Raw genomic sequence first — 112,501 nt, 5'->3', positions numbered from 1 at the left:
CGAGACCTGCTCATACGTCCCGGTATCGACGAGCAGATAGGCGGCGCGCAGTCGGGCTGCATCGCGCAGCGCTGCCGGCACCGACGTATCCTTGGCGATCGCGGTAAACGCGTTGACCGCACCCTGTGCGTCCGTCTCGGCAAGAAGCGAGGCGGAGCGCATGCGGGCGAGCACCGGGTAGGAGCCGAAGCCATCCTTTTCCAGCGCGGTCAGCGCGGCAAGCGCCTCTTCGTTCTTGCCTTCACGGGCAAGCGTGAGCGCCGCGAGGAAGCTGTCTCCGGCGGCGGAAGCCTCGCTGTCGCGCCAGTATTCGTAGCTCACCTTGCCGATTGTGCCGAGAACGACCAGCACGGCGATGCCGATGAAGATACGGCCGAAACGCAGCCAGACCAGACGCATCCGGTCGGACCGGAGTTCGTCGTTGACCTCGCGGATAAAGCTGTCGTCCTGATTTACCATTCCCTGCCCGGCTCTTGCTGACGATTGGAGTTTGCGCCTTCTACTCCATTTTGGCCGCGTTGTAAGGGGGCAGGCGCGAAAAGCCCGGGATCAGGCGAGGATCAGCCCTGGGATCAGGGCAGCGGCGCCACGCCGATCAACCACTCGTGAAGCCAGAAGACGATGGCCCCATAGAGCGCGAGGCCGACGACGACCGAAATCAGGTCGTATTTCGCCGAGACGAAAACCGGCAGTTTTGTCTCACCGGCGGCGATGCGCTTCTTCAGCGTGATGCGCAGAATGACTGCCCAGGCAAGGATCGTCACGAACAGCAACACCGAATAGCTCTCGCCATTCGCCAGAAGATGCGCCAGCGCCCAGATCTTGATCGCGACGAGGATGGGGAACTTCATCTTCGTGCGTATATGGCCGGCCGGCAGGAAGCCGGCGACGAGACAGATCGACGCGATCAACATCAGCGTCAGCGCGATATGCGCCATGAAGGTCGGCGGGAAATAAAGCATCGTGCCGCCGTTTTCGCGCGCATTGACAAAGCCGTAGGCGATGAGCGCGAGGCTTACCAACGACAGCACGCCGTGCAGCGCCATCCAGCCCGGCTTGCCGAGTGCTGTGATGCCCGCATTGCGAAGGCCGGGCGCAAAGGGCCGCAGCAGGTGGGTGACGATGAAGAGAACGAGACCGGCGATGAGCAACGTCATGAAAAAGCCCCTTGAAGAAAAGTCGGCCCCTGGCCGTTCTCTCTGGAATAGCCTTCGCGAGATGACAATTCCAGCCCGATCAAAGGATTGCCGCATTCGGAACCGATGACAGACCCTTAGCAAATTGTCGCGGGTGCCCATCTTGTCTCAACTATCGTCTCGAATCGTCCTCCCCCTCCTCGCCGCCGGGCTCGTCTCGGGCACGGCGCTTGCCAAGGACGACGTGATCGAAACGCCGAAGCGCAAGCAGCTCGTCATCGTTTCCTTCGACGGTGCGCACGATAACCTGCTCTGGGAGAAGAGCCGCGCCATGGCCAAGCGCACCGGCGCGCACTTCACCTATTTCCTCTCCTGCACCTTCCTGTTCCCCAAGGACGAACGCGCCAACTACCAGGCGCCACACGAAAAACGCGGCCGTTCCAATGTCGGCTTTTCGCCGGACAAGGAGGACACGATCCTGCGTCTCGGCGAAATCTGGCTGGCGAAACTGGAAGGCCACGATATCGGCAGCCACGCCTGCGGCCATTTCGACGGCGGCAAGTGGAGTGCTGCGGACTGGAAAGCCGAGTTCACCTTCTTCCACGAGGCGCTGAAGAACGGCTGGCAGAATGCCGGCGTCGGCGAGCGCGAACCCGCCGACTGGCAGCGCTTCGTCGCGGAAGACATCAAGGGATTTCGCGCGCCTTACCTTTCCGCCGGCAGCGGACTGGTGAAGGCGCTGGAGGACAACGGCTTCACCTACGACGCCAGCCTCGTCTCGAAGGGACCGGCAATGCCGGTCGCCAGCGGCAAGCTCGCCCGCTTCGCGCTCCCCCTCGTTCCGGAAGGCGCATCACAACGCCCCGTCATCGCCATGGACTACAATCTCTATGTTCGCCATTCCAAGGCCAAGGAGGCCCCGGAGAAAAGCGCCACCTTCGAGGAAAGCACGCTGAAAGCCTATCGCGACGCCTTCGCCAGACAATATGACGGCGAACGCATCCCCCTCCAGCTCGGCTTCCACTTCGTCGAAATGAACGCCGGCGCCTACTGGCGCGCGCTTGACCGGTTCCTCACGGAGACCTGCGGGCAGAAGGACGTCGCCTGCGTCAGCTATGCCGAGGCGATGGGCATTCTCGCAAAAGAAAAGAGGGCGACTGGCGCCGCCCTCTGATGTCTCGTTTGGCAGTCGGCTGATCAGGCCGGCCGGCCCTCTTCTTCCATCTGAGTTTCCAGATAGCGTTGGTCGATCTCCGGCAAGGGCTCGCCCTCGATCGCCGCTTCGAAGGCCTTCAGACGTTTGTGGATCGACAGAAGTTCGACAATCGTCGACCAGTAGCTGACGAGATACTGGAAGGAATTGCTGACCTCGCCGAAGGCGGTGGCAATCTGCTGCCAGACACCCATCGTGATACGGCCTGCCGCAACGGTGGGAATAAGAATGAAGGTCAGCAACATCGCGTCCAGCTGGTTGTAGGTGAAGCGAGCGGCGTTGAAATAGCAGTAGTGCCAGTACATCCTGAAGTAGTTGCGCCGCACATTCACAAAGAGTTCGCGCACGGTCACGGGATCGGCGCGATCCGCGTGGTCCTCACCATAGACGAGCTCTTTTCGATAAGCCGCTTCCACCCGCTGGTTGCGGAACTGGAGCCCGGGAAGCTTGATGCCCGCGAATGCCAGCAACGCGGTGCCAAACAGCGACCAGCCGATGGCCAACCAGAACAAAGAATGCGGAATCGCGCCGAGGATCGGCACGTCGCCGACATATTCCGACATTTGGAAAAGCAACGGCAGAAAGACGACGAGCGTCATGATCGAATTGATAAAGACGACGCCCAGTCCTTCAAGGATGTTGGCAAAGCGCATCGTATCTTCCTGCACACGCTGCGAGGCACCCTCGATGTGACGCAGTTTCGGCCAGAGCGACATGTAGTAGTCGTTCATGGCCGTTCGCCAACGGAAGACATAGTGGTTCGTAAAGAATGCGGTGACAACGTTGACCACAACAAAAACGATACCAATTTCAAGGAAGTACCATTGCAGGCCCCAAAGCTGCCCCGCAGTGACGCTCTTGTCGCCTGAAAGACCTTTTTGGAACATGTCGAAGAATGGACCACGCCAGTTGTTGAGCGCCACCTGCAACTGCACGGCAAAATAGGCAATGAAAACGATGAAAGCGCTGCCCCAGATAGACCAGTTGGTCCAGGGATGGTCACGCGCGATGATTTTCCAGGCGAAGCCGAAAACCAGCACGAAAATGAAGAAGTAGAGATAGAACCAGAGATTGTCCGGAGAGAGGAAGAAGGCAAGCCCGAGCGGGGCTTTCTCCCCCGGGGCAAGCGGCGGCAATCCGATCGCGGCGCCAATTTGCGGTCCGACCGTATACCAGACGGCGATACAGATCGCTGTCCAGATAGCGGCGGAGGTGAAAAACAGCTTTGGCTGCGGGAAGAAGGAGTGGAACAAGGTGCGAAACTCTCGTTTGCATGGGGCAGCCGTGCTGCCGGTTCGCGCTGAAACTAAAGGAGTTTGCGCAGCGCAACAATCGCCGCAACCTTGTATTACCGAGATTTAATGGAAAGCGCGCCGCCCGCGACGGTGATGGCTGCGGCAAGCAGAAGGATGCCCGCGGCCGCGAGGCTCGGCAGCACATAGCTTCCCGTACGTGCCGCCAGGAAGCCTGCGCCGAGCGGCCCGAGGATCTGCCCCACACCGAAGGCCGCCGTCATCAGCGCCAGCACCTGCCGCGGGCTCTCGCTCGCCAGAACCCGCCCAAGCTGGAGGCCATAGGCGGTGATGACGATGAAGGTAAGGCCCAGCAGCGCGCCGCCGATCAGTGCAGAGGCCGGGAAGGGTAGCGTGACGGTGACGGCGACGCCCACCATCTCGACGAGGATCGCCGCGAGATAGGCCACCGCCACGCCGTAACGCCGCACGACCGGCTTCCACGCGACGAGGGAAATCGCCGCCGAGGCGCCGGTGACGAGCCAGATTAAACATTCGAGCAACGGGCTCTCCGCCCCCTCCCGCGCAATGGCGACGATGAAGGTGGCGGTCACGACATAGCCGATGCCGAAGAGACCGTAGCTCAGTGTCAGCGCGACGAGCGGCCGGGTCCAGACAATGGGCAGCTCGCGCAACCCCGAGGCACCGCCTTCGGGTCGCGGCAGCAGAACCATGACGGCGGCAAGACCGATGGCGCCGAGCGCGGCCCCGGCAAGCCAGTCCGCGCGCCAGGCGGCGATGGCCGGGAACTGGACGAGCGACAGCAGGTAGACGAGAACGGCCGACACCGCGATGCCCAGGCCGACGCCGGAAAAATGCGCCATCTGCACGCGCGCATCCTGATGCCGGAGCCCGATCGAAAGCACGATGCCGGAGGTGAAAATCATGGCAAAGGCACTGGCAAGCCCCGCGAGGAACCGCACGACGGAGAGTGCCGCAACGTCGGAAATCAGAGCCATCACGAGAAGCAGCAGCACCGTCGAAACCAGCGCACCGATCGCCAGTCGCCGCTCCAGACCCGCCGCCCAGCCATAGGCGGCCAGAACCGCGCCGAGCAGGTAGCCCGCAAAATTCGCCGCCGCGATGATGCCGGCGTCTGCAGCGTTGAGCCCGAGGCCGGCCATCATGCCGGGCAGCACCGGCGTATAGAAGAAGCGGCCGAGCCCCATAGCCACGGCCATGGCGATAGCACCGGCGATGGCCGCCCGGACGGGCTCGCGCGACAGGGCGGGAATGCGTTGCATCATGCCGCGACCATCGCACTGCAACATAGCTCCGACAAACAAGATTAATTGATCGTCGGATCAGCGCCGGTGAAGGTTCATCCGGGCAGTGTCACCACGAGCGGTCCGTTCCGTGTCGCCACGACCGTGTGCTCGAACTGCACCGTCGGTGCGCGCGGATCGCTGTAGAGCGTCCACTCGTCATTTTTGCCGCTTTCCGCCCAGTTGGCGCCGAGCGACAGGAACGGCTCGACGGTGAAGACGAGGCCGTCCGTCATGCGGCGCTTTTCCTGCGGGTCCGGCCAGGTGGCGATTTCCGTCGGCTCCTCGTGCAGAGAGCGACCGACGCCATGGCTCGCGAGGTTGGCGATCAGCGTGTAACGGTTCTTGCGCGCGAATTCACCGATGGCATTGCCGACCTGCGCCAGCGGCTTGCCGGCCTTGACCTCCTTGAGGCCGACCCAGAGCGCCCGCTTGCCATCCCGGCACAGCCGCTCCACCGCCGGCGTCGAGCGCCCGACGGTGAAGGACGCGCCGGTATCGGCGAAATAGCCGTCGAGTTCGGCGGAAACGTCGATATTAACGAGATCGCCGTCCTTGATCACCCGGTCGCCCGGAATGCCGTGCGCCACCTCCTCGTTGACGCTGATGCAGGTCGCACCCGGAAAGGCGTAGCAGCTTTCCGGCGCCGAACGTGCACCCGCCTCCTCCAGCATTCGCCGGCCGATCAGGTCCAGTTCGGCCGTGGTCATGCCCGGCCGGATGGAGGTCGACATGTGCTGGAGCACATTGGCGCAGATCCGGCCGATCGCCTTCAGGCCGTTGAGGTCATCGTCATTCTCGAGGGTCATCGCATCTCTCTTTCGCGGGCGTGTCTATCACGCCCGCGCGCTGCTGTCAGGCGGAAGCAACCACTGCGTCCTTCTGTTCCGCCGCCAGCATTTCGCGCACCAGGGGCGCAACCTTGGTGCCGTAAAGCTCGATGCCGCGCAGGATCTGGTCATGCGGCATCAACCCGATCGCCATCTGCAGCAGGAAGCGATCGTTGCGGAAAATCCGCTGATGGTCGACGATCTTCTTCGCCACCGTCTCCGGATCGCCGAGGAAGAGATGGCCGGTCGGACCGATCGACTGGTCGAACTGCGCCCGGCTCGTCGGCCCCCAGCCGCGCTCGCGGCCGATGCGGTTCATCACCTCGGCCTGCGGCCCGTAGAAGGCGTCTGCCGCCGCCTGCGTGCTGTCCGCAATGAAGCCGTGCACGTTGATGCTGGTCTTCAATTTTGCCTCGTCCTGCCCCGCCCGGCGTGCCGCCTCGCGGTAGAGATCGAACAACGGTGCATAGCGCGACGGCGTGCCGCCGATGATGGCAAGCGCCAGCGGCAGGCCATAGGCGCCCGCGCGCGCCACCGATTGCGGCGTGCCGCCAACGGCAATCCAGATCGGCAGCCTGCCATGCGCCGGGCGCGGATAGACGCCAAGCCCTGCCAGCGGCGGCCGCATCACGCCGGTCCACGAGACCTTCTCGCTCTCGTTCAGCGCAAGCAGCAGATCGAGTTTTTCCTCGAAAAGCTGGTCGTAATCATCGAGCGCATAGCCGAAGAGCGGGAAGGATTCGATGAACGAGCCCCGCCCCGCCATGATCTCGGCCCGGCCACCGGAAATGAGATCGACGGTGGAATATTGCTGGAAGACCCGCACCGGATCGTCCGACGACAGCACCGTCACCGCACTCGTGAGCCGGATGTTTTTCGTGCGCGCCGCGGCAGCCGCCAGCACCACGGCCGGCGCCGAGGCGGCATAGTCCGCTCGGTGATGTTCACCAAGCCCGAAGACATCGAGCCCGACCTGATCGGCAAGTTCGATCTCTTCGAGGAGGTTTTTCAGCCGTCGCTCCCCTTCCCGCCCCTTGTCGGCGGCATTGGGATCGACATCGGCAAATGTATAGAGGCCAAGTTCCATGGGATGTTCCAGAAGAGAGAGATTTTCCCAGAGATATGGCCGGCAGTGGCAGGTTGAAAGGGCAGATCGGGAAACAGTGTGTTTACAGGGCGATCGCGGCCGAACGAAAACGGAGCGGTTTTCCGCCCCGCTCGTCACCTCAAAGCTTGGAGGCAACCTCTTCGAGCTGGCCTGCCACCTGGCCCCAGCCCTCGTGGAACCCCATCTTCTCGTGCGCCTCGCAATCCTCGACAGTCCAGTGGCGGGCGATCGCGGTGTAGCGGGTCTTTCCGTTGCCGAGATCATCGAAGAGGATTTCGGCGCTGAAGAAGGCCTTTTCGGTCGGCTTCCAGTCCGGGCCGAAGGCATCCGTCGTGATGATGCGCCGATCCTTCTCCACCTTCAGGAACACACCCGTGCTGTCCATGTGGAAACCGTCCGGGCCGGTCATGACGGTGCGGAACTTGCCGCCGTCACGCGGCTCCATTTCGACAAGGGCAATCGCGTACGGCTTCGGCATGAACCACTCCTTCAGGATTTCCGGCGTCGTCCAGGCCTTGAAGAGCTGGGCGGGCGTGGCGTTCAGCACGCGGGTCAGCACCAGTTCGCGGTTGTTGGTGGGCTTGATTTCGGCGGTGTCGGTCATGTCTGTCTCCTCGGTGGAATATGATTGGTCGGTTCGTATCAAGGACGCCCGGCAAGCGGCCAACCCGACATCGAAAGCCGATTATTTTTCGGCGGCAGCCATCTCGCGCTGCACGCTGTCGAGATGCTGGCGGATATGCGCCGCTTCCGCCGAGGTTGTGGCAAGCGCGATGGCGCGGTCGAAGGCCTCGTGGGCCTCGCGGTAGCGGCCAAGCTGTTTCAGCAGGCCGCCGCGCAGGCCGTGAAAATAGAAGTAGCCGTTGAGTTTGTCCGCCAGCGGCTCGATGAGCGCCAGCGCCGCCTCCGGCCCTTCGCGTTTCGAAACTGCAACGGCCCGATTGAGCCGCACCACCGGCGACGGCTGAAGGCGCTCCAGCGTCTGGTAGAGCAGGTCGATCTGCAGCCAGTCCGTCTCCGCCGCCGTCGCGGCGCGCGCATGCAGGGCTGCGATCGCCGCCTGTATCTGGAAGGCGCCGGGCTTGCGATGCCGGATCGCCTTGTCGATCAGCACCAGCGCCTCGTCGATCAGCCCGCGATCCCAGAGCGCACGGTCCTGGTCCTCCAAGAGAACGATCTGGCCGTCCTTGTCGAAGCGGGCGTCAAGCCGCGAATGCTGGATGAGGATGAGCGCCGTCAGCCCCATGATCTCCGGCTCGGAGGGAAAGAGTTTTAGCAGCAATCGGCAAAGCCGGATCGCCTCCGCACAGAAGGGCGCATCCGCCCTCTCCGGCACGCCGGCCGAATAGCCTTCGTTGAAGACGAGATAGATCATCGCCGCGACGATGCCGAGCCGTTCGGCGCGCGCCACGGCATCCGGCGTCTCGAAGGGAATGCCGGCGGCTGCCACCTTCCCCTTCGCCCGGGTGATGCGCTGCTCCATCGCCGCTTCCGAAACGAGGAACGCCTTGGCGATCTGCTTGACTGTAAGGCCGGAAACGATGCGCAACGCCAGTGCAATCTGCTGTGTGGCCGGCAGGTCCGGATGGCAGCAGACGAACAGCAACCGCAAGATATCATCTCGGTAATGCGCGCCGTCCAGCCGGTCGGCGAGATCGCTTTCCGTATCCTCCAGATCGGACAGCACCTCCTCGGGCGGAAGCGGCTGGTGTTTGGCGCGCTTCCTCACCTGGTCGATGCCGCTGTTGCGGCCGACGAAGATCAGCCATGCTGCCGGATCGCGCGGCGGGCCCTTGTCGGGCCAGGTCTTCAGCGCACGAAGGCAGGCCTCCTGAAAGGCCTCCTCCGCGAGGTCGAGGTTGCGGAAGTAGCGCAGAAGCGCCCCCATGGCCTGCGGCCGAGCCGAAGTCAGTGCCAGATCGATCCAGGCAAGCTCTGTCATGTTATCGGTACCCCCGGATTGAAGAACTGCAGCGGCCGGATTTCATAAGTCCCATTGGCCGGATTGGCGGCGGAAAGTTCGCGGGCGAAGGTGATCGCCTCCTCCAGCGTTTCCGCCTGCAGGACGAAGAAGCCGAGGAACTGTTCCTTGGTTTCGGCAAAGGGCCCGTCCATGACGATATCGTCCGTGGCACCCTTGCGCACGGTCACGGCCGCCGTCGTCGGCATCAGCCGCGCCACGGGACCCAGCTTGCCAGCCTCGGCATATTTCTGGTTGACCGCGCCGAGATCGGCCATGACCTTGTCGTCCAGCTCCTTAGACCAGGCGCTGACTTCACTTTCGCTATCGTAACAAAGAACGGCATACAGCATGGGGAACTCCCGTTGGTTGAAAGACGTAGGAGTAGCGTCTCAGCCGACAGGGTGCACCGGAATATTTTTGATGATCGGCAGAAACAGCCGGCAGCGCCGGCCATCAGCCCGGCTTGTCTCAGTCTGCGCGACGGAGCAGGAAATATCTTAATTCCGGAATGTTAGGAAAGGTCGAAACGGAGGCCCCTCCCATGACGATGGACAGCGAGCGCGCAAGGCTCATCGAGGCGTTCCGCGCGTGGAAATCCGAGATATTCGCTCTCACCCGGGAGATCGTCGCGCAACGCGCCTTTTCGAACGGCAAGGACGAGCTTGCAGCAATCCTGAAAGATCTGCCCGTCAGAAATTTCGATCCGGTTCTCGACCTTCGCATCAGCGACGAGGCAGGCGAGATCCCGCGGACAACCAATGCAGCCTTTCGCCACGCCGGCTACCAGCCGGGAATGCCCGAGACCTTCACCGGTCTTGGCTTTGACCTCTCCGCGCACGAGCGCGCCGTCGATGCGGCGGGGCGTTTCCACCAGGGTGTCGAGGTCAGCCTCTACAACCGTGGGGTCTATGATTTCCTGGCGAAGACCGATGCCGAGATCGCGGATGAGTGCAACGCGGTCGGTAGCGCATGGCAGGGCGCGTTCGATACAATCGAATCCGCCCCGATCGACGGCATGCACGACGTGCTGGCACTGGCGGCGACAATCCCGCGCGGCGACCACTACCATTATGGCTTTGTGACCGAGGTTACGCCGACAGGCACAAGCACAGCCGCCCACGAACCGCTGGCCTATGCGGAGGTGGTTTTCAACGCGCTGATCGCCGTCGAGTTTCACCGCTTCATGCGCGACTGCCTGGCGAACCTCGACCTGCCGCACAGCATGGTCGTGATCGTCGCGGAACACGACCTTATCTACGTGCCGCACACCCATTATCGCTTGCCAGGATCGGCAGCACGCGAACGCTCACCGACGCCGCCATCGATCCGGCAGGTCGCCTCCAACCCGGGAAAAACCGCTGTCTTCGGGCGTCGCCCCCAAAGACCATGACGGTGGCTGCCGGCGCGGATCAGAGCTTGAACACGTCGTCACGCCAGAAGACGATAACGTAGCCGCCAGCCGGTTCGGCCTTGCGAGCCCATCGATGCAATTGCGCGTGATACGGCTCGCTTCGCCAGATGTCGGGGTGGTCAGGATCGACAAGCACTGTAATCTGCGGCCCCTGCCGGTAGATCATCATATGCGAGCGGGATGGCGCCCATGCCTCGTCTAGCGCCTCATCGGTCATCCACAGACAGAGGAAATCCCGGCAGACCGAAGGCCGATCCGCATAGATCGAGCAGCCCTTGTCCGCGATGCAATGCCGACACCAGACATTCGCGGGCTTCTCGAAAAGATCAATGTCCGGCAGCCGGCAACAGAGCGTGCAGGTGCCGCAGGATCGGCCGGGGACGATGGTCGGAGATGGGTACATGCCCCAACCGATAGCACCTGAAAGCGACGCACTGAAGAGCGGTCAACTACTTGAGGCAACAGCCACAAATTGACTCTTGCCGAAGTAGAAAACTTCTCGTAGGAGATTGCACGCATTTGGGGAAATCGGGGATCATCGTGAGAAAAATCATTACGTCGGCACTGTGCTTGGCGGTGCTTGCCCTGTCGGGCTGCGACACGACAAAAATCGCGACCGTTGGCATCCGAACGGATGCGAATGGCAAACATGCGAGCACCTATATCGTAAAGTCCTCTGGGCATGATGAAGCGGACCAAGCAGCCGTCTATGCAGCGTCAATGAACTTCAGAAGGCAGGTTAAAAAGCCGCGCAAGAATCATCGCTACGTCATGCCGGTCCATGTCCACCATGTGCCCGAGCCCATGATGAAAAACGACGAGAAGACCAAGTAGGAAAGTCGTTCAATTGTCGGTGCAGATGGCATTGGGGGCGCTCATTGCAACGGCAGAGAATACTTGAGTTCCCCTACTCCGCGCTCAACGTCCGCCGCACCGCGTCCTTCCAACCCCTGATCTTCACCGCTCGTGTCTTCTCGTCCATCTTCGGCTCAAAACGCGTATCGCGTGCCCAGGATTTAGCGAAACCCTTGCGGTTCGGCCAGACACCGGCGCGCTGGCCGGCAAGCCAGGCGGCACCGAGCGCCGTCGTCTCCAGGATGGTCGGGCGGTCGACGGGGGCGTCGAGAATGTCGGCGAGGCGCTGCATGGTCCAGTCGGAGGCGACCATGCCACCGTCGACGCGCAGCACCGTTTCCTTGCCGTTGGCTTTCCAGTCCTTGTGCATGGCGTCCAGCAGGTCGCGCGTCTGGTAGCAGACGGCCTCAAGGGCTGCGCGGGCGAATTCCGCCGGTCCTGTGTTGCGCGTCATGCCGTAGATGGCGGCACGGGCGTCCGGGTCCCAGTGCGGCGCGCCCAACCCGGTGAAGGCGGGCACGAGGTAGACGTTCTGCGTCGGGTCGGCTTGCGCCGCGAGGTCACCGGTGTCGGGTGCGGCCTTGATGACCTTCAGCCCGTCGCGCAGCCATTGTACGGCCGCACCCGCGATGAAGATCGAGCCTTCCAGCGCATAGGTCGTCTCGCCGTCGAGGCGGTAGGCAATGGTAGTGAGCAGCCGGTTTTTCGAACGCACCATGTCCGGACCGGTGTTGAGCAGCGCAAAGCAGCCAGTGCCGTAGGTGGATTTCATCATGCCCGGCTCGAAGCAGGCCTGGCCGATGGTCGCGGCCTGCTGGTCGCCGGCAACGCCGAGGATCGGGATTTCCGCGCCGAACAGCGCCTTCTCCGTCACGCCGAAGTCGGCCGCGCAGTCCAGCACTTCGGGCAGCATGGCCTTCGGCACGCGCAGGATGTCCAACAATTCGTTGTCCCAGTCGTTCGCCGCGATGTTGTACATCAGCGTGCGGCTGGCATTGGTGGCGTCGGTGACATGCGACTTGCCGCCCGTCAGCCGCCAGATCAGGAACGTGTCGATCGTGCCGAAGCAGAGGTCGCCCTTGGCACCCCGTGCACGCGCGCCCTTCACGTTGGAGAGCATCCAGGACAGTTTCGTGCCGGAAAAATAAGGGTCGAGCAGCAGGCCGGTCTTCTTGGTGAAGGTCTTTTCGAGATCCTGCTTCTTCAGCTTCTCGCAATAGGAGGCCGTGCGGCGGTCCTGCCAGACGATGGCATTGTGGATCGGCTTGCCGCTTTCGCGCTCCCAGACGACGACCGTCTCGCGCTGGTTGGTGATACCGATGGCGGAAATATCCGACGCCTTGAGATCGGCCTTCTTCAGCGCGGCCTTGACCGCCCAGACGACGCTGTCCCAGATTTCCTCCGGATCATGCTCGACCCAGCCGGATTGCGGAAAGTGCTGCGTGAATTCCTTCTGGCCGGAACCGACGACCTTCTGGTTGCCGTCGAAGACGATCGCCCGGCTCGATGTCGTGCCTTGATCGATCGCGAGAACATATCCGCCCATGCTTTCCTCCCAGCTGAAGGCCGCTCCCAGGCCCTTCGGAATCTTCAATACGACATCAAAACGAATGTCAAAGGAAAATAAAACGCAAGCCGCGCTCTGCCCTCACCGCCACTCTACCGCGCGGAAAACGCAATTGTCATCGCTCGAGTTTTAGGCGTAGGCTACCGCAAAGCAGCATATCGGAGATGAAAAACATGAAGAGTGTCGTCGTAACCGGTTCCACCAGCGGCATCGGCCTCGCCATCGCCACGGCCTTTGCGGAAGGCAACGCCAATGTCGTCATCAACGGTTTTGGCCCGGCGGACGAGATCGAGGCGACCCGCACCAAGCTCGACAGCCTCGGCAAGGGCCGCGTCATCTATCATCCGGCCGACATGACCAAGCCGCACGAGATCGCCGACCTCATCCAGACGGCAGTGGAAGAGTTCGACGGCGTCGACATCCTCGTCAACAATGCCGGCATCCAGCATGTCGAAAAGATCGAGGACTTTCCGGTCGAGAAGTGGGACCAGATCATTGCGATCAATCTGTCCAGCTCGTTCCACACCATCCGCGCCGCCATTCCGCACATGAAGCGCAAGGGCTGGGGGCGCATCATCAATGTCGCCTCTGCCCACGGCCTCGTCGCCTCACCGTTCAAATCCGCCTATGTGGCGGCCAAGCACGGCATTCTGGGACTGACGAAAACGGTCGCGCTGGAAATCGCCGAAGACCACATCACAGCCAATGCCATCTGCCCCGGCTATGTGCTGACACCGCTCGTCGAAAAGCAGATCCCCGACACGGCCAAGGCGCGCGGCATCAGCGAAGCGCAGGTGAAGTCCGACGTCATGCTGAAATTCCAGCCGACCAAGGAGTTCGTCGGTGTCGACGAGGTGGCGGCCATCGCCCTGTTCCTCGCCAGCGATGCGGCAAAATCGATCAACGGCACCCACATCTCCGTCGATGGCGGCTGGACCGCTCAATAGAGGATGACCGAACACCGTCTTCCGCGCCTTCAACGGGTCGACGGGTCCGGCCTTCAAGGCCTCCGGGGCCTGTCTAGTTCCAATCACTTGCTGATGGACCCGGACGGCTCGCGGCCCAAAAAGAAGAGCAAAAATGAACTTTCTGCAGGATAGTCTCGAGGGCTTTCTCGCCCGGGAACACCGTGTCGTCATCGTCGATGTTACCGCCGTCAAAGGCTCCGCGCCGCGCGACGAAGGCACGTTCATGCTGGTGGGGCCGACCGAAATCCACGGCACGATCGGCGGCGGGCAGCTTGAATATGTAGCAATCGAAAACGCGCGAAAGATGCTCGGCAGTGCCGGCGGTGAAGCGAAGCTCGACATCCCCCTCGGCCCCGATATCGGCCAATGTTGCGGCGGTCGCGTCGAACTCACCTTCACCTTCGCCGACGAGGCCGCGCGCCAGGCCCTCGACCAGCGGATCGCGACGGATGAACGGCAGAAGCCGCAGGTCTGGGTGTTCGGTGGCGGGCATGTCGGGCGCGCACTTGCCGAATCGCTGACACTGCTGCCCTTGAAGGTGTTCGTCGTCGAGACGCGCGAGAGCGAACTGGACCGCCTCACCTCCGAGGTGCATCACCGGTTGAACGCCATGCCGGAATCCCTGATCGCCGATATCCCGGCCGGCTCGGCCGTGGTCATCGTCACCCATGACCACGCACTCGATTTCCTGATCGCCCGCGAAGCGCTCGCCCGCACCGACCTCGCCTATATCGGCATGGTCGGTTCGAAGTCGAAGCGCGGCACCTTCCTCCACTATCTCGACGAACAGGGCGTGGATCGCGCGGAGGCCGAGCGGTTGGTCTTGCCGATCGGCGGCACGGCGGTCGATGACAAGCGGCCGGAAGTCATCGCCGCAATGACCGCCGCCGAAGTGCTGCTCGCCTTCGCCGCCTGGAAATCGAAAATGCTCTAGCGGCCGCGCCCCTCAAGGAACCCGAGATCGCGCTTCATGTGATCGGAAAGCTCCTGCGGGTAGAGCCGCGGGAGGCGCTGTGCCGTCCGCCGACGCAAGACGAGAGAGAGCTTATGCCAAAGGCTCGGCTCGCGAAACTGCAGGGCGTCCGCCGGCCCGTGATCGGTAATGCATGTCATGGCGAAACCTCAAAAACTCATTTCCATTGCTTGCAGGGTGCGCCGAAAGGTGATGGAACTCCAATCGAACCTTCGTCTGCATGCATAAAGAGAACTCAGCCTTGAAGATGTCGCGCAACTTCCCGCTCAATGCGCTTCGTGTTTTCGAGGCGGCAGCCCGGCATGCGAGCTTCACCCGCGCCGGCGACGAGCTCGGCATGACGCAGACGGCCGTCAGCTACCAGATCAAGCTGCTCGAGGAGACGCTTGGCGAAACGCTGTTTCTGCGCCAGCCCCGGCAGGTCATGCTGAGCGAGGCCGGCGAGCGGCTGGCGCCCAAGGTGGCCGAAGGGCTCGCTAAACTCGCGGAGGCGGTAGCCGATCTGCGCGGCGCAACCGAACAGAAGCTGCACATCCATTCGACGCCCACCTTCGCCACGCAATGGTTGAGCCGTACACTCGGCGATTTCCAGCTCAAGCACCCGAACATCGCGGTCCGGCTTTCCACGTCGCAGGAGGTCATCGATTTCGCCCGCGAAGAGGCGGACATCTCGATCCGCTGGGGCAAGGGCGACTGGCCGGGCCTCGAATGCCACCGCGTCATGCGCATGGATTTCGCCCCCTTGCTGAGCCCGGCGCTCGCCGAAACGATCGGCGGCGTCAAGGAGCCGGCCGACCTGCTGAAACTGCCGATCATCAGTGCCCCGGACGTCTGGTGGCCCATCTGGTTCTCCGCAGCCGGAATCGACAAGCCGGGCCTCGAACGTTACCCACGCAACGAACTGGGCGTTCAGACGATCGATGCGCAAGTGGCCATGAACGGCCAGGGGGTCGCGATCCTCAACCCCGGCCATTTTCGCGTTGAGATCGCGGCCGGCCTGCTCTACCAGCCCTTCGATATCACCTGTAACGATGGCCGCGACTATTGGCTCGCCTATCCGGAGAACCGTCGCAACATTGTGAAAATCCGCGCGTTTCGCGAATGGATTCTGGCGACGATGCCGAAGGAAGCTTAAATTGGCCAGCAAGGACCCGATGAGCCTGTCGGGGGTAAGCCGCATTTGAATGGAGTGGGACATTGAGCGTTGCGTTCGTAAAGGAAGAAAGCGCCGAGGCGGCATCGGAGACCCTGCTGCCCGACCGGCCGATTTCTCCCCATCCCAATCTCGTCACGCAGGCGGGTCTGACTGCACTCGAAACGCAGCTCGCCGCGGCACGCACGGCATACGAGGCCGCAAACACGATCGAGGACGTCAACGAACGGCGGCGCCAATCGGCCGGCCCGCTGCGCGACCTGCGTTATCTCGCAGAACGCGTCCGCACGGCGCAGGTCATGGCCGAACCAACATCAAACAACACCGTCGCCTTCGGCAACACGGTGACCTTCAGCCGCGACGACGGCCGGGTACAGACCTATCGCATCGTCGGCGAAGACGAGGCCGACCCGAAGGCAGGAACGATTTCCTACGTCGCGCCGGTGGCAAGGCTGCTGATGGGCAAGGCCGTGGGCGACGTCGTGAGCATGGGCGGGCAGGAACTTGAGATTGTCTCCATAAGCTAGGAAGTACCGGCCCGGACCAACAATAGGACGTACAGATTGAAGCTAGATCGATTTGTTGCCACAAACCTTCTGCTCTCGTTGCTGCTGCCCGCCAGTGCGTTCGCCGAAGGACCCCGATGGACCGAGCAAGAATTCCAGGAAATCGTCACGCGCTTAAAGCAAAATCCCGACTCTCACGCCCGGTTAATCGCCCGTTGCATTGAAGATGGCCAATCCGAATTGAAACAGGACGGAAGACTGGGAGATGAACTTGAAAGCCTCAACTCAATCGGTGCCGAAGAGGTAGTTCAGGAGGCATGCCGCAGGTTGGTGAAAGGTATGACCGCGGGAAAAGTCACCTATGAGATGTATCGGGATTGGTCCGTAGAGGACGGAAAAACCGTGGCGTTACCTGACTGGCGTTAGCAGCGCTCTAGTCAAAAATACCCACAAAGGCCCGCCTGAAAACTGGCGAAATTCTGAACTGCCGCCTACCGTCGAAAGAGCCGTCCGCGGCGGCACTAGGGCTTGGCGTCCAATTCTGGATAGTGCCGAAACAGGTCGTTCTCATTGCTCGGAAGACGGCGATCGCTCGCAAGATAGGCACGGATTTTCGGGTGGTCGGCAACAGTTGCGCAGACCGCCTTGATATGCGGATACCGAGGAGCAAGCTCGCCCATCAATGTCGGGAAGGCGTAGATTAGGCCATCCATGATCTGGAACAGAGACAGATCCACATAGCTGAGCCGGCTGCCGACGAGATGCGCGGAGCCTTTGGGGTTTCTGGCCAGAATGCGCTCGAACCAGTCGAGGAATTTCGGAACGCGCTGCTCACGGAACTCCAGGGCACGCCGCTTTGATTCGGGCTTCTGGTCCTCGTAATATTCTCCGGCGCCGATCGGGTGGTGAACATCATGGCCTTCGAGCACGAAGTCGGCGATGGTCAACTGGATTTGATGCGTCCAGAGCCTGAGCGCCGCATCCTTGGGCGCAAGATCAAGTTTGTCGCCGAGATAAAGCAGGATCGCTGCCACCTGGCCCACGACCACATCACCGTCTCTGAGAAAGGGCGGCGCGAAGGACGGCGTCGAAACCTCGTTGCTCACCGCGGCGATGACCTGATCGCCCTCTTCCCGTGCGACATCCCGATAGGGCGCGCCGGCGGCCTCCAATGCCAGGCGGATATATTCCCCCCGTCCCTGAATGCCGGTCCAATAATAGAGTTCGTATGCCATAGCGCAGAAATACCCTTGGTCCCGAAGAGGTTCCGTTCAAAGTGAACCGGTGGATGCAAGGCGTTCGGTCCACCCTTCCCTCACCCGTAAATATTGCGCAATGTACGTGCCCAAAGACAAGACGGAAGGGACGCGCCCACATGTACGAATATGCCATCGCCTGGGAGTGGCTGACCTTTGCGGTCCGCTGGCTGCATGTCATCACCGCCATGGCCTGGATCGGCTCGTCCTTCTATTTCATCGCGCTCGACCTCGGCCTGGTGAAGCGGCCGCATCTGCCGGCCGGCGCCTATGGCGAGGAATGGCAGGTCCATGGCGGCGGGTTCTATCACATCCAGAAGTATCTCGTGGCGCCGGCCTCGATGCCCGAGCACCTGACATGGTTCAAATGGGAAAGCTACATGACGTGGCTTTCCGGCTTCGCGCTACTCTGTCTGGTCTATTACGGCGGCGCCGATCTGTTCCTGATCGACCGCAACGTGCTCGACGTCTCGACGCCGGTGGCGATCCTCATCTCGCTCGCCTCGCTGGCCGTGGGCTGGATCCTCTACGACCTGCTCTGCAAATCGCCGCTCGGCAAAAACACCTGGGGGCTGATGATCGTCCTCTATTTCATCCTCGTCGCCATGGCCTGGGGCTACACGCAGGTCTTTACCGGCCGCGCCGCCTTCCTGCATCTCGGCGCCTTCACGGCGACGATCATGTCGGCGAACGTCTTCTTCCTCATCATGCCGAACCAGCGCGTGGTCGTTGCCGACTTGATTGCAGGGCGCGTGCCGGATCCGAAATACGGCGCCATCGCCAAGCAGCGCTCCACCCACAACAACTACCTGACGTTGCCCGTCATCTTCTTCATGCTGTCGAACCACTATCCGCTGGCCTTCGCGACGGCTTTCAACTGGATCATCGCTGCCCTCGTCTTCCTGATGGGCGTGACGATCCGCCACTGGTTCAACACGACCCACGCGCGCAAGGGCAAGCCCACCTGGACCTGGCTCGTCACGGCCCTCCTCTTCCTGCTCATCATGTGGCTTTCCACCGTGCCGAAGGTATTGACCGGCGAAAGCGCCGATGCAGGCCTTGCCCCCTCGGCCCAGCGCGTCGCGGCAAACAGCCACTTCCCGGCGGTACGCGATCTCGTCTCGACGCGCTGTTCGATGTGCCATGCGGCCGAGCCGGTCTGGGAAGGCCTGCGCGCCGCGCCGAAAGACGTTGTGTTCGAAAGCGAATCCCAGATTGCCCTGCATGCCCGCGAGATCTATCTGCAGGCAGGCCGCAGCCACGCCATGCCGCCGGGCAATGTCACCGGCATGACGAAGGAAGAGCGCGCGCTCATCACCGCCTGGTTTGAAACCGCCGCAGAAGGAAGCTGACCGCCCATGACCCAAACCCTCATCCGTGGACGCCTGCTCTCCTTCCTTCGCCGGCCGGAAACGATCGACGATGCGGCAAGCTATCGCTACGAGGAGGATGGCGGACTGCTCATCGAGGACGGAAAGATCGCCGCCGTCGGTCCCTATGCCGAGATACGCGCCGCCACCCCGGACGATGTGGACGAGATCGACCACAGGCCGCACCTCATCCTGCCGGGACTCATCGATACGCACCTGCATTTCCCGCAGATGCAGGTGATCGGCTCCTATGCCGCCAACCTGCTCGAATGGCTGAACACCTACACCTTCCCGGAAGAATGCCGCTTCGTCGAAAGCGCACATGCCGCCCGCATCGCGCGTCACTTCTACGACGAGATGATCCGCCACGGCACGACGACGGCGGTCGCCTATTGCTCCGTGCACAAGGCCTCGGCCGATGCCTACTTTGCCGAAGCGCTGAAGCGCGGCATGTGCATGGTCGGCGGCAAGGTGATGATGGACCGCAACGCCCCGCAGGGCCTGCTCGACACGCCGCAGATGGGTTATGACGAGACCCGCGCGGTCATCGCCGAATGGCACGGCAAGGGCCGCAACCACGTCGCCATCACCCCGCGCTTCGCCATCACCTCGACGCCGGCGCAGATGGAAATGACGGCGGCACTGGCCCGCGAATTCCCGGACCTGCATATCCAGACGCATTTGTCCGAAAACCACGACGAGATCCGCTTCACCAGCGAACTCTATCCCGATGCGATCGACTATACGGACGTCTACGCGCAGTACGGCCTGCTCGGACCCAGAAGCCTGTTCGGCCACTGCATCCATCTCTCCGGGCGCGAGGCGGATGCGATGAGCGAGGCCGGCGCGGTGGCCGTGCATTGCCCCACCTCCAACCTCTTCCTCGGCTCCGGCCTGTTTCCGCTGAAGGCGCTCTCGCGGCGGGAAAAGCCGGTGCGCATTGGCGTCGCGACAGATATCGGCGGCGGCACGAGCTATTCCATGCTGAAGACGATGGACGAGGCTTACAAGATCCAGCAGTTGCTCGGCGAGCGGCTGAACCCTTACGACAGCTTCTATCACATGACCCTCGGCAACGCCGAAGCCCTGTCACTCGCAGACCGCATCGGCACGCTGGACGCCGGCACGGATGCCGACTTCGTCGTGCTCGACGCTGCCGCCACGCCCGCCATGGCGCTGAAGATGGAGGTCGTCCGCTCGCTCACCGACGAACTTTTCCTGCTCCAGACGATGGGGGATGATCGTGCGGTACACGAGACCTATGTGGCGGGCAAGCCGATGAAGGCTGTGCTTTAGCTCCCGCGATAGGTCGAGTAGCTGTAGGCCGAAAGCAGCAGCGGCACGTGGTAGTGGCTCGACGGATCGGCGACACCGAAGCGCAGTGGAATGCGGTCGAGGAAAGCGGGTTCGGTGACGGCGGCGCCGGTTGCCAGCAGGTAGTCGCCGGCGTGGAAGACCAGTTCGTAGATGCCGGGCATGAAGCCGACGCCCTCGACCAGCGCGCCGTCCACCCGGCCGTCACTGTTGGTCGTGACGGTCGTGATGTGCTGGCGCTCCTCGTTCTCGATCCAGTAGAGGTCGATCTTCAGGCCCACGGCGGGCTTGCCGAGTGCAGTGTCGAGAACGTGGGTCGTGAGGCGGCCGGGCTTGTTCATGGGTCCCTCTCAGGGCTGTTCGATGATGAACGGGGTGTCGAAGGCGAGCTCCTCCAGGTTGACGCCGCCACCGAGGCGATCGACGACGAGGAAGTCGCTGACGGCACCGATCGCGATCAGCGGATGGTGCCAGACATTGCGGCGGTAGTTGACCCCCTGCCGCCCGCCGGCACGAAAGACCTGCGGCCGGCCCGGCTTGCCACCCTCGTCCTCCGCCACCACGACCAGCCAGGGCCGGTCGTCGATCGGTGAAAAACTCTGGCTGCCGAAGGGGTGGCGCTCCATCATGTCGACCGCATAGGGGAAGGTGCGCGGCGCCGCGCGGAAGAGGTTGATGATAACCCGCGCATCCTCGCCGACGGCTTCGGCTTCGGCGAGCGCGTGGTAACGCTCCGTCGTGCCGCCGTTGATATAGCGCATCGACGCGGGATCGGCCTCGATCACCGTACCAAAGGGCGCAAAAGCCGCCTGGGTCAAAGGTTGGATCGTGAGTGTCTCAGCCATCGGACAGCCCTCCCGGGGAGAGGAAGGGCGGTCTTTGGTAGTCGGGCATTGTTAATCTCCGGGGAGCAGAGCATTCAACCGGAGGAGCGCGATACGCTCCACCTGGCCTTTCGCAGTTTCGAATTCTTCATCGGCCGTATTGCCTACGCGCTTTTCGAAAGCCGCGAGGATGTCGTCCTTGTCAAGGCCTTTGACCGCGATGATGAAGGGGAAGCCGAATTTTTCCGTATAGGCGGTGTTGAGTTCGGTGAAGCGGGCGTGTTCGGCCGGGTTCAGCCGGTCGAGGCCGGCACCCGCCTGCTCCTTGCGGCTATCCTCGGTGAGCCCGCCGGCAATGGCCAGCTTGCCGGCAAGGTCGGGATGGGCGGTGAGCACACCAAGCTGTTCCGCGTGGCTCGCCTTGCGGAAGGCATCGGTGAGCGCGGCATGCACGCCACCCGCCGTCAGCGGTTCCGAAACAGCACCGGCATCGAGCGCCCGTTCGGCAATGAAGGGCGAGTGCTCGAAGACGCCGCCGAAGCGGTCGAGGAAATCGATGCGGTCGATCATGCCTTGGCCTTCGACGGATGGTGGTTCTCGATCCAGTGGCGGGCGATGTCGATGCGGCGCGGGATCCAGACCTTCTCGTGGCCAAGCACGTAGTCGACGAAGCGGGCGAGTGCCGCGACACGACCGGGGCGGCCGACGAGGCGGCAGTGCAGGCCGATGTTCAGCATCTTCGGGCTGCCTTCCTTGCCCTCCTGGTAGAGCACGTCGAACGCGTCCTTCAGGTAGGTGAAGAACTGGTCGCCCGTGTTGAAACCCTGCGGCGTCGCGAAGCGCATGTCGTTGGTTTCGAGCGTATAGGGGATGATGAGGAAGGGTTCGCCATCGAGACCCGGCACCCAGTAGGGCAGATCGTCGGCATAGGAATCGGAGGAATAGACGAAACCGCCCTCTTCCATCACGAGGCGCAGCGTGTTGGCCGAGGGTTTGCCCTGGTACATGCCGAGCGGGTGCGAGCCCGTCAGTTCCTTGTGCAGGCGCACAGCCTCGCGGATATGCTCGCGCTCCTGCTCTTCCGAAAAATCCTTGTATTCCAACCAGCGATAGCCGTGGCTGGCGATTTCCCAGCCGGCTTCCTTCATGGCGGCAACAGCTTCCGGGTTGCGCGCCATGGCAAGCGTCACGCCATAGACCGTCGTGGTGACGTTGCGGCTGGTGAACAGCCGGTGCAGGCGCCAGAAGCCGGCGCGCGAACCGTATTCGTAGATCGATTCCATATTGAGGTTGCGCTGGCCCGGCCAAGCCGCCGCGCCGACGATTTCCGAGAGCAGGTTTTCCGACGACGCGTCACCATCGAGGATGCAGCTTTCAGCGCCCTCTTCGTAGTTCACCACGAACTGCACGGCGATGTTCGCATCGCCCGGCCAGCGCACCTGCGGCGGGGTGCGGCCGTAGCCGATCAGGTCGCGCGGATAAGTCTTGTCGGTCATTGGTCACCTCGGAAATGGCAGAAGCCGTCGCACACACGGGTTCGAGCCGCGTGCAAAAGCTCTTGAAAAGGAACCATTAGCGCCTTGGCCCGTTTCCTGTCCATGACAACCAAGGAGAAACACCTATGGCCATGCAAGATGCAAACATTCGCGAAACCCAGGACCTCATTGCCAGTGACAAGGTCGAAGGCACCAGCGTTTACGGCGCCGACGGCAAGCATATCGGCGCGGTGGAGCGACTGATCCTCGACAAGCGCAGCGGCCAGGTCTCCTACGCCGTATTGAGTTTCGGCGGCTTTCTCGGCATCGGCCAGGACCACTATCCGTTGCCGTGGGGCAAGCTGAACTATGACGAAGGCCTCGCCGGCTACCGCGTCGATCTGACGAAGGAACAGGTCGAAAATGCGCCGCACTATGAAAGCGACGCGGAGTACGACTGGAACCGTCGCAACGGCAAGGTGATCCACGACTATTACGGCGTGCCGCCCTACTGGATGTAAGCGATGCCTAAAGCCGTCCGGCTTCCGCAAGGTGGGCCTCGACGGTGAACGAGGGTGGTACGCCAAGCGTGCCGCCCTTGATTTCGTTCAGAACTTCGCGTGCCAACTTGTGCGCGATGCCGAAACTGACCTTGAAGCCACCTGTCATCAGACTGATGTTTGCGTGATCCGGATGCCGGCCGACCATCGGTTCGCGACCGACCGCCCTGGGCCTCACCCCGGCCCAGCGCTCCACCACAGGTGCCTCGGCAAGCAGCGGTGCCATTGCCCGCGCCTTGTCGATCAAGGCGTCGAGGAGACCATCGGTGGACGTCGGTTCCGCAAAGCTGTTTTCGCTGGTGCTGCCGATGGCCACCAGGCCGTCTTCGTGCGGCACGATGTAGAGGCCACCGGCAAAGATCACCGGAAACGCGGGGTCAATGGTGGCCTTGAGCAAGGCCGCCTGCCCCTTGACCCCAGTGCCAGCCGGCCGGGCGATCGGCGGATTGAGGGGAGCCAGCAGAGGGAAGGTCTCGACACCCGCCGAGAGCACACAGTTTTCAAACGCCACATCGCTTCCATCGTCCAGACGGGCGAGGCCGGCAGCCGGGTCGATCGCCTCGAGCCCGACACCTTCCGTGACCTCGACTTTCGGGTGACGGTCGAGTGCCGCTCGCAGGGCGTCCAGCAAACGGCGCGGCGCAAGGCGGGCTGCAAGACGATCATGCACCAGCCCGTGCGCCATCGCCTCGTCTCCCGGCCAACCGGCCAACGGTGCTGCCTCCAGCACGTCGAAAGCAAAGGAACGGTCCGGCGTCTTCCAGACAGTGAGCGCATCCTGCGCCTGGCCGAGCGCAAGGTCCCGGTTATGCGGCTTTGCCAGCGGGATGAGACGACCGGAGCGACGGTAGCCGACGGAGAGGCCGGTTTCAGCCTCCAGCGTCGCGATTTCCCCCTCAAGCGAAACGAGGGCGGCGAACTGAAACGCCTTCTTGGCATTCCAGCGGTCCGGCAAGTGCGGCATCAGCGCGCCGAGCACGCCGCCGCTGGCGCCCGCGCCGATTGTCCGTTTTTCGACAAGGCGCACCGAAAACCCGTCGCGGGCGGCAAAAAGTGCGGTCCACAGGCCCATGACCCCGCCGCCGCCGACGAGGAGGTCCACGATCGGTTGACCGGCGGCCTTCGCGCGACTATCGGCATATGCCATGGCTGAACACGTTCCTGAAAAAGCGCCGCCGAGCGAAGCAGTCCTCGACTGGCACGAGGGCGATATGCCCTATTCCCGCGCCTTTGACGATCATTTTTATTGCCGCAGCGATGGCCGGCTGGAATGCGGCCATGTCTTTCTTGCCGGCAACGACCTGCCCGCGCGCTGGCAGCGCGCAGCACCGTTCCGCATCGCCGAACTCGGCTTCGGCACTGGCCTCAATCTCTGCGAGACCTGGCGGCAATGGCGAGAAACCGCGCCGGAAGGCGCAAGCCTGCACTTCACCTCCTTCGAGCGATTTCCGATGGCGCGCGCCGATATCGGACGAGCGCTGGCGCATTGGCCGGAGATCGAGCAGGAACGCGCGATGCTGACCGCGAGCTGGCCGGATGCACCGGCAGGCCGCATCGAGATCGATCTTGAGCCGCGTGTCCACCTCACTGTCGTCTGCGGACCGGCGCTCGAAAGCCTCGGCCGGGGAACGACACCCTTCGATGCCTGGTATCTCGACGGCTTTGCGCCGTCGCGCAATCCGGACATGTGGTCAGCGGAACTGATGACCGAAGTCTTTCGCCTGACCACGCCCGGCGGGCGCTTCGGCACCTATGCAGCGGCCGGCTTCGTGCGACGCAATCTTGGAAGCGCCGGCTTCATCGTCGAACGCCGACCGGGATTTGCCGGAAAGCGTGAAATGCTCTGCGGGCAAAAGCCGGCGTAAGACTCAGTTCTATGAACGACTGGCCGCCAGCGCCGTGCTGCGCTTCAGCCAGCGGTCAAGCTTTTCTTCCAGTTTCTCGATGCTGATCGGCTTCGCCAGGTAATCATCCATGCCGGCGGCAAGGCATTGCTCGCGGTCGCCGTCGAGCACATGGGCGGTGACGGCGACGATCGGCACGCGGTGGCCGGTGCCGCTTTCGATGTCGCGGATCGCCCGGCTGGCCTGCAACCCGTTCATGACGGGCATGGACATGTCCATGAGGATCATGCCCGGACGGGTACTGCGGTAAAGCTCGACGGCCTCCTCCCCATTGCCCACCAGCCGGAAGCTGACGCCCGCGGCCGTCAGCATCTGGGTGAAGAGGATCTGGTTGACCTCGTTGTCCTCGGCGACCAGCACATCCAGCACGTTGCCCTCCACCGCCGGGGCGACGGACGTGGCCACGAGCGGCCGGAGCGGCAGCACCTTGGATTCCTCGGTGGCGGGCACCACTGCGGGCGTTCTGGCGCTGCGCATCACGCGCAGCACTTCGGACACGGTCTCGCGCAAAAGCTCCGCGCGAACCGGCTTCATCAGATGGGCGTGCACATCGTGCGACGAGAACAGCTTGTCGTCCGTCGGCAGGTTCATGGAGGTGAGCACGATCAGCGCAATGCCGGCAGTCGAAGGGCTTTGCCGCAGCGAGCGAACGAAGTCCGCAGAACGATCCGGCCGGTAATCCAGCAGGATTGCGTCCACCGAAACACCCATATCCCCGGCAGCGGCGAGTACGGCAAGCGCCTCGGCCTCCGACCCGACCGCCGTCGCATCGAACCCCCAGTCAAGCAACATGTCATGCGAGGCTTTGCGGGAAAGGTCGTGCGCATCGACGACAAGAATGCGAGCACCCGGCGTCGGGGCGGGTACGATGCGGGCGGGCATCGACGCGACCGCAAGCGTCATCGGCAGGCGCAGGGTGAAGACGGACCCTCTGCCAATCTCGCTTGTCGCCTCCAGCGTGCCGCCGAAAAGGCGCGTCAATCCGTCGGTGATGGCAAGGCCGAGCCCGGTGCCCTCGTGCCGGCGCGTCGAGGAACTGTCGACCTGCGAGAACTTTTCGAAGATCGATTCCATCTTTTCCGTCGGGATGCCGGCACCGGTATCCTCGACACGGATGACGATCTCGACACCGCCCTCGGTTGCCCGGGAGGTCAGGTCGATCAGCACATGGCCGCGATCGGTGAATTTCACGGCATTGCCGACGAGATTGGTGACGATCTGGCGAAAACGACCGGCATCGCCCATGACGGCCGACGGCATGTTGGCCGCCCCGCGCACCACAAGCTCGATATCCTTTTCCGCCGCCTTGGCCGAAAGCAGCGTCGCCACGTCCTCGATCGCCTCCACCGGGTTGAAGGCGATGTTGCGCAGCGTCATCTGGCCGGCATCGATCTTCGAAAAATCGAGAATGTCGTTGATGATGGTCAGCAGCGCGTTGCCGGACTTCACCATAATGTCGATGAAGGTCTTCTGGCGCGTGTCGAGATGGGACTTGGCCAGCAGTTCGGCCATGCCGAGCACGCCGTTCATCGGCGTGCGGATTTCATGGCTCATATTGGCCAGGAATTCGGATTTCGCCTTGTCGGCCGTCTCGGCCCGGGTGACCAGCCGGCGCAACTCGTCCTCGCGGTTCTTGAGATCGGTGATATCGGAGAACACCATGACGGAGCGCCCGCGACCCGTCGGCGTCACGTCGAGGCGCAGCCAGCGCTGGTAACCGCTGAAGACGGTCAGTGTCGCCGGCTTGCCCGTGAAGAGGATTTTGCCGAATTCGCTAGCGTCGACCGGCGTCTCGTCGGCAAAGCCGGCAATCTTGCGATCGACGCAGCTCTGAAGAACATCCTTGATCAGGGCGCCGGATTGCAGCAGGTGCGCCGGCATGGCGATCATGCTCGACAACGCCTCGTTCGAAAGCACGACCCTGTCGTCTTCGATGATCAGCAGGCCCTGGCTCATCGAGGAGACGGCGTCCTTCATCAGGCTGCCGACATCCTCGAGCGCGCTGCGGGCTTGCAGCACTTCGCGCTCGCGTTCGCGCCGCTCGGTAATGTCGATATAGGTCAGCAGGCAGCGGCCGCCGGAAATCGCACATCCCGCCTCGATCACCGCCCGCCCGTTGGCATAGGCAACCTCGCGCGCCGGCATGTCGCCGGCCCGGATGCCGACAAGGCACTGTTCGTAGCCTTCGACGTCAGGGCCGCCCTCGCCGCAAATTCCCCCCTGCGCCTGCTGAAAGGTGAGAAGCGTGCCGAGAGGCTGGCCCTTCATCGGCGGCAACGCACCGTCCCAAAGCTCCTCGAAGGCGCCGTTGACCAGTTCGATGAAACCGTCCTCATCGACCACGACGATCCCGACAGGCAGCGACTCGACGACGCTTTCGAGATCGGAGCGCGCGGCTTCGGCCTGGCGCTGCGCCTCGATCAACTGCTCCTCGCGCTTCTTCAGCACGGTTGTGTCGGTGATCGAGCCGATCAGGTAGCTCTTCTCATCGAGTGTCGTGACGCGGTAGAGCCGCGAGATCGTCGGCAGCATGGAGCCGTCGGGGCGAAGATACTCGATCTCGGATTCCACCAACTCCCCGCTGTCGAGCACGAGCTGGTTCTGCTGGTGGAATTCCTCTCCCTGCTCGGGATACATTTCAAGCGTGGTGAGGCCGAGCAGTTCTTCCGGCTGCCGTCCCGTCATCTCGACATAGGCACGGTTGGCGAAGATCATGCGCTGGTTTTCGTCCCGCATGAAGCTCGCAACCGGCAACTCGTCGAGCAGCGCGCGGTAGAGGCTGATCTCCTGCGCATGCTGCTTCAGCCGCCCTTCGCTCTCCTTCAGCGCCGTCACGTCGAGGCGCAGCGCGACCAGCACGCCATCCGGCCGGCGCTGCGTGACGAGGCGTGTCCAGCCGCCGGCGGGGTGGCGCGCGGCGGATTCGTAGAGTGGCAGGTCGTAGCTGGCGAGCCGGGCGGCCATCCAGCGCTCGCGCTCGGCCGATGGCTTGCGCCCGACTTCGAGGTCGTGCAGCGCCTCGGTCAGCGCCGCAAGGCTGACCGGACCATCCGAAAGATCGCCGACGAGCACCCGGTAGAACTCCCGCATGCTGGCATTGGCATAGCTCAGCCGGTTGTCCGCACCGAAGACGGCGATGCCAGCGCCAAGCGTATCGAGCGCGTCTTCGATCTTGTCGACGGCATGCGTTGCGTTCGTCGCGGCGCGGTCGGCAGTTGCAAAGTTCATCGCCTGCGGCGGATTGCCATTGCCGTTCGCGACGCTGCGCACCGTCGTTGCCAAGGCCTCGATCGAAGGGGTGAAAAGACCGATGAGAATGGACAGCGTGTGGGAAATCCGCTCGCGCTTCAACGCAATATCGAAGCTGCCGCCGCCGAAAGGATGGGCGTAACGGGCGCGCTCGGGATTGCCGAAGATCAGGCAGCGGCGTTCCGGATCGTCCCGGTCGCCATGGCCAAGCGGCTCGCCCACTTCGTCGCTGCGCAGGCCGATCATCTCCGAGGGCCGGTGATCGAAAAGCCGCGCATAGGCGTCGTTTACCGCGAGATAGCGCAGTTCGCTGCTCTTGACGTAGGCTGGATACGGATGCTCGCAAACGCGCGCGCAGGCCGCCACCAGCAATTCGTCTTGAGATTCAGCCACGCCATGTACTCCCCGAAGCGGGACAGAAGGAGGGATTCGTACCCCTTGGGGAGTACCAGCAATCCTTGAACGGATGGTTAACCGTTCGTTGCCGGAAATGCCGCATGCAGGCCTCTTATCCGAGAGAGCATTTCCCTGTCGCAAATGATGGGCCATGGCGTCGCAGGATGTGCAACAAGGGAAAAAGGCAAACCAGACCGGGGCTGCACTGCATATGGGCGACGTGATCAAACTCGAAAATCACCTCGAACAACCGGAGGCGGACGTCGCCGACACGCCCGTCGAACGGCGGCGACGCGGCGGCGGGCGGGGTGCCGAGCGCACCCGTCGCGCACCGGCCACGTCGAAATATCTCAATCTCGTCAACACGACCGCCAAGTCCACCGTGCTTTCGGAGGATGCGCTGGAGGCCGTGCACCAGGCGTCGCTGACGATCCTCGAAGAGATCGGCATGGACGTCATCCTGCCGGAGGCGCGCGAGCGCATGAAGGCCGCCGGCGCCGACGTGACGCCCGGCACGGACCGCGTGCGTTTCGACCGCGGCCTCATCCTCGACATGATGGCCTCCGTGCCGCCCGCCTTCACCCTGCATGCCCGCAACCCGCTGCGGAATGTCGAGATCGGCGGCAACAGCCTGGTCTTCGCCCAGGTCGCCTCCGCACCCTTTGTGGCGGACCGAGAAGGCGGCCGGCGTGCCGGCAACCAGGAGGATTTCCGCAAGCTGGTGAAGCTCGCGCAGTCCTATGACGTGATCCACACCACCGGTGGCTATCCGGTCGAGCCTGTCGATATCCACGCCTCGGTGCGTCACCTCGATTGCCTATCGGATATGGTGAAGCTGACCGACAAGGTCTTTCACGTCTATTCGCTGGGAAAACAGCGCAACGTCGACGGTATCGAGATCGCCCGCATCGGCCGCGGCATTTCGATGGAGCAGATGGAGCGCGAACCCTCGCTCTTCACCATCATCAACACGTCATCGCCGCTGCGCCTCGACGGCCCCATGCTGCAGGGCATCATCGAAATGTCCTCGCGCAACCAAGTCGTGGTGGTAACCCCTTTCACGCTGGCCGGCGCCATGGCACCGGTGACGATCGCCGGTGCGGTCGTGCAGCAGAACGCCGAGGCACTGGCCGGCATTGCCTTCACGCAGATGGTGCGCAGGGGCGCGCCGGTCATGTATGGCGGCTTCACCTCCAATGTCGACATGAAGACGGGCGCGCCTGCCTTCGGCACGCCGGAATATATGAAGGCGGTGGTGGCCGGCGGCCAGCTCGCCCGCAAATACAATATCCCCTACCGCACCTCGAACACCAATGCCTCGAACACGATCGATGCGCAGGCGGCGTATGAATCCGCCTTCTCGCTCTGGGCACTGACCCAGGGCGGCGGCAATTTCATCATGCATTCGGCAGGCTGGAGCGAAGGCGGCCTGACCGCCTCCTTCGAAAAGTTCATCCTCGATGTCGACATGCTGCAGATGGTGGCGGAATACCTGACGCCGCTCGATGTCAGCGCCGACGCACTCGGGCTCGATGCCGTGCGCGATGTCGGCCCGGGCGGACATTTCTTCGGCACGCCGCACACGCTTGCGCGCTATGAGACCGCCTTCTATTCGCCGATCCTGTCGGACTGGCGCAATTTCGAGACATGGACGGAGGCTGGCCGACCGACGACCTACGACCACGCCAACCGGGTGTTCAAGGAAAAGCTCAACACCTACGAAAAGCCGCCGCTCGACCCGGCGATCGAGGACGAACTGGATGCGTTCGTCGCCAGGCGCAAGGAAGAGGGCGGCGTTCCGACCGACTTCTAAGTTTGGCAGGATGTTGCCCCATCTTCCCTTCTCCCCGGTGGGGAGAAGGGGCAAGAGGCATGGATTTGATCGATATCAGCGTGGCTAAAGCTTACGCATCGAACATGATCGAGCGGACGGAAGAAATCAGTTTCTCCGTCGGCAGGTTCGAAAAGTTCTTGTCGATCTCGGCCATGGTCAAGGTGCGGGATTTATCCGAAAGCTTCGTGCGCAGATCGCCGAGCGTCTGGGGTGCCGCGCAGACGACAAGACGGTCGAAGGCACCTTCGGCGGCATAGTCATCAATGCGGCCGGCCACTTCGGCGGTGAATTTCTGCTGCTCTTCCCGCACCGGGTCGCTCGAATATTCCATGGCGGACCGGCCACGGCCTACGGAGGAGTGACTGCGGCCGGGCTTGTCGGCCATGATGTCCTGCGCCCTTTTTGGCTCCCAGCGAAAGACTTCCTGCTCCGGGCTCTGCTGGCCATCGATCAACAGGTTCACCCCCTTGAGCAAGCGGGCCTGGTTGCCGTCGGCGGCGAGAATCCAAGTCGTAGCGGTCATGTTTCACTCCCGTAGCGAGGTTATGGATGCGCAGAAGCGAATCTGCGCCGATCAGCATCCGCCAGCATTGTGGCAGGATGCACGTTGACCGAACGCAACAGGTCATCCGCATGTTCCGGGTGGCGAAGATCACGAAGCTGTTGGAAAGACGTGTTCACCCCTATCCCCGTGCCGGCCAGGCTCGCTAGGGTGCCGCAAACGAGTGGAGAAACCCGTGGCCGAACCGCTGAAAAACCTGCTGCATCCCGGACTGGTGACAGACATGGCGCCCCACATCTCCCGCCATGCGCCGGACTTCGATACCGCCCGCTTCACCCGTCTCGCCACCGATGGCATGGAGGCGCTGGAACTGATGCAGCGGTCGGAACGAATTCGGGAGGCGCTCACCGAAACGCTGCCCAAGGACTATACCGTGGCGGCAAACATCCTGCGGCAAGCCCTGCCGAACGATGGCAAGCCGGGCCTTTCCGGCTGGGCGCTGTTGCCGGTCAACCAGTTCGTCTCCCAGCATGGTCTTGAGCATTTTGACCTTTCGCTCGCCCTCCTCAAGGCCCTGACGCCGCATTTCACCGCAGAATTCGGCATCCGCCGCCTCATCCATGCCGAACAGGACCGCGCGCTCACGGAAATCTCAGGCTGGACCACCGACGCCAATCATCATGTGCGCCGGCTTGCCAGCGAAGGTACCCGTCCCCGCCTGCCCTGGGCGATGCGCCTACCGGCGCTCGTCAAGGACCCGCAGCCGATCCTGCCGATCCTCGTCGCCCTCCTCGACGACCCGGAGGACTATGTGCGCCGCTCTGTCGCCAACAGTCTCAACGATATCGCCAAGGATCATCCGGCGCTGGTCGCGGATTTCGTCGAGCGCCATATCGACGGCGCATCCACCGAGCGACAGCAATTGCTCCGGCACGCCTCACGCACCCTCCTGAAGAAGGGTGATGCAAAAGCACTGGCCAATTTCGGCTTCGCGGCTGCAAAGGGCATAGTCGCGACGCTTGCGATCGCCACACCGGTCGTCGTCTTCGGCGACAAACTCGGCTTTTCCATCACCGTGACCAATGGCGATACGCTGCCGCAGCGGCTGATGATCGATTATGCGATCCATCATGTGAAGGCGAACGGCACCCTGGCGCCAAAGGTCTTCAAGTGGAAGCAGCTTGACCTGCCGGCAGGTGGGCGCCAGACGATCGACAAGGACCATGCCATTCGGCCGATCACCACGCGGGTCTACTATCCCGGCACGCACCGGATCGAAATCCTGATCAACGGCGCCGTTTGCGCGACCGCGGACTTCGATCTTCGCATAGGTTGAGGCCCAATCCTTTCGCACCTGCGAAAACTAGGGCTTGACTTTTCACCGCAAAACAACGACATGACCCCCAGCGTCGCCCTTCGGCCGCCGCGTGAGCGAGCCACCGACGTCCCTGCAACGGGATGCTAAGAAGGACAAGCGCAAGAGACGATCCGCCTCCCATTTGCGGATGACTGCGCCGACGACTGCCAACCAACCCACAAGTTCCCAATTCACGCGGGGTTCTTGACGCCGAACGAAACCGGAAACGCATGGTGCGTTCCGGCTTATCGCGTTTGGCGCCCCGAAAGGTATGCACTTGACCACTTTTCACGACCTCGGCCTCTCGAAGACCATTGTCGATACCCTTTCCACCCTCGGTTTCGCCACCGCTACCCCCATCCAGGAAAAGGCCATTCCGCTCGTCATGGAAGGCTCCGACCTGATCGGCCTCGCCCAGACCGGCACCGGCAAGACGGCCGCCTTCGGCCTGCCGATGATCGAAAAGCTTCTGGCTGATCCGCGCCGTCCCGACCCGCGCAACATCCGCGCCCTCATTCTTGCACCGACCCGCGAACTGGTGAACCAGATCGCCGACAACCTGCGCGACTTCGTGAAGAAGACGCCGCTGCGCATCGTCACCGTCGTTGGTGGCGCTTCCATCAACAAGCAGACGGAAATGCTGAACCGTGGCACCGACATCCTCGTCGCCACGCCCGGCCGTCTGCTCGACCTCATCGCCCGCAAGGCCGTGACGCTGACGCAGGCCCGTTATCTCGTGCTCGACGAAGCCGACCAGATGCTGGACCTCGGCTTCATCCACGACCTGCGCAAGATTTCGCGCCTCGTGCCGAAGACCCGCCAGACGCTGCTCTTCTCGGCCACCATGCCGAAGCTGATCGCCGAACTCGCTGGCGAATACCTCGTCAACCCGAAGAAGGTTGAAGTCTCCCCGCCCGGCAAGGCTGCCGACAAGGTCGAGCAGTACGTGCACTTCGTGCCCGGCAAGGACCACAAGACCCAGATCCTCAAGCAGACGCTCAACGCCAATCCGGACGGCCTGTCGCTGGTCTTCTCGCGCACCAAGCATGGCGCCGAAAAGCTGATGAAGCATCTCGAGCAGGTCGGCTACAAGGCCGCTTCGATCCACGGCAACAAGAGCCAGGGCCAGCGCGAGCGTGCCCTCAAGGCCTTCCGTGACGGCGAGATCCGCGTGCTCGTCGCCACCGACGTTGCCGCCCGCGGCATCGATATTCCGGGCGTCACCCACGTCTACAACTACGACCTGCCGGAAGTGCCGGACGCCTACGTGCATCGCATCGGCCGCACGGCCCGCAACGGCCGCGATGGCATCGCGATCGCCTTCTGCGCCCCGGACGAAGCACACCTGCTGCGTGACATCGAGAAGCTGATGGGCATCAAGATCGCCGTCGCCAGCGGCGAAGCCCCGGCCGTTATCACGGCAGGCCCGGGCGGCAAGTCGCGCAAGCCGCGCAGCGGCAGCGGCCATCGTGCCAGCCAGGGTCGCGCCGGCCAGCGTCCGCCGCGCAAGCCCTTCGGCGAAGGTGCACACGCAGCCTCCGACGGCGCACCGGGCGCCGGCAAGCGCCCCCACGGCGGCCGCCCGCCGCAGAAGCAGGGCGAGCGCCAGAACCGCAACCACGGTGCCGGCAACGGCCAGGGTCGCCCGAACCAGAACGGCAAGCCGCGCCGCTCTGAAGGCCAGCGCCGCGAACAGGCGTAATCGACATCACAACTGAATGAGGAAACGGCGGGCTTCGGCCCGCCGTTTTCGTTTGATCATTCCGCCGGCGCCGGGTCCTTGCGGTTGGTGAGGTAGACGCCGACCACGACGATCAGCGTACCGACAATCATCGGGACCGTCAGTTCCTCGCCGAAGATGGCGGCCGCCTGGAGGGCGGCGATGGGCGGCACGAGGTAGATGAGGGAGGCCGCGCGCGAGACCTGCCCTCTGCGCAGCAGGTAGAGCAGCAGCAGGATCGCGCCCATCGAAATGCCGAGCACCGACCAGGCGAGCAACGCGACGAAGGCCCAGCCGAAATCGACGTGCAGGCTTTCCAGGCCGAGTGCGAAAGGCACGGTGACGATCAACGCCCCGATATATTGCAGGGTCGCTATGGCGCGGATGTCGCCAGTCGGCAGATGTTGCTTCTGGTAGATCGTGCCGTAAGTGACGGCAGCCATGCCCATCATGTTGACGATGATGGCGAAGGTCGGGATTTCCGCAGCACCATGACCGAAGAATTTCGGCAGCACAGCCAGCAGCACGCCGAGAAAGCCGAGACAGAGACCCGCCTTCTGCTGCCCGTTCAGCCGCTCGCCGATGAAGAAGGGGGCGGCCAGCGCCGTCATCAGCGGCTGGAGAGCCGCGATGATCGAGGAGAGCGCGGCCGGAACGCCCTCGCCGATCGCCCACCAGACCGCTCCCAGATAGAGCCCATGCAGGAAGGCGCCTGAGACGACGGCATGCACGATGGTGCGCGCATCGCGCGGCCAGGAGACGCCGGAAACCCAGCACAGGCCGCCGAAGAGGATTGCGGCGGCAAGGTAGCGAATGCTGAGAAAGGTGAGCGGTTCGGAAACGATGGCGCCGAATTTCGCGACGACCCAGCCGGTCGACCAGAGCAGGACGAAGATGACTGGCGCCAGGCGATCGAGGGACATGCGGCTTCCGGCAGAAGAACAATCGGTGCGCGAGCGATAGGCGCGACGCCGATGATGGTCAAAGGAATTTCCTTGATGATTAGGTTCAGGGAAAGACAGGGCGGGACAGCTTTTCGGCATCTGCCTCTATTTTCGGCAGCACCGGTTTCGACCCCTCGCAGGAAACAGCACAGCAGGCGCCCCGACCTGTTCACTCCACGCGAAAAACCGTCCTGCCGGGCGGTTTGACCATTCCCAAAGCGGTGTGAGAATTCTTTCCCGCTAATTGAGCATGGTTCTTGCATTGCCCCTGATGTTGTACTCAAATGGCGAAAAATGGGGAACACGCCTTTGGCATTTGATGAAATGATGAACGCGGACTCCAACCCGCGGCAACCTTATGACAACTACCATGACTGGTACGAAGGACAGGATCGGGCTCGCCTGATCGCCAAATCAAGGGACGCAGAAAACCTCTTTCGAAAAACCGGCATCACCTTCGCAGTCTACGGACACGAGGACAGCTCCGAAAAGCTCATCCCCTTCGATATCATACCCCGCATCATTTCCGGCAGAGAGTGGCGCAAGCTCGCCCAGGGCATCGAACAGCGGGTCATCGCCCTCAACGCCTTCCTCGACGACATCTACCACAAGCAGGAAATCATCAAGGCCGGCCGCGTGCCGCGCGAGCTCATCGAGCGCAACGTCGCCTTCCTGCCGCAGATGATCGGCTTCAAGCCGCCGGGCGGCGTCTATACCCACATCGTCGGCACCGACATCGTGCGCACCGGCGAAGACCAGTTCTATGTGCTGGAAGACAATGCCCGCACCCCGTCCGGCGTCAGCTACATGCTGGAAAACCGGGAAACCATGATGCAGATGTTCCCGGAGCTGTTCCACCTGAACAAGGTGCGGCCGGTGGAAGACTATCCGAAGACCCTGCGCCAGAGCCTCGCGTCCCTTGCACCCCCCGGCTGTTCCGGCAAGCCGCGTATTGCCGTGCTGACGCCAGGCATCTTCAACTCTGCCTATTACGAACATTCCTTCCTCGCCGACATGATGGGCGTGGAGCTGGTCGAGGGCTCGGACCTGCGCGTCGTCGATGGCAAGGTGAAGATGCGCACGACCCGCGGCTACGAGGCGATCGACGTGCTCTATCGCCGCGTCGACGACGACTTCCTCGATCCCTTGACCTTTCGGCCGGATTCAGCGCTCGGCATTCCCGGCATCATGGATGTTTACAAGGCCGGCAACATCACCATCGCCAACGCGCCGGGCACCGGCATTTGCGACGACAAGGCGATCTACTCCTATATGCCTGAAATCGTAGAATTCTATACCGGCCGCAAGGCGCTGCTCGAAAACGTGCCGACCTGGCGCTGCTCGGAGGAAGACAGCCTGAAATACGTGCTCGAGCATCTCGACGAACTGGTGGTGAAGGAAGTGCACGGCTCCGGCGGCTACGGCATGCTCGTCGGCCCGACAGCCACCAAGAAGGAATGCGCCGCCTTTGCCGAAAAGCTGAAGGCCCGGCCATCGAACTACATCGCGCAGCCGACACTGTCGCTTTCCACAGTCCCCATCCTCGTCAACAAGGGCATCGCGCCCCGGCACGTCGACCTCCGGCCCTACGTGCTCGTTTCCGACAAGGTGCAGATCATTCCGGGCGGGTTAACCCGCGTGGCGCTCAAAGAAGGCTCGCTGGTGGTGAACTCCAGTCAGGGCGGCGGCACGAAGGACACCTGGGTACTGGAGGACTGATACCGATGCTCGGAAGAACTGCAAACGGCCTATACTGGATGTTTCGCTATATCGAGCGGGGCGAGAATATTGCCCGCCTGATCGACGCAGGCCTGCGCATGGCGCTGACGCGCAGCGGCTCCACCGACGACGACTGGGACGGCGTGCTGCAAAGTGCCGGCGTGCGCGACGACTTCGACACCGTGCACGAAAGGCTGACGAGCGCGGACGCCATCGACTTCCTGCTGCGCGATCGAGCGAACCCATCAAGCGTGCTGTCCTGCATCGACTCCGCGCGCAACAACGCGCGCATGGTGCGCACCGCCTTGACCCGGGAAACCTGGGAAGCGATGAACGAGTGCTGGATCGAGTTCAAGGAGATGCTGTCCAAGCGCGTCCGCCCGGCGGAAATGCCCGAGGTGATCGACACGATCAAGCGCCGCACCGGCCTCATCCGCGGCGCCTTCCACGGCACGATGCTGCGCGACGACGTCTACAACTTCTCGCGCATCGGCAACTCGATCGAGCGAGCCGACAACACGGCGCGCATTCTCGACGTGAAGTATTACGTGCTGCTGCCGGCAATCGCCAAGGTCGGTTCGTCGCTCGACAACAAGCAATGGGAATCGATCCTGCGATCGGTTTCGGCGCACCGCTCCTACAGTTGGGTCTATGATGGCGACTATTCGCCGGCCAACATCGCGGATTTCCTGATCCTCAATGATCGCATGCCGCGCTCGCTGGCCTACAGCTACGACAAGATCGTCAGCAATCTCGGTTATCTCGCCAAGCTATACGGCGACAACCATGCAGCGCACGAGACTGCTTCGGCCACGCTGATGCTGCTCCGAAGCCGAACCATCGATGACATCATGGAACAGGGCCTCCATGAGTTCATCGAGGAATTCATCGTGCACAACAACCGCCTCGGGGAAGAAATCTCCGAAGGCTACCGCTTCAATCGCTAGGGCTGACACGGGGGCGAACATGCGACTGAAGATCAGCCACACGACGGAATATCACTATGACGATCCGGTGCAGTATTCGCTGCAACGGCTGCGTCTCACGCCGAAGACCCAGCCGGGGCAAACCGTGCGCGCGTGGAAGACCACCGTGCACGGCGCCCGCCTTGAGGCCGGCTACACCGACCATTTCGGCAACCATGTCGATCTGGTCAGCACCAATGCCGAACAGGTGACGATCCGCATCGTCGCCGAGGGCGAGGTCGATACGGAGGACCGGGCCGGCGTCTTCGGCCCACACCAGGGTTTCGTGCCGCTCTGGCTTTATCTACGCGAAACGCCGCTGACCAAGCCGAGCAAGCTGATCCGTGAGCTTGCCAAGGCATCGGCCGGCGAAAACGAGCTGGCGCGCATGCACGCGCTGATGGGGACGATCCATGCGACCGTTGCCTACAGGCCGGGCGAAACCGGATCAGAAACGACGGCTGAGCAGGCACTGGAGATGAAGCAGGGCGTTTGCCAGGATCACGCGCATATACTCCTGTCCGCGGCACGCCACCTCGGCATTCCTGCCCGCTACGTCTCGGGCTACCTGCTGATGGAAGCACCCGAACAGACCGCAAGCCACGCTTGGGCGGAGGTGCATTTGCAGGGTCTTGGCTGGGTGGGCTTCGATGCGGCGAACAATATCTGCCCGGACGCCCGCTATGTCCGGCTGTCGACCGGCCTCGACTACCAGGACGCCGCCCCGATTTCCGGCATGGTGGTGGGCAAGGCGGCAGAAACGATGAGCGTGTCCATCACGGTGGCATCGGCCGGACAGAGCCAGTCGCAAAGCCAGAGCTGAGCACAGTCTGCCGGGTAGCAGTCACCATCTGTGGGGCGCGCGCAAAACTGGTCGGGACCAATACCCGGCCATCTGTCTGTTCATACTCACATGGCAGCGTCAGCCACTGACGATCTTGCCGGCAATGCCCTGTATTTTCTCTGCCTGCGCCTTGGGGTCGAGTTGATCGACATTCACCTTGCCGACGATCGATCCACCCGCGTAATGGCAGACCTCGACGATTTTCGCTGAGGCGCCAACCTGCCGCACGGTGGCGGTCAGCGTGATCCCCACACCGCCCTCCCCTTTGCCGTCAGCGCCGGAGCGCATCGCGCCCACCCCGCTATGGGAATAGGCAAGGCAACGGCCGATGGTCACGGTCACGTCTTTCTGCAGCGAGACCGGCGCGTTCGCTGGATAGGGCGTCCAAGGAGTGGCCTCATTTGCCTTGAGGAACTTTATGATCGCGCAACCGAACTGGCAGAACTGGCCGAGGTCGAGATAGATAACGGAGTTCGTACTGCTCGCCTTGCCTACAAAGCGTTCCACCGCACCCGCCCGCGCCTCTTTGGCATAGCTCAGCAATTTTGCAGGAGCCGTCACCGCGTCCTGCAAGTTGCTGACGCTGTTGCGCCGGATGCGGCGCAAATGTTTGCTTGCGAAATTGTTGCCATTAAACGTGACGGTGTATCCCTCACCCGTCACCGTCACAGCCGAATCGAGTGTGGTTTCATCTGCCACACTCGCAGTATAGGTGGTGGATTTGCCTTCCTTGACCGACGTAGACGCAGGGGTAGGCATACGCGCTTCCTTCCAGGGCTGGTGGTCAGCGCAGTTGATACGATTTCCCGCTCGCCTGCAACACCATAGCGTGTAGGCGCAACGGCTAACGTGCATCCCAGTGCATGAGGAGGGCCGCTTCTCCGCCCTCCTCCCGTTAAGGCCTCAGTGGCTGTCCTTGCCAACAGCACTGCCGCGGCACCCCTTGAGGAAGTCGAGGTCGGCGCCGGTGTCGGCGCCCTGAACGTGCTGCTGGTGCAGCCACGCATAGCCCGACGCGGGCAGGTCGTGGTTCGGCTTCCAAGCGGCGAGACGGCGCGCCAGCTCTTCTTCGGGAATGTCGAGATGCAGGCGGCGGTTCGGTACGTCCAGCTCGATCATGTCGCCGTTTTGCACGACTGCAAGGGGGCCGCCCACTGCAGCTTCCGGCGAGGTGTGCAGCACGACTGTGCCATAGGCCGTGCCCGACATGCGCGCATCGGAGATACGCACCATGTCGGTGATGCCCTTCTTCAGCACTTTCGGAGGAAGCCCCATATTGCCGACTTCGGCCATGCCCGGATACCCCTTCGGCCCACAGTTCTTCATGACCATGACGCAGGTCTCGTCGATATCGAGACTGTCGTCGTTAATCTTGGCCTTGTAGTCGTCGATATCCTCGAACACCACGGCGCGGCCGCGATGCGTCAGCAGATGCGGCGAGGCGGCCGATGGCTTCAGCACCGCACCCTTCGGCGCGAGGTTGCCGCGCACGACGACGATGCCGCCGGATTGCGTCAGCGCCTTTTCCGCGGGCAGGATGACGTCCTCGTTCCAGTTGACGACATCCTTGACCTCGTCCCACATCGTTTCGCCTGAGACCGTGATCGCGTCCTTGTGCAGCAGGCCGGCCTCGCCGAGGCGCTTCAGCACGACGGGCAGACCGCCGGCATAGAAGAACTCCTCCATCAGGTACTTGCCCGACGGCATCAGGTTGACGATGGTCGGCACGTCGCGGCCACAGCGATCCCAATCGTCCAGCGTCAAATCGATGCCGACGCGGCCGGCCATGGCGAGCAGGTGGATGACCGCGTTGGTCGATCCGCCGATCGCCGCATTGGTGCGGATGGCGTTCTCAAAGGCCTGCTTGGTCATGATGTCGGAGGGCTTCAGGTCGTCCTTGACCATCTGCACGATGCGCCGGCCGGTGAGTTGCGCCATGACCTTGCGACGGGAATCGACTCCCGGAATGGCCGCATTGCCTGACAGGGCCATGCCGAGCGCTTCCGCCATGGAGGCCATGGTGGAGGCCGTGCCCATGGTGTTGCAAGTGCCCGACGAGCGGCTCATCGAGGCTTCCGCCTCGAGGAACTCGTCCTGCGTCATTTCGCCGGCCTTCACCATCTCGGAGAACTTCCACAGATGCGTGCCGGAGCCAACGCGCTCGCCGCGGAAATAGCCGTTCAGCATCGGGCCGCCGGTGACAACGATCGACGGCAGGTCGACGGAGGCCGCCGCCATGATCAGCGACGGCGTGGTCTTGTCGCAGCCGACCATCAGCACACAGCCATCCATCGGCTGGCCGCGGATCGTTTCCTCGATCGCGAGGGCGGCGAGGTTGCGATACATCATCGCGGTCGGTCGGAAGGTGTTTTCGGAGGCCGAGAAAACAGGCACTTCCATCGGAAAGCCGCCGGCTTCCCAGATACCGGCTTTCACCTTTTCGGCAAGCTCACGCAGATGGCCGTTGCACGGCGTCATATCCGACCAGGTATTGAGGATACCGATAACCGGGCGCCCGTCGAACAGGTCGTGCGGATAGCCCTGGTTCTTCATCCAGCCACGGTGATAGATCACGTCACGGCTGGTGCCGCCGTACCATTCCTGTGATCTCAGCCTGCGCGGCCACTCCGCTTTCTTCGTCATCTTTCCAGTCCTTGAAGGGACCGCCCGAAAGGTCGGACGGCCTTTGTCTCACGCCAGGGTGTAGGCGGTCTTGACGGTTGTGTAGAATTCGTTGGCGTAGCGGCCCTGCTCGCGCGAGCCATGCGACGAGCCTTTGCGGCCGCCGAACGGCACGTGGAAATCGACGCCCGCCGTCGGCAGGTTGACCATGACCATGCCGGCCTCGGCATTGCGCTTGAAATGCGTCGCGTGCTTGAGGCTCGTGGTGGCAATGCCGGAGGACAGGCCGAACGGCGTGTCGTTGGCGACGGCCAGCGCCTCCTCGTAGTCCTTGACGCGGATGACCGCGGCGACCGGGCCGAAAATCTCTTCCCGCGAGATGCGCATGTCGTTCGTCGCCTCGGTGAAGAGCGCGGGCGCCAGATAGAAGCCGGGCGTGTCGCGCTTCAGCAACTCACCACCGAAGGCGAGTTTTGCGCCCTCTTGTCTGCCGATCTCGATGTAGTCCGTGTCCTGCCTCAGTTGGCTTTCATCGACGACCGGACCGATATGCGTGCCGGCCTTCAGCGCATCATCGACGACGACGCTCTTCAGGCGCTCACCGACGGCAGCGACGAACCTGTCGTGGATGCCTTCCGTCACGATGACGCGCGAGGAGGCCGTACAGCGCTGGCCGGTGGAGAAGAAGGCCGAGTTGACGGCAGCCTCGACGGCGACGGTGAGGTCCGCATCGTCGAGCACGACGAAGGGGTTCTTGCCGCCCATTTCGAGCTGGTATTTGCGGTTATGTTCGACGGAGGCGAGTGCGACGCGTTTGCCCGTGCCGGTGGAGCCGGTAAACGTGATGCCCTGCACGTCGGGGCTGTCGAGCATCGTCTGGCCGACGACGGAACCCTTGCCCATAACGAGGTTCAGCACCCCCTTCGGCAGGCCGGCGCGCACGAGGATATCGACGATCGCCCAGGAACAGCCGGGTACGAGTTCGGCCGGCTTGAAGACGACGGTATTGCCGTAACACAGCGCCGGCGCGATCTTCCAGGCGGGGATGGCGATCGGGAAATTCCACGGCGTGATGATGCCGACGACGCCGGCCGGTTCGCGGGTGATCTCGACGCCGATGTTGGGCCGCACCGAGGGCAGCACTTCGCCGGCAAGGCGCAGGCACTCGCCTGCGAAGAAATCGAAGATCTGCCCGGCGCGCACCGTCTCGCCGATGCCTTCGGCCAGCGTCTTGCCCTCTTCGCGCGACAGCAGGCGGCCGAGTTCGTCCTTGCGGGCGAGGATCTCTTCCGCGGTCTTGCGCAGGATCGCATGGCGTTCGAGGATGCCGGAGCGTGACCAGGCCGGGAAAGCCGCCTTCGCCGCCGCGATGGCCGCCTTGGCGTCCTCGACCGAAGCGCGGGCATATTCGCCCACCACGTCGTCGGTATTCGACGGGTTGATGTTGCGAATTGCGTCCGAGCCGACCCATTCGCCGGCAATCAGGTTCTGGTGCATGGTCATGGGCCTTTGAGCCTCCTGTCTGCATGGTGCGGCCCGGCAAGCGGGCCGTCGCATCGATTACAATTGGCGGATTTCGATCTCTTCTTCCGTGGCGATTGCCAGCGGATTGCGCAGCGGCAGACCAAAACCATCGGCGCCGATCTCGAACACGTCGCCCTCCTCCGTGCGGATGCCGTCACCGAAGGACAGCGTCGCCGTACCGAACATGTGAACGTGGATATCGCCCGGCGCGCGGAACAGGCCGTACTTGAAATGATGGTATTCCAGGTTGGCGAAGGTGTGGGACATGTTCGCCTCGCCCGAAACGAACGGCTTTTCCCAGAGAACCTTGCCGCCACGCACGATGCGCGAGAAGCCCCGGATATCGTCCGGTGCCGCACCCACGCGGATTTCCGGGCCGAAGCTCGCCTGGCGCAGCTTCGAATGGGCGAGATAGAGGTAGTTGATGCGCTCCGTCACATGGTCGGAGAACTCGTTCGAGACCGCAAAGCCGATACGGAATGGCGAACCATTGGCGGCGATGACGTAGATTCCCGCCATTTCCGGCTCTTCACCGCCATCAAGCGCGAAGGAGGGCGAGGTCAAGGCTGCACCCGGCGCGACGGCCTGGCTGCCATTGCCCTTGTAGAACCATTCCGGCTGAACGCCCTTTTCGCCTTCTTTCGGCTTGCCGTTTTCGAGGCCCATGCGGAACATCTTCATCGAATCGGTCAGCGTCTCTTCAGCCGCTTCCGACGTCTTCTTGTGCATGGAATCGCGGGTCGCGGCGGAGCCAAGATGGGTGAGCCCCGTACCGGTCAGGTGCACGTGTGCCGCATCCGGATGGGTGATCGGCGACAGCAGACGACCGGCGGCATAGGCCGCTTCGAGGCTGACCTCGTCGCCAAGGCCCTTGGCCTCGATGACGGCCTTCAGCGACTGGCCGCTGTTGGCTGCTTCCAGCGCCAGCGCATAGACGCTGCCCGCACCGTTGACCGCGCGGCCCGTGCCACCCTCTTCCCGCACGACCACGGTGATCGACCCATCGGCATTTGCTACCTGCGAAATCAGCATTTCCTAGTCCTTCCTGGAGCAGGCTCGCGCCAAAGCTCCGCACCTGCGGTGGACAGACACCACCGCACCGGCCGCCTCAAGCAGCCCGTCAAACACGCATGCAATTCAGATGGCTGGCCGGTTGCCCGATCAGCCCTTGTTCTTGTTGTAGACGTCGAAGAACACGGCGGCGAGCAGCACCAGGCCCTTGATGAGCTGCTGGTAATCGATGCCGATGCCCATGATCGACATGCCGTTGTTCATGACGCCCATGATGAAGGCGCCGATGACCGCGCCGGTGATCTTGCCGACGCCGCCGGATGCAGACGCGCCGCCGATGAAGCAGGCCGCGATGACGTCGAGCTCGAAGCCGACGCCGGCCTTCGGCGTTGCCGAGTTGAGGCGGGCCGCGATGATCATGCCGGCAAGGGCCGCGAGCGCGCCCATGTTGACGAAGGTGTAGAAGGTCAGCCGCTCGGTATTGATGCCCGAAAGCTTCGCCGCCTTCTCGTTTCCGCCCATCGCGTAGATGCGTCGGCCGATCGTCGTGCGGGTCGTCACGAAGGTGTAGAGCACGATCAGCACGCCCATGATGACGAGCACGTTCGGCAGGCCGCGATAGGTCGAGAGCTGGAAGCCGAGGAAGATTGCCACCGCGCCGATGATCGCCATCTGTACGGCGAAGAAGGCAAACGGCTCGTTTTCGGTCTCATGCACGGCGTTCATGCGCCGCTCGCGCAGGCCGGCATAGACGGCGTAGGCGACCAGCAGGACGATCATCACGAGGGCGAAGTAGTTCTTGATCAGGCTCGTCGCGGGGTCGGTGATCGACAGGAAGTCCGGCACGAAACCCGTGGAGAGGATCTGAAAATCCTTCGGGAACGGGCCAACCGGGCGGCCGCCGAGCACGACATAGGTCATGCCGCGGAAAACCAGCATGCCGGCGAGTGTCACGATGAAGGACGGGATCTTCTGGTATGCGACCCAATAGCCTTGCGCCGCCCCCATGATCGCGCCGACGAGGATGCAGAGCGGCACGACGATGATCGCCGGCAGCCCCCATTTCACCAGCATGATTGCCGATATGGCGCCGGTGAAGGCGACGATGGAGCCGACCGACAGGTCGATATGTCCCGCCACGATGATCAGCAACATGCCGAGCGCCATGATGACGATGAACGAGTTCTGCAGCACCAGGTTGGTGATGTTGACCGGGCGGAAGAGCACGCCGTTGGTGAGGATCTGGAAGAAGATCATGATCACCACGAGCGCGACCAACAGGCCGTATTCGCGGATGTTCTTCTTGAGGTACTCTCCCACCGAAGGCTGGGCTCTCTGGGTCGATGTATCGGTGGCCATTAGTGTTTCTCCCCGGAGCGCATGATGGCGCGCATGATGGATTCTTGGCTTGCTTCGGCCTTGGAGAGCTCGGCCACGATGCGTCCTTCGTTCATGACATAGATGCGATCGCAGGTCCCGAGCAGTTCCGGCATCTCCGACGAGATCATCAGGATGCCCTTGCCCTCGGCGGCAAGCTGGTTGATGATTGTATAGATTTCGAACTTCGCGCCGACATCGATGCCGCGCGTCGGTTCATCGAGGATCAAAACCTCGGGATTGGTGAAGAGCCACTTAGACAGGACGACCTTCTGCTGGTTGCCACCGGAAAGATTGACCGCTTCCTGATAGATGGAATGCGAGCGGATGCGCAGCTTCGAGCGGTAGCCCGCCGCGACCTTGGCTTCCTGGTGGTTGTCAATCACCGTCGCATTCGACACACCCTTGAGATTGGCCAGCGTCGTGTTGTGCATGATGTTGTTGATCAGTACGAGACCGAGATGCTTGCGATCCTCGGTGACATAGGCGAGACCCGCCTTGATCGCCTTCTGGATCGTGCTGACATCGACAGGCTTGCCGTGCATCAGGACATCGCCGGTGATCTTGTGGCCCCAGGACCGGCCGAAAATGCTCATCGCCGTCTCGGTGCGTCCGGCGCCCATCAGCCCGGCAATGCCGACGACTTCGCCGGCGCGCACGTTGAAGCTGACATCGTGCAGGAATTGCCGGTCGCGGTGGTGCTGGTGGAAGACGTTCCAGTTCTTCACTTCCAGCAGCGTCTCGCCGATCTTCGGCTCGCGCGCCGGGTAGCGGTCTTCCATCGCACGACCGACCATGCCCTTGATGATGCGGTCTTCCGAAATATCCTCGTTATGACAGTCGAGCGTCTCGACCGTGCCGCCATCGCGCAGGATGGTGATCTGGTCGGCGACCTTTTTGATCTCGTTCAGCTTGTGCGAGATGATGATCGAGGTCATGCCCTGTGCACGGAACTCCGTCAGCAGCTTCAGGAGCGCGTCGGAGTCTTTCTCGTTGAGCGAGGCGGTCGGCTCATCGAGGATGAGCAGGCGCACCTTTTTCGAGAGCGCCTTGGCGATCTCGACGAGCTGCTGCTTTCCGACGCCGATATCGGTGATCAGCGTGCCTGGCGGCTCCTTGAGGCCCACCTTGTTCAGCAGTTCCTGCGTGCGCCGGAACGCCAGTTTCCAGTCGATGATGCCGTTCGTCGCCACCTCGTTGCCGAGGAAGATGTTTTCGGCGATCGACAGAAGCGGCACGAGCGCCAGCTCCTGGTGGATGATGATGATGCCCAGATGCTCGCTGTCGGAGATCGTGGAAAAGCGACGGACTTCGCCGTCGAAATGGATTTCCCCCTCATAGGAGCCGGCTGGATAGACGCCGCTCAACACTTTCATGAGGGTGGATTTGCCGGCGCCATTCTCGCCGACAAGGGCGTGGATCTCGCCTTCGCGGACCTTCAGGTTGACGTTGTCGAGCGCCTTTACGCCCGGAAACGTCTTCGTGATGCCACGCATTTCGAGAAGGGTTTTGCTCATTGACAGTTTCCAGCGGCCATCCGCCACCATCAGGCGGGGAAACCGAGCCTATTCGCTCTGCGATCCGGAGAAAAGAGGGTTCGCGCATATGGCGCGAACCCCGGAGAGTGGAAAGAACGATTAGTTCTTCAACTGGTCAGCCGTGTAGTAGGCGGAGTCCGTGACAAGGATCCTCTCGGCATTGGACTTGTCGACGGCAACCGGCTTCAGGAGGTAGGACGGAATGACCTTGACGCCGTTGTCATAGGTCTTCGTGTCGTTCACTTCCGGCTCCTTGCCTTCCAGGATGGCGTTGACCATGCTGACGGTGACCTTGGCCAGTTCGCGGGTGTCCTTGAAGACCGTCGAGTACTGCTCGTCGGCGAGGATCGACTTGACGGACGGCAGTTCGGCGTCCTGGCCGGTGACGATCGCCATCGGCTGGTCGCCCGAGCCGTAGCCAACACCCTTCAGGGCCGACAGGATACCGATGGAGAGACCATCGTAGGGCGACAGAACGCCATCAACGCGGCCGTCGGTGTAGGTCGAGGAGAGCAGGTTTTCCATGCGGGCCTGGGCAACGGCACCATCCCAACGCAGCGTACCGACCGTTTCCATGCCGGTCTGGCCCGACTTGACGACGATCGCGCCGCTGTCGATCAGCGGCTGGATGACCGACATTGCGCCATCGTAGAAGAAGAAGGCATTGTTATCGTCCGGCGAACCGCCGAAGAGTTCGACGTTCCACGGCTTGGTGTCCGGGAATTTTGCCTTCAGGCCGTCGACGAGGCTGGTGGCCTGTAGAACGCCGACCTGGAAGTTGTCGAAGGTGGCGTAGTAGTCGACATTGCCCGAATCGCGGATAAGGCGGTCATAGGCGATGACCTTCACGCCGGCATCGGCAGACTTCTGCAGGATGTCGGACAGCGTCGTGCCGTCGATGGCGCCGATGACGAGAACCTTGGCACCCTTGGTGACCATGTTTTCGATCTGGGCGAGCTGGTTCGGAATGTCGTCGTCAGCAAACTGCAGGTCCGGCGTATAACCGGCGTCCTTGAACAGCTTTTCCATCGTCTCGCCATCGGAAATCCAGCGGGTCGAGGTCTTGGTGGGCATGGAGATGCCGACCATGCCCTTGTCCTGGGCAAAGGACGGCGCAACGAACGACGCAACGCTGATGGCAGCGGCGGCGAGAAGCGAAGTGATCAGTTTCATTGAAAGGTCTCTCCCTTGTGCGCACTGACCGGAATTGCGGCCAGGCATTGTTCTGTGCACGGGCGGGGTCGCTTTCAGGCGACGACCTGGACTGGTGAGCCAAAAGCCCACCGATCCCCACTCCCAAGGACCCCAGCGCACATTGCCGCAACGTCGTACGAATTGCCATAACTGTCAAATGCAATAAGCTTCTAAAGTGATATCAAATTTGATATACCATGGGGCAAATGTACTATTTTATAAAACGAGGTAAACATGCGCTTGCAAGAGGACAGGGACGAGCCACTTTTTCCAGGCGAAGATGGCGACAACCTTCAGGGTGTCGCCCTGCTGCGCAGCGGCCTGAAGCTCAGCCACCTGCGCATGATCGTGGCCATCGAGGAGCACAGCCAGGTGAGTGCGGCCGCCGATGCGCTGAACATCTCGCAGCCCGCCGCGTCGCGCATGCTGACGGAAATGGAAACGATCCTCAAGGCCCAGCTCTGCGAGCGTGTGTCGCGCGGCGTCGCGCTCACCGCCTTCGGGCGAGCCTTCGCGCGACGCGCCCGCACCATCCTGCTCGAACTGCGTGAAGTCGATCGCGAGCTTTCCGCGCTGAAATCCGGCACCGGCGGTTCGGTCTTCCTCGGTTCGGTGACGGCGCCGGCGATCAGCCTTGCCGTGCCGGCCATCCAGCAGGTGAGTGCCGCCTATCCCGGCATCGAGGTGAACGTGCGCGTGGAGACAAGCAACGTGCTCGCCCACGAACTGCTTGCCGCAAGGCAGGATTTCATCATCGCCCGTGTACCGGACGATCTCAACCCGCGCCTGTTCAACGTCACCGAGATCGGCATCGAAAAGGCCTGCCTCATCGTGCGCAAGGGCCACCCGCTGACGGAAAAGCCCGTCGTCGGCCTCGCCGACCTGCCGCATTACGACTGGGTGTTCCAGCCGGCCGGCACACTGCTGAGGCGGCGCATCGAGGAACTGTTCATCGCGGCGGGCGTCGCCCTGCCCTCCACGGTCGTCAACACCTCGTCCATCCTGCTGACCACCGCCATCGTCTGCGGCTCGAACGCGATCGCCCCTGTCGCCCGTGACATGGCGGTCTTCATCGCCGATGTCGGCGCGCAGGCGGGTGAAATCAGCATCCTCAACACCGACTTCGAAATCGACATCAAGCCATACAGCCTCATTTCCGTGAAAGGCAGGGCGCTGCCCCCGAGCGCCAAACTGCTCTATGATCTGATCTTGCAACGCAGCCGGATGCTTTCGCCCGACTGAGCGAAGGAGACACCATGTTCGGCCTGACCGTTTTTGAATCCGTACTCGAAAGGCTGAAGGCCGAGGCACGCGAAGCCGCTGAAGAAAATGGCGACCACGACGCTCATGAAGACGAAGGCCTTGGAGAAATTCGCGGCCTGACCTCCGGCTTTGCCGGTCTGGGCACGGGGGCTACCTTCATGTCCGGCTCGCAGGCCGCTGCCGCCTATCTGGATCTTTATGAAGAGCCCGCGCCAATCCCGCCCGAGCCGCAAAGCCCGCCGACGATCGAGCCCCCACCCGCACCGCCGCCGCATCTGCTGCGCACGGAACCAGACCACGTCGCGGAAGACCTGGCCTTGACCGGCAAGGAAAGCGTGGACGACCTGCTGGCGCGCCGGCGCAGTTTTGCTCGCGACAACCATCCCGACCGCGCGCCGGAGGATCTGCGCATCAATGCGACGCTGCGCATGAAGATCGCCAACATGCTGATCGACGAAACGATCCGGCGGATCAATGTCGAGAAGAGTTTTGGGCTGCGTTAACTCTTTGTCTCGCCGCCCTGTTCCGGCGGCTTTTCCGCCGGATCGGAGGGCTTGAAGAACAGGATGAGGTTCGCGAACACATAGGCCGTCACGACGAGGAAGATCGTGCCCCAGGTCTGCTCGTTGTTGTAGAATTCCACACCCGTCCACGCTGCACAGACCGCGACCAGAAGCACCCGCCGCCAGAGCGGACGGTAGAACGGATGGTCGGTGTCGATGATTTTCATGAACGTCTCCTCAGGCCTTCGACCGCCTACATAGGGGGTTTTCCCGCGTGAGGGAACCGGCTTTTCAGGCGTCGAGACGATCAAGGAAGGCAGCAAGTTCTGCCGGCGCGATGCCGACGAGATGCGCCTTCTCCGGATAGGCGCCGGAACGCACGTCATCCGCATACTCCCGGAAGGCGGCGATGCGCTCCTGCTGGAACCGGTCATGTTCAGCCGCGAAGTTGCGGTAGACCTTGGCGTGGCGCGGATAGTGGCCACGGTTCTGGCCGAGCACGTCGTCCGCGAAGAGATATTGCGCATCGCATCCGGTGCCGGCCCCCATCGAGAGCATGACGAGCGAGGTCTTGGCGCTGATCGCCGCGGCGATTTCGCCCGGCACAACCTCGATTTCAGCGGCAAAGGCGCCGGCCTCTTCCAGCGCCTTGACCTGGCGCCAGATTTCCAGTGCGCTTTCCGCCGTCTTGCCGACGGCCTTGAAGCCTCCCGTCCATGTCGCCTTGGAGGGAATGAGGCCGACATGACCGCAAACCGGGATGCCTTCTTCCCGAAGGCGCCGCACCGTCGAGAGACCGGCCGCACAATAGACGGCGTCGCCGCCCGCCTTCATCGCCTGGAAGGCGCCGCGCAGATAGTCGTCCGTCGTGACGAGGTCACCATATTCGAGCCCGGGGAAGGCAAAGACCGTCGGGGCCGCCTCGCGGAAGGCGGGCCCAAGCAGCGCGGGCGGCACGGAGACGAGGTCAATGCCCGCCTGCTCGGCAGCCGCAGCCTCTTCCAGCGTCACGACGCGCAGCATGGTGAGCTGGCGCTTGCCCTTCATCGCCTGAACGTCGGCGACCGTCGGTCTTTTGGTCTTCACTGTCATCTCCCAGGGTATCGCCGGTCAGGCGGCGAGCAGTTTCTTGAGCTTGATTTCGGGTGCCGCAAGCTCGGCCGGGTCGGGATGGACGCGCGCGGCAATCAGCATTTCGGCAAGCCGGATGTCGCGGGCAACCACATTGCCCTGCCCGATGCCGCTCGCCGCAATCAGCCGACCATCGGCGTCGAGGTGGAACAGGATGAAGGCCCCCTCGCCCACCTCGCGCCGGACCGTCGTGGCCGCACCATCGGCAAGCCCGGCAATCTGCAGCGTCATGTCGTACTGGTCCGACCAGAACCACGGCACGGCGGAGTGCGCTTCCGCGCCGCCGAGCATGTTGGCTGCGGCGAGTTGGCCCTGCTCCTGCGCATTGCGCCAGGATTCCAGGCGAATGCGGCGGTCGCCATAGAGCGGCAACGGATAGGACGTGCAGTCGCCGGCGGCAAAGATATCGGGATCGGACGTGCGCAGCAGGCCATCCACCGCGATGCCGTTTTCAACCGCAAGACCGGCCGCTTCCGCCAGCTCCGTGTTCGGCACAGCGCCGATACCCACAACGAGCAGGTTTGCCGAAACAATCCGTCCGCCTTCCAGCGTGATGCACACCTCGCCCGGCAATTCTTCGACCCCGGCGACCTTGGCACCACACAGGATCTCCACCCCTTCGGCGACATGCCGATTTGCGACGATCGCCGCGATCTCAGCCGGCACACCGCGGCTCAGCACGCGCGGCAGGCCTTCGATGAGGGTGACCGTCGCGCCGAGCGTGCGTGCACTTGCGGCAAGTTCGAGGCCGATGAAACCGCCGCCGAGAATGGCGACATGGCTGCCCTCCACCAGATGCGCGCGAATACGTACGGCATCGTCATGGCTGCGCAGCGCGGCGATGCGCCCGCCGTGGCGTGTGCCCGGCAAGGCGCGCGGCCGGGCGCCGGTGGCAATCAACAGCCTGTCATAGGGGAGTGCGGCGCCGTCATCGAACAGGATGCGCTTGCCGGCACGGTCGATTTCCAAAACGGTGCGACCGGTAAGCACGTCGATCCGTGCCTCGGCATAGCGCGCCGCGTCGGCAACGAGCTTCGGGCCGGCCCCGGCGACCAGGGCATCCTTGGACAGCGGCGGGCGCTCGTAAGGCAGATGGACTTCGCTGCCGATCAGCGTAATCGCGCCATCGAACCCTTTTTCGCGGAGCGCAAAAGCCGCGCGCGCACCGCATTCACCGGCGCCGACGATGACGAAATTCGCCATGAAACGATCCTCCCCAAGAGATTCTAGAGCCCGATGAAAACGGTGCCGCCTTCGACCTTGACTGGATAGGTCTTGAGGTCGACGCAGACAGGCGCGCCCTTGGCCTCGCCGGTCTTGTAGTTGAAGCGGCCGTTGTGCTTGGGACATTCGATGACGTGATCCATCACGAGCCCATCGGCGAGGTGGATCTTCTCATGGGTGCAGAGGCCGTCGGTCGCGTGATAGGTGCCTTCCGGGCTGCGATAGATCGCAAAGGTGCGTCCGGAATGATCGAAGCGGATGACATCCTCTTCGTCGATCTCGTCTGCCGCGCAGACCTCGATCCAGGTATCGCTCATGGTCGTCTCCTCCAGTGAATGCTTGTTATTCGGCAGCCACGACGGCTGGCTCGGCATGAAACTCTTCCTTGTAGGGCCGTGCCGTCGCGGGCAGGTCGCGCTTCAGGAAGTAGTCCTCGTTGCGCAGCTGGCGCAGGAAGGCCGGGATCATTTCTCGGTAGCCGTGCCACATGGACGGGTTCGGTGTCGGCAGGTCATGCTTGATCATGGCGTGCAGCCGCGGCAGCGCGTGGTATGGGATCATCGGGAACATGTGGTGCTCCACATGGTAGTTCATGTTCCAATAGATGAAGCGGCTGAACGGGTTCATGTAGACCGTGCGGCTGTTCAGTCGGTGATCGATGACATTGTCCGCCAGGCCGCCGTGCTGGAGCAGACCCGTCAGCACATGATGCCAGGCGCCATAGAGCCGTGGCAGGCCGATCAGCATGGCTGGCAGGATCGACCCCGTGGCGAAACAGAGCGCGATGGTCGCGACATAGATCGCAAGCCAGATGCGGGCGATACGGATCGCCTTCGGCTGCTCCGATTCCGGCACGAAGGTCTTTTCCGCAGCACTCATCACGCCTGATGCATTGCGCACCATATCGACGACGGCGTGCCACGCGTCGAGCAGGCCAAAGAAGTTCAGGACGAGGCGCAGAAGGTCCGGCGGGCGCATGACGGCGATTTCAGGGTCACGGCCGACGATGACCGTGTCGGTGTGATGGCGCGTATGGCTCCAGCGCCAGGTGACCGGGTTGCGCATGATCATGAAGCAGGCGATCTGGTAGACCGCGTCGTTCATCCACAGCGTCTTGAAAGCCGTGCCGTGGCCGCATTCGTGCCAGCGTGAGTCCGACGCCGAACCGTAGAGCACGCCATAGACCAGGAAGAACGGCACCGCCCACCAGGTTCCCCAGAACCAGATGCCAGCAGCGGCCGTGACGAGCATCGTGCCGAGCCAGATCGCGGTATCGCGGATCGCCGGCCCGTCGCTGCGCTGCATCAGCGCCTTCATCTCCTTGCGCGGGATGTCGGTGTGATACCACTCGGCGGCAGCCAGCCCATTGGCAACGGCAGCTTCGGCATCGCGGCCAAGAAGGCTGTAGTCCCGCTTCGTCGGCTTCATCGCTCTCTCCTCCGTCCGGGCGCTCTCGATCAGCCCGCCTCGTCTCATGCACAAACGATAGCGCCGCTGCTTGCATCTCTCAATCCTGCCATGATAGAATGCGTCAAATTCCATCATTCACCATCATTCGATCCTGATGGAAACTTTCAGGGAGGGGAACATGGCGTCGCGGCCCACCATAACGGACCTGGCCAACGCAGCCGGCGTCAGCGTGGCAACGGTCGACCGGGTGCTGAACGGTCGCCACAAGGTGCGCGAGGAGACCGCGCGCCGCGTCTATGACGCCGCCAACGCAATCGGCTATCACGCGATCGGCCTCATCCGGCAGCGAGTCTTCGAGGACCTGCCGCAATACCGACTGGGCTTCAGCTTCCAGCGCCCCAGCCAGGCCTTCTACCAGAACTTCGCCCGCGAGATCGAAACCGCCTGCAATGCCTGCACCACCGCGCGCATCATTCCGCAGATCGACTTCATCAATGCACAGACCCCGGCTGCGATGACGGAAATGCTGCGCCAGCTTTCAGCACGCAACCAGGCACTCGCCGTCGTCGCCCCGGACTATCCGGCAACCACCACGATGGCGGAAGACCTGAAAACCCGTGGTATTCCGCTGTTCTGCCTGCTTTCCGACTTCGCCATGGATGTGCGCCAGGGCTATATCGGCCTCAACAATATGAAAGTCGGCCGCACTGCAGCCTGGATGATCGCCAAGGGGGCCAGACGATCGGGGAAGGTGGCGATTTTCGTCGGCAGCCACCGGTTCCACGGCCATGAACTGCGCGAAATGGGCTTCCGCTCCTTCTTCCGCGAGAAAGGCCAGGATTTCGAGGTGCTGGATACGCTCGTCAACCTCGACACCAGCGAGATCACCCACGAGGCGACCGCCAACCTGCTCGCCCAGCACCCCGACCTCGTCGGTCTCTATGTGGCCGGCGGCGGCATGGAAGGGGCGATTTCAGCAATCCGCGAGGAGGGTTTTGCGGGCAAGGTACAGCTGATCGTCAATGAACTGACACCGGAATCGAAGGCAGGGCTGGCGGACGATATCGTCACCATGGCGATCAACACCCCCCTGCCTGCCCTGTGCCGTGAGCTCATTTCGCTGATGGTCGGCGCCATAGAAAAGGGCCCTACGGCCGTGCCAGGGCAGACCTTCCTGCCCTTCGACATCTTCCTGCCGGAGAATATCTGACGCGGGAATGATGGTTTTCCGTCATTCTCACGACTAATCTGTCAACAATGAGGGCGGTCTTTCCGCCTTCGCCTTTGACGCCTGCAAAAGCCTTGCCGATCCTCATGCGTGCATGCGAGGCGCCCTGTCGGCAGCCTCGACGACCGGAGGACACCCATTCCATGCCCGCCCTGAATTTCGCCCTCAACCACATGACCGCCCCCGCCCTGACGCTCGACGCCTTTTTTGCCCTTGCCGTCTCGCTGGGTATAACGTCCGTCGAAATTCGCAACGACCTCGACGGCAACGCCATCCTCGACGGCACGACGCCGAGCGATGTGAAGGCGCTTGCCGAACGCCATGGGGTCACGATCATCTCGATCAATGCCCTCCAGCGTTTCAACGAATGGACGCCGGCCCGCGCGGCCGAGGCCAAGGAACTCATCGACTACGCTGCGGCCTGTGGTGCCCGCGCGCTCGTGCTCGTGCCAAAGAACGACGGTACCGGCCAGGCGGATGGCGAGCGGCAGGCAAACCTCCGCGAGGCGCTGACGGCCCTGAAACCCCTGCTGGATGCCGCCGGCATCATCGGCCTGGTCGAGCCGCTCGGCTTCGAAATCTGCTCGTTGCGCTCGAAGCGCGAGGCCGCGGAAGCGATCAAGGCGGTGGGCGGGGAACAGACATTCCGCCTCGTGCACGACACGTTCCATCATCATCTGGCCGGCGAGACCGATCTCTTTGCCGACCTGACCGGCCTGGTCCACATTTCCGGCGTCGAGGACCCTGCCGTCTCCGTTGCCGAGATGCGGGACGGCCATCGCGTTCTGGTCGGGCCGAAAGACCGACTTGGAAATGTCAGCCAGATCAAGGCCTTGCTTTCGGCGGGCTATGCCGGTCCACTGTCCTTCGAGCCGTTCTCTCCCGCCGTCCACGGTGTCACCGACCCGAAGGCTGCGGTCACGCAAAGCGTCGCCTACATCAGCGAGAACGCCTGACTTCCCTTGCCGGCGGTGAGCCCGCCGGCACTTTTCCCCAAGCATGAGACGATGGCCCGCCGGAAAAAATGGAACGGGCTTGACGTTGTATCGAGAAAATGGAATAAACATTCCGTAAGACGGAATTCGCGGTTTGTTTATTCTGTTTTGGCCCCTGCCTCCCGGGAGGAGCAAGGGCCGGGCTGCCCAAGGGTCAGCTTTCCGGCCAAGTCGGTGGTGCCGCCGGACACCACGTTGAGGAGGAGAACGACATGAAAAAATTCATTCTGAGCTCGGCGCTTGCCGTGATGATGTCCACCGCCGCCCACGCCGAAACGATCGGCGTCTCGATGGCGCTGTTCGACGACAACTTCCTGACCGTTCTGCGCAACGGCATGACCGACTATGCCAAGACGCTCGACGGCGTCGAACTGCAGATCGAAGACGCCCAGAACGACGTCGCCAAGCAGCAGAGCCAGGTCCAGAACTTCATCGCTTCCGGCGTCAGCGCCATCATCGTGAACCCGGTTGACACCGACGCGACGGCCGCTCTCTCCAAGGCCGCAGCGGACGCCGGCATCCCGCTCGTCTACGTCAACCGCGAGCCGGCGAACGTCAACGAACTGCCGGAGAAGCAGGCTTTCGTCGCATCCAACGAAGTGGAATCCGGCACGCTGGAAACCAAGGAAGTCTGCCGCCTGCTCAACGGCAAGGGCAAGGTCATCGTCATGATGGGCGAACTGTCCAACCAGGCCGCCCGCGTGCGCACGCAGGACATCAAGGACGTGATCGCGACCGACGAGTGCAAGGGTCTCGAAATCGTCGAGGAGCAGACCGCCAACTGGTCGCGTACCCAGGGTTCCGACCTTATGACCAACTGGCTCTCTGCCGGTCTGGAATTCGATGCCGTAATCTCCAACAATGACGAAATGGCCATTGGCGCCATCCAGGCGCTGAAGGCTGCTGGCCGCTCGATGGACAGCGTCGTCATTGCCGGTATCGATGCCACGCAGGACGCCCTTGCCGCCATGGCAGCCGGCGACCTCGACGTGACGGTGTTCCAGGATGCTGCCGGCCAGGGCAAGGGTTCGGTCGATGCCGCACTCAAGCTCGCCAAGGGTGAAAAGGTGGACACCAAGGTCTACATCCCCTTCCAGCTCGTGACCCCGGCCAACATCGCCGACTTCCAGGCCAAGAACTGATCGGCTCACCGATCTCTTGAAAGCCAGTTAGACTATGAAGGACGCGCGCACGCTGGCGTGCGCGCGTCCGATCCGTTTCAGGTTGCTCCGGGAGGGAGGGGACGATGGTCAGTCCGACCACCATGGCCGCGGTTCGTGCTAGCGGCGCCATTCCGAATGCCGAATATCTCTTGTCTGCGGAGGGTATCCGCAAGGAATTCCCGGGGGTCGTCGCGCTTGACGACGTCCAGTTCAAGCTGAGGCGCGGCTCCGTGCATGCGCTGATGGGCGAGAACGGTGCTGGAAAATCCACGCTGATGAAGATCCTTGCCGGTATCTACACGCCCGACCAGGGCGAAGTGCTGCTCAAGGGCCAAAAGATCCGCCTGAAATCACCGCTCGATGCACTGGAGAACGGCATCGCCATGATCCATCAGGAGCTGAACCTGATGCCCTTCATGACGGTGGCGGAAAACATCTGGATCCGCCGCGAGCCCAAGAACCGCTTCGGTTTCGTCGATCACGGCGAGATGCACCGCAAGACGGCCGAACTCTTCAAGCGCCTCAACATCGTGATGGACCCGGAAGTGCAGGTGCGCGACCTGTCCGTCGCCAACCGCCAGATGGTGGAGATCGCCAAGGCCGTTTCCTACGAATCCGACGTCCTCATCATGGACGAGCCGACCTCCGCGCTGACCGAGCGCGAAGTGGACCACCTCTTCACGATCATCCGCGACCTGCGCTCGCAGGGCATCGGCATCGTCTACATTACCCACAAGATGAACGAGCTGTTCGAGATTGCCGACGAATTTTCGGTGTTCCGCGACGGCAAGTATATCGGCACGCATGCCTCCACCGACGTGACGCGCGACGACATCATCCGCATGATGGTCGGCCGTGAGATCACCCAGATGTTCCCGAAAGAGGAGGTGCCGATCGGCGATGTCGTGCTGTCGGTCAAGAACCTCAACCTCAAGGGCGTCTTCCACGACGTATCCTTCGATGTGCGCGCCGGTGAGATCCTCGGCGTTGCCGGCCTCGTCGGCTCGGGCCGCTCGAATGTCGCCGAAACGATTTTTGGCGTGACGCCGGCGACCTCGGGTACGATCTCGATCAACGGCAAGCAAGTCAACATCGACAGCCCGAACACGGCAATCAAGCACCGCATGGCGTTCCTGACGGAAGATCGCAAGGACACCGGCTGTCTGCTGATCCTCGATATCCTGGAAAACATGCAGATCGCGGTGTTGCAGGACAAGTTCGTCAAGAACGGCTTCGTTTCCGAGGGCGCGCTGACGAAAGTCTGCGAGGAGATGAGCAAGAAGCTCAGGGTCAAGACGCCCAACCTGTCGGAGCGCATCGAGAACCTGTCGGGCGGCAACCAGCAGAAGGTGCTGATCGGCCGCTGGCTGTTGACCAATCCGCGCATCCTGATCCTCGACGAGCCGACCCGCGGCATCGATGTCGGCGCCAAGGCGGAAATCCACCGCTTCGTCACCGAACTCGCCAAGGACGGCGTCGCCGTCATCATGATTTCGTCGGAAATGCCGGAAGTGCTCGGCATGAGCGATCGCGTCATGGTCATGCACGAGGGCCGCGTCACCGGCATTCTCGACCGCGCGGAGGCGACGCAGGTCAAGGTCATGGAACTGGCAGCCCAGTAAGAGCGGGTCCCAAGATTGGGCCAGTGAGATTTAAGGCCGCCGAGCGGCCGCAAGGGAGGTAATCATGAGCACGAATTCCGCCGCGCAGGCTCAAGGCGCCGCGCAGAAATCTGCCCGCCGGCTCCCGCCGGAACTCAACATCTTTCTCGTCCTCGTCGGCATTGCGCTGGTCTACGAAATCCTCGGCTGGATTTTTGTCGGCCAGAGCTTCCTGATGAACCCGCAGCGTCTGACGATCATCATCCTGCAGGTCTCGGTCATCGGCATCATCGCCGTCGGCGTGACGCAGGTCATCATCACCGGCGGCATCGACCTCTCGTCCGGCTCCGTCGTCGGCATGACGGCGATGTTCACCGCCTCGCTGGCGCAAGCCTCCACCTGGCCGCGCGCGCTCTATCCCTCGCTGACGGACCTTCCCTTCATCGTGCCACTGGCGGTTGGGGTCGGCGTCGGCCTGCTTGCCGGCTTCGTCAACGGCCAGCTCATCGCCAAGACCAAGATCCCGCCCTTCATCGCCACCCTCGGCATGATGGTTTCGGCGCGTGGCATCTCAAAGTGGTACACCAAGGGCCAGCCGGTCTCTGGCCTGACGGAACAGTTCAACTTCATCGGCACCGGCATCTGGCCCGTCGTGATCTTCCTCGTCGTCGCCGTGATCTTCCACATCGCGTTGCGCTACACCCGCTACGGCAAGTTCACCTATGCAATCGGCGCCAACGTGCAGGCGGCCCGCGTCTCCGGCATCAACGTCGAATCGCACCTTGTGAAGGTCTACGCGATTGCCGGGGCACTCGCAGGCCTCGCCGGCGTCGTCACCGCCGCCCGCGCCCAGACCGCGCAGGCCGGCATGGGCGTGATGTATGAACTCGATGCCATTGCCGCGACCGTCATCGGCGGCACCTCGCTTGCCGGCGGCGTCGGGCGCATCACCGGCACGGTCATCGGCACCGTCATCCTCGGCGTCATGACATCGGGCTTTACCTTCCTGCGCGTCGATGCTTTCTACCAGGAGATCGTCAAGGGCGTGATCATCGTGGCCGCCGTCGTCGTCGACGTCTACCGCCAGAAGAAGCGCAAGACCTGACATCCATTCCGCGAACTCCCGCGGCGCTTTTGCGGGGCGAGCGCATCGCCCCATCCCTACCCCGCAAGGCTGAAACCTGCGGTCCACCTAGAGAGAATGAAGATGACTGTGAGATTTGGTCTTCTCGGCGCAGGCCGCATCGGCAAGGTGCATGCCAAGGCCGTGACCGGCAATCCCGATGCCGTGCTCGTCGCCGTCGCTGACGCCTTCCCGGCCGCAGCCGACGCCATCGCCAAGCAGTATGGCTGCGATGTGCGCACGATCGAGGCGATCGAAGCCGCCAAGGACATCGATGCGGTCGTGATCTGCACGCCGACCGACACCCATGCCGACCTCATCGAACGCTTTTCCCGCGCTGGCAAGGCGATCTTCTGTGAAAAGCCGATCGATCTCGACGTCGACCGCGTGCGCGCCTGCATGAAGGTGGTGGAAGAGACCAAGGGCAAGCTGATGGTCGGCTTCAACCGCCGCTTCGACCCCCACTTCATGGCTGTGCGCAAGGCGATCGACGACGGCAAGATCGGCGACGTCGAGATGGTCACCATCACGTCCCGCGACCCCGGCGCCCCACCGGTCGACTACATCAAGCGTTCGGGCGGCATCTTCCGCGACATGACGATCCACGACTTCGACATGGCCCGCTTCCTGCTGGGCGAAGAGGTCGCCTCGGTCTCGGCGACCGCCGCCGTTCTGGTCGACCCGGAAATCGGCAAGGCCGGTGACTATGACAGCGTCTCGGTCATCCTCCAGACCAAGTCCGGCAAGCAGGCGATCATCTCCAACTCCCGCCGCGCCACCTACGGCTACGACCAGCGCATCGAGGTACACGGCTCCAAGGGCGTCGTCTCCGCCGAAAACCAGCGCCCGGTCTCGATCGAAATCGCCAACGGCGACGGCTACACACGCCCGCCGCTGCACGATTTCTTCATGACCCGCTACACCGAAGCCTATGCCAACGAGATCGCCGCCTTCATCGCGGCGATCGAAAAGAGCGCGACGATCTCGCCGTCCGGCGCGGATGGTCTTGCAGCGCTGGCACTCGCCGATGCGGCCGTGAAGTCGGTCGAAGAAAAGCGCCAGATCTCCGTCGCCTGACGAAACCCTCCTCCCAAGCAACTGGCCGGGCGATTCTATCGCCCGGTCTTTTTGTTTTGGAACGCCGCCCCACCTCTCCTCCGTCATCCTCGGGCTTGACCCGAAGATCCACGCATCACGGTATACGTTGAATTTGTGGCATGGATCCTCGGGTCAAGCCCGAGGATGACGGAAGTTGGGGGCCTCAACAGCGGATCTGGCATCTCTCCGCTTTTGCGCCCTCAATCCCCGTCCGTCCGCGCAGCGATGACATCATGATCCATCTCCGCCAGCGCGCGGTCGAGATGCCCCTCCAGCACCAGCGTTGCCTCCTCCGGCACCACGGAGATCGGCGGGGCGCCGAACAGGCGGACCTGCTGTGATTGCGCCAGCCCCTCTTCGAGGCCACGATGGATCAGGTCGAAATAGCGTGTGCCGGGGCCGGTGATGGCAATCGGCATGCTTTCGTAGAGGCTCACAACGCGCGACAGCCCCTGCCCCAGAGCGAGGCCTGCCTGACGGAAGGCATATTCCGACATGCGATGGCCCTGCCGGGCGCGCAGCGCGATCTTGTCCATTTCCACAAGCGGCACGAATTTTGCGGGGATCGTATCCGGTGGCACTTCGAAGGCGGTGCGCAGGATGCCGTAGAAACCGGCCGACGCCTCGATACAGCCGTGCGAGCCGCAGCGGCACAATTTGCCATCCGACGAATTCAGCATGTGCCCGAAATTCGGCGCCGTGACCGACAGTTCACCGGTACGATCGAACCGCGCGATGCCGAGCCCGATGCTGTGGCCGAGCGAGAGGGCCGCGACCGCCTGCAAATTCTTGATCCCCGCCTTCTCCATGCGTTGCGCCATGGCATGCGCCACGAGCAAAGTCTCGTTGTTGAGCAGGATCTTGGCCCGCCAGTGCGGCTGCAGCAGGGCTGCGAAATCGACCTGCTGCGAACCGAAGACCGGCGACCAGACAAGACGCGCCGTCGCGGGATCGACGAGGCCCTTGCTGCTGATCGAGACGATGAGCACCTGCGCGCGGTCGATCCGCGAGCGGCTCACCAGCTTGTCGAGGGCCGCCACAAAGGCTTCGCCAAACGGCCGCGTCGCGGTATCCGCATGATTGCGCGCCTCTTCGAAGCGGTCGAGCAGCGTGCCGCCATAGTCGGCAAGCGAATATTGCACGATGTCCGAGGCGATGCGCACGGCGATGAGGTAGCCGGCATCGCGCCGCTGGCCGAAGATGACACGCGGCCGCCCGCGCGACGCAGACGCCTGCTGCTCGCGGCGCTCCAGCACGGCCGCCTTTTCGAGATCGGCGGTGATTGCCGAAACGGTCGCGGAGGCAAGGCCGGTATGATGGGAAATATCGGTGTGGGCAAGCGGCCCGTGCCGGCGCAGAGAGGCGAGCACGAGCGCGCTGTTCTGCTGACGCACAAGCTCCGTGCTCGACTTGGTCAGCATCCCCGGATTCCACTCACTCTCACATGCTGCAACACATGCCCCTCCCAAAGCATCTGTCGTGCCGTCATTCAAGGCCTTTCAAGCCATGTTGACAGCCTGCAAAAGTTCTGACATTTATTTTCTCGACTGTCGAGAAAAAAGTCCCGGCACCGTCGGGAGGGGTATCGAGACAGTAAGATCGTGGCCGGTCGTTGATTGGACGGGAGGTTCGTCCAGGCGGCCGGTGTTCACTTGGGAGGATATTATGAAGTTCGTTTTGAAGCTGATGGCAGGGGCTGCCATCATCGTTTCCCTGCATTCCGTTGCACACGCCAAGGACCTCGTGGTCGGCGTTTCCTGGTCGAACTTCCAGGAAGAGCGTTGGAAAACCGACGAAGCCGCCATCAAGGCAGCGCTCGAAGCCTCCGGCGACAAGTACATTTCGGCTGATGCCCAGTCGTCTGCCGCAAAGCAGCTGACCGACGTCGAATCGCTGATCGCCCAGGGCGCAAACGCCATCATCGTTCTCGCCCAGGACTCGGAAGCCATCGGCCCGGCCATCGAGAAGGCCGCCGCAGAAGGCATCCCGGTCGTCGGCTACGACCGCCTGATCGAAAACCCGGCTGCCTTCTACATCACCTTCGACAACAAGGAAGTCGGCCGCATGCAGGCCCGCGAAGTGTTCAAGGTGAAACCGGAAGGCAACTATGTCTTCATCAAGGGCTCCTCGTCCGACCCGAACGCCGACTTCCTCTTCGCAGGCCAGCAGGAAGTGCTGAAGGAAGCGGTCGATGCCGGCAAAATCAAGAATGTCGGTGAAGCCTACACCGACGGCTGGAAGCCGGAAAACGCCCAGAAGAACATGGAACAGTTCCTGACGGCGAACGACAACAAGGTCGACGCAGTCGTCGCCTCGAATGACGGCACGGCCGGCGGCGCAATCGCGGCCCTGGCTGCCCAGGGCCTCGCCGGCTCCGTACCGGTCTCCGGCCAGGATGCCGACCACGCTGCGCTGAACCGCGTCGCACTCGGCACCCAGACCGTATCGGTCTGGAAGGATAGCCGCGAACTCGGCAAGCGCGCTGCGGAAATTGCAGCAACGCTCGCCAGCGGCAAGACCATGGACGAAATCGAAGGCGTGACCACCTTCAACGGCGGCCCGAAGGGCGTCGAGATGAAGTCGGTCTTCCTCGCACCGCTGCCGATCACCAAGGACAACCTGAACGTCGTCATCGACGCCGGCTGGATCCCGAAGGAAACGGCTTGCCAGGGCGTCGCTGCCGGCTCGGTTGCGGCCTGCAACTGACGGGCCATGAACCGCAAATGACCTGACCATCACCAGGCGCCGCAACGTCACACGTTGCGGCGCTTGCGCAAGATGGGCAGCGGGCGGAGGATGCGACGGCGACACATCCTCGAAACGGATAAAAATCCGCGCGCCCGAAGGACACGTCAACAAAAGTGGGGGGACGGCAAAGCCATGGCCGACATCACGACTACCGCACATGCCAACCGCGCGCGATCGGCGGGCGAGAATCCGGTGAAGCGCTTCTTTCGCGCCACCGAGATCGACACGCGCCTGCTCGGCATGATCGGCGCCATGCTGATCATCTGGATCGGCTTCAACATCCTGTCCGGCGGCCTGTTTCTGACACCGCGCAACCTGTGGAACCTCTCCGTCCAGACGGCCTCCGTCGCCGTCATGGCGACCGGCATGGTGCTCGTCATCGTCACCCGCAACATCGACCTTTCCGTCGGCTCCATTCTCGGCTTCGTGGGCATGAGCATGGGCGTGCTGCAGGCCGAACTGCTGCCGCAGCTGCTTGGCTTCAATCACCCGGCGATCTGGGTCATCACGCTGCTTGCCGGCATCACGCTGGGCGCCGCCATCGGCGCGCTGCACGGCTCGATCATCGCCTTCCTCAACGTGCCCTCCTTCATCGTGACGCTCGGCGGCCTGCTCGTCTGGCGCGGCGCCACGTGGTTCGTCACCAGCGGCCGCACGGTGGCCCCAATGGATGCCACCTTCCGCCTGATGGGCGGCGGCACCGAAGGCTCGATCGGCGCCACGGCGAGCTGGATCGTCGGCGTCCTCGCCTGCATCGCCATCGTCGCCACCATCATCAATTCACGCAAGCAGCGCCAGCGCTTCGGCTTCCCGCAGCGCCCGATGTGGGCGGAATACTTTCTGACCGCCGTCGGCTGTGCGCTGGTGCTCGGTGCGATCGCGGTCGTCAATGCCTATCCCTGGCCCGTCGCCATTGCCCGCAAATATGCCGACGCCAACGGCATCGCCTGGCCGGAGGGCGGCCTGTTCATCCCGCACGGCATTGCCATCCCCGTGCTGATCGCCATCGTCGTCGGCATCGTCATGACCTTCATCTCGACACGCCTGCGCTTCGGCCGCTACGTCTTCGCGATCGGCGGCAACCAGGAGGCCGCGGAACTCGCCGGCATCAAGACCCGCTGGGTGACGGTGAAAATCTTCGCGCTGATGGGCATTCTCTGCGCCATCGCCGCCGCCATCTCCACCGCCCGCCTCAATGCCGCAACCAACGCGCAGGGTGAACTCGACGAGCTCTACACCATCGCCGCAGCCGTCATCGGCGGCACATCGCTTGCCGGCGGCATGGGCACAATCGCAGGCGCCATGCTCGGCGCCCTCGTCATGCAATCGCTGCAATCGGGCATGGTGCTGGTCGGCATCGACACCCCGTTCCAGCGCATCGTGGTGGGCATGGTCCTTGTCGTCGCCGTCTGGCTCGACACGGTCTACCGCGCCCGCGCCAAGTAAGAGGAGCCCATCCAATGACGGACACAAGTACGCCCCTCGTGGAGCTGAAGAACATCTCCATCTCCTTCGGCGGCATCCACGCCGTGGACAATGCCTCGGTCGACCTCTATCCCGGCGAAGTGGTGGCACTTCTCGGCCATAACGGCGCCGGCAAGTCGACGCTGATCAAGATCCTCTCCGGCGCCTACAAGCGAGATGGCGGGGAGATCCTGATCAATGGCGAACCCGCCGACATCAACAACCCGCGCGACGCCAAGAAATACGGCATCGAGACGATCTACCAGACGCTCGCCGTCGCCGACAATGTCGATGCCGCCGCCAACCTCTATCTCGGCCGGGAACTCCGCACCCCATGGGGCACGCTCGATGACGTGGCGATGGAAGCGAAAACCCGCGAAGTGATGGGCCGCCTTAACCCGAACTTCCAGCGTTTCAAGGAGCCGGTAAAGGCGCTGTCCGGCGGCCAGCGCCAGTCGGTGGCGATCGCCCGCGCCATCCTGTTCAACGCCCGCATCCTCATCATGGACGAGCCGACCGCAGCGCTCGGCCCGCAGGAGACGGCGCAGGTCGGCGAGTTGATCAAGCAGCTGAAGAAGGAAGGCATCGGCATCTTCCTGATCAGCCACGACATCCACGACGTCTTCGACCTCGCCGACCGCGTCTCGGTGATGAAGAACGGCCAGGTCGTCGGGCACGCCCGTACCGAGGACGTCACCAAGGACGAGGTACTCGGCATGATCATCCTCGGCAAGGTCCCCGAAAAAGCCATCCCCGGTCCCGGCGCAATGCAGACCGCCTGACCGGCTCAAGCCGAAAACAAAGAGCCGCCCGCGACCCCGCTGGCGGCTCTATCCTTTCAACACCACCGGAAACGCCGATTTCCGCATTTTCCCGATTGAAGCCCGCCCCCAGCTAGGCTAAGAACCCTGTCATCGGACAGGCGAGTCATCGCCTAGGGCAAGCACCCGTAGCTCAGCTGGATAGAGTGTTGGATTCCGATTCCAAAGGTCGTAGGTTCGAATCCTACCGGGTGCGCCACTGAACTATTTGAAATCATTGATTTATCAGTTTTTTCTTGTCCTCGCATGGGGTGGAAATAAGCTAGTTCAGTCCTAGCTCAGTAGCGCATGCGCTTGGGAATTCTTCAATGATTTCAAGGTAGCCTTCCGGAGCCTGGACACGTCGCTAGCGCAGTTTCAGCGCAGCGCACCGACCATAGCAACTCGAAAGGTGCCCCACGTTATGCTGCAAAGCCCGGCCTCAACGAAGAAGACCCCGTTTTCGCTCTTCCAGCGAGAAGGTACGCGGAACTGGTCGATGCGATATTCGCTCGGCGGCAAGCAATACAAAAGGACGCTGGGAACCGCAAACGAGGAAGAGGCGCTGCAACGCGCCTACGAAATCTGGCACGAGCAGAGCTTTCGCAACAAACAGGGCCTTTCGCTGGATAGCCGCTCCTTTGTCGAGGTGGCGGAAGAGTTCATCGAAAAAGTCGTCGCAGAGGCCGAGCGTGACGAACGCAGCAAATATCACCCGATTTATTGGCCGCCGATCATTCGACGTTTTCCTGTCGGCTACTTCGGTGATCGCGCCATAGAAACGATCACCACCGCCGATATCGAAAGATACCTGGAATGGCGCAAGACCTATTGGACGGCTGGTCCCGGCATTCACATTCAGAAAATCCGATGCGAACGCGAAGACGGCCGGGTCTTCATTCGCCCTGCGCCGCGGAAGGTCGCAGCTTTGAGCACGGTCAAGGGCGAGATGGTGATCATCCGTGAGCTATTCGAGCAGGCAGCGAAATGGGGCTATTGCAAGCCCATTATCATTCCTGCTGTCAGAGCGAAGAAAAAGCCCGACACGCGCCGACCCGGTTTCGCACCGGAGGAATACGAACGTCTGCTCGGCAAGAGCTTGGAGAGGATCAGCGAGCCTCAGCAATCGGTGAGGCTCATCAAGGCGAAAGACGGTCGGGTCTGGACGCAAAGCACGCTTACCAGCCGCGTGCGCTCAGATCGCGTTCGTCTGCACGCCTATATAGAGTTCATGGCTAGTTCGGGCCTGCGCCCCACGGAGGCAAAAAACCTCAAATGGAGCAACATCCTCCGCTACCGCGATACGAAAGACCTTCCCCTCTTCCAACAGGATGCCCGGCTACAGGTTCATGGAAAAAGCAAACATGGCGACGCCGTACCGCTGCACGGCGCGATCCAGGCGCTCCATATGTTGTGGAACCTATTCGTCAACGAGGTAGGCCGTGAACCCACCGATGACGATCCTGTCTTTGCGGATGCAAGTGGCAAGTCCGTCCTGTCGTTCCAGCGCGGCTTGAACGCCCTGCTCAAAGCGGCCGATTTGGAATACGATAACCGAGGCGTCAAGCGAACTGCCTATTCATTCCGGCACTTCTACATCTCGCAGATGCTTGCGAACAACGTTTCGATCCATCACGTCGCCCGCAACACCCGCACCTCAATTTCGATGATCGACAAGCACTACGCTCAGGTCAACACCGAGCAGATCAAGGACTTCCTCCGCCCCGGCGAGGAGGACTTGATGAAGGAGCCGAAGCTGCTGGACGACGAGACCTATGATGAAATCGCTTTGTTGGAAAAACGCTTGGCCGAGTTGAAAGCCGGAGCGACCACTGTGCGCACCGCTGACAAACTTTCGCAAAGATACGGCGGGCAGGGCGCGTAGTAAAAATCGTATCAAGCGGCTCGCGTTATCGTCACTGGCATCGCGCACCACATTTGATGTCGGTGGGAGGCGCGACCATCGGTAAACCGATGCACGACGATGCCGTTTTCCACGATCAACGTCGCGGAACAATCACCACTGTCGAAACTGATTTCCGTGATGATTTCCCTTACAGCCGCATGCGCCTCTGAGCGAAGGTCATAGCGAGTAGCGCCGTCGGCTTGCTCCCATGCGTCACGCAGCCTGCCGATGCAATCGCATGTTTCAGTAGGACTTTCTTGCCGAATTAATCCGCGCTTTCTTTCGGCCTGCTGGTGTCGTAGCTCGGCTTCGACAGCCTGCCGTTCGCCCTGTCGGATTTTCAGAAGATCCACAATGGCGTCTGGCGGCTCGGTATCATCCTCGACTATCTGCGCCAGCCGCTGCTCTTTCCGCCGAAGCTCCTCCAGTTGCAGCGACAGACCAGCAATTGTCTCATCAAGTTCCCGCACGTTGTCATCGAGCCGTGCTGCTTGCAGCGTTTCCGCGAGATTGATTTCCGTGACGTGATCAAGGATAGCCGCCTCCAGCGGCTCGTAACGGAAATGCCGGTTGCCATCGATGCAGCGATGCCCGCGAACATAGTTCGCGCACACCAGATACCGGCCGTTTTCATTGCCCTTGACCCGGCTCATTTTCATCGTCATCGGCCCACCACAATGCGCGCAGTGGCAGAGCCCGGTAAAAAGATTGGCGAACGTGTTGCCCTTGCGTCCGGGTTTGCCCGGATTGCGCCGCATGGCCTGCACCCGCAGGAACAAATCCTTGTCGATGGCAGCAGGGAAATAATCGGCAACCGGATCTCCATCCGGCACACGCTTTCTATCAACGATCCGATGTGGCTGGAACGTTCCTATGACATCCTGCCGGGTGAGCAGCGCCTTGATGACACTCTGATACCAGCCGTCCTTGCTCTTGAACGCGGGAACGCCATCCGCGTTGAGCTTGCGCGCGATCACCGTCGCACCGAGCCCGCGCGTCGCCATCTCGTAGATGGTCTTCACCGTTACGGCATGGTGGTTCAGGGTGAACTCGTAGCGGTTAGCGTCGATCCGCTTGGCATCGATCCATCCGGGGGTGATGCTGGTGATATGGCCCTTACCTTCGCGGGCCAGTTCCCGTTTGCGTTTGGCGACCGCGCTGATGCGCTCGCTTTTCGTCTGGCTCTCCTCATGACCGCGCGACATGACCGCAAGTCCGATGATCAGCTTGGTCCAATCCCCGTTGAGCCGGTCGCGGCTGTAAACCTGTCGGTCCTCACCCAATGTTACGATGACGATGCCGGCATTGATGATCGCCATGAACAGCGTCAGCGCATCCGGCACGGCTTCCCTCGATAGCCGGTCGAGGCTCTCGATCAGCAGATAGCTGCCCCTTGGGATTTGTCCGCTCTCGACCATCGCAAGGAACCGGCCGAGCGCGCCGGTCTTGAAGTTCCTGCCCTTCCATGCGCTGACGCCCAGATCCTGCAAGCTGTCATCCAGAAGCAGAGAGTGTTCGTCCGCAAACGCCTTCGACCGCTCAAGCTGCCGGCGCAGGCTGTCCCCGCGAAGCTGCTTGCGGGTGCTCATACGGACGTAGGAGTAAGCCCGGATCGGAAAGGTGCTGCTGTTGCTGTCTTCGGTGCCCATGACGGCCTCCTCATGTTGCGATCCGCTAACATGGGGCTATCGGGCGGGCGAGCATGAGGGAGCGCGGGGTGCAAATGGCTGCACCGGCGTAAGGCTGCGGCTAGCGGAAAGGAGGTGTCGGGATCGGAAGAAAGCCGACGCAAATCACCACAGCTCTCAACAACGGTTGTGACGCCGCAATGGTTAACGAAGCGTTAACGCGGGTTGAGTGCATTGCAACTTGAGCGGACGCTGGTTCGGCTGACGGGGAGCATCACCGCAGGCTTCTTGCATGACCAGCATTCTAACGAACACCTCCGCAATGGCCGCGCTGCAAACGCTGCGCACGATCGGCAGTAACATGGCCGAGACGCAGCGGCAGGTGAGTTCTGGCCTCCGCGTGCAGATCGCAGCCGACAATGCTGCCTATTGGTCGATCTCCACGACGATGCACTCCGACAACATCGCGCTTTCGGCTGTCTCGGATGCGCTCGGGCTTGGTGCTGCAAAGATCGATGTCGCCTATTCGGGGCTCGATGCTACCATAGACGTGCTTGGAGAATTCCGGGCAAAGCTCGTTGCCGCCAAGGAAGACGGCGTGGACAAGGCGAAAATCCAGACCGAGCTTGGCCAGTTCAAGGAGCAGTTCGTTTCAATCGCAACATCCGCCAGCTTTAACGGCGTCAACTGGCTGAACACGGATGCTCCGCAGGACCTCAACGAGCTATCGGGATTGCCGACCAGCATCACGTCATCCTTCATCCGCTCCGCTAGTGGAAATGTGCATGTCGGCACTACGGAAATCGACATGGCCAACCTCAGCCTGTTCAACGTCGGTGGCGGTGGGGCCTTACAGAAGGATATCCGTTCGCTCGGTGATATCGGCGGGTTTCACGGCGCAAACACCAACCAGCAGAGCAGCCGGGCTCAAAGCTACTATGCTTTCTCCGGCCCCTTCACGCTCGGAGCCGCCGACACGATCACCCTGGGCGTCATGGTCGATGACAGCCCGCTTGCACCCGGCGTCAGCCATACGCTGGTGATCGACCGGGCGGTTGTCGATGCCGCGCTTGGTACGAGCGATGGCATCGTGGCAACTGCGCAGGACTATGGTGCCATCCTCGATTATGTATTCACTGCCAATGCTGTCCCGGCTTCTGCCGGATGGGCCGGTGGCAATAAATTGGGTATCTCAAGCGAGGAAACGACCGGCCTGCCCGGATCGAGTACCGAGATTACCGGCGTCACGTCGAACTTCGGTTCGGGCAGCTTCGGTGCTGGTCTGGAAAACACACCGCTGTCCGAACTCAACAACCAGTATCCGCAATGGAGCTTCAGCTTCAGCGGGCACTTTACGATCTACCGCGATATCCAGTTCAGCTTTGACATTCAGGTGGGCAGCGATCCGGCAACGACAATCACCGTCACACGCGATATGGTCGATCTCGTGATGGGAACGACCGATGGCAGAATTCCGTCTGAGGGAGCTTTTGCAGCCCTGCTGGACTATGCTCTTGAGGGGCACGGCCTGGATGCCACACCGATACCAGGCGGCATCGTCTTCGACATCGACAAGACGCTGTATCCGAACGCAGGAAGCCGGGCCTATATGCGGATCGGCAATGTCAGCGACAATCTCGGCCCCGCGCCGGATTTCGACATTCTCGACGTCGATATCACCGATCCCGCCAATGATCTCGATAACTATCTGTTCGGCGTTGATGCAATGTTGGAGAAGATTATATCCGGTGCCAGCACCCTCGGCGCGGTGAAGACCCGCATCGACATGCAGAGCGAGTTCGCGCAAGTCCTGATGGCATCCATCGAAAAGGGCATTGGCCGTCTTGTCGATGCCGACATGAACGAGGCATCGACACGGCTCAAGGCGCTCCAGACGCAGGAACAGCTCGCCATCCAGTCCTTGCAGATCGCCAACCGCAACGCCGAAAATATTATGCAGTTGTTCCGCTAAAGGTAATCCCCTCAAGCGCCACTGCGTAGAAACGCCTCCGGTTCCGTTTGCCGAGGCACGCCAAAATTGCAAGAAATATCTATTGTCTGCACTACGGCCCCGGCGCTCCCGAGTGCCGGCCACCGCACGGCACCCGGAAAATCACGGCGTCCGGTCTTCTCAACGCGATTTATTGGACTGCGACAACACCGAGCCGGCAAGGGCCTTCGTCTCATCGCTGTATTTGGTGCTGGCCAAGACGCGGGCTGCTTTATCTTCCATTTCTGCACCAGTCTGCTTTCCAGTCCCCGACTGCGCCAAAGCCGATGCGGCCAAGCTCTTGGCAGTTGCCGATGCATTCGGATCGCTCAGCGTGGAAGCTGCTTTGGATGCGATACCGGAAGACGTTTGCTTACTATTACTTGACATTAAATAATCTCCAAAGTTGCATGCCTCATTTATATCAGATCCCGCTGTGCGTGTTTCAAGTGTGCATCTTTTAGGAATTTCTGATTTTTCTATCGTGCTCATGTCATTCGAGGCTCGCCCTTTTGGCAGACGGCTGTATCCGGGAAACACGTTCAACGGTTTCGGAAAGGATCACAGCATGTCCCACCTCAAGGCTCTCAAGCTCACCTCCGCAGTTCCGGTTCGCGCAGTCGTCGATCCGGTGCAGCGTGCGCGGGAGAAGATGGTCGCGGCGCTCTCCGAGCAGAAGCAGATGGCCGAGGCGAAGATCGCCGGTCAGGCATTCACGCCGACGCATATCGTGCGCAAGAAGAATGTCGAGGGCGTCCGCGTCGAGGTTGAAACGCTGAAGCGCGTGCGGCAGGGCTGGTTCACCGACGGCAACGGCAAGGTGTTCTTCGCGATCCGCTATGCCGGAAAGGCCATCGATTTCGCCAAGGACAAGAACGCCATCGAGGCTGGCGAGCTTTCTGCGCTGCCGAAGGTCATCGAGACGCTGGTCGAAGCTGTCCGCGCCGGCGAGCTTGACGCGCAGTTGGCGGACGCTGCCGCCGAGCGCGGCCAGATGCTGCGCAAGCCGAAGTAAACCGCACACTTTTTGCTGGCCAGACATCCGAAGGCCATGGGATCATAAATGATCCCATGGCCTTCGTGCGTTCCGGCCGGGCCGGAACGCTATCAAAGAGCTTCACGGACGCGCGCCGGGGTCTCCGCGCTGTTGCATGCATATTCGTCCTTCGCCGCGCTCCTTGACGCTCCTGTGCGTCTGCACGACACGCGTTGCCGCTAGCAGCAACGTCGGTCAGCGCATGTCCGGCCGATGCCCCGCCGGCAGCACTCTTCACTCGACCTTTGCGTCATCTGGAACTTTGTTCCCGCCGAGGCCGAAGCGGGGACAGAATGCACAGCCAGCAATATGACGGAGACGCCGACAATCGCGGATGGATCGAGCAAGCGCAAATCGACCTCGCCATGTTGTTTTCGACCGACCTGCATGTTGAGTCCGAACGTCTCTACAGGATCAAGCGCAAAGGCACATCGCTGAACCTTCGCTACGAGGTCGATGGCGAGCTTTTCCATCGAAGCTATCTATCGACGCTGTCATGGCGGGCGATCTTGCTGTTCGCGCTGACCGAGGGCAAATCCGTCACCGTATACGAGATGGACGAGCCGGGCCGGTATCGACGGCTGTTCCCGCAAACGCTACTGCGCCGCCTTCAATGGCATGCGCGGCCGAAGGCAAATTTCCCGCCGGTCGCTCGGCTCTACGATCCGAATGGCGATGCCGTCGTATTGCTGACCCGCAGCCGGCTATGTGGTCATGCCGTCGATGCCCTGCATAATCTCACCGATGCTGGGCCGGTATTTCAGCCGCTATGGATTTCCGACATCATGGCTTTGCGCCCGATGCTCGGCATCGAGCTTGTCCGCGACGAAGCATTCTCGGCTTCCATGCCGATCAGTGCGTATCTGGAGACTGCCGAGATGACCGACAGGATTGTCGAAGAGCCGGAGCTTGCTGTCTTGCCGATGACTGGCCGTGTGTCCCGGCTCACAGCCCTGCCCTCATCGAAAGCGGTGCGCAGCATTTTCGATCGGGCGTGCCGGGAAAATCCAGCCTGGAATACGCTACTCGCTCAGTCGATCTATGACGATTATTTCTTTTCGCAGACGGCACCGCATGATTTGGCTGACAGCCGAACGCTATAGGCGGCATTTTTTGTGAAAGAGAGCCCCACGGTCGGGGGCAACCGCGGAGTTCGTTATCAATCGGGAAGTGCAAGCTTGAACAACGTGGCTGCATTCCTACCTTGTCTATCATCAGCAAACATCGCGGCGAACCAATGGTTCGCATCGTAACTACCGTCCACAGAACAGCGGAGATAAACCCCGTTGGGCGATGTCAGCTTCCAATCATTCAATATTTGATCTGGAAGGAGACCGACATCGTCCGGATGATGTAGAAACGTCCAGCTACTTGGATACTCTACGGCGAATTCTGAAAGCTCCTGGATGAGGTTATCCAGATCAAGACCGTCGTCAAACGGCCAGTTTTCGTGGGTGTGGTGCCAACGCGACACCACACCCGACCGGTGAATTTACAAGGTTATCGTCAAGACGCTCCAGCCACCCCAAGTCGCGGAGAAAGGCATCCCAGTTTTTAAGTTTGAGGGTCATGATTTTTCCTCTCTAGAACTGGCAAGAGACCGTTACCGTAGGATTTATTCGGCATCGACCCGATCAATCTCGTCCTCACTTTCCAGGGGCTTCTTCGTCATGATCTTGCGTAGGTTCGTGAGCGCTTTGCCAGAGACCGTCCCGGCAAATGCCTCGTCCAACAACTGAATGCATCGATGAATACTGTAGGGCACGACGGAATTCTTGCCTTGCTGCGCCATATCTACAAGGCGGTTCGCTTGCAGAATGGCGGAAAGCTCGCTGTAGACGGCGTGGTTGGATATCATCATGTTGCCGACGGTATCGGTTGCGGCCTTGGCCGGATCGGTGCCCGGCATGAAGTCCCCGTTCGAACACAAGTCGGCCAAAGGCCCACGATAGGGAAACGGAGCCCCCGGATTGAACTCGCCGCCACGGGCAGGCAATGTGTGGCTGGTCAGCCGAAAGCCGCTGTCCGTCGCGGTCAGACCGGTTGTGATCTGTCCATTGCGCTGTGCGATGGAAAAGCCGAGGGAGCTATCGAAGCTGACGGCAATGTCATTGCGGACATATTTCCGCAACGCGCGTTGCAGAGCGGTTGCAAGGACGGCAAAGCTCGGCTGGCTGGTGCCGAGAAAATGGATGTGGGTGACATGATCGAACTTGCCCGCATCGAGCATTTCGACAAACCGCTTTGCCCAAAACCACATGTCCAGCCGCGTGTGTCCGGCGATTGCCAATCCTTCAAGCGGCAGATCGGAAATCTCGTCGCACCAAAGCTTTGCTTCCTTGTGGTTGCGGCCCTGATAGACGGAAAGCAGGCGAAGGCTTGTGCTCGCGCGATTCTCCGTGGTGAATTTTAGATTGTCCTTGGTTCGGCTCAGGCACTCGTCAAAGGAAGCGACACCGCTTTGAGCTACATCGAGGCTGCGTGTTGGAACGTCGAGGATGATGCCGACGTCACAGCATTGCTCCTGCCAAAGCAGTACCTCCTTGCGGAACGAGACCTGAGAGAATTTTACGGCCCCACTGATCAATGAAAATCCGCCGCTATCACCGAGCACGAAGCTCTCACTGCGATCCCGCGTGCCGATCATGTCGGACTGTTTGTCACCGACTGCGAAGGCGGCGCTATAGAGCGCATTCGGCCAGTGAAACAGCTTGTTCTTCGAAGAGAGAAAATCGAAATCACGCGGCTTTATTCCGTGTGGCAACCGCGTCGATAGCTCCGCTGTCGCGATTTTCGCCGCGAAATGCGCATAGTTCTGGCTGGGCGCCGGCAGATAGAGGGCATAATCCGCCCATAGCTTTGCGAAATTCATCGAAAAGTTCCTTTCAGAGGAAGAAAATGAGGGGATGACCTGGAGCGAGGCTCCCGGTTGCGGTGATCATGCCCCGGAGGAGTTGTCACCGCCGGCGAGATTATCGCCGTTGGAAACCAGTGCGGGCTTCACACCGTCTTCCGATTCAGGCCATGCCACCGGAGCGAGCTTGAGAATGCGCCGGTTCGAGCGAGCCAGCCCTTGCAATGTCGTGGGAATATGAATGCCGTAGGTGGCGAACTCTGTCTGGAACGAGATCACCAACATGTCGGGATCGACGGCGACACTGATTTCGTCTTGAACCTCGATACTGCTGATGGCAGCAGTAACCGCCATAAAATCGTCAGGGCGAACGTCGATCCGTCCCTTGCCCTTGACTGCCGCGATCGGTGTGTCTTCCGCTTTCGAATAGCCCGAGATCGATAGCTTTTCGCCATCGACATGGATCATGACCGGGATGCTGTTTTTCAGCAGGTTTTTGGCTGACCGTGACACCGCCTTCATCTTTTCCAAAAGTTCCGGCACAACACCGAGATCGACCTTCGGACGAAACGTCGGCTCGACGGCCAGCGGGAAGTTTTCCGGTTTCGAACGAACAAGCTCGATCAGCATCCCAACGTCTTTGGTCTTGTCGGCGTCGATTTTTGCAACGGGCGTCGTGAGCTTGATGCGCCCGACACCTTCGGTTTCACCCGCATCGGCCCATGTGAAGTCGAAGGCGTCTTGCCGTGAACCGGCAATGTTGATTGCAGCGCGGCGGCGCCCGTAGGTCTGGAACTTTACGTGTCCCTTGATGGTGGTCCCCAGCAGATCGAGCTTCGGCCGGATGACGACGATCACGCTGGTATCCCGCAAGATCGGCGATACGGTTATTGTCCCGTCCGGGTGAAACACGTACTGGCGCGATGCCAGGCGGCGCGGGGCATAAGCATCGTTTGGATCGTCCGTCTCCGAATTAACGAGATAATCGGTCTTCTCTTCGACAACAGCCTCGCCCACGGCGAACAATTCCGCCAGGAAGCGGATGCGCTGATCGGCAAGCTTCAACTGCGGATAGATCAGCGCCATAGCGTCCGAAGGTAGCGACAGCGACTGCTTGACTGTGATCTTCCCATCGGTGTCTGGTTGCGCAACCGCGAAGACGATCTGGTTTTCGTCGGAAAGCTTGTCCTCCAGCATCTTTGCTTGACGATAGGAGAGCGCATCGGCTGAAAGCTCGATAGGCTTGAGCTTCGTACTATCGATATCCGCGCCAGCGAGCGCCATCGCATTGATGCCATGCTCGCGCACGACGATGTTCAAGAGCGTGGAAACGCCTTTCGCATCGTAGCTGACGGCGATATTGCCGCGCTGCACCCCGAGTTCCTTGCGGCCAAAGGCGATAAGCCGGCGGCCTGCCGAAGCAAGGCGATTGAGCGCCTTGGAATTGTCGGCGGCTTTCTTCTTGTCCGTATCGGAAACGTCGAGCCTGAGATGCCATGCGATGGCATAAGTCAGTACTTCCTTCTTTTGCGGCAGGCCCAGCCCGGCCTCTCGGAGTTTGGTCTCGTAGTAGGCAAACGTATGGAGCTGAGCATCCATAACGATCATCACGAGCGTCTGCTGCGTGGCGGCCCGCTTCTTGTCTGCGAAGGTGATGGTGTCGCCGGCACAGGCTGTAGTGGCCTTCTGCCATTTTTCCGCATCGGCGGCATTCGGATTGGTTCCCAGCGGCGGGATATCAGTAAAGACGAGTTGGACATCGGGCTTGCTTGCAGCCGCAATAGCCGCGCCGGAGGTCGAAGAGAGAGTTTCGAGTTTCGTGGACATGATGTCACCTTTCAGATCGAAAGGTGAGCCGCGGCGTCTTCCTGTTTGCGCACAACGGCTCACCCCCCGGAATTATCCGGGTTTGGTGAGCCGCATCGCAGAACGGTCTCTTGTTGGTGCCGCCTCTATACTGACGGTTCCTACCGTTTCCGGTAGCCCCTGCCGGGGGACAGATTTTCCAACCACGCGCGGATGGAAATTTTGACTGCTATTTTTGAACCGCGCCCCTCTCGGAGCTGCACCTGCCTGCCCCATGATGCTGGTGAAAACCGGCTTCGCCTGGTGCAAAACAGGGAAGCTGCCCAAAGGCTGCAACATGGGTTGGTTTTGGAGCTTAAACCGCCCCGTTCCACTTCCCGCTCTGCTGACGCATGAACGGTCTCCCCGGCTGGCAATAAGCCGGAGCCACGATGGGCGGTGATATGCGGGAGAGGCTGGAATTTGTCAATACGAATAGTAAAGAATTAGTTAATTTCATTGAAATATTAGGGGAAAATGGCCTTGTGTTCCTCTAAAAGGAAGTTTTCTGCGAAAGAACAGTGCGCAGAATAGCCGTTACTTAGGTGGGGTTTTCGATAGTCTCAGTATCTGAGCGTCTGTCGTCTTCGACCGTATCAGGGTCTGTGTATGTATTTCTAAGGCGTCTTTGGTTCTCTTGAACCTTGTCATCTGCTGGTAGACTACATCTGCCGCTCTGCAAACAGAGCAGCAGGAGGCCTACCAGAATTGTAGCCTCCTATGCGCATAGCGTTGCAACCGCGCCGGAGACATACAAAGATGACTTATCGGTTCATAAAGTCCCAGGTGCAGACGACCTGATCGCCGCTGAACCACGGCAATGACATTTCTTTCGTGCAATAGCGTGCGCGTCGCTCGGCATCTCCGATAGGCAGTAGCTTGGAGTTTCCGCCGGGACAAAGCGCCATCCAATAGGTGCCGATGATCATGTGAATGTCATCCTCATTATGAGCCGGCAGTCTTAGTATGCCGTGAGCGTGGATTTTGCCCTCGACGTGCTCCAAAACGAAAACACCTTCGGTGCGCTCGTCTTTAGGTCGCTTCTGCCACTTCGGTCCGAGTAGCGCCCAATCGATACGTGCAAGCAGGTTTTTGAGATCTTTCCTGATACTCGCTATCGAGCCCTCATCATTCGTAACCAATGTCAGGAAGCCATTGGGCCGAATTGTTTTCGCCATGAGTTCCACATAAGCGTCTCGCAGTTCGCGATAATTGTTGTCCTTCGCCTGCGCCATGCATTTCTCCCTGCTGCTCCTTCAGCAGCATATTTTCAATAAATAGTTCAGCTATTTAGCGGTCAGCAGCAGAAGTCTGCGCCAAACAGGTCAGAACCGCAGGTATTTAAGGAGGAGCCCATGGTCAGCGATATCGAATTTCTGGAAACCGTCTGCGAGCGCATGCAGCAGGTGGGTCTAGTACAGAGTAAGGCCGACTTTTCGGCGCGGATGCTCGGCAAGGGGCCAAGCTATCTCACGTCGATGAGTGCGCGGGATCGGAAGGTGCCGGATGAGGTCATTACCCATCTTGCCGGGCAGCTCCAAGATGGTGTTGCCGGTGACAATGCGGCATTAGCAGGGCTTCACGAGGAAGCGACACGGCACGAACGCGACCGCAAACACCGCGCCGATATGCTGGAGTGGGTATCTCGGCATCGAACAACAGAATCGGTTCGGGATGAACCGCGACAACGCCTCTCCAGCATTCCGCTATCCTTGAGAGAAAAGCTTTCGGGCTGGCTGGCGCGCGGCCGGGTGGTCATGCCCTGACAGACGAGCGGTCGTGTGTCCCGACAACTCGGTTACAGCAAATCGACCGCCGCCTTCATCATCTCGTCGCGCACGTCGATATACCGCTGTGTCGTGGTGAGGTTGCGATGGCCCGCCAAAGTCATAATGACCTTCGGGCTGACACCCGAATGTGCGAGCCTCGTGATGAACCAGCGGCGACCGCTATGCGACGTAGCCCCGTCGAGACCGGCACTCCGGTAAAGCTGTCCCAGCAATTGGCAGAGCGTGTTCGCGGAAAATGCCGTGCGTTTCTGCGTCAACAGCAAGGGAGCATCGGCCAGCCGATCCTGGGACCACTCATCCCTGTGTTTTTCGATTTCCCGGCGCAGCTTCTCATTCAGGAACACGACACGAGCATGCCCGCCCTTGGTGACTTCCGCGCTCAGACGTAATTGCTCGCGCACCTTGCCTTCACCATCAACCACATCGCACAAGGTCAGCGCGGCGATTTCCCCGACGCGCAGTCCTGCAAGATGCGACAGCATCAATGCCAGCCGGTTGCGTCCCGCGTGCTTCATCTGCGCGACCACCGCGAGCAGCCGCTTGAATTCCGCATCCGTCAAAACTCGAGCTTGCTTCATCAGAACCTCATAAAAGACAGCATTTCCATGCCGTTCGTTATGTTGCCGATGAGCGGAAAGGGCGAGCGTCCATTGCGTTGCCGAAATTGCTCTGCGGGCTCAATGGCTAAGGGCCGTTTCGGGCCGAAATCTCAGAAAATGCGTATTTTCTTAGGAATGGGGGCTCGCATGGCGTCCTGCGATTCCAATGCTGAAATCGCAACAACTATGCGCCGTTCCTCGTCCGCCTTCTTGAATATCCGATGTTCCGTCGGCATTTCATAACCTCGGAGGCACTTGAATGGCGGATAAGTTTTCCAAAGAAAAGCGTTCGGACGTCATGTCTCGGATAGATAGCAAAAACACTGCACCCGAGCTCTATGTCCGCTCGTCACTCCATCGGTGCGGTTTTCGCTTTCGTTTACATAGCCGAGAACTGCCGGGCAAACCCGACATCGTCCTAAGGAAATTTCAAACCGTCGTTTTCGTACATGGGTGTTTCTGGCACGGGCACGACTGCTCGCGTGGAAGACCTCCGACAAGCAATCAACAATTTTGGGATGCAAAATTGAAAAACAATGTCGATCGCGACGCGAGGAACATCAATTTGCTTAGAGAGAGAGGTTGGGCAGTTTTCGTTGTTTGGCAATGCGAACTCAAGTCGGCCACTGAAAACCTCATAATGTCGTTACAGTCCCAAAAACCCGCAAAGTAGCATTCTTTTTTGTAGACAAATCGGTTTCTGTATTCAACCAAGGGTCATTTTACGTATAGTCAACGGGAGAACGATAAGGTAGGCTGTCAACAGCGAAAATCTTTTATGAACAATAACATAGCCAAACGCCATCGAGTCGCAGATCTCTTCGCGGGAGCAGGAGGGCTTTCCCTCGCCGCTCAGCAGGCAGAAATGTCCGTAATCGTTGCCGTGGAATTCGACAAGTGGGCGGCCGAAACCTATCGCACGAACTTCTGTAAAGCGGAGACTATAAATCCACCAACGCTATACGAAAAAGACATATCGCAACTGTGCCCAAAGAAACTTCGTGAAAAACATTTCTCGGGGCAGAGTGGTTGTGATGTGTTGCTTGGGGGTCCACCTTGCCAGGGCTTTTCTGCTCATCGCATAAACGACGCCGGGGTGAATGATCCGCGAAATAAGCTAATACACCGTTATTTCGACTACGTCCGAGAATTTCGACCGCGTGTATTTCTAATGGAGAATGTCCCAGGAATTCTATGGGAAAGACATCGGGAATACTTGGAACAATTTTATCAGGAGGGCCGAGACGCAGGCTATCACCTGTTTGATCCGGTTGTATTGGACGCAAGGGACTACGGATTGCCACAGAGACGCAGGCGTGTGTTTGTACTCGGTGTTGACAAAAACGTGGATCGCTCGAATTTCCAGTGGCCGCCCGCACCGTCCCATGGGTCGGAGAAAGAACGCCTTGTGAACCCAACGCTAAGGCCTTGGGTTTCCTGTGCGAGCGTTTTCCTACCAGCCGAACCGGGTGACATCAATGATGTGCACATGCAACATTCGCAAACGATGGTAAATGTTTTTGCGAATACTCCTCACAACGGCGGCAGCCGCAAGGATTCGGGGCGGATCTTACCATGCCATATGGAGCATAACGGTCACCGCGACGTTTATGGGCGAATTGATCCAGCATCCCCAGCTCCCACGATGACAACTGCTTGCATCAATCCGTCGAAGGGGCGCTTCGTACATCCGAACCAGGATCACGGCATAACCGCGAGACAAGCCGCGAGAATTCAAACGTTTCCGGATAGGTTTGTTTTTGTCGGTGGACTCATGGCTGCAGGAAAACAAATAGGCAACGCCGTGCCGGTGAAAATGGGCGAAACGCTTCTAAGACATATTTCAAAACTGCTCAGCCCAACTGGCGAAGAACCTCCGCTGGATCAGCGAAAAGCCGAATTGATACCTGCATGATTGAAGCTGTCGCGTTCCGCACTCAAGCTCGTACTGTCGACCATCTTGGACGTGAGCAAATTGCCGACTGCCCCACAGCAGTCTCTGAGCTATGGAAAAACGCTTATGATGCATATGCTCGTTCGGTAGAATTACATATTTTTGATTCCAGTGAGCCGGTTGCCGCCATCTATGACGATGGTCACGGCATGAATTACGATGAATTTCTAGACCGTTGGTTAGTGGTCGGAACCGAATCGAAATACGATCCCCGCCGGAACGTAGAAGCAGATAGGGATGGACTTCCGGAACGAACGAAACAGGGGCAGAAAGGTATTGGCAGATTGTCATCGGCCAATCTCGGCCCGCTACTTCTGCTTGTCTCTAAACGAAAAGACCAAGATTTTGTTGCCGCTCTAATCGACTGGCGAATTTTCGAAAATCCCTTCTTAGTTCTAAATGATATTGAGGTCCCGGTTACTTCTTTTGTAGCGAAGGAAGATCTTGTCGACTTGCTGCCAGCACTTTTCGACAGGCTTGTTGAAAACATTTGGGGCGGAAGCGAGGATCGTCGGAGACTGCGCCTTGAGCAAGCTTGGGCTGCCTATGATGACCTTGTCATCTCAGAAGATAAGGACGCGGTAGCTCCATCCAAGACAATTGCAGAAACGATCATAAACACTAGGTTCAGCATCGAACATTTCAGGCAGTGGCAGGTTTGGTCGGGAACATCTGATCACGGGACCGCAATGTTCATGTCGAATATAAATTTCGATTTGAAAGCGCAGCTTCCCAGTGTCCCTTCAGATGGCGCAATCCAAGGAATACGCGACCAATTCTTTCGGACACTTTCAGCATTTGTAGACCCTCTGGCAGATTCGAGTGGCCATGAGGTGAATGCTGTAGCCCCTGACTTCACATATGCCGTGAAAGTTTGGGACGAGACGGGCGTCAGAAGTATTGTCAACGGGAACGAAATTTACAGCCGCGCAGATACGGATTTGATGGAACACGTCATCGAAGGCACGGTCGATGACGATGGCTTCTTCAGAGGTCAGATCAAGGCGTTCGGAGAATGGCGCAAAATCGGTCAGGACTACGTCGTTCCACCGCCTAAGGATTTTACAGTTCCGAACGGGCCGAATACCCGCATCGGCCCCGTCGACATTTATGTAGCGACATATGAGAGGACCAGATTAAACAGCACCCATACTGATGACCAATGGGCGCATTACGAAAGTCTGGCAGATCGCTATGGAGGCTTTATGGTGTTTAGGAACGGCTTGCGCGTTCTACCATACGGCCGCGTCGACAATGATTTCTTCGAAATCGAGCAAAGGCGCAGCATCAGCGCGGGCCGCGAGTTTTGGAACGCGCGACGCATGTTCGGTCGGATCGCTATTACTCGCGAAAATAATCCAAACTTAAAAGACAAAGCAGGCCGAGAAGGCTTCATCGATAATCGCGCCGCGAAAGCCGTAAAAACGATCATCATTAACGTGCTGCGAACCAGTGCATACCAATTCTTTGGTCAGGCGTCGGACATCCGCGCTCAAGAGCTAGAAGAGATAAAAAGCAAAAACCTGAAAGCTCGAGCTGAGCAAGAGCGTAAAAATCTAAGCAAGCTAAACCGAAAGAAGTTTGGCGGGCTGCTGGAGCGTCATCTTAAATCAATCCCAGAATTCGAAAGCGAGATTGCGTCGGAGTTAGGAAACCTAAGTATCAGGAATGGCGAAGAACTTGTCTCCGCTCAAAAAAAGCTAGAGAACTTCAGGGAAACCTTGACTAGTTTTCGTTTGCCTGGAGCACCAAGCCCTCTTGGGACGTTGGAAGAAGACTATCGACTTTTCCGATCTTATATGGAGCGAAGCCAAAGCCGGTTGTCGGAAATGAACAATCGCATCGCTGAAGCAATAACTACGATCAAACCTCCCCGTCCGGAAGAAATCCTTACGCAGCAGATGCAGCGAAATGCAGGACAGTTGCAGGCCGCTCTCCGTCGATGGAAAGCGGAAATAGAGAAGCTGCAGAGTGGCGAGAAAGAGAGAATTGATGCTATTTTCGCGGAACGAAGCAAACAATTTCACTCTATGGCAATGCCTCTCGTGGAAAGACTGAAAAGCGGTGAAGTAGATTTAAACTACGCTAGCGACCTACTGGAGACTTGGCGGCAGCAGATCGCGGATGAAAACTCTGATATATTTGAGGGATACATTGCGGCGCTGGAGCTTCTGCGTGACAACGTGGATTTGCACCTAATTGCCACTCAGGGAATAAATGACAACTATGACCTGAGAGAAGAGTTGAACAGAGTCAATCAGTTGGCCCAACTTGGCATCACGGTAGAGATCCTTGGTCACGAGCTGAAATCCTACGATCAAATGATTCGGCAAGGGATAAATTTTCTCGAGGCGCACAAAATCGAACCTCAAGTCACTCAAGGCATGCGCACAGGACTTGAAGGGCTCGCTAGACATTTAGACTTTCTTTCCCCTTTGAAAGTGTCGGGGAAAAAGACTCAGCGCTTCATCAGCGGGGCTGAGATAGAAGACTATCTGATAGAGTTTTTCCGGAAGACACTTATTCGTGATTCAATTACGTTAGAAGCAACTGACGCCTTTCGAAAATTTAGAATATTTGAGCAGCCCTCACGAATTCTTCCGGTCTTTATCAACCTCGTGAACAACAGTCTCTATTGGGTTGCATCTGCCAGAACTTCGGCCGGTCGCGTTCAGCTCGGCGTAGAAAATAAGCGGGTTGTCGTTTCGGATAATGGTCCTGGCGTTGACTCGGTAGATTCTGCTCAACTTTTCCGGTTATTTTTCACAAGGCGTTTGGGCGGCGGGAATGGAATCGGCTTATATCTCTGCAGAATGAATTTGGCGGCTGGAGGGCACCAAATCCAGTATGCCGACGAGAAACGGTATCAGCTTCAGAGTGGGGCAAATTTTGTGATCGACTTCAAAGGTGCGGAATATGACAACTGAAGCTGCGTATACCGCGCTCGTTCAAGAAGCTTTCATCGATCCGATCAGGTCGGTTCTAATCATTGATGACGACTACCCTACTTGGGAAGAAATCCTTGATCGCAAGAGTTTGGTAGGAATTTGTGAGACTGTAGCAACGCCCAACCCGGAATCAAAGTCTTGGCTTAAGCAGCCAGGTCCTGTTCTGGAGCTTATTAAAAAGTTCAGGCAGAAAAAGCCTGGGCTTATGATCGACATATATGATGGGGCGAAAGCATCTGACACGGATGAGGACGTTCTAGCATCGCATCTTCACCAATCGGATATGCTTATCCTGGATTACCAGCTGAATGGCGACAAGGGAGACGGAAAGAAGTCTCGGTCGATAGCTCATGCTTTACTTGAAAACCGCCACTTTAACCTCGTAGTAATACATACAAAGGCAGATGATCTCGCAGTGCCATTCAATGAGATGGTTCTGTCATTACTCGCGCCATGCGCTCACCTCAAAGACAAACAATCTCAGATTGATGAAGCCGCGGCGAGAATTAAAGCTTATGACGGAGAAAACCCAGAAGAAAATATCCTTAAGGCACTAGAGGGTGCATTCGGAGTAGAACAGTATTTCTATACGCGGCACGCCAAGACCGGTATGAAGGCGCTCGGCCTCGTTATGAATGGCACCGCTCCGTTCGTTGGATTCAAAGAAGCTTTAGACAAGCTTGGTTGCAATAAAGGTGATATTCCTAAGCTTTTGCTATGGGCTATGAGAAATTTTGAGACGCGCCACGCGGGACAACTTGCGGAACAACAACATCGCGAGCTTTCCTGGTCGAGTGACCACAACTGCTTGTGGGTGCGAACTGATAGCGGCTTTATGTCATTTGCGAAGAAAGACGAGCCGGACCTTATTGGCGTATTGAAGCAGGCGCTTGTGGCCTGGCAGCCTTCGCCTTCTCGCCTCCTCTCTGCCAAGTTCCGAAGCCAAATCGATGAGCACGGCGTCATTGTTGAGGATAGGGCGCTCTCAAATCGCCATGTCTATGCGAAGTTTTACGAAAGAATCTCCAAGGGCACACAGGAAGAGAGAATGAGCCTTATCGACGAGCACGTTGATAGGCACATTGAACAATTGACGACGGAGATTAAAGACGAAATCCGAGCATTTGGGATTTCGATAGTGAATTCTGATGATGGGACCTATTTAAAGCACTACGGTATCGATCTTAACAATAAGGCCGAGAACGAATTGGCGATAAGGCACTATAACGGGTACGTTTCTACGAAGAAGACGGGCGGCTGGCATCTGACCTGCGGGCATGTCTTGCAGCTTGATGGCGATTATTGGGTTTGTGCATCACCCGCTTGCGATATGTACCCAGACAACAACGTGGTGGGAATAGATTCCGACGAAGAGCGCGCGGTACGATCCTTTGTCGCGATGAAGCTTTACAAGAGGAATGGGCATCCCACTGGACCGCAGATCAACTCCAACAATTTGTTGTTTATCAACATAGATGGCAAGGTTACGCCTTTTAGCATTTATAGTGGAGATGACAAAGATGGAGAGAAAACCGTCGCTCCCACATGGAGATTCTTCCTTTCCATGGACAAAGGTAAGATCACCAAAGACGGGGATGTTTTCAAGGCGCAGATAGCGCGCCTCAAGACAAGCAAGGACGGCATAATGCATCAAGCGGAAGAAGCGAAAATTGTTTCTCAGCTTAGATACGAATACGCCTTAAATCTGATACAAAAGCTGGGCGCGAATCTCACCAGGGTTGGTCTGGACTATGCGGTTTGAGATAGCAGCCAGATTGTACGGAAGGGCCGTCGGCTCGTCAGCCGGAACATCTCAGTTAGATGCCATCGAATTGTGATTGGCGCGAAGAAATGATGCTGCTGCAGAAACCGAAAGACGTTTTCCGAATCTCGGTTGGGGAAACAGTCTCAAAGCGCAACCTTTTCGACCTTATCCAATATTCGAAAGTCGAAGGTTCGCCTTTCTGGGCGGGCGCCAAGTCTGCTATAGGAAACACCCCGCAGCAAGGTATAAATTGGATTGGCGCGGCGCCCGATATTCAAGGCGTTATCATTAAAACAAGACCTGGATCATATCAACATGACGGCTGGCTTGACGATGATCTGAATACGTATCGCTATTCATTTAAGGCCAGAAACTCGGCTATTTCCCATTTCGAATTGGCGAATAGAGTACTCATATTACAGCCTGAGTTCTCCTACCCGATTTTGCTTTTCACAGAGGCGAAGGACGGATGGTGTTTTGAAGGACAATTTTCGGTAACTGAAATCGATGAGATGCATGTCACGCTGCAACGACAAGACACTTACGTAAGACTTGAAGCTGCAGCTGAGCGTAGCGAATTTGTTGAGGGTGGCCTTAGATATGTCACGCATCTCATGGCAGAAAGAAACAGGGCGATTGTCAGCACCCTGAAAAGAAAAACGCCTTCTGTTTGTGAAATTTGCGATGAGGATTTCTCATCTCGCTACGGCGTAAGCTATATCGAGGCTCACCATAAGACGCCGATATCGACATTTACCGCAAAACGGACCGTAACTGCAGCGGATTTTGCGCTTCTTTGCCCGAACTGTCATCGGGCAGTCCACATTTATATGAAGAGGGAAGATCGCGAATATAGCGATATTAGGCAAATTATCCGTTCTAAGCTGCTTACGTAATTTGAGCGAGGGCGGTAAACAAAGCGGCGTACCCCCTAAGATCTCTTGCATTAGCGGCGGTAAGGCCTTCTATCAACCGTAACAACCCCTCTGAGTTGGCAGCAATGCAACTCTGCCGACTTCGCGCTGTCTTCGCCCTCCTCTACCGAAGCCAGCCAAAACCAAGGCATGCGGCAACTGCATTGATGTCCGACGTCGCTTTCATCATCTTCTGGAGTCGATAATATATCTCCACACGTGTTGCATTGTACATGAAATCTGCTGCAGCGATCGCATTTGCCAACGTGATGCACAAACCGCTTAACGATAGGAGATGAGTTTGTCTCTGCAGTGATGGGCTGGAGTACCATCGATAACTCGGGATATCCGTCCCAAAAAATACGCCCTCGCTCGCAGCCCGGATTCAGGCAGACTGGCCAGGTGGACGGATTAAAATTTTTGATATGATCGAGTGGAATTAGGCAGATCGTGACCGACATTTGCGCCCGCTTTTCCGCGGCGGCGGTATACCCTGTGGGGCACACTAGATAGCCGTGCGTCGCGCCTACGTCATCCATCATGCCGCGGAATGCCTCGACATCAGTAACATCAATTTTTCGCTTTCGTCGCTTGGCGTCCACGATGATCCTACGGCTATCATCCGTTTCATGCCGAGCATCAATTAACACGTCGATCTGCCGGCTGCGCCCGCTAATCTTACCAATAACTCGGGCATTAGGTGTAACGCACAACGACGTGTCGATCTGATCTGCCATGAGGCGAGCAATCATACGTTCGTAGTGTTCCCAGTTCTCGGCCTCACGTTTCATTCAAATTTCCAATAAAAAGAACGCTTTTAGCGCAAATACGATAGAATTATTTTTTGCGAAAGCAAACGCGCTAACCAACGATCCAGATAAATTTCGGCTTTAACAATGTCGAATTGACCATCGGGATTTCAGGATCAGCACAATACCACCACATTGCGTTTACCACTGCTGCTACTACGATAGCTTGTAACTCCAGTCTCCCAATTCCGATAACGCGGATTTGTCGTGCTAAAATTTTCTGCACTTACGTAAGTCCCCTTCGATCGCAGAGGAGCGCAAGGTAGCGCAGTTCTAGTCCAGTTTCGAGCGTGCATCATATAAAACAATAGCTTATAACCATGGATAACCAATTCCGATTCCAAAGGTCACAGGTTCGAATCCTGTCGGGTGCGCCACTTCCAACATATTAGTTTCACACATATTTTCGCGTTGCGGGCAGAGCAAAACTAAGAACTTGCCAAATGCTGGTTCGATGAGCCGCGTGCGTAACGCCCAGGTGGCTGGCCGACGTGGCGGCTGAAGGCCGTGCTGAAGGTGCTTGCTGAGCCATAGCCGACGCGTTCAGCCACCTCCGCGATGTCCACGTCCTGTCGGCGAAGAAGATCCTTGGCGAGCGCCATGCGCCAAGCCAGCAGATATTCCATCGGCGGCACGCCGACATTCCGTGAAAAGCGGTCGAAAAACGCAGAGCGAGACAGCGCCGCCTCTTTCGCCAGATCGGCCATCGTCCAGGGGCGCGCGGGATCGCTGTGCATCTGCCTGATGGCTTCCGCCAGCCGGGCATCGCCCAGACCCCGCAGCAATCCCGCGGGAGCATCCGGAGTTTGTGTCAGTCGCAGTGCCTCGACCAGCAAAATTTCGACGAGCCGGGTGAGCACCAGCGTGCGTCCTGAACGATCCATGGCAGCCTCTTCAATCAGAAGCTTTACCAGCGTCGAGAGTCTTTCCACACCGCTGACATGGATCTGTTGCGGCAGCAACGACACCAGAAGGCCGGAATCCTCGTTACCGAAGATGAAGTAACCACCCAGAATGCGAACAGATGGAGGGCCATCCGGCCTGCCATGGCGAACTTCGCCGGTCGCCACTGCCGCGACATGGGGGTCAATGAATTCGGGAATTACGGGCTCGAAGCCCGACATCACAAAGCCCGGCGTCGTCGGTAGCAGAACAAAATCGCCGGCGTGCAGGATTAACTCAGCCTGCCCATCGACGGCCAGGCGGCAGGAACCTTCGATCACGATGGCGAAACTGGGGTGGCCGAATGCGCCATAACGAACGCCCCAGCGGCCGGCACCGCTGATGCCCTTGGTGAAAACCGCCCGAGGGTGCAGCAGTCCTATTATTTCTGAAAGGGGATCGATCATATATGGACTATAACAAACTAAACTTGGACGTTCAATTGTAGATAGTCCGAATTCGACGGGTTAGCATGGATTCATCGGCACCCAACAAGGAGATGAAACATGAAAACCATACTGATAACAGGCTGCTCTTCGGGCTATGGACTTGAGACGGCTCGCTATTTCCTTTCGAAGCAGTGGAACGTCATTGCGACCATGCGCACCCCGCGGGAAGACATCCTGCCGCGCTCGGAAAACCTGCATATTCTGCCCCTGGACGTAACGAACGAAGCCAGCATCGCCGAGGCCATCAACGCCGCCGGACCCATCGATGTGCTGGTCAACAACGCCGGCGTCGGCGTCGTCGGCGCATTTGAAGCAACACCGCTGTCTCATATCCGCAAGGTCTTTGATACCAACACCTTCGGCATCATGGCCATGACACAGGCCGTCATCCCGCAGATGCGCGAGCGCCGATCCGGCGTGATCGTCAATGTGACATCGAGCGTGACCCTGGCTCCCATGCCATTGGCGGCTGCCTACACCGCCAGCAAGCAGGCCATCGAGGGCTTTACCGGCTCTCTCGCCCATGAGCTTGCGTACTTCAATATCCAGGCCAAGCTTGTGGAACCCGGTTATGCACCGACCACGAGCTTCGCCCAGAACACCTCCGTGCGGGTCGAGGATCTTATTCCGGAGGCGTACGCAGACTTCGCAGCGCCGATCTTTCAGACATTCGCGCAGCCGGCCCTGACGACCAAAGAAATTGATGTCGCCGAGGCGGTATGGCGGGCGGTCAACGATGGCACCGGCACGCTGCGTTTCCCGGCAGGTGCGGATGCAGTCGCGCTTTCCCACGCCGCCTAGCTATGCTGCGCGCCAGCTGCAATTCACGCGGAGGCCGGCGCGATACGCTTGCCTCCGGGCCGATGGTGTAGGCTCAGGCGGGCCGGCTTCGATACACGTACCAGGCGCCAGCCGCGCTCATCACAGCCAGGGCGCACCATGTCAGGGCGTAGACGAGGTGGCTGTTGCGGAATGTCACGACCGTCAGGCCGCCGATCGGCAGGCCGCCCGGATTGGGCGTTGCGTCCGCGTCGATGAAATAGGGGGCGGCATCGCTCAGGTCTTTCGCGGCGGCGATGGCGGCGACGTCGCGGGAGAACCAGCGGTCATTTGCCGGATCGTTGGAGCGCAGGAAGGCGCCGTCGGGCTCACTGATGCGCAGAAGGCCGGTGACCGTGACAGGGCCGGCGGCGATCTCACTTGCCAGGCGGGCGGCAGGATCGCGGCGGTCCGCCGGCACGAAGCCGCGGTTGATCAGCACGGTCGCGTCGCCGGCAAGGCGCAGCGGCGTCAGCACCCAGAAGCCGGCGCCGCGTTCCGTCACGGCCTGCACCAGCACCGTCTTGTCGTGCTGGAAGAGGCCGGTGGCAGTGACACGGCGGTATTCGTCCTTTTCCTGGTTGACGGCATCCCACGTCCCGCGGGCCGGCGCCGGCACGGGCTCGGCATGGACGCGGGCCTCGACGCGTTCGATAAGATCGAGCTTCCAGAGCAGCCGTTGCATCTGCCAGGTGCCGAGGGCTGCAAAGACCACGGCGAGCAGCAGCAAGGCGCCGGTCAGCACCCGGCGCGCGCCGCGGGAGGGCAACATTGCCCCCTCCTCTTCCCGTTGCCGGTCGATGGTCATCGTGGCCTGCCCTACCCCGTCAGGGCATGTTCTTCATCATCTCGTGGGTCATCGGCATCATGTTGGTATTGAGGTGATGCATGACCCAGAGGGAGCCGGCGAGCGCGATGCCGACGATGACGAGGGTGAAGATCAGCGCCATCATGGTCCAGCCGCCTTCCGAGCGCGGGTTCATGTGCAGGAAGTAGACCATGTGCACGACGATCTGTACGACGGCGATGCCCATGACGAGCACGGCGGTGAGGAGCTTGCTGTCCAGCATGTCCGCCATGACCAGCCAGAACGGGATCGCCGTCAGGATGATCGAGAGGACGAAGCCGGTCATGTAGCCTTTGAAGGAGCCGTGGCCGGCCTGGTGTCCATGGCTATGGGCGTGATGGGTGTCCGAAGCGCTTTCGTGGTGCGTGCTCATCCGAGGACCCCCAGCAGGTAGACGAAGGAAAAGACGCCGATCCAGATGACGTCCAGGAAGTGCCAGAACATCGACAGGCACATCAGCCGGCGGCGGTTCGCGGGATTGAGCCCGTATTTTTTCACCTGCACCATCAGTGTGATCAGCCAGATCATACCGAAGGTTACGTGCAGGCCGTGCGTGCCGACCAGCGTGAAGAAGGACGACAGGAACGCCGAGCGCGTCGGGCCTGCACCTTCGAGGATCAGGTGATAGAACTCATAGAGTTCCAGCCCCAGGAAGGCGGCGCCGAACACCCCGGTGATGCCGAGCCAGACCAGCGTTTCCATCTTGGCGTTGCGCTCCATCTGGAGCATCGCAAAACCGTAGGTGATGGAAGAGAGCAGCAGCATCGCCGTGTTGATGGCGACGAGGTTGAGGTCGAAGAGATCGGCCGGTGACGGGCCGGCAGCATAGTTGCGGCCGAGCACGCCGTGCGTTGCGAAGAGCACGGCGAAGATCAGGCAGTCGCTCATCAGGTAGAGCCAGAACCCCAGCATGGTGCTGTTTTCCGGGTGATGCTCTTCCGTCACGTAGAACTGCGGTTTTTCGTCGGTCTGGACTTGGGTCGCGCTCATGGGCTCAGGTCCGTTCTGCAAGCATTTTGGTGCGCGCATCTTCCGTCGCCGTCACGGTCTCGGCGGGGATGAAGAAATCGCGGTTGTAGTTGAACGTATGGGCGATCGACACCGTGATGATGCCGATGAAGGACACGGCCGCCAGCCACCAGATGTACCAGATCAGCGCGAAGGCGAGCACGACGCTGAGACCCGAGAGGATGACGCCCGTGCCGGTGTTCTTCGGCATATGGATCGGCTTGAAACCGGTCAGCGGGCGCTCGTAGCCGCGGTTCTTCATGTCGTACCAGCCGTCATGGTCGTGCACGACCGGCGTGAAGGCGAAGTTGTAGTCCGGCGGCGGTGACGAGGTCAACCATTCCAGCGTGCGGCCATCCCATGGGTCGCCGCTGTCGCAGCGCAACTGGTCGCGCTTCAGGAAGCTGACGACGAGCTGGATGACGAACGAGGCAATGCCGATCGCGATCAGGCCGGCACCGAAGGCGGCGATGATGAACCAGATCTGCAGGGACGGATCCTCGAACTGGCTGACGCGGCGGGTGACGCCCATCAGGCCGAGCACGTAGAGCGGCATGAAGGCGAAGAAGAAGCCGATCTGCCAGAACCAGAAGCTCATCTTGCCCCAGAACGCATCGAGCTTGTAGCCGAAGGCCTTCGGCCACCAGTAGACGAGGCCGGCCATCAGCCCGAACAGCACGCCGCCGATGATGACGTTGTGGAAATGGGCGATGAGGAACAGCGAATTGTGCAGCACGAAGTCGGCCGGCGGGATCGCGAGCATGACGCCCGTCATGCCGCCGATGACGAAGGTGATCATGAAACCGATGGTCCACAGCATCGGCAACTCGTAGCGGATACGGCCGCGATACATGGTGAACAGCCAGTTGAACATCTTCGCCCCCGTGGGGATCGAAATGATCATTGTGGTGATACCGAAGAAGGCGTTGACCGAGGCCCCCGAGCCCATCGTGAAGAAGTGGTGCAGCCACACGAGATAGGACAGGATCATGATCACGCAGGTGGCGTACACCATCGAGGCGTAGCCGAAGAGGCGCTTGCCGCAGAAAGTCGCCACCACCTCGGAGAAGATGCCGAAGGCCGGAAGCACGAGGATGTAGACCTCCGGATGGCCCCAGATCCAGATGAGGTTGATATACATCATCGGGTTGCCACCAAGGTCATTGGTGAAGAAGTTCGTACCGACGTAACGGTCGAGCGACAGCAGCGCGAGCGTGGCCGTCAGGATCGGGAAGGTCGCGACGATCAGGATGTTGGTGCAGAGCGACGTCCAGGTGAAGATCGGCATCTTCATGAAGGTCATGCCGGGTGCGCGCATCTTCACGATGGTGGCGATCAGGTTGATGCCTGACAGCGTGGTTCCCACGCCAGCCACCTGCAGGCCCCAGATGTAATAATCGACGCCGACACCGGGACTGTAATCCACGCCGGACAGCGGCGGATAGGCGAGCCAGCCGGTGCGGGAGAATTCACCGACGAAGAGCGACATCATGATGATGATCGCGCCGCCCGTGGTCATCCAGAAGGAGAAATTGTTGAGGAACGGAAAGGAGACGTCGCGCGCACCGATCTGCAACGGCACGACATAGTTCATGAAGCCGGTGACAAAGGGCATGGCCACGAAGAAGATCATGATCACGCCATGCGCGGTAAAGATCTGGTCGTAATGGTGCGGGTTGAGGTAACCCTCATTGCCGTTGAAGGCGATCGCCTGCTGGATACGCATCATGATCGCATCGGCAAAGCCGCGCAAAAGCATGATGATCGCCAGGATGATATACATGATGCCGATCTTCTTGTGATCGACGCTGGTGAACCACTCGTTCCAGAGATAGCCCCAGAGCTTGAACTTCGTGACCAGGCCAAGAAGCGCGATGCCGCCGAGCGCCACGACCGCGAAGGTCGCAACGAGAATGGGCTCGTGATAGGGGATCGCTTCGAGGGTAAGCCGACCGAAGATGAATTGCGTGAGGCTGATATCGCCGAACATGGGCTGTCCAATATCGTTTCGTGAGGGCATTGCGCACCCGCCGGGACCGGCGAGTGCGGCGGCGTCCCATTACATCTTGTGCATGTCGTGGTTCATCGTGGCCGGCTCCTCCTGCTGGTCCTCGATGCCTTCGGCCGGCTCTTCGCTGCGCGCGGGGTTGCCGGTTTCCGGGAAGGTTGCGCCGGGTGCTGCTTCCTCGGTATGGCCACCGGCGCTATCCGCATGGCGGTTGTCGTGCTCGAGCTTCGCCTTGTTTTCATGGCTCTCGAGACCGCCGCCGCCCATCATGTCGACATGCATCATTTCCTTCATGCACATCTGGCCGGCGCGCACGCACATGTTGAGCACAGCCTCATAAAGCCCGCCCTCGACGGAAGAGAAGTAGCGCACAGGCTCCTTGATGCTCGGCTTTTCGAGCTTCAGATAGGCGTCGCGGTTGAGCATCGTTCCGCCCTGCTTCACCCGGGCGACCCATTGGTCGAAACCCGCCTGATCCAGTCCGTGGAACTTGAAGCGCATGTGGGAGAAGCCGTCGCCGCTGTAGTTGGACGACAGTCCCTCGTACTCGCCTTGCTTGTTGATGACGGCGTGCAGCTTCGTCTGCATGCCGGGCATGGTGTAGATCATGCCGGCAAGGGCTGGCACGTAGAACGAGTTCATCACGGAGGATGCGGTGAGCTTAAAATTGATCGGCACGTCGACCGGTGCCGCCATCTCGTTGACCGTGGCGATGCCATAGTCCGGATAGAAGAACAGCCATTTCCAATCGAGCGCCACGACCTCGACAGTGATCGGCTTCACCGCGTCGGTGACGGGCCGCGCAGCGTCGATTCGGTCAAGCGGACGGTAAGGGTCGAGCTTGTGGGTGCTGACCCAGGTAATAGCGCCGAGCGCGATGATAATGGCAAGCGGCGCCGACCAGATGATGACTTCGAGGCCGGTCGAGTGGTGCCATTCCGGATCATATTTGGCGGCCGTATTCGACTGGCGGTAATGCCAGGCGAAATACACCGTCAGCAGGATCACGGGGATGATGATGATCAGCATCAGGATCGTCGAGATGACGATCAGGTCCCGCTGCTGCGCGGCGATGTCGCCGGAAGGCGACATGACGACCATGTTGCACCCCGACAGCGTCAGGAGCATCAGCGGCAGGATGATCGATAGTCGGGCTAAACTGAAGGACGTGGGCATTGCGGCCTCAACTTGCGTTCTGTCTAGTCGGCATTACTCGGGCACGGCGGCGCTTGGAAATGAGGTGCTTCGTCGCAGCGCAGCATTCTGTCGCAGTGCGATAGGAAATTTATGACTGTTCGAGGCCACAAATTTGAACTAGCGCAATTCCATCGGTTGCCAAGCGGGTCAAGGGCCATTTGCGTCAGCATCTGAACCTGCATGGTGTTCGAACGTTCAAGCCAATTCTTGATATTGCACGCCGAATAGTCAACACTCGAAAGACATGGCGCACATCGCTCGGAGAAATTCATGAGTTCGGTCGCTAATCCATCGTCCTCCGGTCTCGAACGAGACGCCCGCCGCATGCATGACGACGACAAGCCGCTGTCGCCAGGCAGCGTCGCCATCGGCGTGGTGATCGGCCGGACGTCAGAATTCTTCGACTTCTTCGTTTACGGCCTCGGTTCCATCCTGGTCTTCCCGAAGCTCATCTTTCCCTTCGCGCCCAATCCGGTCGCCGCGACGCTGATGTCGTTTGCGCTGTTTCCGCTGGCCTTCATCGCCCGTCCGATCGGCTCCTTCGTCTTCATGTGGATCGACCGCAACTATGGCCGCGGCACCAAGCTGACGGCCGCACTGGTCATCCTCGGCGGCTCGACCGCGTCGATCGCCTTCCTGCCGGGTTATGAGACGATCGGATACTGGGCCGTCGCGCTGCTCGCGCTCTTCCGATTAGGACAGGGCTTTGCACTAGGCGGCGCGTGGGATGGCCTCGCCTCGCTCTTGAACCTCAGCGCACCGGAAAACCGCCGCGGCTGGTATGCGATGATCCCGCAGCTTGGCGCGCCGATCGGCTTTGCGCTCGCCAGCATTCTCTTCGGCTACATGGTCAGCAACCTCTCCGAGGCGGATTTCCTCGCCTGGGGCTGGCGCTATCCGTTCTTCGTTGCCTTCGCGATCAACGTCGTGGCGCTCTTCGCGCGCCTGCGCATCGTTGCCAGCAAGGAATTCGGCGCGGCGATGGAGGCGCAGGAACTCCAGGCGCGGCCGATCTTCGAAATGCTCAGCAAACACAGCATGGACGTCGTGCTCGGCGCCTTCGTGCCGCTCGCAAGCTTCGCTATGTTCCACCTCGTCACGATCTTCCCGCTGAGCTGGGTTACGCTCTTCGGGGGCCAGTCGGCGGCGCAGTTCCTCTGGGTGCAGGTCGCGGGCGCAGGCCTCGGCGCGGTCGGCATCGTGCTGTCCGGCTTCATCGCTGACCGCATCGGCCGGCGCAACGAGCTGATGCTCGGCGCCGTCCTGATCGGGATCTTCTCGTTCTCCGCGCCTTTCCTGCTCGATTCCGGCAGCAAGGGGCAGGATGCCTACATCCTGATCGGCTTCTTCATCCTCGGCCTGACCTTCGGCCAGTCCTCGGGTGCCGTCTCGTCGCGCTTCACGCAGTACTATCGCTATACCGGGGCGGCACTGACCTCCGATCTCGCCTGGCTCCTCGGTGCCGGCTTTGCGCCGCTCGTGGCGCTCGGCCTCGCCAGCAGCTTCGGCATCATCTTCATCGGCGGCTACCTGATCTCCGGTGCGATCTGCACGATTGCGGCGCTGACGCTGACAAGGACGCTGGACCAGCATTAGAACGTCTGTTGGCGACAGGATCGCCGGCGGACGGGCGCTAGACGGCAACGATCAATCGGCGGGCCTTTGCAGCGCCGCGACGTGCATCGGGCACCGCAGGGTGAAGCCGATCGACTCATAGAGCGCGATAGCGGCGATGTTGCTGGCATAGACGTGCAGATAGGGCTGGTCCCCGCCCTCGATGATTCGAGCGGCCACATACAGCGAAAGGCCGCGGGCATAGCCCCTGCCCCGGTGGTCGGGATGGGTGCAGACCCCGCTCAATTCCGTATAGCCCGGCTGTTTCATGCGCTCGCCGGCCATGGCAACGAGCCGACCGCCCTGACGCACGCCCCAGAAGCGCCCGAGTTCCTGGGACCGCAGGGAAAACGGTCCGGGCTTCGTCAAGGTCGCAAGCGCCAGCATCTCCTCGGCATCGGCTATCCCGAGTGGAACGATAGCATCGTCCGGCAACGGGGAAGGAACGGCAGCCGCGATCATCTGGACGGCCGGCGCGGTCGTCAGCACCGAGAAACCGGCGGGCGCGACGACCGGATCAGCCTGGAGGAAGAGCAAGGTCTCACCCGGGCGTGCCAGTTCAGCGAGGTCGGCAAGGGCCTGTGGGTCATCGTCCGCCGGCGCCGCAAACGGCAGGATGCCGGGCTGATAGCGGCGGGCGCGACCGGCCCCCTCGGCGAGTGCTGCATGCCGGGTGGTGAGCGCACTCCAGATCGGTCTGCCGAGAACCATGGTCATGGCTGCTGTCCTTCCAGTGCCCGGGCACGACGGTCGAGCGGCGCCTCGGCAAGGGCGTCTTCCAGTTGATCGAGTTTGTCTATCAGGCTGCCGTCGAGCGGATCGCAAACGCTCCGGACGGCCGCTTCGATGAGCGGCCAGATATCCTGTTTCGAGCGGGCGATCAGCGCCTGCCCCTCCTCCGTCAGCACCAGGCGCCGGATGCGCTGGTCGCCAGCCTCCTTGCGCGCTGTCAGGTATCCCGCTTCGGCAAGGAGGCCGGCCATCCGGGTCACGCCCGGCTGGGTTATGCCAAGCGTCTCCGCCAGTTCCCCCACAGAAAGCGGACCGAGACGGTCGATTGCGGCGAGAAGCGGATACTGGCCCGCCTGCAGCGGCGCATCCAAGCGCTCCATGATGCGCTGCGTTTCCGCCTGCACCTGTTCGCCGAGGCGGCGCAGCCGGGTGCCCAGACACAGGTAGCCCAGTGCACGAACGATATCTTCTGCCATATTATATGTTCCACGTTATATAACGCGTTATATTTATCGACGCATGGCTTGTCAAGAATCACTGGGGCCTTAGCCAACAAGACGGGCTGCTGCGCATGGCCGGCAGCGATGAACAAAGCGGGGCCGTCTAAGCCGCTCAAAGCCGATGGACGCCGCAGCTATCCCGCCAATCCGAAGGCCGCCTGCAAGGTTGCCTCGCTTTCGCGGGCAAAACGCAGCGCCATCATGCGGACGCGCCTGTCGTCGCGCGGCGGCAAGGGATCGGCGAGACGCTCCGCCACCCGGTCGGCGGTCGTCGCAACATGCAGGATGTTTTCCACGATACAGAGACGATGCGCCAGCGAGCCGTAGCGCACGACAACCGGAATGCCCAGCTGCGCGGCGCGCCCGAGAATTCCGGAGGCGTGATCGCCAGCGGGCGGATAAAGGCACCAGACCGCATCGCTCGCCGCGTAAGCCCCCAGCAGTTCGCAGTCGGAAACAGCACGATCGACCGCCACACCACCCGCCTCGCAGAAGGCGGCCGCGTAATCCGCAACGCTTGGCGCGACCTTGCCGCAGGCGATGAACTGGAAGCGCCGGCGCAGGTCGCATGAGCGCGTATAGGTGTCGGCGAAGAGATCGAAGCCCTTGCGGCGGCTCTGCGTCCCGATTGCCGTCACCACGCCACATTCGGGCGGATGGCGCTCGCGACGCAGGGTGTTGACTGCGTCGCGCTCTTCGCCGGTGAGGTCCCAAAGCTGGAAATCATAGATCCAGCCGCTGGCAATGCTCGAAAAGGCCGGAAAAACGCTGAAGGGAACGATCGTCAGCGTCTGGCAGCCGGGCAAGCGCTTGAGCCATTGCAAGGCGAGCCTCTTGCAGCGTTCTAGCGGTCGGCGGGAGATGACCAGAGGCATCGGACAGAGCAACAAACCGACGGTGCGCCGGCCGGTCAGCGCCCGCAACAGACTGGTCACCAGATAGAGGAGGAACGCCTCCTCTATCATCAGAAACAAAACCGGCGACCGGGAGAACAGGAGATCACGGACGCGCGCGCGCCGCGCACCGAACGACCGCTCCATCATCCGCAGATAGGCTGGGCGTCGACCGGTTTGACACCTCGAGTAAACAAGCGGGCGCCCGGTGGAGCCAAGGGCATCCGCCCCTTTTGCAGGCTCGCCCGTCCGGGGGGCGGAGTTGACGTGTGTTTCAAGCCGCAGGTCCGAGCGCACAGCCGGACCCATTGCGGCCGGCATATCCGAGCCCGCCTGCATGATATTCTCCCGAAAATCACTGCAAAACCGCTTTCGGGCCGTCCGAGCCCGAAAACAAAAACGCTCAAGCCAGGCTGCTGCCTTGGGCCTACTATCATTCAGCGTCAAAGCCGCGCAGGCGAACTGCACCACCAAGACACAACCTTATCGTTAATAATTTTACTCTAACTTGCTATTGTCAAATTTCAAGGCGGATTTCACAACCATAGAGAAATGTCCGCGTGTGCCGCACTGGAGCAGTGCCGCAAGATCTGGCCGGCAAATACAGGTTTCCCATCCTTCCCGCCCTTTGCTTGCCGCGGGGCGCCCGAGCGTCCATAAGACAAAGGAAACCACCGGTCGCGCCCAGGACGCAGGATGAACCTCAAGGAATTTGCCACCCTCATCGGCCTGTCCCAGACGACGGTGAGCCGCGCGATGAGCGGCTATCCGGAGGTGAAGGCGGAGACGCGGGCGCGCGTGCTGGAGGCGGCCGAGCGGCTCGGTTATCGGCCGAACATCAGCGCACAACGGCTTGCAACCGGAAGGGCCGGCGCCATCGGCATCGTCTTTCAGGGCGGAGGGCGCTTCGGGCCGCATTCCAGCGAATTCATGGGCGGACTTTCGACATCGCTTCAACAGGATGGCATCGACATCCTTGTCTCGACCGTCGAGACCCTGGAAGACGAAGAAGCCGCCTATCGTGGATTTGCCGCAAGCAAACGGGTGGACGCGGTTATCTTGCACACGCCGGCCTGCGCGGACCCGCGCATCGCATTGTTGCAGTCGCTGGATCTGCCCTTCATCGTTCACGGGCGAAGCGAAGCGTCAAAACCCTTCGCCTTCCTCGACATTAACAATTTCGGCGCCATCGAGACGGCAATCCGGCATCTTGTCGACCACGGCCATCGCCGCATCGCGCTCATCAACGGAGACAAGGTCAGCACCTATGCCCGCGATCGGGACAACGGCTACCGCTCGACGCTGCAAGCGAGCGGTATTGCGGTCGAACTCGCGCTGATCGGCCAGGGCGAATTCACCGACGAAACCGGCTTCCGTCTAATGCAAGCCTTCCTCGCCCTCCCCGCCCCGCCAACGGCCGTGATCGCCGGTTCGATGATGTCAGCGCTCGGCGCGATGCGGGCAATCCGTGTTGCAGGCCTCCGGCTTGGGCACGACGTCTCGCTTATCGCGCATGACGACGTCTTTCCCTATCTCAGCCCGGAAAACCTCGTGCCGTCCGTTACCACGACGCAATCATCGATCCGCGCGGCAGGCGAGCGGATCGGCGAAATGATTTTACGGCTCCTGCAAGGCGAACTGCCTGAAGCCTTGCAGGAGGTTTGGGAGGTCGATTTCGTCATGCGCGGTTCAACAGGCCCCGCTCCGGCCTAAACCGTCAACTCCCGTCGCTCCCTCTCGGTCTCGATGGCGAGATCGAGGATCTTCTGAAGTTCGGCAGCGTGGCGGAAACCCGGCTCGACCTGCTCACCGGCAGTCACTGCCGCTGCAAAACGCTGGTAGTTGGTCGGCACCGTACCGGCGTCGATATCCCGCCAGACGGCCTTTTCCACATCCTCGCCGAGGCAGCCGCGCAGGCTCGAGCCCTCCGTTGAATGGACCACCTCAAGCGCGCCCCTGTCGCCGTGCATGCGCAGGCGCAGTTCGTTGAGATGGCCGGTTGCCCAGCGGCTCGAATGGATGACGCCGAGCGCGCCATTGGCGAAGTCGACCGTCATCGCGAAGCTGTCATTGGCGTCGAGATCATATTCGCCGATCCGGTTGTCCGGCGCCTTGTCGAAGGCCTTCAGCCGCGCGAAGACGTGCTCCACATCGCTTGCAGCGCCGTAGCTGGCAAAGTCGAGGATGTGGATGCCGACATCACCGAGCACGCCGTTCGAGCCGTGTTTGGTGGAAAGGCGCCAGAGCCACTGGCTTTCGGTCGCCCAGTTACCCCAGGCCTTGGAGACGAGCCAGCTCTGCAGATAGGACGCCTCGACATGGCGCACGCGACCGATCTCGCCGGCAAGCACCATGTCGCGTGCCTTCTGCAAGGGCGCGACATTGCGATAGGTGAGGTTGACCATGGTGACGAGGCTGGAGGCTTCAGCCGCCCGCGCCATCTCGTCCGCCTTGGCGTAGTTTTCCGCCAGGGGCTTTTCGCACATGACGTGTTTGCCCGCAGCGAGCAGCGCCAGCGTCGTCGGGTGATGCGCGCGGTCAGGCGTCACGTTGGTGGCCGCGTCGAAACCACCCCAGGCGATGGCGTCCTCCAGCGAAGTGAAGACGTTCGGGATGCCGTGCTGATCGGCAAAGGCTTTTGCGCGCAATGGATCGACGTCGACGGCGCCCACCAGCTCGACCCCGTCGATCGCCGCGAAATGTTCGGCATGGTTGTTGGCCATGCCGCCGGTTCCAAGAATGAGAAGACGCATGGCAGGCCTCAGCGGTAACCGGCTTCGCCGGCTTCATGCAATTTCGGACCCCGCTCCTCGATCGGCTCGAGTGCCTGTTCGACCGGCACGTTCGGCGCATCGTGAATGGCGGCGTAGGTGCCCTGCGGGTTGAAGGCCCATTTCACGCCGTTGGCGAGGACCTTCTGGACGGTGGCGTCGTGATAGGTCGGATAGGTCTCATGGCCTGGGCGGAAATAGAAGATGTTGCCGGCACCGCGGCGCCAGGTCATGCCCGAACGGAACACCTCGCCGCCGGCAAACCACGAGATGAACACCGTTTCCAGCGGCTCCGGCACGGAGAACTGCTCGCCGTACATCTCCTCGTTTTCGAGCACGAAGTTCTCGCCGAGCCCTTCGGCAATCGGGTGGCGCGGGTTGATCACCCAGAGGCGCTCGCGCTCGCCGGCCTCACGCCATTTCAGCGCGCAGGGCGTGCCCATCAGGCGCTTGAAGATCTTGGAAAAGTGGCCGGAATGCAGGACAAGGAGGCCCATGCCCTCCCAGACGCGCTTGGCGACACGCTCGACCACCTCGTCGCTGACGGCGCCGTGGTCCTTGTGGCCCCACCAGACGAGCACATCCGTCTCGGCAAGGCGCGCCTCGGTCAGACCGTGTTCCGGCTCCTGCAGGGTCGCGGTGCTGGCCTCGATTGCCGGGTCACTGTTGAGCGCATCGGCGATCGTGTTGTGCATGCCGCGCGGATAGATCGAGCGCACGATCTCGTTCGTCTGCTCGTGGATGTTCTCACCCCATACGATGGTGCGTATTGCCATGTGCCATTCCTCTAAAGCCGGAAATTGAAACCGCTTTCAATTCGACGGAATCGATAGAACCAGACCCGCTTCTTGGCAAGCGGGGGGCCGCTCGATTCCGGCTCCCTATCAGTGGAATGTCGATTTGGAGAAAAGGTTCAGCACAAGAACGCCGGCAATGATCATGCCAAGGCCGATCATGGCGGCCAGATCGAGCTTCTGGCCGAAGGCGAAATAGCCGACGAGCGAGATCAGCACGATGCCAAGTCCGCTCCAGATCGCATAGGCGATACCAACCGGTACGTAGCGCAGGCTCCACGACAGGAAGAAGAAGGCGATGGCATAGCAGACGACCATCGTGACGGTCGGCACGACGCGCGTGAAATGCTGGGCGGCCTGCATTGCCGAGGTACCGAGCACCTCGAAAACGATGGCGACGACGAGGACGGCATAGACGGTGGTGAGGTTCATGGCAGTGCTCCGGCGCATGGCGGCGCCACTTGTGACGAGATCAGGACCGCGACAATGTCAGCAGCCGCTCCAGCATGGCGGCACGCTCGTCGGAATCCATGGTCGGCGAGCCGAGCAGGTCGGCCAACCAAAGGCCATCCACGGCATAGCGCACGAGCATCGCTTCAGGCGACGAATCCGTGCCGACATTTTCGGCAAGGTATCGCTCCACCCATTGTCGCCAGCGTTCGCGCAGATGCGGCTCCGAAATCAGCGCGATGGTCAAAACCTTCCACTGCTCGCCATCCTCGATGCCGTGCGGCTGGAAGAAGACCGAGACATAGGCGCGGGTGAAGCGCCCCTTCGGTTCTGCGTCGTCTCGCATCCTCTCGGCAATCGCCCGGTCGAGCTTTTCCGTGAGGTCACCGAACAGGCCATCGAGCAGCGACAGCTTGTTGGGAAAATGGTGCAGCAGGCCGCCCTTGCTGACACCCGCCGCCTGCGACACCGCGTCGAGCGTGACGCTGGCCGGACCCTTCTCCAGCGACAGCTTCGCCGCAACCTCCAGCAATTGCTGGCGGACGGCTTCGGGGTGTTTCTTGCGGTGATGTGCCTTGCTCATATCTAAACATACCGTCTGGACGGTTTCCTGTCAATCTGCCGCGCAAGCAGCGGTTTGCGCGCTTCGTCGCAGGCAAAAGGCTGGCATTGCCCGCCCGCCCGCAGCGCGCTAAGACCGGAAGAACGGGAAAAGCGCATGGTCGATACGGGCGACAATCAGGAACGGCAGGGCGAGACGATCACCCTTTACCAGGCGGTCGGCGGCGACGCGGCCGTGCGGGCGCTGACGCATCGTTTCTACGAATTGATGGATATCCTCCCGGAAGCGGCGCGCTGTCGCGCCATCCACCCGCCGGATCTCTCCGGCAGCGAGGAAAAGCTCTACGAATACCTGACCGGCTGGCTCGGCGGTCCGCCGCTCTATACCGACAAACGCGGCCACCCGATGCTGCGCCGCCGCCACTTCGCGGCACCGATCGGGCCGGCGGAGCGTGACGAATGGCTGCTCTGCTTCGTCCGCGCACTGGAAGAGACGGTGCCGAGCGAGGGCCTGCGCGCCATCATTCTCGAACCGGTGACGCGGCTTGCGCACCATATGCAAAACCAGGAATGAACCCGATGTCGTTTTCGCTCCGCTCCGCGACCCTGCTCGTCGCCGGCCTGATGGGTCTCACCGGTGTCGTGACCGCGGCCGCCGCCTCGCATGGCAGCGATCCGCGCCTGATGGCCGGCGCCTCCGCCATGTGCCTTGCCCATGCACCGGCGCTGATCGGGCTCTATGCCGCCTGGCCCACCATGCGCACGGCGCCGCTCGCCGCCCTGCTGCTTGCGATCGGCACCGCGATCTTCGCCGGCGATCTCGTCTTGCGTCATTCAGCGGGACACGGCCTCTTCCCGATGTCGGCGCCAACCGGCGGCGTGATCATGATGGCGGGATGGCTTACCGTGGCGCTCGGCGCCTTCCTGCCGCGGCAGGAAGGCTGACCTCAGCCCTTCGGAATACGGGCAAAGCGCAGCAGGTTGCCGTGCGGATCGTGAATGTAAAACTCTTCCATATTCCATGCCCGCACCGCCATCGGCGTCAGCGTTGGCACGTCGCGTTCGCTGAATTCGCGGTGCAAGTCACCGATACCCCCACCGCGTAGATAGACGGAAGTGCGTTCACAAAGCGTCCGGTCGTCGGTCAGCCGAAAGTGCAGTTCCATGTCTGGACGGCGAAGGATGAGATAATCGTCCACCCGATACACGACTTCGCTAAACCCGAGCAGCGTCGTATAGAAATCGAACGTTTCCTGAATATCGAGCGACGGCAGGACCGGCAGCACTTCGATGCGGTCGGGATTCTCTGCCATGCTCACGCGCCTTCCACCAGACTGAAGCCCTCGAATTTCGGCGGGCCGAGATAGATCGCCCGGTTGTCGGCGGCGTTCTTGTGTGCCTGCCGAAAGTTTTCCGATTTCGTCCAGGCGGTGAAATCATCCTTGCTCGCCCAGACGGAATGCGACGCGAAGAGGGTGTAGCCCTCTTCGGCATTGGTATCGCCACGCAGCAGATGGAAGGATTGGAAGCCGGGCATATCCGCCAGGCTGGAATCCCGCCCCTTCCAGATGTTTTCAAAGGCCTCTTCGTGGCCGACGGCAATCCGGAAGCGGTTCATGGCGAAAAACATGGAAGACCTCGATGTCAGAGCGAATCCCGTCGCAGACGACGCGGCGCGGGGAAAGCTACGACATTGTCGTTGCGCGCTTCAAGGGCGGACGCGCCTTCGAAGGTCGGCACACGGGCCGGCGGGCGGGCACTTGCCACCGGAAACTCGGTGACATTCTCGCTTTCCAGCATTTCCGCGCGGCGCGTCAGCAGGGCGTACAGTTCCGGGATCAGGCCATCGCCATTCTGCGCGGCCAACTTGTGCAGGCCGATCATCATGAAGGCCTCGGGTCTTTCGTCATTCACTGGGTGGTGCCTTCCTGGCTCATGCTCTGCAGGGCGCGCTCGAAGGAGGATTTGCTGCCATTGCGCAAGGGCACAAAGGCCTTCTCCCACTTCTTGCAGCCCGTCTTCACGCGTATGCAGGCATCGTGGCTGATACAGTCGATGGGGCAGAAGACGCAGTCGACCGAGGGCAGGACATTGTCGATGCGCGAAACCGCCTCGCGCAGCCCGCCGTCGTGATGGATGAGGTTCGCGCCATAGGAGCTGGCGATCTGGCGCAGATGCGCCACCTGGCAATCCCGGCCGCCGACATAGAGGAAGCTGCGTCCTTCGAGCATCGCCTTGCTGTTATCGGGCTTCGGGGTCGTGTCGGCCGGCTGACGGGCCTGCTGCTGCTGCCTGTGCTTCTCGCGCATCGCCTTCCTCTCCGCTTCGCCGGTCCGGCGTTTGATTTTGGTGACTTCCACGCTGCGCGGCGCCTGTGGCACCTGCACTTCAACCCTGGGAGCAACGACCGGCGCTGCCGCCGTCGTCGGTTCCTGTGCTCCCGCGATCTGCTTCTTGAGCGCGACAACCTGGCGTTCCAGGTCCGCGATGCGTCGGTCGCGCTCGGCAACCGCAGCCTTCAGGATCGCATCAGCGCGACCCGCCGTTACATAATTCATCAAACATCCCCTTTGCACTCCGCTTCAAGGGCGGAGCCTCAGTGGGGCCAACCTACAAAACTTGATTTTCAGAGTAAAGTATAAACATGACTATGATAGTCATATTTTCGCGCAAAAAATTCCCGCCGGCCTCGGAGCGGCGGAAATACACGTCTCACTTGAAGACGATTGGCACGTTGAAAGCCCAGGACGACTTGCCGGCATTCTCCGGAATCTTGGCGAAGGGTGCCGCACGCTGCACCGAATCGAGTGCGGCCTTGTCCACCGCCGCTTCGCCGGAGCTGCGCGCAACGCGTATGCCGCTCGCCTGACCGCTTGCGTTAACAACGAAACTCACAACCACGCTACCCTGCTTGCCGCCCGCCACACGCCGCTTGGCACGATTGATCTTGTTGCGGACCTTGCCTGGATAATTGCTGACAGCACTGTCGCCGGCGACGGAGGAGTTGCCCTTCTTCTGGCCGCCAACAGCGGCAATCTTGACATCGTCCGACCCGTCGATTTCGCCCTTCTTGGCGTTCTGCTTGGCCTTGCCCTCTTCACCGGCTTTCCTGACCGGCTTCGCCTTTGGCTTATGGCGCTCGACCTTCTTGACCGGCTCTTCCTTCTTCACTTCCGGAACCGGCTTGATTTCCTCCGGCTCGACTTCCGGCTTGATCTCCGGGATCGGGATCGCGGCAATCTCAACCTCCGCCGAGGGAACGATCAATTCTTCGATTGGTTCGGAAACGACGGGATCGGTGGGCTGCACCGTCTCGGTCAATTCAGGCTGAATTTCGGTCGGCTGGATCTCCGCCACCTGCTGCGGCGTCGTCTCGGCCACGTCCGGCTGGATCGTTTCGGGCGTGACGGCGTCTTCAGGCTTGCCGGATTCAATCGCATCGAAGGCGCCATTGCCCAGCATCGCCACTTCGGCCACGACGCCGCCGGCGATCATGGCCTGCTCCTCCTCCGGTGCAGGGGCCATGGTCAGGATGGCCGCAGCGGTTGCATGTGCGAGCAGGGAAAACACGCCACCGCCAACCCAAAGCCACTTGCTTCCAGACATGATATCACCCGTCATTCCGTTTCATGCGGCGCAGCCCGTCATGTGCTGCGCAACTCATCGTCGCCCTTAGCCTTCGAGGCCGGCCGCCGCCTTGGTGCGTGTCACGATGCCATCCATGCAGCGCCCCTTCTCCAGGCCTTCGCCCTCGCAGACCGGCGCATCGTTGATCAGCAGGTTCTTCACCGTCTCGCACTTGACGCCCGGCACATCGAACTGGCGCACTTTCGACTTGCCGGCCGGCAGCTCGCGGAAATCAAGCAGGGCCAGGCGTTCCACCGTGCCCTTGTCGTTGAAGATGACGAATTCGAAGGACACCTTCGAGATATCCTGCGCAAAGCCGTTGACCGCGAGGAAGGTGAAGAGGCAGCCCTTCTGCGACCCGGCGAGCGCATTCAGTTCCACTTCCAGCGCCTTTGGCGCTGCGGCCTCCTGGGCCGCGACACTCGTGATGCCGGCAACGGAAAGCATCGCTGAAAGAAGAAAGGTGCGTACGGTCATTGGCCCGCCTGTTCGATATCGGTTCGATTCGGCCGAGTGCGACGGCCGGGGATACTTTAGCCGGTTGCAGCCAGAATTAACATGACTTTGGGGGACCGGTATTGCGTGCATAGATAAATATGAGTAAGGAAGTCAAGATAGTAACCGCCAAATTCCTGTCAAACCGCTGTTCCGCCAAGGAAATTCACTGGAACGTGATGGTCATGGGAAGGATGGTATCCTGCATTTCGATCAAGGCCGCGCCCATGACCAACACGACCCGACCGACCCCCGCCGAAATCCGCGCTTTCCGCGCTGAAAACCCGAAGATGCGCGAGCGCGACGTCGCCGCCCAGCTCGGCATTTCGGAAGCCGCGCTCGTTGCTGCGGAAGTCGGCCTCACGGCCGTGCGCATCGACGGCAGCGCCAACCGCTTCCTCGAGCGTTCGGAGGCGCTCGGCGAGGTCATGGCGCTGACCCGCAACGAGAGCGTTGTGCATGAGAAGATCGGCGTCTTCGAGAAGATCACCCCTGGCAAACATGCCTCGATCGTGCTCGGCGAGAACATCGACCTGCGCATTTTCCCGGGCACCTGGGCGCACGGCTTTGCCGTGACGAAGACGGACGGTGATCAGGTGCGCCGCAGCCTGCAGTTCTTCGACAAGGCCGGCATGGCCGTGCACAAGGTGCACCTGCGCCCCGCCTCCAATCTCGAAGCCTACGAGGCCATCGTCGCCGACTTCCGCCTGGAAGACCAGTCGCAGGATTTTGTCGAAGTGGTTTCCGAAAAGATCGACGACACCGGTCCGGTGGATGTCGCAGCCCTGCGCGAAAACTGGGCCTCCATGACCGACACCCACCAGTTCTTCGGCATGCTGAGGAAGCTGAAGATCGGCCGTCAGGACGCAGTCCGCAGCGTCGGCGAAGATTTCGCCCATGAGGTGCGCGCCGACGCCGTCGGCGACCTGATGCGGGCTGCCGCCGAACGCGACGCCGACATCATGTGCTTCGTCGGCAACCACGGCACCATCCAGATCCACACCGGCCCGGTGAAGAACATCCAACCGATGGGCCCGTGGCTCAACGTCATGGATCCGACCTTCCACATGCACCTGCGCATGGACCACATCGCCGAATGTTGGGTGGTCCGCAAGCCGACTGTCGATGGCCACGTCACCTCGCTCGAAGCTTATGATGCGAGCGGCGAGATGATCATCCAGTTCTTCGGCAAGCGGAAGGAAGGCATGACGGAGCGCACCGACTGGCGCGAAATCCTCGACGGCCTGCCGCGCCCCGACAGCGTCGCCGCCTGAGGCAGGAGCAAGTCCGGCAGCGTCCGGAATTGCATGCAAACAAGAGACAGAGCATTTCCGCGGCCCGGTTTTGCCCGGAAATGCTCGTGCTAGCCGCGAAGGATACGACCATGAGCAAGAGCTTCGATTTCCGCCGCGCCCGCCCGTGGGAAGTGGCTCTCACCGTCTTCGCCCTTTCGGCTCCGCTGCTTCTGCCGCTGGCCACACCCGGCGCCAACGGCTTCATCCGCAAGGCGGTCGCCCAGGAAATGCAGCAGGTCGACAGTTCGAAGCTGGTCGCCATCGGTGGCGCCGTAACGGAAATCGTCTATGCGCTCGGCGAAGGCGGACGGCTGGTCGCGCGTGATTCCACCAGCACCTTCCCGGAAGAGGCGGTGAAACTGCCGGATGTCGGCTACATGCGCCAGCTTTCGCCGGAAGGCGTCATCGCCGTTAACCCGACCGCCATCCTCGCCGTCGAAGGCAGCGGCCCGCCGGATGCGCTGGCCGTGCTGAAGAGCGCCGGCATTCCCTTCGCGACCGTACCGGAAGGCTATGACCGCGCGGCGATCCTCAAGAAGATCGACGTCGTCGGCCAGTTCCTCGGCGTGCCGGACAAGGCGAAGGCGCTGGAAGCGGAGGTCGCGGCCGATCTCGACGCCGCCATTGCCGACGCCGCCAAGCGGCCGGAAAACGAGCGCAAGCGCGTGCTCTTCATCCTCAGTTTCCAGAACGGCAAGATCATGGCTGCGGGCGGCCATACCGCTGCTGACGGCATTATCGGCCTTTCCGGCGCGGTCAACGCGATGGAAGGTTCCTTCGAGGGTTACAAGCCGGTCACCGACGAGGCCATCATCAAGGCCAAGCCCGATGTCATCATGGTCATGACCCGTCCCGGCCATGGCAGCAGCGACGAGGAAATCCTCGCCCATCCCGCTCTCTCCGTGACGCCGGCGGGCGAGGCCAAGGCGGTCCTGCGCATGAACAGCCTGCACCTGCTCGGCTTCGGCCCGCGCACCGCCTCGGCCATCCGCGATCTCAACAAAGAACTCTACGGCAATGTCTCTCAATGATGCCGTGCGCGGCGACAGCGCACGCGGTTTTTCCCTGATGCGCTCCGCCCAGTCCCGGCCGGCCGGCGACCGGACCGCCGTTGCGCGGCTGACGCTTGCTGCCCTTGCGCTGGTTTCGCTCGCCGCACTCGCCGTGTCGATCACGACAGGCGCATCGGATGCGTCGGCGCTCAATGTCATCGGCGCCCTTTTTACCGGCGCGGATGACACCGCGCTCTCCATGCGCGACCGTATCATCGTCTTCGACATCCGCATGCCCCGCGCGCTGCTCGGCTTCCTGATCGGCGCCGGGCTCGCCATGTCGGGCGCAGTCATGCAGGGTCTCTTCCGAAACCCGCTTGCCGACCCTGCCCTCGTCGGCATTTCCTCCGGTTCGGCCCTCGGCGCGGTGCTGATGATCGTGCTCGGCGCCAGCCTGCCGCCGGCGCTGATGATGGCGCTCGGCGCCTTCGCCCTGCCGATCGCCGCTTTCGCCGGTGGCCTTCTCACAACGCTGCTCCTCTACCGCATCGCCACACGCGACGGGCAGACCTCCGTCGCCACGATGCTCTTGGCAGGCATCGCGATTTCCGCGCTCGCCGCCGCCATCACCGGCATCCTCATCTACATGGCGGATGACAAGCAGCTGCGCGACATCACCTTCTGGAGCCTCGGTTCGCTGTCCGGCATGACCTGGGCAAAGCTTTTCGCCGCCGGCCCGATCATCCTCCTGGCGCTCGTCGTCGTGCCGTTCCTGTCGCGTGGCCTCAATGCCATCACGCTCGGCGAGGCGGCGGCCTTCCACATGGGCGTCAAGGTGCAACGGCTGAAATACATTGCCATCGTTTCGGTAGCCGGCGCCGTCGGCGCTTCGGTCGCGGTCAGCGGTGGCATCGGCTTCGTCGGCATTGTCGTGCCGCATCTGCTGCGCATCGTCATCGGCCCGGATCATCGCTACCTGCTGCCGGCCTCTGCCCTGTTTGGCGGCGTGCTGATGCTCGGCGCCGACATGCTGGCCCGCACCATCGTCGCGCCTGCCGAATTGCCGATCGGCATCATCACCGCATTAGCCGGCGCCCCGTTCTTCCTCTGGGTGCTGCTGCGGGACCGCACGCGCAACGGCTGGTAAGAGACCATGATCACCGCAAAAAATCTTACGGTCAGCCTCTCCGGCAAGATCATCGTACACGGCGTGTCGCTGGAAGCGAAAGCCGGTGAGCTGACCGCCATCGTCGGCCCGAACGGCTCGGGCAAGACGACGACGATGAAGGCCATTGCCGGGGAACTGCCGAGCAAGGGCGAGATCACCATCAACGGCCACGCGCTTGGTGTCCTCGAACCCTGGCAGCTTGCCGTGAAGCGTGCGGTGCTGCCGCAGGCGGCCACCATCGCCTTTCCCTTCACCGTGCGCGAAATCGTCCGCCTCGGCCTCACCCTGGGGCCGAACCGGCACGCCGAGCGCATCGAGGCGATCACCTCGGACGCTTTGGCCGCCGTCGACCTCTCGGGTTTCGCCGGCCGTTTCTACCAGGAGCTTTCCGGCGGCGAGCAGCAGCGCGTGCAGCTGGCCCGCGTGCTCTCGCAGATCTGGGAGCCGGTGCTCGATGGCGAACCCTGCTTCCTGATGCTCGACGAGCCGGTCTCCGCCCTCGACATCCGCCACCAGCTGACGATCATGCAACTTGCCCGGCGCTATTGCGAAGGTGGCGGCGGCGTGATCGCGGTCATGCACGATCTCAACCTTACCGCCATGTTCGCCGACCATATGGTGATGATGAAGAGCGGCCGCATCGAGCGTTCCGGCGCGCCGGCTGACGTCATGACCGATGATGCCATGGAGGCTGTCTTCGGCTGCCGCATGCGCATCAACGGTGTCCCGGCAAGTGGCGTCCCTTTCGTCCTGCCACACACCGCTTCGGCCTGATTTTCCAGCATCTTACGGAACCTTTTTCCGTTCTCCGCGTTTTCCGCCCCGACAAGACCGTTCCGCCAAGGGGGTGGAGCGCTGTTAGCCCGCGCATGGCGCTGGCGACCGCAAAAGGAGAAACGGCATGGCCAACGGACTGTTTTCATCCCGCAGCAAGAGCATCCGCAACGGACTTCATGACGAGGCGCAAGCCGTCGAAGAGCAGATTGCGGAATTGCGCGAAGAGATCGCCTCCCTCACCCGCCTGCTCGCCAGCGACGCGTCAAACGGCGCAAGCGGCATTCGCAAGAAGGCCCGCGCGGTAAAGGCACAGGCGAGCGATGCCGCGCACGACATCAAGGATCGCGCCGAAACCGACATCCGCGACATGATCGCCGCCGGCGAGGATATCCTGGCCGACTTCCAGGAGCGTTATCGCGATTCCGGCCGCCGTGCCCGCAAGGCCGTGCACGATCATCCACTGACCACGCTCGGCATCGCCGCCGCCGCCGGCTTTGTCATCGCAGCCCTGCTGCGACGCTAACGCCTTTCCCGATACGCCACGGGTACGCCCCGTGGCGTTCCTTTTTTGCGGAGTTCATACGGCATGCTTTCACTGGGGGCCATTCTCATCCAGAACCTCGTCACCCGCGTCACCGACCGGGTGGACGAGACGATGGACATCGCCAAGCGTAACGCGATTGCCGGCCTTGCCATCGGCCTGCTGCTGATCACCGCCTATGTGTTCGGCCTCGCCGCCACGGCGATCCTGCTGTCGGAACACTACGGCACCGTGCCTGCCCTTTTCGGCCTTGCCGGCGGTTTCCTGCTGCTTGCCCTCATCGTGCTTGCCGTCGTCGCCGCCCGCAACAGACGGGAGCGGGAACTGCGCCGCATCCGCCGCCAGCAGCTTGCCGTGCGTCGCGACCTGATGGCTGCGGCAGCGACAGTCGCCGTAAAGAAGCCGTTCGCGGCAACGGCTGTCGCCCTCGCCCTCGGCTTTCTGCTCGCGCCAAAATCCCGCCGCGACGACTGATCCCAGATTTTCAGAGACT

At 61.0% G+C, this 112,501-nt stretch carries 109 protein-coding genes, 1 tRNA gene and 2 pseudogenes (1 of these 112 cut by a window edge); 52 read left to right on the top strand and 60 right to left on the bottom strand.

What is annotated here, in order from left to right:
- A protein-coding gene (locus BSY16_RS01320) for a tetratricopeptide repeat protein (protein WP_069058003.1) crosses the window boundary here: on the bottom strand, positions 1-459 show its 5' portion. It extends 213 nt beyond the left edge of the window; only the first 459 of its 672 coding nucleotides appear in the window; its start codon is at positions 457-459; its stop codon lies beyond the left edge, outside the window.
- A 113-nt stretch (positions 460-572) separates the two neighbouring features.
- Positions 573-1,157, bottom strand: a complete 585-nt coding sequence (locus BSY16_RS01315) for an NnrU family protein (protein ID WP_069058002.1) — start codon at positions 1,155-1,157, stop codon at positions 573-575.
- Between the two features lie 124 nt (positions 1,158-1,281).
- On the opposite strand from BSY16_RS01315, the gene BSY16_RS01310 reads away from it, so the two are divergent.
- Positions 1,282-2,310, top strand: a complete 1,029-nt coding sequence (locus BSY16_RS01310) for a polysaccharide deacetylase family protein (RefSeq protein ID WP_069058001.1) — start codon at positions 1,282-1,284, stop codon at positions 2,308-2,310.
- A gap of 23 nt (positions 2,311-2,333) precedes the next feature.
- Here BSY16_RS01310 and sbmA read toward each other — a convergent pair whose 3' ends face one another.
- The 7 genes from sbmA to BSY16_RS01275 form a co-directional block, all read right to left on the bottom strand.
- Positions 2,334-3,602, bottom strand: a complete 1,269-nt coding sequence (gene sbmA / locus BSY16_RS01305; protein ID WP_069058000.1) for a peptide antibiotic transporter SbmA — start codon at positions 3,600-3,602, stop codon at positions 2,334-2,336.
- A gap of 95 nt (positions 3,603-3,697) precedes the next feature.
- Positions 3,698-4,888 (bottom strand): YbfB/YjiJ family MFS transporter, encoded by a 1,191-nt coding sequence (locus BSY16_RS01300; protein ID WP_286157167.1) that lies wholly within the window; start codon positions 4,886-4,888, stop codon positions 3,698-3,700.
- A 74-nt stretch (positions 4,889-4,962) separates the two neighbouring features.
- Positions 4,963-5,715 carry a type I methionyl aminopeptidase gene (gene map / locus BSY16_RS01295; RefSeq protein ID WP_069057998.1) on the bottom strand — a complete coding sequence of 251 codons (753 nt, stop codon included), beginning with the start codon at positions 5,713-5,715 and terminating at the stop codon, positions 4,963-4,965.
- A gap of 46 nt (positions 5,716-5,761) precedes the next feature.
- The gene (locus tag BSY16_RS01290) at positions 5,762-6,823 is read right to left on the bottom strand and encodes an LLM class flavin-dependent oxidoreductase (RefSeq protein WP_069057997.1); all 1,062 of its coding nucleotides are present in this window, start codon (positions 6,821-6,823) and stop codon (positions 5,762-5,764) included.
- 139 nt (positions 6,824-6,962) lie between these two features.
- The gene (locus tag BSY16_RS01285) at positions 6,963-7,448 is read right to left on the bottom strand and encodes an SRPBCC family protein (protein WP_069057996.1); all 486 of its coding nucleotides are present in this window, start codon (positions 7,446-7,448) and stop codon (positions 6,963-6,965) included.
- 81 nt (positions 7,449-7,529) lie between these two features.
- Positions 7,530-8,786, bottom strand: a complete 1,257-nt coding sequence (locus BSY16_RS01280) for an RNA polymerase sigma factor (protein WP_069057995.1) — start codon at positions 8,784-8,786, stop codon at positions 7,530-7,532.
- A complete protein-coding gene (locus tag BSY16_RS01275; RefSeq protein ID WP_069057994.1) occupies positions 8,783-9,157 on the bottom strand; it encodes a YciI family protein in 375 nt (124 codons plus the stop codon). Before BSY16_RS01275 ends, BSY16_RS01280 begins: the two co-directional genes overlap by 4 nt.
- Before the next feature lie 191 nt (positions 9,158-9,348).
- Here BSY16_RS01275 and BSY16_RS01270 point away from each other — a divergent pair, with 191 nt between their 5' ends.
- Positions 9,349-10,197, top strand: coding sequence for a hypothetical protein (locus tag BSY16_RS01270; protein WP_069057993.1), 849 nt, complete (start codon positions 9,349-9,351; stop codon positions 10,195-10,197).
- A gap of 19 nt (positions 10,198-10,216) precedes the next feature.
- Here BSY16_RS01270 and BSY16_RS01265 read toward each other — a convergent pair whose 3' ends face one another.
- Positions 10,217-10,621: a YkgJ family cysteine cluster protein gene (locus BSY16_RS01265; protein ID WP_069057992.1), complete on the bottom strand. Its 405-nt coding sequence runs from the start codon at positions 10,619-10,621 to the stop codon at positions 10,217-10,219.
- Positions 10,622-10,758: 137 nt separating this feature from the next.
- Between BSY16_RS01265 and BSY16_RS01260 the strand changes: the two genes are divergently transcribed.
- Positions 10,759-11,052 (top strand): energy transducer TonB family protein, encoded by a 294-nt coding sequence (locus BSY16_RS01260; protein WP_150129842.1) that lies wholly within the window; start codon positions 10,759-10,761, stop codon positions 11,050-11,052.
- Positions 11,053-11,125: 73 nt separating this feature from the next.
- Here the strand turns inward: BSY16_RS01260 and glpK are convergent, their stop codons facing one another.
- A complete protein-coding gene (gene glpK, locus BSY16_RS01255; protein WP_069057990.1) occupies positions 11,126-12,619 on the bottom strand; it encodes a glycerol kinase GlpK in 1,494 nt (497 codons plus the stop codon).
- A 194-nt stretch (positions 12,620-12,813) separates the two neighbouring features.
- Between glpK and BSY16_RS01250 the strand changes: the two genes are divergently transcribed.
- The 5 genes from BSY16_RS01250 to BSY16_RS01225 all read left to right on the top strand — a co-directional run bounded on the left by BSY16_RS01250 (position 12,814) and on the right by BSY16_RS01225 (position 16,666).
- Positions 12,814-13,587, top strand: coding sequence for a 3-hydroxybutyrate dehydrogenase (locus tag BSY16_RS01250; protein WP_069057989.1), 774 nt, complete (start codon positions 12,814-12,816; stop codon positions 13,585-13,587).
- Between the two features lie 133 nt (positions 13,588-13,720).
- Entirely contained in the window at positions 13,721-14,542 is an 822-nt protein-coding gene (gene xdhC / locus BSY16_RS01245; protein ID WP_069057988.1) for a xanthine dehydrogenase accessory protein XdhC, read from the top strand.
- 259 nt (positions 14,543-14,801) lie between these two features.
- Complete coding sequence (locus tag BSY16_RS01235) at positions 14,802-15,716, top strand: LysR substrate-binding domain-containing protein (protein ID WP_150129841.1); 915 nt, start codon at positions 14,802-14,804, stop codon at positions 15,714-15,716.
- A gap of 62 nt (positions 15,717-15,778) precedes the next feature.
- The gene (gene greA, locus BSY16_RS01230) at positions 15,779-16,261 is read left to right on the top strand and encodes a transcription elongation factor GreA (protein ID WP_069057985.1); all 483 of its coding nucleotides are present in this window, start codon (positions 15,779-15,781) and stop codon (positions 16,259-16,261) included.
- Positions 16,262-16,297: 36 nt separating this feature from the next.
- Positions 16,298-16,666, top strand: a complete 369-nt coding sequence (locus tag BSY16_RS01225; protein WP_069057984.1) for a hypothetical protein — start codon at positions 16,298-16,300, stop codon at positions 16,664-16,666.
- Between the two features lie 95 nt (positions 16,667-16,761).
- On the opposite strand, the gene BSY16_RS01220 is transcribed toward BSY16_RS01225, so the two are convergent.
- Positions 16,762-17,475, bottom strand: a complete 714-nt coding sequence (locus tag BSY16_RS01220) for a glutathione S-transferase (protein ID WP_069057983.1) — start codon at positions 17,473-17,475, stop codon at positions 16,762-16,764.
- A gap of 140 nt (positions 17,476-17,615) precedes the next feature.
- Here BSY16_RS01220 and BSY16_RS01215 point away from each other — a divergent pair, with 140 nt between their 5' ends.
- Together BSY16_RS01215 and guaD are read left to right on the top strand one after the other, a co-directional pair.
- Positions 17,616-18,848, top strand: a complete 1,233-nt coding sequence (locus tag BSY16_RS01215; protein WP_069057982.1) for a urate hydroxylase PuuD — start codon at positions 17,616-17,618, stop codon at positions 18,846-18,848.
- A 6-nt stretch (positions 18,849-18,854) separates the two neighbouring features.
- Positions 18,855-20,162, top strand: coding sequence for a guanine deaminase (gene guaD, locus BSY16_RS01210; RefSeq protein WP_069057981.1), 1,308 nt, complete (start codon positions 18,855-18,857; stop codon positions 20,160-20,162).
- On the opposite strand, the gene uraH is transcribed toward guaD, so the two are convergent.
- The 4 genes from uraH to puuE are packed head-to-tail and all read right to left on the bottom strand — an operon-like array spanning position 20,159 to position 22,500.
- A complete protein-coding gene (gene uraH, locus BSY16_RS01205) occupies positions 20,159-20,521 on the bottom strand; it encodes a hydroxyisourate hydrolase (protein WP_069057980.1) in 363 nt (120 codons plus the stop codon). The genes guaD and uraH overlap by 4 nt on opposite strands.
- 9 nt (positions 20,522-20,530) lie before the next feature.
- Positions 20,531-21,025, bottom strand: coding sequence for an ureidoglycolate lyase (locus BSY16_RS01200; RefSeq protein ID WP_069057979.1), 495 nt, complete (start codon positions 21,023-21,025; stop codon positions 20,531-20,533).
- A gap of 51 nt (positions 21,026-21,076) precedes the next feature.
- Positions 21,077-21,574: a 2-oxo-4-hydroxy-4-carboxy-5-ureidoimidazoline decarboxylase gene (gene uraD / locus BSY16_RS01195; protein ID WP_069057978.1), complete on the bottom strand. Its 498-nt coding sequence runs from the start codon at positions 21,572-21,574 to the stop codon at positions 21,077-21,079.
- A complete protein-coding gene (gene puuE / locus BSY16_RS01190; protein WP_069057977.1) occupies positions 21,571-22,500 on the bottom strand; it encodes an allantoinase PuuE in 930 nt (309 codons plus the stop codon). The genes uraD and puuE overlap by 4 nt, the downstream gene beginning before the upstream one ends.
- A gap of 125 nt (positions 22,501-22,625) precedes the next feature.
- Here puuE and BSY16_RS01185 point away from each other — a divergent pair, with 125 nt between their 5' ends.
- Entirely contained in the window at positions 22,626-23,000 is a 375-nt protein-coding gene (locus BSY16_RS01185; RefSeq protein WP_069057976.1) for a PRC-barrel domain-containing protein, read from the top strand.
- A gap of 7 nt (positions 23,001-23,007) precedes the next feature.
- On the opposite strand, the gene BSY16_RS01180 is transcribed toward BSY16_RS01185, so the two are convergent.
- Entirely contained in the window at positions 23,008-24,186 is a 1,179-nt protein-coding gene (locus tag BSY16_RS01180) for an NAD(P)/FAD-dependent oxidoreductase (RefSeq protein ID WP_171902372.1), read from the bottom strand.
- Here BSY16_RS01180 and mnmC2 point away from each other — a divergent pair.
- Positions 24,185-24,904 carry a tRNA (5-methylaminomethyl-2-thiouridine)(34)-methyltransferase MnmC2 gene (mnmC2, locus tag BSY16_RS01175; RefSeq protein ID WP_069057975.1) on the top strand — a complete coding sequence of 240 codons (720 nt, stop codon included), beginning with the start codon at positions 24,185-24,187 and terminating at the stop codon, positions 24,902-24,904. The genes BSY16_RS01180 and mnmC2 overlap by 2 nt on opposite strands.
- Before the next feature lie 9 nt (positions 24,905-24,913).
- Here mnmC2 and BSY16_RS01170 read toward each other — a convergent pair whose 3' ends face one another.
- Positions 24,914-28,585 carry a PAS-domain containing protein gene (locus tag BSY16_RS01170; RefSeq protein ID WP_171902371.1) on the bottom strand — a complete coding sequence of 1,224 codons (3,672 nt, stop codon included), beginning with the start codon at positions 28,583-28,585 and terminating at the stop codon, positions 24,914-24,916.
- A gap of 214 nt (positions 28,586-28,799) precedes the next feature.
- Between BSY16_RS01170 and BSY16_RS01165 the strand changes: the two genes are divergently transcribed.
- Positions 28,800-30,401 carry a trimethylamine methyltransferase family protein gene (locus BSY16_RS01165; RefSeq protein WP_069057973.1) on the top strand — a complete coding sequence of 534 codons (1,602 nt, stop codon included), beginning with the start codon at positions 28,800-28,802 and terminating at the stop codon, positions 30,399-30,401.
- A gap of 91 nt (positions 30,402-30,492) precedes the next feature.
- Here the strand turns inward: BSY16_RS01165 and BSY16_RS01160 are convergent, their stop codons facing one another.
- Positions 30,493-30,945: a host attachment protein gene (locus tag BSY16_RS01160; RefSeq protein WP_069057972.1), complete on the bottom strand. Its 453-nt coding sequence runs from the start codon at positions 30,943-30,945 to the stop codon at positions 30,493-30,495.
- A 214-nt stretch (positions 30,946-31,159) separates the two neighbouring features.
- Between BSY16_RS01160 and BSY16_RS01155 the strand changes: the two genes are divergently transcribed.
- Together BSY16_RS01155 and BSY16_RS01150 are read left to right on the top strand one after the other, a co-directional pair.
- Positions 31,160-32,260: a DNA alkylation repair protein gene (locus tag BSY16_RS01155; protein ID WP_069057971.1), complete on the top strand. Its 1,101-nt coding sequence runs from the start codon at positions 31,160-31,162 to the stop codon at positions 32,258-32,260.
- 298 nt (positions 32,261-32,558) lie between these two features.
- A complete protein-coding gene (locus BSY16_RS01150; RefSeq protein ID WP_069061297.1) occupies positions 32,559-33,983 on the top strand; it encodes a DEAD/DEAH box helicase in 1,425 nt (474 codons plus the stop codon).
- A gap of 56 nt (positions 33,984-34,039) precedes the next feature.
- On the opposite strand, the gene BSY16_RS01145 is transcribed toward BSY16_RS01150, so the two are convergent.
- Positions 34,040-34,924: a DMT family transporter gene (locus tag BSY16_RS01145; protein WP_069057970.1), complete on the bottom strand. Its 885-nt coding sequence runs from the start codon at positions 34,922-34,924 to the stop codon at positions 34,040-34,042.
- Between the two features lie 330 nt (positions 34,925-35,254).
- Here BSY16_RS01145 and BSY16_RS01140 point away from each other — a divergent pair, with 330 nt between their 5' ends.
- Genes BSY16_RS01140 through BSY16_RS01130 form a run of 3 tightly spaced genes read left to right on the top strand, consistent with a single transcriptional unit; the run spans position 35,255 to position 38,452 of the window.
- Positions 35,255-36,664 carry a circularly permuted type 2 ATP-grasp protein gene (locus tag BSY16_RS01140; protein ID WP_069057969.1) on the top strand — a complete coding sequence of 470 codons (1,410 nt, stop codon included), beginning with the start codon at positions 35,255-35,257 and terminating at the stop codon, positions 36,662-36,664.
- 5 nt (positions 36,665-36,669) lie between these two features.
- Positions 36,670-37,611, top strand: coding sequence for an alpha-E domain-containing protein (locus tag BSY16_RS01135; protein WP_069057968.1), 942 nt, complete (start codon positions 36,670-36,672; stop codon positions 37,609-37,611).
- 19 nt (positions 37,612-37,630) lie between these two features.
- Positions 37,631-38,452, top strand: a complete 822-nt coding sequence (locus BSY16_RS01130; RefSeq protein WP_069057967.1) for a transglutaminase family protein — start codon at positions 37,631-37,633, stop codon at positions 38,450-38,452.
- A 99-nt stretch (positions 38,453-38,551) separates the two neighbouring features.
- Here the strand turns inward: BSY16_RS01130 and BSY16_RS01125 are convergent, their stop codons facing one another.
- The 7 genes from BSY16_RS01125 to chvE all read right to left on the bottom strand — a co-directional run bounded on the left by BSY16_RS01125 (position 38,552) and on the right by chvE (position 47,718).
- Positions 38,552-39,232: a hypothetical protein gene (locus BSY16_RS01125; RefSeq protein WP_150129840.1), complete on the bottom strand. Its 681-nt coding sequence runs from the start codon at positions 39,230-39,232 to the stop codon at positions 38,552-38,554.
- A 144-nt stretch (positions 39,233-39,376) separates the two neighbouring features.
- On the bottom strand, positions 39,377-41,116 hold the full coding sequence (gene araD / locus BSY16_RS01120; protein ID WP_069057965.1) for an L-arabinonate dehydratase: 1,740 nt from the start codon (positions 41,114-41,116) through the stop codon (positions 39,377-39,379).
- Positions 41,117-41,164: 48 nt separating this feature from the next.
- Positions 41,165-42,598 carry an aldehyde dehydrogenase family protein gene (locus tag BSY16_RS01115; RefSeq protein ID WP_069057964.1) on the bottom strand — a complete coding sequence of 478 codons (1,434 nt, stop codon included), beginning with the start codon at positions 42,596-42,598 and terminating at the stop codon, positions 41,165-41,167.
- 57 nt (positions 42,599-42,655) lie between these two features.
- Complete coding sequence (gene araD1 / locus BSY16_RS01110; protein ID WP_069057963.1) at positions 42,656-43,651, bottom strand: AraD1 family protein; 996 nt, start codon at positions 43,649-43,651, stop codon at positions 42,656-42,658.
- Positions 43,652-43,780: 129 nt separating this feature from the next.
- Positions 43,781-44,989, bottom strand: a complete 1,209-nt coding sequence (mmsB, locus tag BSY16_RS01105) for a multiple monosaccharide ABC transporter permease (protein ID WP_069057962.1) — start codon at positions 44,987-44,989, stop codon at positions 43,781-43,783.
- Complete coding sequence (gene mmsA / locus BSY16_RS01100; protein WP_069057961.1) at positions 44,989-46,524, bottom strand: multiple monosaccharide ABC transporter ATP-binding protein; 1,536 nt, start codon at positions 46,522-46,524, stop codon at positions 44,989-44,991. Before mmsA ends, mmsB begins: the two co-directional genes overlap by 1 nt.
- Positions 46,525-46,644: 120 nt before the next feature.
- Positions 46,645-47,718, bottom strand: a complete 1,074-nt coding sequence (chvE, locus tag BSY16_RS01095) for a multiple monosaccharide ABC transporter substrate-binding protein (RefSeq protein ID WP_069057960.1) — start codon at positions 47,716-47,718, stop codon at positions 46,645-46,647.
- A gap of 255 nt (positions 47,719-47,973) precedes the next feature.
- Here chvE and BSY16_RS01090 point away from each other — a divergent pair, with 255 nt between their 5' ends.
- Together BSY16_RS01090 and BSY16_RS01085 are read left to right on the top strand one after the other, a co-directional pair.
- Positions 47,974-48,981 carry a LysR family transcriptional regulator gene (locus BSY16_RS01090; protein ID WP_083242793.1) on the top strand — a complete coding sequence of 336 codons (1,008 nt, stop codon included), beginning with the start codon at positions 47,974-47,976 and terminating at the stop codon, positions 48,979-48,981.
- 14 nt (positions 48,982-48,995) lie between these two features.
- Positions 48,996-49,505, top strand: coding sequence for a hypothetical protein (locus tag BSY16_RS01085; RefSeq protein ID WP_069057959.1), 510 nt, complete (start codon positions 48,996-48,998; stop codon positions 49,503-49,505).
- On the opposite strand, the gene BSY16_RS01080 is transcribed toward BSY16_RS01085, so the two are convergent.
- The 5 genes from BSY16_RS01080 to BSY16_RS01060 all read right to left on the bottom strand — a co-directional run bounded on the left by BSY16_RS01080 (position 49,502) and on the right by BSY16_RS01060 (position 53,288).
- A complete protein-coding gene (locus BSY16_RS01080) occupies positions 49,502-49,732 on the bottom strand; it encodes a hypothetical protein (protein ID WP_069057958.1) in 231 nt (76 codons plus the stop codon). The genes BSY16_RS01085 and BSY16_RS01080 overlap by 4 nt on opposite strands.
- Positions 49,733-49,796: 64 nt before the next feature.
- On the bottom strand, positions 49,797-50,591 hold the full coding sequence (locus BSY16_RS01075) for a 3-methyl-2-oxobutanoate hydroxymethyltransferase (protein ID WP_069057957.1): 795 nt from the start codon (positions 50,589-50,591) through the stop codon (positions 49,797-49,799).
- 24 nt (positions 50,592-50,615) lie between these two features.
- Complete coding sequence (locus BSY16_RS01070; RefSeq protein ID WP_069057956.1) at positions 50,616-51,839, bottom strand: NAD(P)/FAD-dependent oxidoreductase; 1,224 nt, start codon at positions 51,837-51,839, stop codon at positions 50,616-50,618.
- 23 nt (positions 51,840-51,862) lie between these two features.
- A complete protein-coding gene (locus BSY16_RS01065) occupies positions 51,863-52,177 on the bottom strand; it encodes a MocE family 2Fe-2S type ferredoxin (RefSeq protein WP_069061295.1) in 315 nt (104 codons plus the stop codon).
- 25 nt (positions 52,178-52,202) lie between these two features.
- Positions 52,203-53,288: a fatty acid desaturase family protein gene (locus BSY16_RS01060; protein WP_069057955.1), complete on the bottom strand. Its 1,086-nt coding sequence runs from the start codon at positions 53,286-53,288 to the stop codon at positions 52,203-52,205.
- Positions 53,289-53,448: 160 nt separating this feature from the next.
- On the opposite strand from BSY16_RS01060, the gene BSY16_RS01055 reads away from it, so the two are divergent.
- The 6 genes from BSY16_RS01055 (at position 53,449) to iolG (ending at position 60,457) form a co-directional block, all read left to right on the top strand.
- Complete coding sequence (locus BSY16_RS01055) at positions 53,449-54,480, top strand: LacI family DNA-binding transcriptional regulator (protein WP_069057954.1); 1,032 nt, start codon at positions 53,449-53,451, stop codon at positions 54,478-54,480.
- A gap of 161 nt (positions 54,481-54,641) precedes the next feature.
- Positions 54,642-55,454 (top strand): TIM barrel protein, encoded by an 813-nt coding sequence (locus BSY16_RS01050; RefSeq protein WP_069057953.1) that lies wholly within the window; start codon positions 54,642-54,644, stop codon positions 55,452-55,454.
- Positions 55,455-55,705: 251 nt separating this feature from the next.
- On the top strand, positions 55,706-56,635 hold the full coding sequence (locus BSY16_RS01045) for a sugar ABC transporter substrate-binding protein (protein ID WP_069057952.1): 930 nt from the start codon (positions 55,706-55,708) through the stop codon (positions 56,633-56,635).
- A gap of 104 nt (positions 56,636-56,739) precedes the next feature.
- The gene (locus tag BSY16_RS01040; protein ID WP_069057951.1) at positions 56,740-58,278 is read left to right on the top strand and encodes a sugar ABC transporter ATP-binding protein; all 1,539 of its coding nucleotides are present in this window, start codon (positions 56,740-56,742) and stop codon (positions 58,276-58,278) included.
- Positions 58,279-58,342: 64 nt separating this feature from the next.
- Positions 58,343-59,362 carry an ABC transporter permease gene (locus tag BSY16_RS01035; RefSeq protein WP_069057950.1) on the top strand — a complete coding sequence of 340 codons (1,020 nt, stop codon included), beginning with the start codon at positions 58,343-58,345 and terminating at the stop codon, positions 59,360-59,362.
- A 102-nt stretch (positions 59,363-59,464) separates the two neighbouring features.
- On the top strand, positions 59,465-60,457 hold the full coding sequence (gene iolG / locus BSY16_RS01030) for an inositol 2-dehydrogenase (protein ID WP_069061294.1): 993 nt from the start codon (positions 59,465-59,467) through the stop codon (positions 60,455-60,457).
- A gap of 221 nt (positions 60,458-60,678) precedes the next feature.
- Here iolG and BSY16_RS01025 read toward each other — a convergent pair whose 3' ends face one another.
- A complete protein-coding gene (locus BSY16_RS01025) occupies positions 60,679-61,899 on the bottom strand; it encodes an ROK family protein (protein WP_069057949.1) in 1,221 nt (406 codons plus the stop codon).
- 244 nt (positions 61,900-62,143) lie between these two features.
- Between BSY16_RS01025 and xylF the strand changes: the two genes are divergently transcribed.
- The 5 genes from xylF to BSY16_RS01000 all read left to right on the top strand — a co-directional run bounded on the left by xylF (position 62,144) and on the right by BSY16_RS01000 (position 67,375).
- Complete coding sequence (gene xylF, locus BSY16_RS01020; protein ID WP_069057948.1) at positions 62,144-63,184, top strand: D-xylose ABC transporter substrate-binding protein; 1,041 nt, start codon at positions 62,144-62,146, stop codon at positions 63,182-63,184.
- Positions 63,185-63,358: 174 nt separating this feature from the next.
- Complete coding sequence (locus BSY16_RS01015) at positions 63,359-64,672, top strand: sugar ABC transporter permease (protein ID WP_069057947.1); 1,314 nt, start codon at positions 63,359-63,361, stop codon at positions 64,670-64,672.
- Between the two features lie 14 nt (positions 64,673-64,686).
- Positions 64,687-65,472, top strand: coding sequence for an ATP-binding cassette domain-containing protein (locus BSY16_RS01010; protein WP_069057946.1), 786 nt, complete (start codon positions 64,687-64,689; stop codon positions 65,470-65,472).
- 161 nt (positions 65,473-65,633) lie between these two features.
- A tRNA-Arg gene (locus BSY16_RS01005) sits at positions 65,634-65,710 on the top strand.
- 279 nt (positions 65,711-65,989) lie between these two features.
- The gene (locus BSY16_RS01000; RefSeq protein ID WP_171902370.1) at positions 65,990-67,375 is read left to right on the top strand and encodes a tyrosine-type recombinase/integrase; all 1,386 of its coding nucleotides are present in this window, start codon (positions 65,990-65,992) and stop codon (positions 67,373-67,375) included.
- An 11-nt stretch (positions 67,376-67,386) separates the two neighbouring features.
- Here BSY16_RS01000 and BSY16_RS00995 read toward each other — a convergent pair whose 3' ends face one another.
- Positions 67,387-69,045 carry a recombinase family protein gene (locus BSY16_RS00995; RefSeq protein ID WP_069057944.1) on the bottom strand — a complete coding sequence of 553 codons (1,659 nt, stop codon included), beginning with the start codon at positions 69,043-69,045 and terminating at the stop codon, positions 67,387-67,389.
- A gap of 271 nt (positions 69,046-69,316) precedes the next feature.
- On the opposite strand from BSY16_RS00995, the pseudogene BSY16_RS33225 reads away from it, so the two are divergent.
- Positions 69,317-69,883, top strand: a pseudogene (locus tag BSY16_RS33225) (flagellin N-terminal helical domain-containing protein); the annotation flags it as partial.
- A gap of 801 nt (positions 69,884-70,684) precedes the next feature.
- A pseudogene (locus tag BSY16_RS33220) lies at positions 70,685-70,996 on the top strand (flagellin); the annotation flags it as partial.
- 159 nt (positions 70,997-71,155) lie between these two features.
- Here the strand turns inward: BSY16_RS33220 and BSY16_RS00985 are convergent.
- The gene (locus BSY16_RS00985) at positions 71,156-71,506 is read right to left on the bottom strand and encodes a hypothetical protein (protein WP_286157165.1); all 351 of its coding nucleotides are present in this window, start codon (positions 71,504-71,506) and stop codon (positions 71,156-71,158) included.
- A gap of 76 nt (positions 71,507-71,582) precedes the next feature.
- Between BSY16_RS00985 and BSY16_RS00980 the strand changes: the two genes are divergently transcribed.
- Together BSY16_RS00980 and BSY16_RS00975 are read left to right on the top strand one after the other, a co-directional pair.
- Positions 71,583-72,029 (top strand): DUF6641 family protein, encoded by a 447-nt coding sequence (locus tag BSY16_RS00980; protein ID WP_069057941.1) that lies wholly within the window; start codon positions 71,583-71,585, stop codon positions 72,027-72,029.
- Between the two features lie 314 nt (positions 72,030-72,343).
- Positions 72,344-73,153 (top strand): DUF2958 domain-containing protein, encoded by an 810-nt coding sequence (locus BSY16_RS00975; protein ID WP_069057940.1) that lies wholly within the window; start codon positions 72,344-72,346, stop codon positions 73,151-73,153.
- A gap of 330 nt (positions 73,154-73,483) precedes the next feature.
- On the opposite strand, the gene BSY16_RS32245 is transcribed toward BSY16_RS00975, so the two are convergent.
- From BSY16_RS32245 to BSY16_RS00960, 4 genes are all read right to left on the bottom strand, one after another.
- Positions 73,484-73,621 carry a hypothetical protein gene (locus BSY16_RS32245; RefSeq protein ID WP_171902369.1) on the bottom strand — a complete coding sequence of 46 codons (138 nt, stop codon included), beginning with the start codon at positions 73,619-73,621 and terminating at the stop codon, positions 73,484-73,486.
- Positions 73,622-73,665: 44 nt separating this feature from the next.
- A complete protein-coding gene (locus BSY16_RS00970; RefSeq protein WP_069057939.1) occupies positions 73,666-74,922 on the bottom strand; it encodes a hypothetical protein in 1,257 nt (418 codons plus the stop codon).
- Positions 74,923-74,988: 66 nt separating this feature from the next.
- The gene (locus BSY16_RS00965; RefSeq protein WP_069057938.1) at positions 74,989-76,731 is read right to left on the bottom strand and encodes a hypothetical protein; all 1,743 of its coding nucleotides are present in this window, start codon (positions 76,729-76,731) and stop codon (positions 74,989-74,991) included.
- A gap of 782 nt (positions 76,732-77,513) precedes the next feature.
- Positions 77,514-77,984 carry a hypothetical protein gene (locus BSY16_RS00960; protein WP_069057937.1) on the bottom strand — a complete coding sequence of 157 codons (471 nt, stop codon included), beginning with the start codon at positions 77,982-77,984 and terminating at the stop codon, positions 77,514-77,516.
- Between the two features lie 120 nt (positions 77,985-78,104).
- On the opposite strand from BSY16_RS00960, the gene BSY16_RS00955 reads away from it, so the two are divergent.
- Entirely contained in the window at positions 78,105-78,515 is a 411-nt protein-coding gene (locus BSY16_RS00955) for a DUF6626 family protein (RefSeq protein WP_069057936.1), read from the top strand.
- A 32-nt stretch (positions 78,516-78,547) separates the two neighbouring features.
- Here the strand turns inward: BSY16_RS00955 and BSY16_RS00950 are convergent, their stop codons facing one another.
- Entirely contained in the window at positions 78,548-79,117 is a 570-nt protein-coding gene (locus tag BSY16_RS00950; protein WP_069057935.1) for a tyrosine-type recombinase/integrase, read from the bottom strand.
- A 280-nt stretch (positions 79,118-79,397) separates the two neighbouring features.
- Here BSY16_RS00950 and BSY16_RS31315 point away from each other — a divergent pair, with 280 nt between their 5' ends.
- The 5 genes from BSY16_RS31315 (at position 79,398) to BSY16_RS00935 (ending at position 86,701) form a co-directional block, all read left to right on the top strand.
- Entirely contained in the window at positions 79,398-79,811 is a 414-nt protein-coding gene (locus BSY16_RS31315; protein ID WP_083242791.1) for a very short patch repair endonuclease, read from the top strand.
- A 105-nt stretch (positions 79,812-79,916) separates the two neighbouring features.
- Positions 79,917-81,053: a DNA cytosine methyltransferase gene (locus BSY16_RS31310; protein ID WP_083242790.1), complete on the top strand. Its 1,137-nt coding sequence runs from the start codon at positions 79,917-79,919 to the stop codon at positions 81,051-81,053.
- Positions 81,050-84,019, top strand: coding sequence for an ATP-binding protein (locus tag BSY16_RS00945; protein WP_069057934.1), 2,970 nt, complete (start codon positions 81,050-81,052; stop codon positions 84,017-84,019). Before BSY16_RS31310 ends, BSY16_RS00945 begins: the two co-directional genes overlap by 4 nt.
- The gene (locus BSY16_RS00940; protein WP_069057933.1) at positions 84,009-85,802 is read left to right on the top strand and encodes a response regulator receiver domain; all 1,794 of its coding nucleotides are present in this window, start codon (positions 84,009-84,011) and stop codon (positions 85,800-85,802) included. The genes BSY16_RS00945 and BSY16_RS00940 overlap by 11 nt, the downstream gene beginning before the upstream one ends.
- 89 nt (positions 85,803-85,891) lie before the next feature.
- Positions 85,892-86,701, top strand: a complete 810-nt coding sequence (locus BSY16_RS00935) for an HNH endonuclease (protein WP_210187402.1) — start codon at positions 85,892-85,894, stop codon at positions 86,699-86,701.
- A gap of 50 nt (positions 86,702-86,751) precedes the next feature.
- Here the strand turns inward: BSY16_RS00935 and BSY16_RS31305 are convergent, their stop codons facing one another.
- Together BSY16_RS31305 and BSY16_RS00930 are read right to left on the bottom strand one after the other, a co-directional pair.
- Positions 86,752-87,510, bottom strand: a complete 759-nt coding sequence (locus BSY16_RS31305) for a restriction endonuclease (RefSeq protein WP_083242789.1) — start codon at positions 87,508-87,510, stop codon at positions 86,752-86,754.
- Between the two features lie 446 nt (positions 87,511-87,956).
- Positions 87,957-88,877 (bottom strand): AraC family transcriptional regulator, encoded by a 921-nt coding sequence (locus BSY16_RS00930; RefSeq protein ID WP_069057931.1) that lies wholly within the window; start codon positions 88,875-88,877, stop codon positions 87,957-87,959.
- A gap of 99 nt (positions 88,878-88,976) precedes the next feature.
- On the opposite strand from BSY16_RS00930, the gene BSY16_RS00925 reads away from it, so the two are divergent.
- A complete protein-coding gene (locus tag BSY16_RS00925) occupies positions 88,977-89,720 on the top strand; it encodes an SDR family oxidoreductase (protein ID WP_069057930.1) in 744 nt (247 codons plus the stop codon).
- Positions 89,721-89,793: 73 nt separating this feature from the next.
- On the opposite strand, the gene BSY16_RS00920 is transcribed toward BSY16_RS00925, so the two are convergent.
- From BSY16_RS00920 to cyoA, 5 genes are all read right to left on the bottom strand, one after another.
- Positions 89,794-90,510 (bottom strand): SURF1 family protein, encoded by a 717-nt coding sequence (locus BSY16_RS00920; RefSeq protein ID WP_069057929.1) that lies wholly within the window; start codon positions 90,508-90,510, stop codon positions 89,794-89,796.
- Positions 90,511-90,565: 55 nt separating this feature from the next.
- Positions 90,566-90,958, bottom strand: coding sequence for a cytochrome o ubiquinol oxidase subunit IV (gene cyoD, locus BSY16_RS00915; RefSeq protein WP_069057928.1), 393 nt, complete (start codon positions 90,956-90,958; stop codon positions 90,566-90,568).
- Positions 90,955-91,575: a cytochrome o ubiquinol oxidase subunit III gene (gene cyoC / locus BSY16_RS00910; RefSeq protein WP_069057927.1), complete on the bottom strand. Its 621-nt coding sequence runs from the start codon at positions 91,573-91,575 to the stop codon at positions 90,955-90,957. Before cyoC ends, cyoD begins: the two co-directional genes overlap by 4 nt.
- A 4-nt stretch (positions 91,576-91,579) precedes the next feature.
- On the bottom strand, positions 91,580-93,583 hold the full coding sequence (cyoB, locus tag BSY16_RS00905; RefSeq protein ID WP_069057926.1) for a cytochrome o ubiquinol oxidase subunit I: 2,004 nt from the start codon (positions 93,581-93,583) through the stop codon (positions 91,580-91,582).
- A gap of 69 nt (positions 93,584-93,652) precedes the next feature.
- On the bottom strand, positions 93,653-94,777 hold the full coding sequence (gene cyoA, locus BSY16_RS00900; RefSeq protein WP_069057925.1) for a ubiquinol oxidase subunit II: 1,125 nt from the start codon (positions 94,775-94,777) through the stop codon (positions 93,653-93,655).
- Between the two features lie 291 nt (positions 94,778-95,068).
- Here cyoA and BSY16_RS00895 point away from each other — a divergent pair, with 291 nt between their 5' ends.
- Positions 95,069-96,394 carry an MFS transporter gene (locus BSY16_RS00895; protein WP_069057924.1) on the top strand — a complete coding sequence of 442 codons (1,326 nt, stop codon included), beginning with the start codon at positions 95,069-95,071 and terminating at the stop codon, positions 96,392-96,394.
- Between the two features lie 51 nt (positions 96,395-96,445).
- Here BSY16_RS00895 and BSY16_RS00890 read toward each other — a convergent pair whose 3' ends face one another.
- From BSY16_RS00890 to BSY16_RS00880, 3 genes are all read right to left on the bottom strand, one after another.
- The gene (locus BSY16_RS00890) at positions 96,446-97,129 is read right to left on the bottom strand and encodes a GNAT family N-acetyltransferase (RefSeq protein ID WP_069057923.1); all 684 of its coding nucleotides are present in this window, start codon (positions 97,127-97,129) and stop codon (positions 96,446-96,448) included.
- Positions 97,126-97,620, bottom strand: a complete 495-nt coding sequence (locus BSY16_RS00885; protein ID WP_069057922.1) for a MarR family winged helix-turn-helix transcriptional regulator — start codon at positions 97,618-97,620, stop codon at positions 97,126-97,128. Before BSY16_RS00885 ends, BSY16_RS00890 begins: the two co-directional genes overlap by 4 nt.
- A 158-nt stretch (positions 97,621-97,778) precedes the next feature.
- On the bottom strand, positions 97,779-98,876 hold the full coding sequence (locus BSY16_RS00880) for a glycosyltransferase (protein WP_150129839.1): 1,098 nt from the start codon (positions 98,874-98,876) through the stop codon (positions 97,779-97,781).
- Between the two features lie 357 nt (positions 98,877-99,233).
- Between BSY16_RS00880 and BSY16_RS00875 the strand changes: the two genes are divergently transcribed.
- The gene (locus BSY16_RS00875; protein WP_069057920.1) at positions 99,234-100,250 is read left to right on the top strand and encodes a LacI family DNA-binding transcriptional regulator; all 1,017 of its coding nucleotides are present in this window, start codon (positions 99,234-99,236) and stop codon (positions 100,248-100,250) included.
- On the opposite strand, the gene BSY16_RS00870 is transcribed toward BSY16_RS00875, so the two are convergent.
- The 4 genes from BSY16_RS00870 to BSY16_RS00855 all read right to left on the bottom strand — a co-directional run bounded on the left by BSY16_RS00870 (position 100,247) and on the right by BSY16_RS00855 (position 103,135).
- Positions 100,247-101,290 (bottom strand): Gfo/Idh/MocA family protein, encoded by a 1,044-nt coding sequence (locus tag BSY16_RS00870; protein ID WP_069057919.1) that lies wholly within the window; start codon positions 101,288-101,290, stop codon positions 100,247-100,249. The two genes, BSY16_RS00875 and BSY16_RS00870, sit on opposite strands and share 4 nt — an antisense overlap.
- Before the next feature lie 8 nt (positions 101,291-101,298).
- Positions 101,299-102,084 carry a ThuA domain-containing protein gene (locus tag BSY16_RS00865; RefSeq protein ID WP_069057918.1) on the bottom strand — a complete coding sequence of 262 codons (786 nt, stop codon included), beginning with the start codon at positions 102,082-102,084 and terminating at the stop codon, positions 101,299-101,301.
- 108 nt (positions 102,085-102,192) lie between these two features.
- Positions 102,193-102,534: an SMR family transporter gene (locus BSY16_RS00860; RefSeq protein WP_069057917.1), complete on the bottom strand. Its 342-nt coding sequence runs from the start codon at positions 102,532-102,534 to the stop codon at positions 102,193-102,195.
- 40 nt (positions 102,535-102,574) lie between these two features.
- On the bottom strand, positions 102,575-103,135 hold the full coding sequence (locus BSY16_RS00855) for a TetR/AcrR family transcriptional regulator (RefSeq protein WP_069057916.1): 561 nt from the start codon (positions 103,133-103,135) through the stop codon (positions 102,575-102,577).
- A gap of 135 nt (positions 103,136-103,270) precedes the next feature.
- Between BSY16_RS00855 and BSY16_RS00850 the strand changes: the two genes are divergently transcribed.
- Positions 103,271-103,687: a group II truncated hemoglobin gene (locus BSY16_RS00850; RefSeq protein ID WP_069057915.1), complete on the top strand. Its 417-nt coding sequence runs from the start codon at positions 103,271-103,273 to the stop codon at positions 103,685-103,687.
- Positions 103,688-103,692: 5 nt separating this feature from the next.
- On the top strand, positions 103,693-104,058 hold the full coding sequence (locus BSY16_RS00845) for a DUF423 domain-containing protein (RefSeq protein ID WP_069061293.1): 366 nt from the start codon (positions 103,693-103,695) through the stop codon (positions 104,056-104,058).
- Positions 104,059-104,060: 2 nt separating this feature from the next.
- Here BSY16_RS00845 and BSY16_RS00840 read toward each other — a convergent pair whose 3' ends face one another.
- The 6 genes from BSY16_RS00840 to BSY16_RS00815 all read right to left on the bottom strand — a co-directional run bounded on the left by BSY16_RS00840 (position 104,061) and on the right by BSY16_RS00815 (position 107,217).
- Positions 104,061-104,426, bottom strand: a complete 366-nt coding sequence (locus tag BSY16_RS00840) for a bleomycin resistance protein (RefSeq protein ID WP_069057914.1) — start codon at positions 104,424-104,426, stop codon at positions 104,061-104,063.
- A 2-nt stretch (positions 104,427-104,428) separates the two neighbouring features.
- Complete coding sequence (gene hmuQ / locus BSY16_RS00835; protein WP_069057913.1) at positions 104,429-104,743, bottom strand: heme-degrading protein HmuQ; 315 nt, start codon at positions 104,741-104,743, stop codon at positions 104,429-104,431.
- A 14-nt stretch (positions 104,744-104,757) separates the two neighbouring features.
- Complete coding sequence (locus BSY16_RS00830) at positions 104,758-105,027, bottom strand: hypothetical protein (RefSeq protein ID WP_069057912.1); 270 nt, start codon at positions 105,025-105,027, stop codon at positions 104,758-104,760.
- Positions 105,024-105,422 carry a DUF2325 domain-containing protein gene (locus tag BSY16_RS00825; RefSeq protein ID WP_069061292.1) on the bottom strand — a complete coding sequence of 133 codons (399 nt, stop codon included), beginning with the start codon at positions 105,420-105,422 and terminating at the stop codon, positions 105,024-105,026. Before BSY16_RS00825 ends, BSY16_RS00830 begins: the two co-directional genes overlap by 4 nt.
- Positions 105,423-105,825: 403 nt before the next feature.
- On the bottom strand, positions 105,826-106,719 hold the full coding sequence (locus BSY16_RS00820; RefSeq protein WP_069061291.1) for a TonB family protein: 894 nt from the start codon (positions 106,717-106,719) through the stop codon (positions 105,826-105,828).
- 66 nt (positions 106,720-106,785) lie between these two features.
- Positions 106,786-107,217 (bottom strand): hypothetical protein, encoded by a 432-nt coding sequence (locus tag BSY16_RS00815; protein ID WP_069057911.1) that lies wholly within the window; start codon positions 107,215-107,217, stop codon positions 106,786-106,788.
- Positions 107,218-107,462: 245 nt separating this feature from the next.
- On the opposite strand from BSY16_RS00815, the gene BSY16_RS00810 reads away from it, so the two are divergent.
- The 6 genes from BSY16_RS00810 (at position 107,463) to BSY16_RS00785 (ending at position 112,482) form a co-directional block, all read left to right on the top strand.
- Positions 107,463-108,509 carry a hemin-degrading factor gene (locus BSY16_RS00810; RefSeq protein ID WP_069061290.1) on the top strand — a complete coding sequence of 349 codons (1,047 nt, stop codon included), beginning with the start codon at positions 107,463-107,465 and terminating at the stop codon, positions 108,507-108,509.
- Between the two features lie 110 nt (positions 108,510-108,619).
- Positions 108,620-109,561, top strand: coding sequence for a heme/hemin ABC transporter substrate-binding protein (locus BSY16_RS00805; RefSeq protein WP_069057910.1), 942 nt, complete (start codon positions 108,620-108,622; stop codon positions 109,559-109,561).
- Entirely contained in the window at positions 109,548-110,669 is a 1,122-nt protein-coding gene (locus tag BSY16_RS00800; RefSeq protein ID WP_069057909.1) for a FecCD family ABC transporter permease, read from the top strand. Before BSY16_RS00805 ends, BSY16_RS00800 begins: the two co-directional genes overlap by 14 nt.
- Before the next feature lie 6 nt (positions 110,670-110,675).
- Positions 110,676-111,464: a heme ABC transporter ATP-binding protein gene (locus tag BSY16_RS00795; protein ID WP_069057908.1), complete on the top strand. Its 789-nt coding sequence runs from the start codon at positions 110,676-110,678 to the stop codon at positions 111,462-111,464.
- Between the two features lie 127 nt (positions 111,465-111,591).
- Positions 111,592-111,990 (top strand): glycine zipper domain-containing protein, encoded by a 399-nt coding sequence (locus BSY16_RS00790; RefSeq protein WP_069057907.1) that lies wholly within the window; start codon positions 111,592-111,594, stop codon positions 111,988-111,990.
- A 63-nt stretch (positions 111,991-112,053) separates the two neighbouring features.
- Entirely contained in the window at positions 112,054-112,482 is a 429-nt protein-coding gene (locus tag BSY16_RS00785; RefSeq protein ID WP_069057906.1) for a hypothetical protein, read from the top strand.
- Positions 112,483-112,501: the final 19 nt, after the last annotated feature.

Origin of the sequence: Sinorhizobium sp. RAC02 (assembly GCF_001713395.1) — a bacterium.
Classification (GTDB): Bacteria; Pseudomonadota; Alphaproteobacteria; order Rhizobiales; family Rhizobiaceae; genus Shinella.
Note: the sequence above shows the minus strand (reverse complement) of the source record. Positions and strands in the feature narration are given on the sequence as shown.

What these genes read in the sequence shown, in the direction of transcription:
- BSY16_RS01065 (WP_069061295.1), bottom strand. Translation starts at nt 52,177, where the DNA reads ATGAGCGATACCTGGATCGAGGTCTGCGCGGCAGACGAGATCGACGAA.
- map (WP_069057998.1), bottom strand. Translation starts at nt 5,715, where the DNA reads ATGACCCTCGAGAATGACGATGACCTCAACGGCCTGAAGGCGATCGGC.
- cyoD (WP_069057928.1), bottom strand. Translation starts at nt 90,958, where the DNA reads ATGAGCACGCACCACGAAAGCGCTTCGGACACCCATCACGCCCATAGC.
- BSY16_RS01270 (WP_069057993.1), top strand. Translation starts at nt 9,349, where the DNA reads ATGACGATGGACAGCGAGCGCGCAAGGCTCATCGAGGCGTTCCGCGCG.
- xylF (WP_069057948.1), top strand. Translation starts at nt 62,144, where the DNA reads ATGAAGTTCGTTTTGAAGCTGATGGCAGGGGCTGCCATCATCGTTTCC.
- BSY16_RS01025 (WP_069057949.1), bottom strand. Translation starts at nt 61,899, where the DNA reads ATGCTGACCAAGTCGAGCACGGAGCTTGTGCGTCAGCAGAACAGCGCG.
- BSY16_RS00820 (WP_069061291.1), bottom strand. Translation starts at nt 106,719, where the DNA reads ATGTCTGGAAGCAAGTGGCTTTGGGTTGGCGGTGGCGTGTTTTCCCTG.
- BSY16_RS01220 (WP_069057983.1), bottom strand. Translation starts at nt 17,475, where the DNA reads ATGGCATACGAACTCTATTATTGGACCGGCATTCAGGGACGGGGGGAA.
- BSY16_RS01060 (WP_069057955.1), bottom strand. Translation starts at nt 53,288, where the DNA reads ATGAAGCCGACGAAGCGGGACTACAGCCTTCTTGGCCGCGATGCCGAA.
- BSY16_RS00995 (WP_069057944.1), bottom strand. Translation starts at nt 69,045, where the DNA reads ATGGGCACCGAAGACAGCAACAGCAGCACCTTTCCGATCCGGGCTTAC.
- BSY16_RS01055 (WP_069057954.1), top strand. Translation starts at nt 53,449, where the DNA reads ATGGCGTCGCGGCCCACCATAACGGACCTGGCCAACGCAGCCGGCGTC.
- BSY16_RS01200 (WP_069057979.1), bottom strand. Translation starts at nt 21,025, where the DNA reads ATGGCTGAGACACTCACGATCCAACCTTTGACCCAGGCGGCTTTTGCG.
- BSY16_RS00800 (WP_069057909.1), top strand. Translation starts at nt 109,548, where the DNA reads ATGTCTCTCAATGATGCCGTGCGCGGCGACAGCGCACGCGGTTTTTCC.
- uraH (WP_069057980.1), bottom strand. Translation starts at nt 20,521, where the DNA reads ATGAACAAGCCCGGCCGCCTCACGACCCACGTTCTCGACACTGCACTC.
- puuE (WP_069057977.1), bottom strand. Translation starts at nt 22,500, where the DNA reads ATGACCGACAAGACTTATCCGCGCGACCTGATCGGCTACGGCCGCACC.
- BSY16_RS00805 (WP_069057910.1), top strand. Translation starts at nt 108,620, where the DNA reads ATGAGCAAGAGCTTCGATTTCCGCCGCGCCCGCCCGTGGGAAGTGGCT.
- BSY16_RS00985 (WP_286157165.1), bottom strand. Translation starts at nt 71,506, where the DNA reads ATGAGCACGATAGAAAAATCAGAAATTCCTAAAAGATGCACACTTGAA.
- BSY16_RS31305 (WP_083242789.1), bottom strand. Translation starts at nt 87,510, where the DNA reads ATGAAACGTGAGGCCGAGAACTGGGAACACTACGAACGTATGATTGCT.
- BSY16_RS00960 (WP_069057937.1), bottom strand. Translation starts at nt 77,984, where the DNA reads ATGGCGCAGGCGAAGGACAACAATTATCGCGAACTGCGAGACGCTTAT.
- BSY16_RS01275 (WP_069057994.1), bottom strand. Translation starts at nt 9,157, where the DNA reads ATGCTGTATGCCGTTCTTTGTTACGATAGCGAAAGTGAAGTCAGCGCC.
- BSY16_RS00860 (WP_069057917.1), bottom strand. Translation starts at nt 102,534, where the DNA reads ATGAACCTCACCACCGTCTATGCCGTCCTCGTCGTCGCCATCGTTTTC.
- BSY16_RS31310 (WP_083242790.1), top strand. Translation starts at nt 79,917, where the DNA reads ATGAACAATAACATAGCCAAACGCCATCGAGTCGCAGATCTCTTCGCG.
- guaD (WP_069057981.1), top strand. Translation starts at nt 18,855, where the DNA reads ATGACCCAAACCCTCATCCGTGGACGCCTGCTCTCCTTCCTTCGCCGG.
- BSY16_RS00840 (WP_069057914.1), bottom strand. Translation starts at nt 104,426, where the DNA reads ATGGCAGAGAATCCCGACCGCATCGAAGTGCTGCCGGTCCTGCCGTCG.
- cyoA (WP_069057925.1), bottom strand. Translation starts at nt 94,777, where the DNA reads ATGCCCACGTCCTTCAGTTTAGCCCGACTATCGATCATCCTGCCGCTG.
- BSY16_RS01070 (WP_069057956.1), bottom strand. Translation starts at nt 51,839, where the DNA reads ATGGCGAATTTCGTCATCGTCGGCGCCGGTGAATGCGGTGCGCGCGCG.
- BSY16_RS01045 (WP_069057952.1), top strand. Translation starts at nt 55,706, where the DNA reads ATGAAAAAATTCATTCTGAGCTCGGCGCTTGCCGTGATGATGTCCACC.
- BSY16_RS00885 (WP_069057922.1), bottom strand. Translation starts at nt 97,620, where the DNA reads ATGGCAGAAGATATCGTTCGTGCACTGGGCTACCTGTGTCTGGGCACC.
- BSY16_RS01085 (WP_069057959.1), top strand. Translation starts at nt 48,996, where the DNA reads ATGTTCGGCCTGACCGTTTTTGAATCCGTACTCGAAAGGCTGAAGGCC.
- BSY16_RS00890 (WP_069057923.1), bottom strand. Translation starts at nt 97,129, where the DNA reads ATGACCATGGTTCTCGGCAGACCGATCTGGAGTGCGCTCACCACCCGG.
- BSY16_RS01235 (WP_150129841.1), top strand. Translation starts at nt 14,802, where the DNA reads ATGCATAAAGAGAACTCAGCCTTGAAGATGTCGCGCAACTTCCCGCTC.
- BSY16_RS01185 (WP_069057976.1), top strand. Translation starts at nt 22,626, where the DNA reads ATGGCCATGCAAGATGCAAACATTCGCGAAACCCAGGACCTCATTGCC.
- BSY16_RS01160 (WP_069057972.1), bottom strand. Translation starts at nt 30,945, where the DNA reads ATGACCGCTACGACTTGGATTCTCGCCGCCGACGGCAACCAGGCCCGC.
- BSY16_RS00795 (WP_069057908.1), top strand. Translation starts at nt 110,676, where the DNA reads ATGATCACCGCAAAAAATCTTACGGTCAGCCTCTCCGGCAAGATCATC.
- cyoC (WP_069057927.1), bottom strand. Translation starts at nt 91,575, where the DNA reads ATGAGCGCGACCCAAGTCCAGACCGACGAAAAACCGCAGTTCTACGTG.
- xdhC (WP_069057988.1), top strand. Translation starts at nt 13,721, where the DNA reads ATGAACTTTCTGCAGGATAGTCTCGAGGGCTTTCTCGCCCGGGAACAC.
- BSY16_RS01300 (WP_286157167.1), bottom strand. Translation starts at nt 4,888, where the DNA reads ATGATGCAACGCATTCCCGCCCTGTCGCGCGAGCCCGTCCGGGCGGCC.
- BSY16_RS00945 (WP_069057934.1), top strand. Translation starts at nt 81,050, where the DNA reads ATGATTGAAGCTGTCGCGTTCCGCACTCAAGCTCGTACTGTCGACCAT.
- BSY16_RS32245 (WP_171902369.1), bottom strand. Translation starts at nt 73,621, where the DNA reads ATGACCCTCAAACTTAAAAACTGGGATGCCTTTCTCCGCGACTTGGGG.
- BSY16_RS00855 (WP_069057916.1), bottom strand. Translation starts at nt 103,135, where the DNA reads ATGAGCAAGGCACATCACCGCAAGAAACACCCCGAAGCCGTCCGCCAG.
- BSY16_RS00845 (WP_069061293.1), top strand. Translation starts at nt 103,693, where the DNA reads ATGTCGTTTTCGCTCCGCTCCGCGACCCTGCTCGTCGCCGGCCTGATG.
- BSY16_RS01050 (WP_069057953.1), top strand. Translation starts at nt 54,642, where the DNA reads ATGCCCGCCCTGAATTTCGCCCTCAACCACATGACCGCCCCCGCCCTG.
- BSY16_RS00825 (WP_069061292.1), bottom strand. Translation starts at nt 105,422, where the DNA reads ATGCGCGAGAAGCACAGGCAGCAGCAGCAGGCCCGTCAGCCGGCCGAC.
- BSY16_RS00875 (WP_069057920.1), top strand. Translation starts at nt 99,234, where the DNA reads ATGAACCTCAAGGAATTTGCCACCCTCATCGGCCTGTCCCAGACGACG.
- BSY16_RS00880 (WP_150129839.1), bottom strand. Translation starts at nt 98,876, where the DNA reads ATGCAGGCGGGCTCGGATATGCCGGCCGCAATGGGTCCGGCTGTGCGC.
- BSY16_RS01165 (WP_069057973.1), top strand. Translation starts at nt 28,800, where the DNA reads ATGGGCGACGTGATCAAACTCGAAAATCACCTCGAACAACCGGAGGCG.
- BSY16_RS01010 (WP_069057946.1), top strand. Translation starts at nt 64,687, where the DNA reads ATGACGGACACAAGTACGCCCCTCGTGGAGCTGAAGAACATCTCCATC.
- mnmC2 (WP_069057975.1), top strand. Translation starts at nt 24,185, where the DNA reads ATGGCTGAACACGTTCCTGAAAAAGCGCCGCCGAGCGAAGCAGTCCTC.
- hmuQ (WP_069057913.1), bottom strand. Translation starts at nt 104,743, where the DNA reads ATGTTTTTCGCCATGAACCGCTTCCGGATTGCCGTCGGCCACGAAGAG.
- BSY16_RS01265 (WP_069057992.1), bottom strand. Translation starts at nt 10,621, where the DNA reads ATGTACCCATCTCCGACCATCGTCCCCGGCCGATCCTGCGGCACCTGC.
- BSY16_RS01000 (WP_171902370.1), top strand. Translation starts at nt 65,990, where the DNA reads ATGCGATATTCGCTCGGCGGCAAGCAATACAAAAGGACGCTGGGAACC.
- BSY16_RS00975 (WP_069057940.1), top strand. Translation starts at nt 72,344, where the DNA reads ATGCACAGCCAGCAATATGACGGAGACGCCGACAATCGCGGATGGATC.
- BSY16_RS00785 (WP_069057906.1), top strand. Translation starts at nt 112,054, where the DNA reads ATGCTTTCACTGGGGGCCATTCTCATCCAGAACCTCGTCACCCGCGTC.
- BSY16_RS00930 (WP_069057931.1), bottom strand. Translation starts at nt 88,877, where the DNA reads ATGATCGATCCCCTTTCAGAAATAATAGGACTGCTGCACCCTCGGGCG.
- BSY16_RS01015 (WP_069057947.1), top strand. Translation starts at nt 63,359, where the DNA reads ATGGCCGACATCACGACTACCGCACATGCCAACCGCGCGCGATCGGCG.
- BSY16_RS01315 (WP_069058002.1), bottom strand. Translation starts at nt 1,157, where the DNA reads ATGACGTTGCTCATCGCCGGTCTCGTTCTCTTCATCGTCACCCACCTG.
- BSY16_RS01080 (WP_069057958.1), bottom strand. Translation starts at nt 49,732, where the DNA reads ATGAAAATCATCGACACCGACCATCCGTTCTACCGTCCGCTCTGGCGG.
- BSY16_RS01135 (WP_069057968.1), top strand. Translation starts at nt 36,670, where the DNA reads ATGCTCGGAAGAACTGCAAACGGCCTATACTGGATGTTTCGCTATATC.
- BSY16_RS01280 (WP_069057995.1), bottom strand. Translation starts at nt 8,786, where the DNA reads ATGACAGAGCTTGCCTGGATCGATCTGGCACTGACTTCGGCTCGGCCG.
- araD (WP_069057965.1), bottom strand. Translation starts at nt 41,116, where the DNA reads ATGACGAAGAAAGCGGAGTGGCCGCGCAGGCTGAGATCACAGGAATGG.
- BSY16_RS00970 (WP_069057939.1), bottom strand. Translation starts at nt 74,922, where the DNA reads ATGAATTTCGCAAAGCTATGGGCGGATTATGCCCTCTATCTGCCGGCG.
- BSY16_RS01130 (WP_069057967.1), top strand. Translation starts at nt 37,631, where the DNA reads ATGCGACTGAAGATCAGCCACACGACGGAATATCACTATGACGATCCG.
- BSY16_RS01125 (WP_150129840.1), bottom strand. Translation starts at nt 39,232, where the DNA reads ATGCCTACCCCTGCGTCTACGTCGGTCAAGGAAGGCAAATCCACCACC.
- BSY16_RS00955 (WP_069057936.1), top strand. Translation starts at nt 78,105, where the DNA reads ATGGTCAGCGATATCGAATTTCTGGAAACCGTCTGCGAGCGCATGCAG.
- chvE (WP_069057960.1), bottom strand. Translation starts at nt 47,718, where the DNA reads ATGAAACTGATCACTTCGCTTCTCGCCGCCGCTGCCATCAGCGTTGCG.
- BSY16_RS01215 (WP_069057982.1), top strand. Translation starts at nt 17,616, where the DNA reads ATGTACGAATATGCCATCGCCTGGGAGTGGCTGACCTTTGCGGTCCGC.
- BSY16_RS00815 (WP_069057911.1), bottom strand. Translation starts at nt 107,217, where the DNA reads ATGACCGTACGCACCTTTCTTCTTTCAGCGATGCTTTCCGTTGCCGGC.
- BSY16_RS00965 (WP_069057938.1), bottom strand. Translation starts at nt 76,731, where the DNA reads ATGTCCACGAAACTCGAAACTCTCTCTTCGACCTCCGGCGCGGCTATT.
- mmsA (WP_069057961.1), bottom strand. Translation starts at nt 46,524, where the DNA reads ATGAGCAAAACCCTTCTCGAAATGCGTGGCATCACGAAGACGTTTCCG.
- araD1 (WP_069057963.1), bottom strand. Translation starts at nt 43,651, where the DNA reads ATGCTGATTTCGCAGGTAGCAAATGCCGATGGGTCGATCACCGTGGTC.
- BSY16_RS00940 (WP_069057933.1), top strand. Translation starts at nt 84,009, where the DNA reads ATGACAACTGAAGCTGCGTATACCGCGCTCGTTCAAGAAGCTTTCATC.
- BSY16_RS01285 (WP_069057996.1), bottom strand. Translation starts at nt 7,448, where the DNA reads ATGACCGACACCGCCGAAATCAAGCCCACCAACAACCGCGAACTGGTG.
- BSY16_RS00865 (WP_069057918.1), bottom strand. Translation starts at nt 102,084, where the DNA reads ATGGCAATACGCACCATCGTATGGGGTGAGAACATCCACGAGCAGACG.
- BSY16_RS01250 (WP_069057989.1), top strand. Translation starts at nt 12,814, where the DNA reads ATGAAGAGTGTCGTCGTAACCGGTTCCACCAGCGGCATCGGCCTCGCC.
- iolG (WP_069061294.1), top strand. Translation starts at nt 59,465, where the DNA reads ATGACTGTGAGATTTGGTCTTCTCGGCGCAGGCCGCATCGGCAAGGTG.
- BSY16_RS00925 (WP_069057930.1), top strand. Translation starts at nt 88,977, where the DNA reads ATGAAAACCATACTGATAACAGGCTGCTCTTCGGGCTATGGACTTGAG.
- BSY16_RS01090 (WP_083242793.1), top strand. Translation starts at nt 47,974, where the DNA reads ATGCGCTTGCAAGAGGACAGGGACGAGCCACTTTTTCCAGGCGAAGAT.
- uraD (WP_069057978.1), bottom strand. Translation starts at nt 21,574, where the DNA reads ATGATCGACCGCATCGATTTCCTCGACCGCTTCGGCGGCGTCTTCGAG.
- BSY16_RS00870 (WP_069057919.1), bottom strand. Translation starts at nt 101,290, where the DNA reads ATGCGTCTTCTCATTCTTGGAACCGGCGGCATGGCCAACAACCATGCC.
- BSY16_RS01180 (WP_171902372.1), bottom strand. Translation starts at nt 24,186, where the DNA reads ATGGCATATGCCGATAGTCGCGCGAAGGCCGCCGGTCAACCGATCGTG.
- BSY16_RS00810 (WP_069061290.1), top strand. Translation starts at nt 107,463, where the DNA reads ATGACCAACACGACCCGACCGACCCCCGCCGAAATCCGCGCTTTCCGC.
- glpK (WP_069057990.1), bottom strand. Translation starts at nt 12,619, where the DNA reads ATGGGCGGATATGTTCTCGCGATCGATCAAGGCACGACATCGAGCCGG.
- BSY16_RS00950 (WP_069057935.1), bottom strand. Translation starts at nt 79,117, where the DNA reads ATGAAGCAAGCTCGAGTTTTGACGGATGCGGAATTCAAGCGGCTGCTC.
- BSY16_RS01035 (WP_069057950.1), top strand. Translation starts at nt 58,343, where the DNA reads ATGAGCACGAATTCCGCCGCGCAGGCTCAAGGCGCCGCGCAGAAATCT.
- BSY16_RS00920 (WP_069057929.1), bottom strand. Translation starts at nt 90,510, where the DNA reads ATGTTGCCCTCCCGCGGCGCGCGCCGGGTGCTGACCGGCGCCTTGCTG.
- BSY16_RS00980 (WP_069057941.1), top strand. Translation starts at nt 71,583, where the DNA reads ATGTCCCACCTCAAGGCTCTCAAGCTCACCTCCGCAGTTCCGGTTCGC.
- BSY16_RS01145 (WP_069057970.1), bottom strand. Translation starts at nt 34,924, where the DNA reads ATGTCCCTCGATCGCCTGGCGCCAGTCATCTTCGTCCTGCTCTGGTCG.
- BSY16_RS00935 (WP_210187402.1), top strand. Translation starts at nt 85,892, where the DNA reads ATGATGCTGCTGCAGAAACCGAAAGACGTTTTCCGAATCTCGGTTGGG.
- BSY16_RS01040 (WP_069057951.1), top strand. Translation starts at nt 56,740, where the DNA reads ATGGTCAGTCCGACCACCATGGCCGCGGTTCGTGCTAGCGGCGCCATT.
- cyoB (WP_069057926.1), bottom strand. Translation starts at nt 93,583, where the DNA reads ATGTTCGGCGATATCAGCCTCACGCAATTCATCTTCGGTCGGCTTACC.
- BSY16_RS01290 (WP_069057997.1), bottom strand. Translation starts at nt 6,823, where the DNA reads ATGGAACTTGGCCTCTATACATTTGCCGATGTCGATCCCAATGCCGCC.
- BSY16_RS00850 (WP_069057915.1), top strand. Translation starts at nt 103,271, where the DNA reads ATGGTCGATACGGGCGACAATCAGGAACGGCAGGGCGAGACGATCACC.
- BSY16_RS01115 (WP_069057964.1), bottom strand. Translation starts at nt 42,598, where the DNA reads ATGACCATGCACCAGAACCTGATTGCCGGCGAATGGGTCGGCTCGGAC.
- BSY16_RS31315 (WP_083242791.1), top strand. Translation starts at nt 79,398, where the DNA reads ATGGCGGATAAGTTTTCCAAAGAAAAGCGTTCGGACGTCATGTCTCGG.
- BSY16_RS00895 (WP_069057924.1), top strand. Translation starts at nt 95,069, where the DNA reads ATGAGTTCGGTCGCTAATCCATCGTCCTCCGGTCTCGAACGAGACGCC.
- mmsB (WP_069057962.1), bottom strand. Translation starts at nt 44,989, where the DNA reads ATGGCCACCGATACATCGACCCAGAGAGCCCAGCCTTCGGTGGGAGAG.
- BSY16_RS00790 (WP_069057907.1), top strand. Translation starts at nt 111,592, where the DNA reads ATGGCCAACGGACTGTTTTCATCCCGCAGCAAGAGCATCCGCAACGGA.